The sequence below is a fragment of the Paracoccus sp. (in: a-proteobacteria) genome, assembly GCF_047605025.1.
In the GTDB taxonomy this organism is placed as follows: domain Bacteria; phylum Pseudomonadota; class Alphaproteobacteria; order Rhodobacterales; family Rhodobacteraceae; genus Paracoccus.
The window spans coordinates 55,592-166,487 of the sequence record NZ_JASGGO010000004.1 but is presented as its reverse complement, the minus strand read 5'-3'; the positions used below and the strand labels follow the sequence as shown (position 1 = coordinate 166,487).

Sequence of the window (110,896 nt, the reverse complement as noted above, 5' to 3'; positions counted from 1 at the left end):
AAGCCTCCAAGGAAGAACCCTTCCACCGGCAGGAAGCTTCGCTTGCGTTGAGGCCGTTGTGCGGCATTGTTGCAGAAGTCAGGTGCGACGAATGCCTCAACGAGGAGATCTTCGACAGCCTTGCCGATGCCCGTCGCAAACTGGCGCTACGACTACAACAACGTCAGGCCGCATTCCCCGCTGGGCAACAAAGTCCCGTCCGACGCACGCCGGGCGCTTGAGCACTCTGAGGGCTTCGGGTCCGGCGCGCTTGCCCAGCCTGCAAGCGACCACCATCAACCCCAAGGACTCTCGTTGTGAACGAGGGATACCGGGGGGCAGGTTGGTTGCCGTGTCCCTTGTCTCGCAGGCTTCAGGTTGGGCATGTGCCTGGCTGGGCAACTATTTCGGTGGCTCGTCAGGTGCTTCGGGGCGACCGCTCTGCCCGGCAATCCTCCTTGACCGACCTATCCCCCGAACGGCTGGTTTTGCGATGGCCGGAACGGCGGGGATTTTCCGTATACGCTCTCGGCGGCGCTCGCGATTACTCGGTATGACGGCGCAACTTGCGACCATGCCGCACGACCGCGCAGGAATAATCTTTCTGTTGTGCCGGGATAGATCGTTCCCCCGCCATCTAAATCCTTGCTCGGAGTGGAAGGTTTCAGTCGTTCTGCGTCCGGCTGGCTTGTCAGTTTTGGACCGAACGGTTTACCAAACCAGAGAGGGCTTGGGGTTTCCCTGGTGCCAAGATCCCGGATGATGACCAAGATAGAGACCCGACCATGCCCATTGGCGGCCCGATGACCGCGAACATCCTGTTCTGTTCGTTCCATACCCCAGACGAATATTACACGCAGGCGGCGAGCAATCTGCGTGCCTCTTTGGACCGGCTGGGCATCGCGCATGAGATTGTCGAGGTGCCCAAGGCCGAGGGCGAGGAATGGCTGGAGATCTGCCGCAAGAAGATCCCGTTTCTGCATTCCGCCTGCGAGCGAAATTCGGATCGCAAGGTCTTCTGGATCGATGTGGATTGCGACATCGACTATCTGCCGGATTTCGTGTCTGGATTTTCGGCGGATATCATCGGGTTCCAACGTGGTTTCAGCCATCCGATGCGGATCGGCTATGCCAACAGCGCCCGTTTCTGGGAGCCCTGCTTCTGGGGCATCAATACCACGCCGGCTGCACGCGGCTATATTCGCGATGCCCATATGGCGTGCCAGGCGATGCGGGTGCGCGCCACGGACGATTTCTTCTTCGAGGAAGCCTGGCGCAAGAACGCGGATCAATTGAGCTTCCAGATGATCCCCTCGGCCATGCTGCTGGGGCGCGCGGATCAATCCGACAGCGGACGCAAGCCGTTCTTCTATTTCGGTTCCAGCGGGAATGTCGCGGCGTTCAAGGGGCTGGCGGCCCAACATCGCCGTTCGGGCACCGCGCGCGCCGCGCCGCCAAGATCCGGTATCCGGTCGCTGGCCCTAAGCGTCGCGCGTCAAACCCAAAGTGCTCTGCCGCCACGCCTGGCCATTCCGCTGCGCCGGCTGTCGGACGAGATGGGGCTGACCGAATTCCTGTCGCCCAGCCTGCCCGCGTCGCGCCAGTTGTCGCAGCGCAGCATCTACAACATCATCCACGAGGCCCGCGAGGGGCGCCGCGACGCCGTAGAGGCCCGTCTGGCCGAGATTTCCTCGCGCCGGTTGCTGGGCAATGCCGATCGCGCCGTGATCGGCGCGGCCCATGCGTTTCTGGACTATGCCGGGGCCGAGGATCGCGACGCGCTGCCGCTTTTGTGGTGGGACAAGCCCTATCCGGGCAATTACGGCGACTGGCTGTCGCCGTTGATCGTGCAGGGTGTGACGGGACACTCCGTGCGCTTTCAGCGCCATGACGAGATTGGCGCGAAGCCGCATCTGATGGCGATCGGTTCGATCGGACGGTTCGCGCAGAAAAGCTCGATCCTGGTGGGCACGGGGTTCAGCCGCGCCGATACGGAAATCGCGCCGGATGCGACCTATGTTTCGTTGCGTGGCCCCTATTCCGCCCAGTTGGTGGCCGCGGCCGGAGGCCCCAAGGTCGAGCGATTTGGCGATCCGGCGGCGGTTCTGCCCCGGTTGGTCCCCGTCACGCGCCCGGCCTCGACCAATGGCCGCCTGGCCTTGGTGCGCCATTTCGCGCATCGCAACATCTCGCTGCGGCTGCCGGAGGATGTCGACGAACTGTCCGTCCTGCTTTCCCGCCGGGACCAGATCCAGGGCTTTATTTCCAGCCTGGGCCAGTATGACGCGGTGCTGACCAGCGCGATGCATGTCTACATCACTTGCCAGGCCTACGGCATTCCGGTCTCGCTGATCACCTTCGAGGGGTTCGAGGATGCCGTGGCGGGCGATCAAATGAAATATCGCGACTATGCCGCCGGCGTCGGCCTGCCCGAACGGATGCCCCAGCCTGTCGGTCACGATCTGCGCCAACGCAGCCTGTTGGACCTGGTGTGGGACGACCGGATTTCCGGGCCTGTCATGGATGATATCGCCGCTGCGTTGATCGAAGCCGCCGCGCTTCTGGATCCCATCGCTCGACCGAGGCGTATCAGCGAAGGGACCGGCCGTGAAAGATCTTGAGACGCCGCCCCAGCGCGTGCAATCAGCCAATCCGCGCATTCCCCCCGCCGTCGGGCGCGCGGTCTGGGCCGGGAAGCATACGCTGATCGTCGGCAGTTTCCTGCTGCTGTTCGTGCTGCCTTTGGTGTTGGTCACGACATATATGTTCCTTGTCGCGCGGGACCAATATGTCTCCGAAGTGTCATTCGTGGTGCGCGACGAAGAGGCCCAGAACGTGGGGCTTCTGGCCGGGATCGGGTTGTCGTCGGTCGGGAATGCGACGACCGACGCGCAGATCCTTTACAAATATCTTCGCAGTCCGAACTTCGTCGCGCAGCTTGACGACGAGCTTGACCTGCGCGCCTCGTTCACCAGGCCGTCCATGGACCCGATCTTTGCCCTGCACACGGGCGCCACGCTTGAGGAACTGGTCGCCTATTGGCGCAGGATGGTCACGATCAGCGTCGATTCCGCGACCGGCATGACGGAAATCCAGGTCCGCGCCTTTTCCCCCGAGGATGCCAATCGCATCACGCAGGGTATTCACAAGGCGGCGGCGCGGCTGGTCAACTCGATCTCGGACGAGGCGCGTGACAACGTGCTGCGCTATGGTGAGCGCGACCTGCACGAGACCGAAGGGCGGTTGGCCGATGCGCGGGTGGCGCTGGCCCAATTCCGGGACCGCTACAAGCTGATCGACCCGCAGGCAGTGGTGACGATCAACGCGACCATCGTGACCGGCCTGTCGCAGGAACTGACCGAGGCCATGATCCAGCTTGAAACCCTGCGCCAGCAGGGCACGGCCGATGTCCGCATCAACCAGGCCCAGATGCGCGTCGACGTGCTCAGGCAGCGGATCGAACAGGAACAGCAAAGCTATGTCGGCGGTCCGTCGGGCGAAGAGACCTTCAGCGCCGTGATCGACCAATACACCAAGCTGCAACTGGACCTGGAACTGGCAGAGAAAAGCTATAGCCTGGCGCTGGCCGGGGTCGAGGCGGCGCGGTCGAAATCACAGCAGGACAACCGCTATCTGGCGACCTTCGTGCAGCCGACCCTGCCCGAAACCGCGACCCGGCCGCGGCGGTTCGTCGTGACCCTGCTGGCGGGGGTCTTCATCTTCATCGGCTGGCTCAGCCTTGTGCTGATCGTCAATGCAAATCGCGACCGGCACTGATGATCCAGCTGGAGAACCTGTCCAAAAGCTTCACCGTCAACGGTCGCACCACCGTCGTGGCGCGCGACGTGACCGTGACCTTTCCCACCGGCGCGAGCGTCGGACTGCTGGGGCATAATGGTGCGGGCAAATCGACGCTTTTGCGCATGATCGCCGGCGTCGTCCGGCCCGATAGCGGTCGCGTGGTGACGACGGGCAGCGTCTCCTGGCCCGTGGGCTTCTCGGGCAGTTTCCATCCCGATCTGACCGGGGCCCAGAACACGCGCTTCATTGCCCGCGTCTATAATATCGATGCCGAAAAGCTGTTGCGATTCGTCGCCAATTTCTCGGATCTGGGGCAGCACCTCTATCTGCCTTTCGGGCATTATTCCTCGGGGATGCGGTCGCGGCTGGCCTTCGGCGTTTCGATGGGGATCCATTTCGACACCTATCTGGTCGATGAGGTCACTTCCGTCGGCGACGGCAACTTCCGTAACAAGAGCCAAGCCTATTTCCGAAACCGGCTCCTGAACAGCGGTGCGATCATGGTGTCCCATTCCATGAGCATGATCCGTTCGGTCTGCACGGCGGCGGCCGTGCTGCATCATGGACGACTGACCTATTTCGAGAATGTGGACGAGGCCATCGAGACGCATCTTTCCAATATCGGCGCCAGCAACGCCTGCGATGATGATGAGGATTGAGGCGATGCAGTTTTCCGTGCCCCGGCATCACCCACTTCGGCGCTGGCCCGCATGGCGCACCATCAGCGCGCTGGTGCTGCGCGAGATGTCCACCTCTTACGGGAAATCACCCGGAGGCTTTATCTGGACCGTCCTGGAGCCGGTCGGCGGCATCGCGCTGCTGACGGTGATCTTTTCACTGGCGGTGCGGGTGCCGCCGATGGGCTCCAGTTTCGCGCTGTTCTATGCGACGGGGCTGCTGCCTTTCCTGATGTTTCTGGACATCAGCAGGAAGGTGGCGCAATCGCTGCAATTTTCCAAACAACTGCTGTTTTATCCCGGCGTTACCTTCGTCGATGCGCTGCTTGCCCGTTTTCTGCTGGCCTGCATGGTCCATGCGCTTGTCTTCGTGATCGTGCTGACGGGCATCGTCTGGTATGATCAGGTCGAACTGATACTGAATATCCCGCTGGTGGTTCTGGCCTTTTCGATGTCGGCCTGCCTGGCATTGGCCGTCGGCTGCGCGAACTGCTTTCTGATGCGCCGCTTTCCGATCTGGGCCAATATCTGGGCCATCATCACCCGGCCGCTTTTCCTGGTCTCGTGCATCTTCATTCCCTTTGACAGCTTGCCGCAGGGATTTCGTGAAGTGTTGTGGTTCAACCCGCTGATCCACATCGTCGGCACGAACAGATCGGGGTTTTACTCTACTTATCGCGCCGAATACGTCCAGCCGATCTATGTGCTGGTCATCGCGGCGCTGTTGTTCGGAGGCGGCCTTGCGCTGTTGACAAAATGGCATCGCGACCTGGCCCAACGCTAGCGGTGCGTCCGCGTATTTGCGGGCGGCCGCTGCGGTTTCCTTCCAGACGCGGCAATGCCTTAACGCGAATGTGTCGATAGTCCGTTGACCGAGTGCTGTTTCTCGCTGCCCCTTCCTCTTAGCCACGTCGTGCCGATGAGGCCGCAAAACTTCTCCGCAGGAATTTGATCAGATGACCGGAACCACGCCCTCTGCCACATATTTCCAACAGGCATCAACTCCATTTTCGGTAAAGTTTGCCAAGCGAATCCTGCCAGAGTCGATGCTGCGTTATATACGCAGGCGGAATTACCCTGTGCGCCCACGCATTATCGTCATCAGCTTCTATACCGAAGGTGGCTATTACGAAGAAAAAGCCAGGGAACTGCGCCTCAGATGCGACGAGCTGGGCATGCAGCACGATATCCAGCCGATCAGCTTCCGAGCTGGAACGACCTGGAACGAAATTTGCCGCGCAAAGGTCCGATTCTATCGCAAGATGCTGCTGAAGCATCGCAGCACGGTGATGTGGCTTGATGTAGATACCAAGCTTTTGCGAAATGTCGATAACCTTGCCAGCCACTCTTATGACATTGCCGTCTTCATGCGCGGTTTCCGTTTTCTACCGCAGGAAAACTTTTCGCTTTATGCACGGCGGTTCCATCCGGGCTATCTGATCCTGAATTATACTCGGGAGACGCTTGAACTTCTTTATGAGTGCAAGCGCGTCGAACAACAGGCCAAGGGCGACTTCACCGACGACTATATCCTTGAAGAAGCATTTCGGCGGACTTCGGCCCGTCCTCGGCTGATGATCTTGTCACCCAAGGATATCGTGCGTCTCCAGGATCAGGAAAATCCGGCCGCCTATTTCCTGCATGGCGACAGCGGCAATGTGAATGAGTTCAAGGGAAAGGTGTTGAAACACATGCCCGACATCCTGCGCCCTGAAAGTCAGAAGGCAGTGCTTCTGGACCTGATTCATGAGGCCGCACGTCTGGGCAAGCGTGAGCAGGTCTGCGATTATTATCACGCTATTATATTACGTAATCCCGAAGATTTCGGTAGCTATCACAAGTTGCTTGAGGTTTCGGCCAAGTTCACGGACCCGACCGTTCTGGATGAAAATCTGGAACGTTATCGAGAAAATAAGCATCTGTTTCCCTATGCACTGCGCTTCAGGCTGTTGCAGGCGCTGGACAGGCGGGATTGGACGGCGGCCGATGAGCTTTTCGCGGAAATCGAAGCGACGGGGAACGACGCGGTTATCAGCTTCTCGCGCAGCCGTCTGTTTCGCACGTCGCTGGACAGGCGGGCCGAGGCGATGGGAATTTCCGACGATAGGCGGGTCAAACTTTTCTGGTGGGAGCAACCTTATCCGGGTAATCTGGGCGATATCGTGAACCCCTATATCGTCGAGAAGGCAACCGGCATTCCCCCGAAATGGGCGGGGCGCGGCCTGGGACTTTGCGCGATTGGCTCGGTAATCAAATACGCCAAGGACGGCAGCCATGTCTGGGGCAGCGGCACGCCGAATTCGCATGGCAGGCTGGCCGTGGGGGCGACATATCACGCCGTGCGCGGTCCACTTACCCGTGAGCTGGTGATCCAGAATGGTGGCATATGCCCCGAGGTTTATGGCGACCCGGCATGGCTTCTGCCGATCCTGTATCCTCGCCGAAAAAAGCCTGGCCGCAAGGCCGGCCTGATTCTGCATTTCACCCATGAGGAAATGACGACGCCCGTGGCTTCTGACGTGCGGCGCATTGATATTTGTCGTCTGGGCTATGACCAGATCGAGGAATTCCTGGACGAAATGCACGATTGCGAGCGAATCGTCTCGTCCTCGTTGCATGGGGTGATCATCGCGCAGGCATATGGCATTCCGGCTTGCCTTGCGACGGTGACGATCTCGACGACGCAGATCCACGGCGATGGCGTCAAATTCGAGGATTATTACCGCTCCATCGGCTATGAGCAGGCCCCCGAGGCGGTGGATCTGTCACAATTCCTTTCGATCAACCATGACAGCATTGCGCCGGATCGCTTTCTTTTGGCACGAAAACCCATCGACCTGCCCGCGCTTCTGGCGGCGGCACCCTTCCAGGTTACGACGCAGGCCATGCGGGATGCTCAAGAATGGCTGGCCAAATTTCCCGGTTCTCCGGTAAGATAAGCAAGCGCGCGCGATTGAAGCAAAGGCCCGTATGATGGAAGAATCCGCCGGAGAGGCCATGAAGCCGGGAGTGCCCCAGGGTTCCGGGAAAATGCCAGCCTCATCACGTCTTGCCGTGACCTATCTGCGCGAGACATCTGCCACCTGGGACCGCGCGCGGCTGCGCAAGGTTATCGAAAAACCAATTGATCCTCGGACAATTAGGGCCATCGCCCAGCGGCGCATGGTGCTTCGCAATTATGCGCCGCAGCCGCTGCATGACTGTTACGGAGGCGAGTATGCGAGGCGCGAAGGGACGGTGCTGGTCTCGTCAGATACGCTGTCGATCTCGCCGGCCTATGGCGCGGTTCTGTATAATCTGGCGCACAGTATCGATGCGCGTCTGATCGTCGAGGATGGGGCCGGTTTTGGCATTTCCTCGATGTATCTGGCCGCCGCCGCATGTCGGGCCGAGGGCGGCACGCTGCTGTCATTTGAAATTTCGGAATACGCCGCCCTGGCTCAAACCTCGGTCAATCTGATCGATCCGGGTTCACGGGTTATCCAGGGCGATTTCGCGGGTTTTGCGCGGCAGCTTTCTGGCACCGCTCAGATCGGCTTCGCCTTTATCGACGCCGTGCATGAAAGGGACGCCATGCTTCGCAGCTTCAAGTCGTTGATCGGCTGGATGGCACCCAAGTCAATGATCGTCGTCGATGACGTGTTTTATTCGGAATCCGCCCGCGAGGGCTTTCGGGCAATGATGCGGATGGGGCACCATGATTTCGTATGCATCGTGAACAAACGCTTCGGTGTTCTGATCAAGGGATAGGTGATGCGATTTCTGTGCGCGAATGATGATGTCGCGGGCGTTTAGCTGGGATCCAGCATCGACATGATCTCGCGTTCGGTGGCGCGGATCATGCCGCTGTAGCGCGTATTCTTGAAGCCGAATATGGTCGAATGTGCCTCATCGCGGTGTCCGGCCAGAAACGGCACCGCCGAAATGACCCGGAGCCCTGGCATCAAGTTCATCCATTCGTCGATGGTGTTGGTTTCGGCACCGCCGTTTTCTGGATTCCAATCGGCCATCCACTCCAGCGCGGTGCGGTTGTAGGAATTAAAGACCATGCCCATCATCTGCGAGGTGTGGATGATATGGTTCCGACCCAGCTTGCGCTGCATCACGATCTCTGGCTGACCCTGAATGCGTGTCATCACCCCATTGAACACATCCCAGTCGGAGCGATCCAGGTAGTGATTCAATGCGTTGAAATACGCGGTGAAATCCTGTCCAAAACTGGCGTCATCCTCGCAGATCGTCAGCCGGCGCGCGCCTGATTGCAGGGCCTTGGTGGCGATGGCCTTGTAGCTCCAGGCGCAGCCCTTCCAACCGGGCAGCAGTCGAATTCCGTCGAATATGGAAAAGTCTCCGGCGTCACTCTGGGCAAAGCCCGAGCGCCGGTCCAGATATTCCGGCAGGCTGATACAGAGCCGGCTGTGGTTTCGGATGGGCGGCGCAAGATCCAGCAGATCCCGGACATGGCATTCGGGGGGCATCGCTCCGGCGTAGACAAGCCAGCGCCCGATCGCCAGGCGAAGCGCATTGCGGCTGGCGTCCAGTGGCACAAGTGTCAGGTTTCGCAGTTCGGCCCCCAAAGCCAGGGCCTGCCGCAATCCCCAGGCGGAGGTTACGATCAGATGGCAACCCGATGCGACGCCCGCCACGATCTCGTGATCCATTGGCCGGATGGATGCCAGATAGTCGTCGCTTAGCACGATGGCCGCAATGGCGGTATCGTCCAACTCGAACGGCAAGGGGTTGAAGATGATCTTCTGCGCCGCCAGCCGACCCGATGCGCGCGAGATCAGTTTGTGCCGTTTTAGCTCTGCCTGGAAATGGGGTTTCAACGGCCCCTTTCCCAGCAGTACGAAACAGCGTTCCGGCAGCGTGCCAGGATCTCGCAGCAATCCGCCATCGGTTCGGTGCTGTACACGGCGTAGCGCGCCCGAGACGCCTTCGCGGCGCAGAATTCTGCATGCCTTTATCGCCGTATTCAGCATGGCATCTCTCCGAATTGGCATGGCAGGCGGGTATGGGCGGCTGATCCGGCCTGTCTTGCAACCGACATTGAAATCGCCGACGACGCCGGCTTTACAGCGCAGGCTCTATTGCCACGAAGCCGTGGCCTGGCACCTTTTTAACCGAAGCGGGCCGTATGATCAATCCGAGCGGGTCAGCGGAAGAGAGCTTACCACGCCATTCCCGACCGCTTTCCGCTTTCCGTGACATAAAGGACGACTGGTGGTGGAATTGAATGCAACAGCGCCCTGCTCTGCCTCTTCAATATCATGGTCCTGTGCATGATCCAGTGTGCGTTCTATGGCCTTGTCGATGCGCGTTGGACCGATGACCTGAATGCCGATTGGCTTCGCAATCCACCTCGACCCGTTCGACCATCCAGGGGTCGAATTGCACGCCCGAGCGGCCGGGGATCCGCCAGCGCAGCCCGCCCATTGTGTTCGCGTTGTTGGCCGCTGCCGAGAACCCGCCGGAGCCGCGCACGAAATAGGCGTCGAACCGCCCGGACTAGCCGCCATTGGTGCCCGCGACCACGCCCGGCGTATAGCGCAGCGCGTCGGTCACGGTGGTGCCGCCCTGCTGCTGGATCTGTTCGCGGCCGATGACGTTGACGGTCTGCGGCGTCTCGATCAGCGGCGTGTCGGTCTTGGTCCCGCTGGAGGAACGCCCGCCAACTCGGCCGGATAGGCTATCCGAGCAGCAATGCAGCGATCGAAAGCTTCGACCGCGGGGCTGAGCCGCGAACCGGGCATCGATCCCAGGACCGTGACGAAGTGGCGTCAGACGGTCGCGGACATGAAGACGGGGCCGAAAGAACCCCGTTCATGGCAGCTTACAACCTTGCCCGCAGGCTCAAGACCCTCAACGGCCTCACGCCATACGGACACATCTGCAAGGTCCGGACCTTGGAGCCGGATCGTTTCGTCCCGAACCCGATCCACCGGATGGCGGGACTGGACAGCTAGCGCCGGATGAACGGGTTCGGGATCTCGACCCCCGTGGACAGCCAGACGCTTTTCAGCTCGACATATTCCATGATGCCGGTCATGCCGCCCTCGCGGCCGATGCCGCTCATGCCGAAGCCGCCGAAGGGCGAGGTGATCGAGGTCGAGCGATAGTTGTTCACCCAGACCGTGCCGGCGCGGATCTTTTCGGTCATGCGCAAACCCCGCGCCAGGTCGCGCGTCCAGACCCCGGCGGCCAGGCCGAAGATGGTGTCGTTGGCGATGCGGACGGCATCGTCCTCGTCCTCGAAGGGGATGATCGACAGGACCGGGCCGAAGACCTCTTCCTGCGCGATGCGCATGTCGTTGCGGACATTGGTGAAGATCGTCGGCTCATAGAACAGCCCGTTCGGATAGCCTTCGACTTCGGCCCGCTTGCCGCCGCGCACCAGGGTCGCGCCCTCGGCACTGGCGATGGCGACATAATCCTCGATCTTGCAAAGCTGCGGCCCGGTCGAGATCGGCGCGATCTGGGTTTCCGGGTCCGAGGGATGGCCGAAGCGGATGTCATCCAGGTAGCTCAGCAGCTTTTCCACGAACTGGTCGTGGATCGAGCGTTGCAGCAGCAGCCGCGAGCCGGCCACGCAGGTCTGGCCCGAGGCGGCGAAGATGCCGGCGATGGCACCCTTGACCGCCTGATCCAGATCGGCGTCCTCGAAGATGATGTTGGGGGACTTGCCGCCCAGTTCCAACGTGACGCGTTTCATCGCGCGCGCCGCCTGTTCGTTGATGATCCGCCCGGCCACCGGACCGCCGGTAAAGGCGATACGCTCGACCTTGGGATGGGCCACCAGCGCCTCGCCCATCTCATGGCCATAGCCGGTCACCACGTTGACCACGCCCTTGGGAAAGCCCGCCAGTTCCACCAGCTTGACGAATTCCAACGTCGAGGCCGAGGTGAATTCCGAGGGCTTCAGCACGACCGTATTGCCCGCCGCCAGCGCCGCCGCCAGCTTGAAGCTCATCAGCGGCAGGGGCGAGTTCCAGGGCATGATGCAGGCCACCACGCCAAGGGGTTCGTAGCGGGTATAGTTGATCACGCCGGGCTTGTCGCTGGGGATGGTCGCGCCCTGCAACTTGTCGGCCATGCCGCCGTAGTAATAGTAATAATTCGGCAGATAGCGCATCTGGACGTTCAGTTCCGCGATCAGCTTGCCGTTGTCCTTCATCTCAAGCTGGGCCAGCCAATCGGCATTCTCGGCGATCAGGTCGCCCAGCTTGCGCAGCAGCGCGCCGCGCGCCGTCGCCGAAAGGCCGCGCCAGGCCGGATCGTTGAAGGCGCGATGCGCGGCCATGACGGCGCGATCCACATCCTCGGGCATGGCGCGGGCGATGGTGGACCAGACCTCGCCGCTGACGGGATCGGTCGATTCGATTCGGCCGCCGGTCAGGGCCGGGGTGAATTCGCCGTCGATATAAAGCTGGTATTCAACCAGACCGCCCTGCGCGGGCGTGGGCTGGATCGCGGCATTGGCCGGCCGGGGCTGGAAGGCGGGATTCATCGACGGCTACCCATATTGTATTATGATAGATACAATATGGCATTTGCGGGATCGCCCCGCAAGGCCCTTGTGTAGGCCGCAGAAAAATGCCCTGAAAATAGGCAAAACTACGCCGGCAGCAGGGGTAGGACGGGCCAGAATGACTTGGATCAAAAAAATCCTTGCGAGATTCCTAAATGTATTAATATTGCTACTATAGAAACAACCAATGCGCTTCGGCTCCGGCAGGCCGCCGGTCCGATCCGGCAATAACATTTGGCGGGCGCAACGCTTGCCCTGACAGGAGAGATGAAGATGAAAGATCGCAGGCTTCGGAGTTCCGTCTTTCTGGCGCTGCCCCTTGCGCTGGGATTTGCCGCCAGCGGCCAGGCGCGCGACCTGGTCATTGTCGGTCCGGGGGGCGGCTATCAGGACGCCGCGCGCACGACCCTGTTCAAAAGCTTCCAGGAAGCAAGCGGCGTCAAGGTCACGGACGATGCCTCGGACGGGGAACTGGCCAAGATCTATTCCATGGTCGACACCGGCGACATCACCGAGGATATCGAGATGATCGGCGAGCCGGAGCTGCTGCGCGGCTGCGAGGATGGCCTGTTCGAGCCGGTCGATTACGATGTCGTCAAGAAGGACAAGTTCATCGAGGGCACGGCGCTGAAATGCGGCGTCGGCGGCGCGGGTTGGGGCGCGGCGGTGTTCTATGACAAGACCAAGCACGCCCAGGGGCCGGAGACCTTCGCCGATTTCTTCGATGTCGAGAAGTTTCCCGGCAAACGCTCGCTGCGCTCGACCGCGCAGATGACGCTGGAAGCGGCGCTGCTGGCCGATGGCGTGCCGCGCGATCAGGTCTATGAGGTTCTGGGCACCGAGGAAGGCGTGGCCCGCGCCTTCGCCAGGCTGGACACGCTTCGCGGCCATGTCGTGTGGTGGACCACCGGCGCGCAGCCGCTGCAATTCGTCGGCTCGGGCGAGGTGGATTACGCGCTGGCCTTCACCGGCCGTATCCAGCGCGCCATGAACGAGGACAAGAAGGACTATCAGCTTGACTGGGATACGCTGATCTATTCCGTCGATTACTGGGCCGTCGTCGCCGGCTCGCCCATGAAGGACGAGGCGATGAAGATGCTGGACTGGATCACCGATGCCGGCCCGCTGCGCGAACAGGCGAAGATCTGGCCGATCTCGCCCGCCAACAAGGAGATCAACGAGGACCCCGAGATCCGCAAGGCCAATCCCGGCATGGTGCTGAACCACACCGACGAGGGGCTGCGCATCAATACCGAGTTCTGGGTCACGCATGGCGAGGATCTTGAGGCGCGTTTCTCGGCCTGGGCCGCACGCTGATTCCAGGGCGGGGCGCGCGGTCGCGCCCCGTCGCATCTTAGGAACCGAGGACCCGCCCGTGAGCAAGAACTCCGCATCCTGGCTGTTGGTCGCGCCGCTTCTGTTGCTGATCGTCGTGGGCTTCGTGATCCCGATCGGCGTGGCGATCAAGCGCGCGTTCGACAATCCCGAAATCTCCATGGCGCTGCCGCGCGCCACGCTGGTCCTGTCGGACTGGAACGGCGAGGGCATGCCCCCCGAGGCGGCCTTCGAGGCCGTCGCCACCGATATGCGCGAAGGGCTGGACAATCGCGCCTTCGGCGCGCTGACCCGGCGGCTGAACTTTGAATCGACCGGGCTGCGCTCGACCCTGACCAAGACCCGCTCGGGCGCGGCGGAACTGGCGGCGCCCTATTCGGAAAGCCTGCCCGCGCTGGCCCCCGCCTGGGGCAAGCCCGAGATCTGGCGGCTTCTGAAGCTGCATGGCAGCCGCTATACGGCCAGCTATGTGCTGCGCGCGCTGGACCTGCGCTATGACGACACGGGCGCCATCGTGGCGGTCTCGCCCGATCAGGCGATCTTCCGCGACCTGTTCCTGCGCACCTTCACCATCAGCCTTGCGGTGACGGCGATCACGGTGCTGCTGGGCTATCCCACGGCCTGGTTCATCTCGACATTGAAGGGCAGGGCGGCGACGGCCGCGATGATGTGCGTGCTGGTGCCCTTCTGGATTTCGATCCTGGTGCGCTCGACCGCCTGGTTCATCCTGCTTCAGCGCGAGGGCGTGGTGAACGCGGTGCTGGGCGGGTTGGGGCTTATCTCGGAACCCAAGGCCATCATCTTCACCAGGCCCGCCGTCTATATCGCCATGGTTCACGTCCTGCTGCCCTTCTTCATCCTGCCGCTGCTCAGCGTGATGTCGCGGATCAAGGGGGATTACGTCCGGGCCGGGGCCTCGCTGGGGGCCAAGCCCTGGCAGCAGTTCCTGCTGATCTATCTGCCGCTGACGCTGCCCGGCGTGACGGCGGGGGGGCTGATGGTCTTCATGCTGTCGGTGGGCTTCTACATCACCCCGGCGCTGGTCGGCGGCATCCAGGACCAGATGATCGGCTATTACATCGATTATTTCACCAACAACACCATCAACCAGGGCATGGCGGCGGCGCTTTCCTTGCTGCTTTTGCTGTTCACCGGACTGATCCTGCTGGTCGCGGGGCGGCTGATGCCCTCGCTCAACAAGCGAAAGGTGTGATCCATGCGGCGCGCAATCTCGGCCTTCGCCATCCTGGTCTTTCTGTTTCTGGTGCTGCCCATCGTGGTGGTGTTCCCGCTGTCCTTCTCGTCGGGCGAGGTGCTGACGCTGCCCACCCCCGGCTGGTCGCTGCGCTGGTATCAGGACTTCTTCTATTCCGAACGCTGGCTGCGGGCGACCTGGAACAGCATCGTCGTCGGCACCGCCACCATGGTGCTTGCGACGGTGCTGGGCACGCTGGCATCCTTCGGGCTGCACATGTCCGAGTTCCGGGGCAAGAAGCTGGTCATCGCGCTGCTGTCGCTGCCCATGGTGGTGCCGACCATCGTGATCGCCTCGTCGCTGTTCTTCGGCTTCGCGACGGTGGGGCTGACGAATTCGCGCTTCGGCCTGATCATCGCCCACACCATCATCGCGGCGCCCTATGTGGTGATCACGGTGCTGGCGGCGGTGCAGACATTCGACGCCACGCTTCTGCGCGCCGCGCTGTCCTTGGGCGCCAATCCCTTCACCGCCTTCGTCGAGGTGGTGCTGCCCATGATCATGCCAGGCGTGGTCGCGGGGGCCATCTTCGCCTTCGCCACCTCATTCGACGAACTGATCATCGCCATCTTTCTGACAGGCCCGGAACAGATCACCCTGCCGCGGCAGATGTTCTCGGGCCTGCGCGAGATGCTTAGCCCCACCATCGCGGCGGCGGCGGTGCTGATGATCCTGTTCTCGGTTGCGATGCTGGTCGTCGCCGAGATCGCCCGTGCCCGCAGCGAACGCATCCGCCAATCCGGCCAGAGCTAAGAGGAAACGCCCATGTCCCAACCCAATGCCTCGCGGCCCCTGGTGCGCTTCGATGATGTCTGCAAAAGCTATGACGGCACGGTGCAGGTCGTCGATCACCTGAACCTGACCATCGACGAGGGCGAGTTCCTGACCCTGCTCGGTCCCTCCGGCTCGGGCAAGACGACGACGCTGATGATGCTGGCGGGGTTCGAAAAGCCCTCGGCCGGGGATGTCAGCTTCAACGGCAGCCGCATCAACGACACGCCGACCTATCGGCGCAACTTCGGCATGGTGTTCCAGAACTATGCGCTGTTCCCGCATATGTCAGTGGCGCAGAACCTGGCCTTTCCGCTGCGCATGCACAAATTTCCCAAGTCCGAGATCGAGGGGCGGGTCAAGCGCGCGCTGGACATGATCAAGCTGGACAAGGTGGCCGACCGCCGCCCGATCCAGCTTTCCGGCGGCCAGCAGCAGCGCGTGGCGCTGGCCCGCGCGCTGGTCTTCGAGCCGCGCATGGTGCTTCTGGACGAGCCGCTGGGCGCGCTGGACAAGCAACTGCGCGAGCATATGCAGCTTGAGATCCGCGAACTGCACGACCGGCTGGGGCTGACCATGCTTTACGTCACCCATGACCAGTCCGAGGCGCTGACCATGTCGGATCGCGTCGCCATCTTCAATGAGGGGCGCATCCAGCATATCGGCCCCCCGGACGAGGTTTATGACCGCCCCCGCACCGCCTTCGTCGCCCGCTTCATGGGCGAGAACAACGCCATCGAGGGCAAGGTCGCCCAGGCTGGTGACGGCGGCGTGGTGCTGCGCACGCCCGAGGGCGCCGAGATCCGCGCCCTTGCGCAGGAAGGGCTGGCCCAGGGCGCGGCGGCGCAGGTGCTGGTCCGCCCCGAGAACGTCCGCCTTGGCGCCGCCGAGGATGGCGCGAACCGCTTTCCCGCCCGCGTGCGCGATGTGATCTATCACGGCGACCACCTGCGCGCCGTGCTGGATGTCGAGCGGATCGGCCCCGTGACCGCCTATGTGCCGCGCGGCCTGGGCGCCCGCCGCCCCGCCGTGGGCGATACGGTGGGCGTCTGGTGGCAGGCCGACCGCGCGCTGGCTTTCGCCGCCGGAAATTGAAGACCCCAAGAATCGAGAAGAACGAATGTCCGAACCTACCTTCGTCCAGGCCGCGCGCGACTATCGCGAACGGGCGCTGAAATCCGTGGCCTTCGGCTGCTCATCGACCCCGCGCGGCCGACAATTGCCCGCGCCGCTGGTGGTCGAGCGGGCCGAGGGCGCGCATCTGTGGGATGTCTCGGGCGCGCGCTTCATCGACTATGCGCTTGGCTATGGTCCGCTGATCCTGGGCCACAGCCCCCGCGCCGTGATCGCCGCCGTCAAGGATGCGCTGGACCTGGGCCTGCGCACCGCGACCATCCACAAGGGCGAGGCCGAGCTGGCCGAGCTGGTGGCCGAAACCCTGCCCTCGGCCGAGATTTCGGCCTTTGTCAGCACCGGCTCCGAGGCGATCCAACTTGCCCTGCGCATCGCCCGCGCAGCGACCGGGCGGACCCGGATCGTGAAGTTCCGGGGCAATTACCACGGCTGGTTCGATACCGTCCAGATCGCGGGCATGCCGGGCAGCGATGGTCCCGACACGCTGGGCCAGGACCCGGCGGCGGCGGCCTCGGTCACCCTTTTGGACTGGGGCGACCTTGAGGGGCTGCGCGCGGTGCTGGACGACAGCTTCGCCGCCGTGATCCTGGAGCCGATCGCGATCAATGGCGGCTGCTTCATGCCGCCGCCGGGCTTTTTGCAGGGGCTGCGCGATCTGACGCGCGAAAAAGGCGTCGTGCTGATCTTTGACGAGGTGATCTCGGGCTATCGGCTTGGTCTCGGCGGCGCGCAGGCGATCATGGGCGTGACGCCGGATCTGTCGGTGATCGGCAAGGCCATGGGCGCGGGCCTGCCGATCAGCGCCGTCGCGGGCAGCCGCGCGGTGATGGAGCCGGCGGCCTCGGGGCGGATGCTGCACCGGGGCACGTTCAACGGCAACCCGGTCTCGGTCGCGGCGGCCATCGCTTGCATCGGTGAATTGCGTGCGCGCGAGGCCGAGATCTTTCCCCGGATGGAGGCGCAGGGCGCCGCGCTGGAAACCCATATCCGCGACACGGCCCGCGCGGCGGGGCTGGCGCTGTCGGTCGCGCGCACCGGCTCGGCGCTGCAAATCTTCCTTGGGATGGAGCATGTCAGCGGCCTCGCGGACCTGGCCCGGATCGACCGCGCCGCCACCTCGGCTTTCTGCGGCGAATTGCTGCTTCAGGGCGTGCAGACCATCTCTCGCGGGCTGTTCTATCTGTCGGCGGCGCATGCGGATACCGATATCGAGGCGACGAAGGCCGCCTTCACCCGCGCCATCGAGGCGACGGCGGGCCTGTAAGGCCCTTCTTCAGAAAAGCGAAAGGGCGGCTCCGCGGGGCCGCCCTTTTTCCGTTTCCCGCCTATGCCTGGCGGACCTCAAGCCCGGCCATGTAGTCCAGCACTTCCTGCGTCGGGATCACGTCGGCATATTTGCAGTTCAGGTCGAACAGGTTGACCGCGTGGCTGGCCTCGAAACGGTCGAAGGCGGTTTCCTCGGGGATCACCACCTTGAAGTTGAAGGAATAGGCATCGACCGTGGTGGCCCGCAGGCAGCCCGAGGTGGTGCAGCCCGTCATGATCAGCGTGTCCACGTCCAGGAAGTTCAGGTGGCTCATGAACAGCGTGCCGAAAAAGGCCGAGGGCTTGCGCTTGCCGATCAGGATGTCCTGCGGCTGCGGCGCCAGCGGGGCCACGGTCTGCGTGGCGTGGGTGCCTTCGGTCGAGGTCTTTTCCCCGCCGCGATGGTTCTTGCCGACCTGCACGCCGCTGTCGATCATGTCGGGGCGCCGCTCGGACTGGGTGTAGAAGACGGGCAGGTTCTTTTCCCGCGCCATTTCCAGCAGCTTCTCGATATGGCCGACCGCTTCCCAGCCCTTCGGGCCGCAATGGGTGCGGTATTTCTTCACGCCTTCGATCTGGCTTTCGCCAGGGCCGTCGCCGCAGAAATTATACTGCACGTCGATGATGAAAAGCGCGGGGCGCTTGCCGAAGCCGCCGCGCTTGCCATAGCCGGCAAGCTGGTAGATCTGCTTGTCGTGGTCGGTCAGGAACTTGTCCCAGATTCTTTCAGCCATTTTGCGCGTTCCTTGCAGTGCGGAAGATATATTCGCCCCCGGCCTCGGTGCCCGGCAGCACCGCGCCACCCTGGGCGATGACACGCCCGCGCAGCACGGTGGCCGCGACCGCGCCCTTCAGGCGCCGGCCCTGCCATGGGGTATAGTCGGAATGGGATTCCAGCCGGGCGTGATCGACCAGCGTTTCGCCGTCCAGATCGACCACGGCGAAATCGGCGTGACAGCCCGGCGCGATCCGGCCCCGGTCGGGCAGGTTGTAAAGGGCGGCGACATTGGCGCTGGTCGCGGCGGCCAGCGTCTCCAGCGCGACGCCGCGCTTGTGCCAGCCTTCGTGCAGCAGCACCGGCAAAAGCGTGCCGATGCCCGGAAAGCCGGCGGTGGCGGTCCAGATGCCGCCTTCCTTGGTGGCGCGTTTGCGAGGAACGTGGTCGGAGCCGATGGTGCCGATCTCTCCCGCGCGGACGCCTTCCCAGAGCGCGTCGATGTCGGCCTGCGAACGCAGGGGTGGGTTCACCTTGCCCAGCGGGCCGCAGGCGTCGTCGCGGTCCAGTGACAGGTAATGGGCGCAGGTCTCGACATGGATCGGCGCGCGGCCGGGGCGGCGCTGGCGGCGCACCAGATCAAGGCTCTCGCCCGCCGACATGTGGACGATATTGACCGGGCAGCCGGTCTTTTCGCCGAAATAACAGACGCGGAAGACGTTCTCGGTTTCCAGGAAACCGGGGCTCTGCTCGTCCCAGACGCGCAGGTCGTCGCGCCCGGCGGCCTTCAGCGGCTCGCGGAAGACGGGGATCACCTCGGTATTCTCGCAATGCACGCCGACCACGGCGCCGGGGATCCTCGCGCCGGCCTGAAGCGCGCGGAACAGCAGCGCGTCGTCCACCTCGCCAAAGCCCTTCGCGGCCCCGGCGGCGCCCTTATACATCAGGTAGACCTTGATCGAGGTCACGCCGAAACGGGCCGCGTTCTGGGCCAGTGTCTCGACATGGGCGCGGCTGGTGACGCCGAAGTGGAAGCCGAAGTCGATGATCGAGCGCGCCTCGCCCGCCTCCCGCCACGGCCCGGTGGAGAGCGCCAGATCGTCCGAGCGGTGGAAGGTCATCATCCCCGTGACCCCGCCGAGCGCGGCCGAGCGGCTTTCGGTCAGGAAATCCGCCTCCTTCGCGCCGAAGCCGATATGGGTATGCGGGTCGATCAGGCCGGGGAAGACATGTTTGCCCGTGCAGTCCAGCACCTCGCGCGCCTCGAAACCCTCGCCGGGCGCCAGGATCGCGGCGATGCGGCCGCCGCTGACGGCGACGGATGCCTCGACAAGGCCCGTGCCGGGAATGACCAGCGTGCCGTTTTTCAGGACAAGATCGTAGCGCATGAAAACCTCAGGATGCGGGGGCGGCCAGAAGCCGGTCGAAAAGAAGCCGGTCGAAAAGGCGGGGGAAGATGCCCCCCGCCGCCAGCAGCGCGCGTTCGTCGGCGCCATGCAGGTCGGCGGTCAGGGCGAAGCGGGTCTGCCGGCCGTCCGGGGCGGTGGCGGTGACGCGGATCGGCTGGCCGTCGCGGATGGCCGCGTGCAGCCCCTCGACCGCGAAGCTTTCCTCGCCGGTCAGGCCCAGGCTCTCGACGCTCTCGCCATCGGTAAAGATGGCGGGCACGATCCCCATGCCGACGAGGTTGGAGCGGTGGATGCGCTCGAAATTCCGCGCCATCACCATGGCGACGCCCAGAAGCGCCGGCCCCTTGGCGGCCCAGTCCCGGCTGGAGCCCATGCCATAGTCGCGCCCGGCCAGGATGACGAAGGGCGTGCCTTCGGCGCGATAGCGCATGGCGGCGGTGTGGATCGGCATCTCCTCGCCACCCGGCAGGTGCCGGGTCCAGCCGCCGGTGCGGTCGACCAGCCGGTTGCGCAGGCGGGGGTTGGCGAAGGTGGCGCGCGCCATGACCTCATGGTTGCCGCGCCGCTGCGTATAGGCGTTGAAGGCGCTGACCGGCACGCCGGCCTGCGCCAGATATTGCCCGGCCAGCGTATCCGCCGTGATCTCGCCCGAAGGGGTCACATGGTCGGTGGTCAGGGAATCGCCGAAGATCGCCAGGGCGCGGGCACCCTCCAGCCGGTCGGGCAGGCGCCTGCGCCCGGCCAGGAAATCCGCGTCGAAGAAGGGCGGGCGGCAGATGTAGCTGGACCCCGCGTCCCAACCGAAAAGTGGCCCGGTCGGCGTGGCCAGCGCCTGCCATTCCTCGGTGCCTTCGGCGATGCGGGCATAGTTCTGGCGGTAATCCTCGGGGCGGACGGCCTGGGCCGCCAGACGGGCCAGTTCACCCTCATCGGGCCAGATGTCGGCCAGAAAGACCGGCCTGCCCCCGGCGTCCTGCCCCAGCGGCTGCGTCTCCGGGTCGATGTCGATCCGCCCGGCCAGCGCATAGGCCACGACCAGCAGCGGCGAGGCCAGATAGGCGGCCTGCACGGCCTTGTGGATGCGCCCCTCGAAATTGCGGTTGCCGGAAAGGACGGCGGCGGCGACCATGCCTTCCTCTGTCACCTGCCGCTGGATCTCCGGGTCGATGGGGCCGGACTTGCCCGAACAGGTGGTGCAGCCGAAGCCGACGGCGTGAAAGCCCAGTTCCTCAAGCGGCGCCAGCAGCCCCGCCGTTTCCAGATAGCGCAGCGCCACGCGGGAACCGGGCGCCATCGAGGTCTTGACCCCCGGTGCCGTGCGCAGCCCGCGCGCCAGCGCATTGCGCGCCAGCAGCCCCGCCCCCAGCATCAGCGCCGGGTTCGAGGTGTTGGTGCAGGAGGTGATCGCCGCGATGGCCACGCGGCCATGGCCGGGATGTTCCGCCGCCTCGAAGCCGCCTTCGCGGGCGGAGCGGGCCAGGGCTGCGCGGAAGGCATCGGCGACCCGCGACAGCGCCAGCCGGTCCTGCGGCCGGCGCGGCCCGGCCATGGAAGGTTCGACCGTCGCAAGGTCCAGGTCCAGCCGGTCGGAGAATTCCGGCTCCGGCATGGTGCTTTCGCGGAAGAGGTGCAGTTCGCGCGCGACGCGTTCCACCTGCGCGACATGCTCCGGGGCGCGGCCGGTCTGGCGCAGATAGTCCAGCGTGCGCGCGTCGATCGGGAAATAACCGCAGGTCGCGCCATATTCGGGGGCCATGTTGCACAGCGTCGCGCGTTCCGGGACCGCCAGACGGTCCAGTCCCGGCCCGGTGAATTCGACGAAGGCGCCGACGACGCCCAGTTGCCGCAGCCGTTCCGTCAGGGTCAGCACCAGATCGGTGGTCGTCACGCCGGGCCGCAGCGCGCCGGACAGGCGCACGCCCACCACGCGGGGAATGACGACGCGGTAACGCTCGCCCACCAGCGCGGCCTCGGCATCGATCCCGCCGACGCCCCAGCCCAGAACGCCGAGCGCGTTGACCATCGGCGTATGGGAATCGCAGCCCAGCACGAATTCCGGGTGGCCGTCGGGGGTGACGACGCGGGCGAGGTGCTCGATATGCACCTGATGGATGATCCCCATGCCCGGCGGAATCACCCGCAGCCGCGAAAACGCCTGCTGCGCCCATTTGAATACCGCGTAGCGTTCGGAATTGCGGCGGAATTCCATCATCAGGTTATGGCGCATGGCGCCGGGATGGCCGGCCTGATCGACGATCAGCGAATGATCCACCACCAGGTCGCAGGGGATGCGCGGCTCGGCCCGCGCCGGATCGCCGCCTTCGCGCAGCAGCGCGTCGCGCAGCGCGGCGAAATCCATCAGCACCGGCAATCCGCTGGAATCGGGCAGCACCACGCGGTCCACCGCCAGCGGCACGACCAGCGTATCGGCGCCGGGCCGCCATGCCGCGATCTCGCGCGCCAGGGCCTGCTCGGCGGGGGTCGCGGCATTGCGCAGCAGGTTTTCCAGCACGATCCGCAGCGAATAGGGCAGGGGCGCGGAGCGCGGGGCCATCAGATCGGCCAGGCAGCGGGCCACGGACGGGCCGGGCGAAATGGAAAGATGGGTGTCGTCGGTCATGCCTTGGATCTCCTGCGGGGCAACAATGTGCAGGATGGCAAGGGCTGTCAAGAAATTTGTATTAACAAAGATACAATAGAACAATAGATAGCCCCGCCTTACGACACAGGCGGTTGTGAGCGGCCCTGACGCGGCTTATATTCCCCGCAAGCCCAGAAGGAGCCCGCCATGACCCAATCCAGCTATGACCTTTCCATCGATTCGGCGCGGATCGACACGGCGGTCGATGGCGCGCGCCGGCTTTGCGTCAGCTATCACGGCAATGGCGCGGGGGAATTGGCCCAGCCGGTCGTGGCGACGGACCTTGCCAGCCTGCTTTCCGCCTGCCAGGCGGTGGCGCGGCGCATCTTCCAGCAGGAATTTCGGATGAACAGCGCGGTCGAGCTGTCTTTCGCGCTTGAGGACAAGAATGAGCTGAAGCTGTGGCATACCCGGCCGGGCCTGTTCATCAAATGCCCGCTGACCATGCATATGGAATGGTCCTGCCCGCATCTAAGCCAAGCCTACAAGACCATGACCACGCTGGGCGTGGTGGAACTGCCCTCGGAGGTGGCGCTGGACGGCAATGCCATCGGCGCCGACGAGACTGTCAAGGTCATCATGGATTCCATGGCCAGCGGCATCGAGTTCATGGGCGGCGTCATGCGGATGCGCGATATGATCGACCACGACGGCGCGGCGCGCCAAGCGCGGGCGGCGGCGGGCGGCGAAGGGGCCTAGCTGCCCTTGCGCACCCATTGCGGCGTCTGGCTTTTGTCGGTTTCCCGCGCCAGGCTGACCCGGTATTCGAACAGGTCGGGATTGTAATAGATGCGCAGGAATTCGACCAGGTGGCTGGCCGCGTCGAAGACCGCGCGGCGCATGCAGATCAGCGGCGCGCCCGGCGCCATGTCCAGATAGCCCGCCAGTTCGGGATCGGCGGCCACGGCGGTCAGGCGCTGTTCGGCATGGGAAAAGACGAAGCCGTGATCCTCAAGCGCGGCGACCACGGTGCGCCGGCCCAGGCTTTGGGCGGAAAGCAGCGCCGATTCCGGCGGGAACACATAGGCCACCGAATGCGAGAACGGCACCCCGCCCCGGCTTCGGGTGCGGCGGATGCGCAGGGCGCGGCCCTCAAGCGGCTGGGCGACCTCGCGCGGCAGGTCGGCGGGAATGTCCACCTCGGCGAATTCATGCAATTCGACGGCGGTGGTTTCCTCGAATTCGCGGATATTGTCCTTGAAGCCTCGGATGCCGTCCGGCGTCGCCGGGTTGAGCACCTCGGGATTGACGAAAGTGCCCCGGCCCCGGTGGCGGGTGATCAGCCGGGCCTCTTCCAGAAGCGCCATGGTCTTGCGGATGGTGACGCGTGAGACGCCGTATTCCGCCGCCAATTCCTGTTCCGAGGGCATGGCCACGCCGGACGGCCAGACGCCCGCGCGGATCTTCTGGTCCAGCACAAGAAAGACGCGGAAATAAAGGGGGATGATGTTCTGTAGGTCCCGGCCCGGTCGGGCATGTGTCATCATCTCGGCCATGGCTCACCCTCCCGCAGGCTGTCTTGCAGCTATAGGCTGCGCGCTTCGCCGCGTCCAGCCTGCCACGTTTGACCGTAATTTACAGGAAAAGTCGACATCGCATCACGCCCGCGCCCCCCGCGCGCGCCCCGCTGCGAAGTCGAAGCCGAGGAAAGCCGCGCAGGTATCGCGGCGTCGCGCCAGGTGGCTGGCGGACAGGCAGAGGCGCCGGACCAGATCCCCGCTTCGTGCTGGCCCGCGCGATATGAATGATCGGCGATGTCTTGGCCGCTTGCCTGGAATGCCAGCCGCAATGGGAAGGACCGCCATGCCCGACCCCGGCTGAGCCATGATGCCCCGTCCCGGCGGCGCTGGAACGGGGGCAGGGACGGGGGCAGGGATCAGTTCGTGGAATCCACGATCACCTCTTCACCGAAGCGGCCATTGCGGGGATCGGGCTTGTAGCTGGAATTCTGCGCCCGCATCACCCGGATCGGGCGGATCCCGGCCTCAAGCGCCGCGCGCATGTCGCTGTCGGCATCGCCGTAATAGATCTTCAGCTTGTGGTCCTTGAGAAACTGGACCTTGTTTTCGGACGAGGCGGTGAAGACCACGTCGTTCATTTTTTCAAGCCTGAAATCCTGCTTCAGCGTGGCGGTCAGCGTCTCGCCGCCGCTGCCCTTGGTGCGGCCGGTGATGAAATAGATTTCGTCGCCGCGCTGCACATGCATGTCGATCAATTGGCGAGCGACCTCTTTCGGCGGCGAATACTGGTCGCAATTGTTGGTGTGGATGTCGGTCCAGAAGGCATCCATCTTGAGATAGTCGTCCGAGCCGGGCGAATATTTATTCTGGCCGTAATAGAAGCAGGGGGTCGAGAACAGCACCGTGTCGTCCACGTCGAAACCGACGACCATGGGCGGCTCTCCTTCGAGGCTGGCCGAGATCTGCGGCACCGAGACCCAGTGAACGGGCGCGGTGGCCAGAAGCTCCGAGACGGTGACGCCCGGATTCAGGTTCGCGCCGTCTTGCGCCAGCAGCGGCCCGGTGGAAAGCAGCAGCGCCGAGATGGCGGCCAGTCGTTTCAGCATGGATGTGCCTCTTTCATGTGAGGATTTCAGATTGCGCCCCCGGCGGAGCATGTCAATTCAGGGCGCCGCCTGTGGCCCAGAAGATCCGGCGAACTGCCCAGGAAGCGGGCGCGGCCCTTGCATCGGGCAAAGCGAAAGACCGTCCGAGCGCTCGTCAGGCCCGGCGCCTTGATCTAGGCCCGTCCCACCAGATCGGCCCGCTCGGCCAGGCCGCCGAACAGCGCGTCAAGCAGCACATACATCGGCGCCCTTCCGGTCGGCACCGGCAGCGCGCCCGAGGATTGGCGATAGGCGTTCAGGTTCAGGTTCACATCCGCAAGGCTTGCCACCACCGATCCCTTGGGCGAAATCGCCAGCACGGGCACCCCGGTCTTGCGGGCGATCTCGATATTGCCGATCAGGTAGCTGGTCAGCCCCGAGAAGGACAGCACGAACAGCGCATCTCGCGGCGTCAGCTTCGGCGCGGAAAGCATTTGCAGCGTCGGGTCGGCATAGGCGACGCTTGCCATCCCCAGCGAGGCCAGGCGGTGCTGTGCCTCGCTCGCCAAAAAGCCCGAGCCGCCATAGCCGTAGACATCGATGCGCCGCGCCCCCGCCAGCAGGTCGATGGCCTGGCGCAGGGTCGGGATCTCCAGGTCCAGCCGGGCCTCGCGGATGGCCTGATCCGCGCGCTGGAACACGTCATCGACGATGACGGTCAGCGGATCGGCATCCTTGCGCTGGCTGCGGTCCGGCGGCGCGCGCAGCGCAAGCTGCTGCGCCAGCTTCAGCCGGAAATCGGGAAAGCCGTCGCAATCCAGCCGCCGGCAGAAGCGGATGATCGAAGGCTCGCTGACCTTGGCGATGCGCGCCGCATCCGCGATCGACCAGGTGATCGCGGTGCTGGGCGTGTCCAGAACCGCCTCGGCCACCCGGCGCTCGGCCGGGGTGAAGCTGGCAAGGGATTGGCGGATCTGGTCAAGCATGGGGCCTCGGGTCAGCGTGGTTGGAGGGGGGCTAGAGGGCGCCCCGGTCCATCAGTTTCGACAGGCAAGAGCCGGAATAGTCAAACCCCTTCTGCGCCACGATCAGCCTTTTCACCCCGCTCAACTCGTCATGGCTGGTGCCGATCACCGCATTCGCGGCGTCGCGGGCATGGACGATGCCGCCCGCCGCCTGGACCAGTTGCAGACCGGCCGCGATGTCCCAGGCGCTGAACTTGGATTCGTAGCAGACCGCCACGCGCCCCACCGCCACATAGGCCAGGTGCAGCGCGCAGGAGCCGAGCCGCCGCACGGCGCGGAAGCTGTCCACCACATCGGCGAAACCCGAAAGCGTCTCGGCCGTGGGACGGGCGCCCTCATACGGGGCGTTGGTCAGCAGCTCGACCTCGCGGTCGGCCAGGCCCTTGGCATAGGGTGCGACGGGCTGGCCGTTCAGCGTCAGCCTGCCGTCCTCGGCCATGAAAAGCTCGTCCCGGATCGGGTCGTAGATCGCGGCGCAGACGGGCCGCCCCTCGTGATAGGCGCCGATCGACACGCTGAAGAAGGGCAGGCCCGAGGCGAAGTTGCTGGTGCCGTCGATGGGGTCGATGATCCAGCTTGTCGGGCCTTCGCCCTGCCAGCCGCTTTCCTCGCCCAGGATGCGCGATTGCGGCAGGCGCTCGCGGATGATGCGGCTGGCCTCGACCTCGGCGGCCTTGTCGGTGACGGTGACGATATCGAAGAAACCTGCCTTCTGCTCGGTCGCGAGATCGCCCGGCTTGGCGTTCAGGAAGGCGTCGCGGGCGATGGCGCCGGCGGCCAGCGCCGCCGCGCGGGCGGTGGCTGCGATTTCGGCGTCAAGGTCGGTTTTGGTCATGATGTTCATCTTCAGGCTGCTTTCAGGCTGTCGGCGGGTTGATTTTCGGCCAGGATCCAGACCGGCCGCGTGTCCAGCGCCAGCCGCAGGGGTTGGCCCTGCCGGGCGACGCCGGTGTGGAAATATTGCGCATCGGTCACGGTGCATTCCTGGCCGGCGATCTCGGTCAGGTATTCGACATGACCGCCCTGGAAGACGACGCGCTTGACGGTCGCGCTCAGCGGCCCCTGCGGGTCGATGCGCAGATATTCGGGACGCAGCACGCAGCGCACGCGCTGGCCCGCGCGCAGCGGGTGCGGCCCGCGCGGCAGGTCGAAGACGGCGCCCGCGATGCGGGTGCGCACGCTGGCCTGGCCCGTCTCGATCACCTCGCCCTCAAGGATGTTGGCCTTGCCCATGAACTCGGCCACGAAGGCGGTGCCGGGACGGGAATAGACGTTGCGCGGCGTGTCCTCCTGTTCGATCACGCCATTGCGCATGACCACCACCCGGTCGGAAATCGCCATGGCCTCGCTTTGGTCATGGGTGACGTAAAGGCTGGTGATGCCCAGCCGCAGCTGGATCGCCCGCAATTCGTCGCGCATCCGCTCGCGCAGTTGCGCGTCCAGGTTCGACAGCGGCTCGTCGAACAGCAGCACCTTGGGATGGGTCACGACCGCGCGGGCCAGGGCCACGCGCTGCTGCTGGCCACCCGACAGCCGCGAGGGCGCGCGGTCGGCATAGGGCGTCAGCGCCATCGTCTCGATCATTTCGTCGACGCGGGCGCGCAGCTCGGCCCTGGGCAGGTTTTGCAGCTTGGCACCGTATTCGACGTTCTGGCGCACGGTCATATGCGGGAACAGCGCATAGCTTTGAAACACCATGCCCACGTTGCGGGCATTGACCGGCAGATGCGTCACGTCGCGCCCGCCTATGGTGATGCTGCCCGAGGTGGGGGTCTCGAACCCCGCCAGCATACGCAGCGTGGTGGTCTTGCCGCAGCCCGAGGGGCCAAGCAGCGTGACCAGCGACCCCTCTTCTATGGTCAGGTTCAGCTTTTGCACCGCAAGCCCGCCCGGTGCGCCGCCGGTGGCGGGGAATTGCTTGACGATGTTGGAAAAAACGACGTTCGACATGATGTCACCTTTCGCGCGCGCTGCGGTTCAGCAGCAGTTGCATGACGGCAAGGATGGCCAGCACGACCGTGACCAGGATGCAGCACCAGGCCGCGGCGACGCCGGTTTTCAGCGTTTCGACCTGCGACAGGATGGTCACCGTGATCAGCGTCCAATTGGCCGAGACCAGGAATATCACCGCGCTGAGCGTGGTCAGCGAACGGGTGAAGGCATAGGCGATCGAGGAGAACAGCGCCGGGCGCAGCAGCGGCAGGGTGACGCTGGCGAAGGTCCGCCCGCTTGAGGCGCCAAGAATGGTCGAGGCTTCCTCGATCGAGCGGTCGATCTGCTGAAGCTGGTTCGTGCCGGCCTCGATGCCCACTTGCAGGTTCTTCACGACCATGGCCGCGATGATGATGGCGGCGGTGCCGGTCAGCAGCAGGGGCGGGGTGTTGAAGGTGCCGATATAGCCGATGCCCAGGATGGTGCCGGGCGCGGCAAAGGACAGAAGCGTGCCCCAGCGCAGCAGGAAGCTGCCCGGAAAGGCGCGGCGCACCAGCAGATAGGCGATCATCATGCCGGCGATGGCAGTGACGGGCGTGGCGATCCCGGCCAGGAACAGCGAATTGCCCAGCGTGTCGAAACCGGCGGTGAAGACCGTGCGGTAATGGTCCAGCGTCAGCGAATTGTTGATGCCCGGCAGCTTGGTGAAGCTGACATAGAAGACCGTCGCATAGAACAGAAGGATGGCCAGGGCCAGAAAGTAGCAGGCCAGCGACAGGGGCACCACCACCCCCGGACCCGAGATGCGGATCGACTGCGCCGTGGGCTTGCCGGTCACGGTGACATAGCTTTTCTTGCTGACCCAATAGCGGTGGATCAGGAAGGCCGTCATCGAGGGGATCAGCATCAGGCTGGCCAGCAGCGCGCCCGCGTTCAGGTTGAAATAGCCCACCATCTGCGAATAGGCTTCGACCGCGAGGGTGCTGAACGAGCCGCCGATCAGCATCGGGTTGCCGAAATCCTCGACCGATTTCACGAAGACCAGCAGGACCGAGCTTAGGATCGCGGGCGTCACCAAAGGCAGCGTGACCTGCCGGAACGTCGTCCAGCGCGTGCCGCCAAGCGAGGCCGAGGCATCCTCAAGCGCGCTGTCGATGGATTGCAGCATGCCCTTGATGTTGAGATAGGCGATGGGCGTGAAGGCCAGCGACTGGATCAGCACCAGGCTGTGGAAGCCGTAGACATTGGCGTTGCGGATGCCCAGCAATTCGCGCGTGATCAGCCCCGAGCGGCCGAACAGGATCACGATGGCCAGCGCCATGACGAAGGGCGGCGAGATGATCGGCAGCAGCGCCGCCGCATGGATGAATCGCTTGCCCGGCATGGTGGTGCGGGTCACGGCGAAGGCCATCACGAAACCCGCGAGCGTCGCGACCATGGCCGAGGTCGCGCCAAGGACCAGCGTATTGCCAAGCGCGCGCCATACGAAGGGCTGGGTCAGCGTGGCCCTGAGCGCGCCGAGGTCGAAGCCCTCGGGCGTCCAGACCGCCTGTTTCAGCACGTTGACGATGGGCAGCACCGCGAAGACCAGGACCGACAGCGTCAGAAGGACGAAAATGCCGAACAGCCAGGGATCGGCGGCGATGCGGCGCAGGGGGGCGGGCATGGCCCACCCCGCCCCCGGCCGCGTGGAGCTATCTGCTTGAATGGACATGAGGACGGGGCTCCTGGGCGCGTTACTTGGCGTCGGCCTTGTGACGGATTTCGGCCTCGTATTTCTCCAGCAGGCGGGCGCGGTTGGTCCCGGCCCAGGCGAAATCGTAATCGATCAGCTTGACATTGCCGAGGTCGATCCTGGCATTGGGATTGACATAGCCCGCGATGATGGGGCCGCGGAAGGTGGCGCCCATGGCGGCCTGGCCCTTTTCGGTCAGCACCCAGTCCAGGAAGGCATCGGCGGCCTTGGCCTGATCCTCGGGGGCATTGGCGATGGCGGCGGCGGCGTTCACCTCGAAGCCGGTGCCCTCTTTCGGAAAGGCGTATTCGACCGGATAGCCGGCGGCCAGCGCGGCCTCGATGTCCTGGGTATAGGCCATGGCCAAAGCCACTTCGCCATTCGCGACCATGCGCGAGGGCGCGACGCCCGAGCGGGTATACTGGATCACGTTCTTGTCGATGTCCTTCATCAACTGGAACGCCTCATCCTCGCCGAAAAGCTGCACGACCGAGGCCAGCGCCACATAGGCCGTGCCCGAGGATGCGGCATGGGCCAGCGCGACGTTCTGCTTATAGGCTGGATCGGCGAAGCTCTTCCAACTGTCGGGCGCGGGGGCGCCGGCCTCTTCGATCAGATCCGCGTTATAGGCAAAGACCAGCGGCGACATCGAGATCGGGGTCCAGTTGCCATCCTTGTCGGTGAAACGCGCATCAACCTTGTCGATCCCCGCCGCCTTGTGCGGGGCCAGAAGGCCCTCTTCGGCGGCCTGGATGAAGTTGTCGGCGGCGCCCGCCAGCCACAGCCCGGCTTGCGGGTTGGCCTTTTCGGCACGGATGCGGGCCAGGATCTCGCCTGCGCCGATGCGCACGAAGCGGGCCTCGTTGCCGGTATCGGCGCTGAACGCGGCCAGGACCAGGGCGCAATCGTCATCCGACATCGGGCAATAGACCGTCAGGGGCGCGGCCTGGGCGCTGGCGACCGAGCATAGAAAGACAAGCGCCGAAGACAGCGCGAGATGGCGTTTCATCAGGAATTCCTCCGCAAAGCGACCGGCACCTCCATGCGTGCCTTATGCATCGCATTACCGGACGGAATGCAGAATAGTAGCAACATTACATATGTCAATATTAATGTAGTTTTACTACATAAGTGCCTCCGGTCGCGCTTCCGGTCGCGCGTCACTGTGCGGCGGCGCGGTCCCCGAGGGGCAATTTGCAATATTGTTCCAGTCCTTTGTTTTGTTTATTTTTGATTTTGATTGTTCCTCCGTTTCGTTCGATGATTTCACGTGCGATTGCGAGGCCGAGGCCGGCGCCTGGGAAGGATTTTCGCCTGGCCTGGTCGACGCGGAAGAAGGGCTCGAAGATGCGTTCCAGCAGTTCGGGGGGCACTCCGGGGCCGTTGTCCTGGATGCGGATGACGGCGCTGTCGCCCTGGCGTTCCAGCGCGACCAGCGCGCCGCCGCCATGTGTGGCGGCATTGGCGATCAGGTTGCGCAGGGCCCGCTTCAGCGCGATCGGCCCGGCATGGACGGTCAGCGGCGGCAGGTCCTCCAGCTCGACCTTCTGGTCCAGGCCGCGCAGTTCGGCCGCGATCTGGCGCAGCAGCCGGTCCAGCCGGATCGGCTCGCCGCCGTCGGCGCCGACCTCCTCGCGCACCAGGCGGATGGCGCTGTCGGCGATCATGTCCAGCTCCTGAAGGTCCGAGAGCCATTTCGCGCGCTCGTCCTCGTCCTCGATGAACTCGGCGCGCAGGCGCAGCCGGGTCATGGGCGTGCGCAGGTCGTGGCCCGCCGCGGCCACCAGCCGCATCCGGCTTTCCATCGCCCGTTTCAACTGGATCGACAGCCGGTTCAGCGCCTTGGCGGCGGCCTGCACCTCGCCCGATCCGGTCTCGGGGATATGGTCCAGCGTGCCGTCCGGCCCGATCCGGTCCGCCGCGTCCTCCAGCAGTTGCAGCGGCCGGGTCAGGCGATGCGCGACATGGATCGAGATCGCGGCGCTGCCCAGCACGATCAGCGCCAGCCAGATCGTCAGCATCTTCCAGCGTCCGGGCGGCGGCGACATGTCCGGGATCGGCAGCACCAGCCATCCCTGCGCGACATGGATCGAGGCGCTGAGCGGCTGCCGTTCGCCCTGGCGCGTCACCACCACGTCCAGCGGCGCGCCGGTGCGGCGCAGGGCCTCGCGCAGGAAACCCGTCTGGTGCTGGTCGATCTCGCCCTGGGCGGGTTCGGGCTGCAATCCGACGCTGACCAGGGCCGGCGCCCCGTATCCCAGCAGGGCGGCGGTGGTGTGGATCTGCCTTGCCACCGGCTCCATCGTCGCCTGGGGCGAGGGCGGCTGCATCACCCGCGTCGCCGCATAGGTCGCCAGCACCACGACGCTGACGATGGCCGTGATCAGCAGGGCGGCGATGCGGGTGCGCAGCGAATCCATCAGCGCCGCTCGTCGACGCTGACCGGCACGGCAAGCTGATAGCCGCCGTTGCGCACGGTGCGGAAGATCGCGGTTTCGTTCTTTTCGCCCAGCTTGCGGCGCAGCCTGCTCATCAGCACGTCGATCGAGCGGTCCAGCGGATCGCGGTCGCGGCCCTGTGTCAGGTCCAGAAGCTGGTCGCGCGACAGCAGGCGGCCCGGCCGTTCCAGGAAGACCCGCAGCAGGTCGAATTCGCCGCCGGTCAGTTCGATTTCGCTGCCGTCGCCGGCCAGCACCCGGCGCTGGCCGGGATCGACCTGGAAGCCGGCGAAGCCATAGATCCTGGCGCCGGAGGGGGCGGGCTCGTCGGGTCCGGCCGCGCGGCGCAGCACGGCCTTGATGCGGGCGACCAGTTCGCGCGGGTTGAAGGGCTTGCCCAGATAGTCGTCCGCGCCCAGTTCCAGCCCGATGATGCGGTCCACGTCCTCTTTCAGCGCGGTCAGCAGGATCACGCGCAGGTTCGGGCGATGCTCGTGCAGGTTGCGGCAGATATCCAGCCCCGAGCCGTCGGGCAGCATCACGTCCAGGACGATCAGGTCGGGATTGCCGTCGGCCACCCGCATCTCGCATTCGCGCCGGTCGGCGGCGGTCGAGACGCGGAAGCCCTGCCCTTCGAGATAGCGGCGCAGCAGGTTTCGGATTTCGGGATCGTCGTCGACGATCAGGATATGGTTCATCGTCATCACCTTGCGATCATTTCGTTCTAGCGGATTTCTGCCGATGCCGCTTCGGCAAATTTGTGACGAAACATTGCGGGAAACGCGACCGGAAACGCTTGTTCGCAAAACTTGGCCGCGTGGAAAAAAAACGTCACGGACAAGACCTAAGCCGGACAAGCACGGGGCATAGCTTCCGGTCATCGCAACCGATGAAAGGTTTGTTCGATGAAGAGCATCGTTATGAGAACCATGGCGGTGGCCGCCCTGCTGGGCGCCGCCGGCGCGCCCGTCGCCGCGATGGCGCAAAACGCCGATCAGCCGTCCCCCGCCGCGCCTCTTGCAGCGGGCCAGGTCGCCCCGCCCCCGCTGCCCCAGGGTGGACCCGGCCAGGGCGGACCCGGCCAGGGTGGACCCGAGTTCGCCCGGTCCGCTCCGGGCGGGGCCGTCCCCATGGACGCCGCCCGCATGGAGATGGTGCCCGCCCTTGGCCTTGCCGCCCATCTGGCGGCGACCGAAACCTATCTGGGCATCACCGAGGCGCAAGAGGATGTGTGGCGCGATTATTGCCAGGCGCTGATCGCCTTCCTGGAGCCCGGCGCGCCGGTGGGTCCCGGGGACCAGGCGCCGGGCGATGCGCCTCCGGCCGATCAGGCCCGGCCCTTGGCCGCCGAGCGCATGGCCCAGCAGGTTCTGGCGCGCGCCGGGCAGGCCCAGGGCCTGCTTGCCGCCGCGACCGCCCTGCGCGGCGCGCTGGAACCCGTCCAGCTTGAGAGGTTGCGCCAGGTCGATCCGGGCTTCGGTCCCGAACGCGGCGCCCCGCGCCATCAAGGCCCCGACCCGGCCCAGCGGCACCGGCCCGGCCCCCGGCCGCAGCCCATACCCGCGCCCATACCCGCGCCCATGCCGGCACCTGGGCAGTGAGGCGCCTTCCCGGCGTCGGGCGGAAACGTCCGGCGCCCTTCCCTTCGAATCACGGAAATACAAGGATGGATGCAATGCGTCGCCTTCTCATGATGACCGCGCTTGCGGTGACGGCAATCGGTGGCGGCCAGATGGCCATGGCGGAAACCCGGCCGGACGCCCCGCCGCCGGAATGCCGGCAGAACGACCGCAAATGCCCGCCGCGCCCGGCCAATGAGGCCGGCAAGAAGGGCGAGCGGCCCAAGGGCGAACGCCGCGAGCCTCCGCCCCGGGAAGCCCGCCGCGACGGGCATGAGCCACCCCCCGGGGAAGCCCGCCGCGATGGGCATGAGCCGCCCCCCGGGGAAGCCCGGCGCGACGGGCGCAAGCCACCGCCCCAGGCGCGGGATCACCGTCCGGGCGAGACGCGGGAGGCGAAAGGCAAGCCTTCGCCCGATGGCCGCAAGGCCCCGCGCCTGGGCGAGAGCGGCCGCGACGGCCGTGTCTTCAAGCGCGCCGGCAACAGCCGCTACGCGCCCGCGCCGCGCGGCCAGGAATATCGCGTGATCCGCGACCAGCTCGTGCTGGTGGACAAGAAGACGAAGCGCATCCTGTCGATCCTGGGTCCGCTCCAGGCGCAACGCTGAAAGGAAAAGCCATGAAGAAGACGATGATCCTGGTGGGCCTGGCCCTGCTGAACCTGACCATGACGCCCGCCCTGGCGGAAACCGCCACGCGTTGCGGCCAGACCGAGCAACGCTGCGCGGTCAAGGCCGAAGCGGCGAAAAAGCCCGCGACCGCCGCCGCGAAACAATCGGCGGCTTCCGCCGCGGTGAAGAAACCCGCGACCTCGGCCGCGACGAAACAATCGGCGGCCTCCGCCGCGGTGAAACAGCCCGCCGCCGCAGCGAAACAATCCTCCGCCGCGGCGAACAGGTCCGGCAAGGGGCCGAAGGTCGGCGAGGTCCCGAGCGGCGGCCGGGCGCTGAATGTCGTCGAGGCGCGCAAGCTGGCCAAGCCCGCGACCGGCCGCGCCTATCGCGTGGTGGAGGATCGCGTGGTCCTGGTCGATGCCGGAAGCAAGAAGGTGCTTCAGGTCCTGGGCCTGGCCTCGGACATCCTGCGCTGAGCGCCTTGGGATGACGCCTGGAAGTGACGCCTTGGGATGATGGGCGAAGGATGATGGGTAAAAGGCGGCGGCCGGGACATCCGGCCGCCGCCTTTTTCCTTTATCGCCCGGTGTAAAGCGCCGGAACGCTCGAAAGCACGCGCCCCGCCGCATCCACCAGCAGGAAGGCGCCGGGCCGCAGCTCCCAATGCTGGCCGTCCTCGGGTTCGGGCAATGCGTGATTGTGGTAATCGACGATCACGCCCCGGCCGCCGCCGCTCAGCCCCGAGGGGACGGTCGCGGGGACGGGCGCGGTCGCTGGGGCGGTGCCCTCGGGGTAGCGGTAGATGCGGCCCGTCGGCTCATCCGGCCCGCCGCAGGCGGCCAGCACAAGCAGGACGGCAGATGCGGGAACAATTGCGGGAATGGCTTTCACGATGACTTCCTTTCAGTTCATTCGGGAATTGGCGTTGCCCGCGCCTCAGTCCCTGGTCAGGGCAGCGACCGGGTCCAGGCGCGCGGCATTGGCGGCAGGCATGTAGCCAAAAGCCAGGCCGATGCCGCAGGAACTGGCCAGCGCCGCCGCGATGGACAGCGGCGAATAAACCAGCGCGAAGCTGCTGCCGATCCACTCGAAGGCCAGGCCGAAGCCCAGGGCGCAAAGCACGCCCGCCGCGCCGCCGATGGCACAGACCAGCACCGCCTCGATCAGGAATTGCGCGCGGATGTCCGAGCGGCGCGCGCCCACGGCCAGCCGCACGCCGATCTCGCCGATGCGCTCGGTTACCGAAACCAGCATGATGTTCATCACCCCGATGCCCCCGACCAGAAGCGAGATCACCGCCACCGCCGCGATCAGCAGCGTCATGGTCTGGGTGGTGCTGATGATGGTCTGGCGGATCTCGTCGTCGTTGACGATGAAGAAATCCTTGCCGCCATGGCGCTGGGTCAGAAACTCGGTGGCCAGCCGCTGGGCCAGGGTCATATCGGCATCGTCGGCCACGCGCAGCGTCAGGCCGCTGACCGAGGTGCTGCCCAGATAGCGCGCCTGCACCGTGGTATAGGGCACATAGACGGTCAGGCTGGTGCTGCCGCCCGGCCCGCGCTGGCGCGCCTTCGCCACGCCGATCACGCGCAGGGGCACCTGGCCCGCCATGAAGACCTGGCCCAGCGGATCGCGATCCGCGAAAAGCGCCGCGCGGGTGTTTTCGTCGATCACCACATCCTGGCCAAGGCGCGCCACCGCATCCGCGTCGAAGGCCCGCCCCGCCGTCAGGGTGATGCCCGCCACGTCGAAATATTGCTCGCCCACGCCGCTGATCTGGGCGGTGGCCGCGGTCGCGCCATGGCGCAGGGTGGCGCTGCTGCTGACCGTGGGGCTGACAGAGGCGACATAGGGCTGGCGCGCAAGCTGCACCCCGTCCTGCAACACCAGCGTCGTGACGCGGCCCGAACGCATGTCGCCAAAGCTTTCGCCCGGAAAGATCTGCAAGGTGTTCGTCCCCAGCCCCGAGATGTTGCGCAGCACCTGCTGGCGCGAGCCGTTGCCAAGCGCCACCACCGACACCACCGAGGCGATGCCGATGATGATCCCAAGCATGGTCAGGAAGCTGCGAAGCTTATGCGCACGGATCGCCAGAGCCGCCATGCGCAGCGCCTCGGCCCAACGGCTGATGCCGCGCGCCTCGCGGCCGGGGGGCGTATGCGCAGCCGCGCGCGGCGGCGGCGCACCGCTGTCGGAGACGATGCGGCCGTCGGCCAGCTCGATTACCCGGCGCGCGCGGGCCGCGACCTTCGGGTCATGGGTCACCAGGATGACCGTGCGCCCTTCGCGGTTCAGCTCATCCAGGATCGCCAGCACCTCGGCACCGCTGGCCCGGTCCAGCGCCCCGGTCGGCTCGTCGGCCAGGATCACGCGGGCGTCGTTCATCAGCGCCCGCGCGATCGAGACCCGCTGCTGCTGGCCGCCCGAAAGCTGGCCGGGGCGGTGCTCCAGCCGCGCGCCCATGCCTAGCCGCCCAAGCAGGGCCGCCGCCTTGGCGCGGCGCTGGCGGGCGGGCAGGCCGCGATAGATCGCCGGCATCTCGACATTCCCCAGCGCCGTCATCTCGGGCAGCAGGTGATAGCGCTGGAAGATGAAGCCCAGAAACTCGCGCCGCAGTGCCGCGCGCTGGCCCGCATCCATCCGCGCCACCTCGTGGCCGTCCAGCCGGTAGCTGCCGGCAGAGGGCGTGTCCAGGCAGCCCAGGATGTTCATCAGCGTCGACTTGCCCGAGCCCGAGGCCCCCATGATCGCGACGAATTCGCCCTGACCGATGGTCAGGTCTATATCCTTGAGCACCTCCAGAACGCCCTCGCCCGAAGGATAGCGCCGGCATATCCCCGACAGGCGGATGAAAGGCTCCATCTCAGCCTCCCATCGGAGGAGGCCCCATCATGCCCCCCATCCCACCAGAACCGCTCTTCGAACTACTCCCGGAATTACTCCCGGAAACCGAAGCCGAAGCACCCGTCACGACCCGATCACCCTCGCTCAGCCCGGAAACAACCTCGGCCAATACCTTGTCGTTCAATCCAATCTGGACATCGCGGGTCTCGACGCCCGCGCCGGTCAGGACGCGGACCTTGTAGCGCCCATCCGCGCCGCGCTCGCCAAGCGCCATGGCGGGAACGGTCAGCACGTCGCTGGCCTGGTCCTGGATGATCGAGACCTGCGCCGTCATGTAGCTGCGCAGATGGCCATCGGCATTCGGGACCGGAATAATGCCGGTATAATAGACCGCGTCGGTGTCGCTGTCCGAGGTGCTGTCGGGGTCGATGGCGCTGTCCTCGACGATCTCACGCGGCGCAGGTGCTATCGTTTCAAGAACTCCCTCATAGTTGTGCCCGCTGTCGCCGAGAAGTTGGAAGCGCACTTTCTGGCCGGCCGAGACCTTGGCGATGTCGGCTTCCGAGATCTTGGCATGGACCTCCATCCGGTCCAATTGGCCCAGGACCACGATGGTGGGCGAGGATTGCACCGCGTTCACCGTCTGGCCGGCCCGGTTGACCACGGCCAGCACCGAACCGGCGCTGGGTGCGGTGATGCGGGTATAGGCCAGGTTGGCATCGGCCGTCTCGATGGCGACCTGGGCCGCGTCCAGTTGCGCGTCCAGCGCCGCGACCTGGGCCTTGGCGACCTGGACGGCCTCTTCGGCGCTGTCGAGGTCGCTGCGCGTGGCGGCGTTGCCGCGCATCAACTGCTGCTGGCGCGCCAGGGTTTTCCCGGCCAGCGTCAGCACGGCCATCTGCTCGGTCCGCTGCGCGCGCAGATTGGCCAGCGTCGCCTCGGCCGTGCGCAGCGCGTTGCGCTGTGTGACCGAATCGATTTCGGCGATCAGTTGGCCTTCTTCCACGCGCTCGCCCAGCCGGACCGCGAGCCGGGTGATCCGTCCCGAGACCTGCGCCCCCACCGCGACCAGGTTCATGGGCTTCAGCTTGCCCTCGGCCATCACCGAAACCTCGACCGAGCCGCGCGTCACCTGCGCACTTAGATAGGACGGCTCCGCAGATCCGCCGAATCCCGCCAAACCCCGCCCAGCCACAAGCCAGAACCAACCCAAGACCGCCAAGGACAGAATGACAAGAAATACAAATATCAGCCGAGTTCGCATGGGCCTTCCTTGCATGGGCCGGGTCCGCGCGGCGGGTGGGGCCTTCCTGCCGTGTCAGATAGGGCATGATTGTTTCGCGTCTTGGTCTCCGGGATCACCAAGCGTTTCCCGCAGGCGGAAATTTGTAACCGAAGGTTGCTGCTCTTGGAAAGGAAACAATGCCTTACAATAAAATTCCTTTCCATTGCGGCAGGCATGGCAATGCATAATCTGTCAAAGGCGGATTGTCCCCTTCCGCCAGCCGAAGACCGAAAGCATGCGCATGACGGACCCCTTGCCCGCGTCACGCCGGACGGCGCCGGGCCCGCCCCGGCATCGTGGCCACCGGCACCACGAGGTCGCGCCATGATGTCCGCAACTTCCGGGGCGGCGTCTCGGCGAGCTGATCTGGCGGCTGATGTTCGTGGCCCTGGGCGCTGCTGAACGGGCTGGTCGGGCTGCGCTTGCGGCGCTGAGTTTCTTCAAAGTTGTATTCGTTTTCCAGAAGATCCCCCGCAAGTCACGAGAGTGTGACATTTCGAACCCATTACTGAACCGAACTGTTCGGTTCGACTTGCCTGCCGCGATGCCGGGAAGGCATTCTGCGCGCCATGCGCCAGCCATCGCCAGCTTTTTCCTCTCCTTGATTTTAGGTGCAGAAGAATGGCCCGCGACCACGCTCTTAGATACAGAATCTTGCTCAGCACCGCGCTTTGCGTGCTGGCTCCGTTGGGCATGCCGCTTGCGGCCCAGGCCCAGGAGGCCACTCAGGATGCGGCCCCCGCAACCGGCGTCGTCCTGGACGAGGTGGTGCTGACCGCCGCCCCCGGAACCCAGACCGAGGGCACCGAAAGCTGGACCACCGAATGGATGCGTTCGGCCACCGGGCTGGTGCTGAGCCAGAAGGAAACCCCGCAATCCACCAGCGCCATCACCGACGCGCAGATGAAGGACCGCAACATCACCACCGTCGCCGAGACGATGGAGGCCGCGACCGGCATCACCGTCCAGGCATTCGAAAGCGACCGCATCAACTATTATTCGCGGGGCTTCCCCATTGACGCCTATCAATATGACGGCGTGCCGGTCCCGCGCGACGGTGTCTGGCAGTTCGGCGACAACAACGCCGATATGGCGCTTTACGACCACGTTGAAATCGTGCGCGGCGCCAACGGCCTGATGCAGGGCGCCGGCGAGCCGGGCGCCTCGATCAACTTCATCCGCAAGCGCCCGACCGCCGAGTTCCAGAACGAAGCCGCCGTCGCGCTGGCCTATCCCAAGGGGGCGCGTGTCGAATCCGACGTGTCCGGGCCGCTGAACGCCAGCGGCAGCGTGCGCGGCCGGCTGGTCAGCGTGGTGGACGGCCGCGACGGCTCGCTCGACCGTTATCACAAGGACAAATACGTCCTGTTCGGCGCGCTGGATGTCGATATCGACGAAAGCACGACCCTCAGCACCGGCCTGAGCTATCAGAAGACCGAAGGCGACAGCGTGACCTGGGGCGGGCTGCCGCCGTTCTATGCAGATGGCGGGCTGATCGACTGGCCCTGGGGCTCGTCGCTGGCGCCGGACTGGACCTATGTGGATACCGAGCGAACCGAGGTCTTCGCCTCGCTTGAGCATATCTTCAGCAACGGCTGGACCGGCCGCGTCGTGCTGACCCATGTCAAGAACGACATGGATGCCATGCTTTCCTGGATCTACGGCACGCCCGACCGGGAAACCGGCGATGGGTTGCAGGGCTATGGCACCCGCTATGACGGTGGCTACAAGCAGACCAACCTGACCGCGCAGTTGAACGGCGACCTTCAGCTTTTCGGCCGCGACCACCAGTTCGTATTCGGCGCCATGGCCTCCAAGGGCGAGGGCACCTATTACGGCTATGGCTCTGGGGAAACGTTCACGGTCAATATCAACCAGCTGAACGGCAACTATCCCCGCCCCGTGCTGTCGGACACGGCGACCTATACCTCGGCCAGCGCGACCCGGCAGTATGGTATCTACGGCACCGGCCATTTCAGCCTGACCGACCAACTGGCGGTCATCGCTGGCGCGCGGGTCAACTGGTGGGACGGCGAAGAGGGCGACGGCACCACCGTCAGTTCCTCTTACAAGTTCTCGGGCGAGGTGACGCCCTATATCGGCTTCACCTATGACATCAATCCGACCTATACCGCCTATGGCAGCGTCACCAGCATCTACAAGCCGCAACTGGTGCAGGACGCCGACCGCCAGTATCTGCCGCCGACCTATGGCTGGAACTACGAACTGGGCGTCAAGGCCGACCTGATGAACGGGGCGCTGTTCGCCTCGGCCGCGATCTTCCAGACCGACCAGAAGGACGTGGCGGACTATCTCTACTGGCTTCCCGACGAAAACCGCAGCGTCTATCAAAGCATCGAGGGCACCAAGACCCGCGGTTTCGAGGTCGAGGTGGCGGGCGCGGTCAACGACCGCTGGAACGTCTCGGCAGGCTATACCTTCCGCACCTCGAAGGACGCGGACGGCAACAAGCTTTACGCCGACCAGCCCAAGCACACGTTGAAACTGGCGACCGACTACCGGCTGGCCGCGTTCCAGGACAAGGTGAAGATCGGCGGCGCGATGCGCTGGCAGAGCGACACCGACAGCATGGATTTCGATTCGGACGTGAACGTCAACGTCCATCAGGGCAGCTATGCGGTCTTTGACCTGAACGCGTCCTATGACATCGACGACAAGACCAAGCTGACGCTGTCGGTGAACAATATCCTGGACAAGAAATACTACGCCACGACCGGCTTTTACGACACCGTGGTCTATGGCGACGGGCGCAGCGCCGAACTGGTCCTGCGCACCAAGTTCTAAGGAGGCCGAAACAGCATGAAGCGCATCTCTCGTCTTGGCCTGCTGACGGCGATGAGCCTGGCCCTGGAGCTTCCCGCCCAGGCGCAGGCCCAGGCCCAGGCGGCGGATCCGGCGGCCACGGCCGCCCGGATCGCGCCGGCCGCGCTGCGCCAGGATCTGTTGCGGGGCATCTACGAAATCGCCGCCGCGCCGGGGCAGGGGGCGGTCTTCGTCGCCTCGACCCCCGCGTTCGAGGAGGGCAGGCCCGGCTATGTCGATCTGCTGGACGCGACCGACCTGCGCCCGCTGCGCCGCATCGAATTGCCGCGCCGCGCCTTCGCGCTGGCGACCGACGCCAAGCGCGGCCGGCTTTACGTTGGCAATACGATGGATGGCTCGCTCAGCGTGCTGGACATGTCCAGCGGCCTGCCGCTTGGCACGATCCAGCTTGGAAAGCCCGATGGCGAAGGCTTCGAACATACCCGCATGATCGAGGTCGATCCCGATAGCGGCCGGGTCTATGTCACCGGCCCCTCGGATGCCGGGACCGTCTGGATCGTCGATCCCGTCCAGGGCAACGCCGTCCAGCGCATCGACAATGCGGGCCTTTGGACGGCGGGTCTGGCGCTGGATGCCAGGGCCGGGCGGGTCTATGCCACCAATGGCGGCATGAACGAGGTGCTGGTTCTGGACGCCGCGACGGGCGCGCGGCTGGCCAGCTTCTCGACCGGCGACACCAAGGCCGAGGGACAGGACGCCTCGCGGCATTTCTTCGTCAACGCGGCGCTGGACGATACGGGCAAGCGGCTGTTCGCGGTCGATGCCAATAGCGGCCAGGTCTATGTCTTCGACACCGCGAACGGCGCGGTCCTGGCGAAGGTGCCGGTGGGGCTGGGGGCGCTGGACGTGATCCATGCCCCGGGGACCGGCCAGATCATCGTCACCTATCGCGGCGCAAGCCGGGAAAAGCCGGATGGAACCGGCGGCGTCGTCCTGCTGAAGGACAGCGACTACACCCGCCTTGCGGATCTGTCGCTGCCCGTCCATCCCAACAGTCTGGCCCTGTCCGAGGATGGCACGGCCCTGTTCGTCAGCATCAAGGCGCCCATGGCGGATCATCATCCGCTTTACCGCCGGGATGGCCTGGACACCGTGCTGCGGCTGGACCTGCAAAGGCTGGCCGGCATCCTGGCCGAATAGACCCCTTGTCCCGTCCGCGAGATCGTTTTCGTGGATGGGGCGATCCAGCGACGGGCCGTGCCTGGTGTCCCGGCCGACACTCGCCGCGAAAATTCCGCATGCCCGCTATCGCAATCGGCGGGAAGGCGCTAATGCAACCCGATCAGCCAGCGATTCCTAGTCGATAGCCAGCTTTCCCCTCAGTCTCAACAGCTTATCGGCGGTTCATCATGACGGCTCCCCTCCCTTGTCCCCCATCGCGCCCGCGCGCCCCGAAACGCGTCCGCCTGGCGCTTATGGCGCTGGCCTGCTCGACCGCGCCGGTCCTGGCCCAGGAATCGACGGTGCAGCTTGATACGGTCGTGGTTCGCGGCAGCACCACCGAGGACGATCAGACCATCGTTGCCCGCGAAAGCAGCGCCGGCTCGAAATTGACCCAGGACGTGCTGGACAGCGCCGCCTCCGTCTCGGTCGTGACCGAGGCCGAGATCGATCGCCGCAAGCCCCAGAACCTGGAACAGGTGCTCAGCTACAGCGCGGGCGTGGTGACGAACGAATGGGGCAGCGACGACCGCTATGATTTCGTCCGCGTCCGGGGCTTCTCGACGCTTGAGACCGGGACTTATCGCGACGGCCTGCCCGAGCGTGGTTTCGGCTGGACCTTCGGCCGGGTCGAGCCTTACGGGCTGTCCCGCGTCGAGGTGCTGAAGGGTTCGAACTCGGCGCTTTATGGCCTTAGCGGGCCGGGCGGGCTGGTCAACAACGTCACGAAAAAGCCGACCGGCGGCAGCTTCGCCGAAACCTATACCACGCTGGGCCAGGACCATGTCGAGCTTGGCGCCGATTTCGGCGGCGCCAATGCCGACGGCAGCCTCAGCTATCGCGTCACCGCGAAATGGCAGGACGGCGAATACGACTATGACTATTCCCGCGACGACCGCCGCTATCTGGCCTTCGCCGTCACCTGGGCGCCGGATGACCTTAGCTCTCTGACGATCCTGGCCGATTACAACCAGCGCAAGGGCGTGCCCGGCAATGGCTATCCGGTGGGGGTTTCCGTCGATGTCGAGGATTTCTTCGGCGAGCCGGATTTCAACCGCTTCGACACCACCCAGCGCAGCATCGGCTGGCAATACAGCCGCGATCTGGGCAACGGGTTGAGCTTTCACCAGAATGCCCGCTACAGCAAGCTGGACCTGACCTATCAGCAGGTCTATGGCGCCACGACCGATGCGACGGCGGACCGCTCGTCCTTCCAGGTGGACAGCGACATGACCCAGTTCGTGGTCGACACGCAGTTGCAATATGACGCCAGCTTCGGCGACTGGGACAGCCGGACGCTGGTTGGCATGGAATATGGCCGCATCAAGGTCAACGAGGTGGCGCAATACGGCACGGCCGGGGCGCTGGACATCACCGACATCAGCTATTGCGGGCTCGATTGCATCACGCTTGGCGATTATATCAGCTGGCACCCGGAAGAGACCCGCAAGTCGCTGTATCTGCAAGAGGAACTGACCTTCGACGACCGCTGGATCCTGACCCTGGGCGGGCGCTACGACCATGCCCGCGTGGCCATCGACTATGATTCGGCCGATTACCGCTATGCCACCTACGGTTCCAGCGAGGCGCGCACCTTCATCGGCCTGACCGGCCGCGCCGGGCTGACCTACAAGGCCAGCGAGAATCTGTCCTTCTATGGCAATTACTCGGAATCCTTCGAGCCGAACGTCTGGGATCTGTCCGAGGACGAGAAAAAAGGCAAGCAATACGAGCTTGGCGTCAAATATCGTCCCGAAGGCATGAATGCCCTGGTGACGGCGGCGGTGTTCGACCTGACGCAGACCAATGTGGATGTGCAGACCAGCCCGACGGAATATCACCAGATCGGCAAGATCGGCGTGCGCGGCCTTGAGCTTGAGGGCAAGGGCCAGATCGCCGACCGGCTGAACCTGATCGCCAGCTATTCCTATTGGGATGCCGAAATCCGCGAGGACGGCATCCAGGGCAATGCCGGCAACCGTCCTTCGAACGTGCCCAAGCACATGGCCTCGCTCTGGCTGGACTACACCATCCCCGGCGCGGGCGGTCGCGGCGACCTGACGCTAAGCGGTGGCCTGCGCTATGTCGGCAACGTCTATGCCGATGACGCGAATACGGTCCGCGTCGGCGGCCGCACGGTGTTCGACGCCGCCGTCAGCTATGGCGTGGCCCGTAACGTGGATCTGGCGCTGAACGTCTCGAACCTGTTCGACAAGGAATATGCGACCACCATCTATGGCAACGACGCCTGGCTGGGCGAGGGGCGCGAGGTCAGCGCGACGTTGAAATACAAGTGGTGACGACCGGGCTTCGCCCCGGCCGGCGCCAGGTGATGCTGGGCGCGGCGGCAAGTCTGCTTGCCGCGCCCGCCCTGCCGGCCGCCGAGCCTCTGGTCTTTGACCATGCTTACGGCCGGACGGTGCTGCCTCGTCCCGCCCGGCGTATCGTTTCGCTGGGCGGGAACACGCATGACATGCTTTTCGCCCTGGGGATCGCGCCCCTGGCGCTGCGCTGGTGGTGGGGGCCTTACCCTTCGGGGATCTGGCCCTGGGCCGAGCCTTACAGCGGCGGCGCCCGGCCCGTGGTGATCATGGGCGAGGTCTCGATGGAGATCGTCGCCGGGCTGATGCCCGACCTGATCCTGGGCGCGGGCTCGGGCATCTCGCGTGAGGAATATGTGCTTCTGTCCCAGATCGCGCCCGTCGTCATGCAGGACGCGCGCTATTCGATGTATGGCAGCCCCTGGCAGGTCGAGGCCCGCACCATCGGCCGCGCCACCGGCCTTGATGCTCAGGCCGAGGCACTGATCGCGGGGGTCGAGGGCAGGTTCGCCGCCGCCCGCGCGCGCCATCCCGACTGGGCGGGCAAGACCGCCGTGGCCGCCTGGCAGGGGGGCGGAGAGACCGGCGCCTTCACCCATGAGGACGCGCGTGCGCGCTTCCTCGCCTCGCTCGGCTTCGTGCCGCCCCCGGATATCGAAACCCGCAGCTATGTCGACGGTTTCTACACCACCTTCTCGCCCGAGGATCTGTCCCCCATCGACGCCGACCTGCTGGTCTGGATTTCCTCGATCGAATTCGCGCCCGACATCATCCGCCTGCCGATGCGCCAGACCCTGCGCGCGCTTCGCGAGGGACGAGAGGTGTTTTGCGACCAGCTTCTGGCCGGGGCCATGTCCTTCAGCAGCGTGCTTTCCCTGCCCTTCGCGCTGGAGCGGCTTGAGCCGGAACTCACCTTGGCGCTGGACGGCGATCCGGCGACGGTCGTGCCCTCGGCCAGGGAAGCGGGGCTGGTGCCATGAGGGTCGCGATGGGCGTTTCGGCCTTTTTGCTGGCCGCGATGGCGCTGTCCCTGGGGGTCGGGCTGCGGTCCATCCCGCTGGCCGAGTTCTGGGCGATGATGGCGCATTACGATCCGACCAACCCCGCGCATGTGACGGTGGCGCAGATCCGCCTGCCCCGGATGCTGGGCGGGCTGGTCGCGGGCGCCGCCCTGGGGCTGGCGGGGACGGTGATGCAATCTGTGACGCGCAATCCCCTGGCCGATCCGGGGATCATGGGCGTCAACGCGGGCGCAGCCTTGGGGCTGCTGCTGGGGTCGCTTCTTCTGGGCGGCATTGACGGGGGCGGCGCCGTGCTGCTGACCTTTCCCGGCGCGGCGCTTGCCTCGGCGGCGGTCTTCGCGCTGGGGGGCGGGCTGCGCGGCGATACCGGCCCGATCCGCCTGACGCTGGCGGGGACCGCGCTGAACGCGCTGTTTCTGTCGCTGGTGACGGGCATGGTGCTTTTGTCCCAGCAATCGCTGAACACGATGCGCTTCTGGATCGCGGGCACGCTGAACCTGGCGGAAAGCCGGCCGCTGCTGGAACTGGGTCTGGTCACGCTGGCCGCCGGGCTGCTGGCCCTGGCGTTGGCCCCCCGGCTTGAGGCGCTGTCGCTGGGCGTCTCGCTGTCGCGGGGGCTGGGCGCGCATCCGGGGCGCAGCCAGGCGGGGGCACTTCTGGTTGTCACGCTGGCGGCGGGGGCGGCGGTCTCGGTCGCGGGGCCGGTGGTGTTTCTGGGCCTGATGGCGCCGCCCATGGCGCGTCTGCTGGTGGGCCACCGCCTGCGGGCCGAGATCTGCGTCTCGGCCGCGCTGGGGGCGGGCTTCCTGCTGCTGGCCGATACCCTGGGGCGGGTGATCTTTCCGCCCTCCGAGGTGCGCGTGGGGGTGATGATCGCGCTTCTGGGCGCGCCGATCTTCATCGCCATCGCCCGCCGCATGCGTCCGGGGGCAGAGACATGACCCGAGGCGCGATCATCCTGCTGGCGCTTCTGGTGCTGGCAAGCCTTCTGGGCCTTTCCGCCGGGCAAAGCTGGATCAGTCCGGTCGATCTTATCCGCGACACCTTGGGCGGCGAGGGGCGCGGCGCGCTGATCCTGGGCAGCTTCCGCGCGCCGCGCGTGCTGGTCGCGCTGGGGGCGGGGGCCTGCCTGGGCCTGTCCGGGGCACTGTTTCAGACGCTGCTGCGCAACCCCCTGGCCTCGCCCGACCTGCTGGGCTTCAATCCGGGCGCGGCGCTGGCCGTGGTCATGGCGACCGCGCTGGGGATCGGGGTGCCGATGCCGCTGGCCGCCGCCGCCGGGGGGCTGGGCGCCGGGGCGCTGGTGGCGCTTCTGGCCTACAGTCCCGGCCGGGCCACGCCGCCCCTGGTGCTGATCCTCGTGGGCCTGGGGGTGGGCGTCATGGCGACTTCGGCGGGGCAATTCGCCATGACCCGCCTGCCGCAAAGCACCGCCGCCGAGGCGCAGCGATGGCTGATCGGCAACCTTTCGGGGGCAAGCTGGCCGCAGGTGGCGCAGGTCTGGGGGCTGGGCCTGGCCCTGGCGCTGCTGGCGCTTGGGCTTTCGGGCCGGCTGGCCGTCCTGGAACTGGGCGAGGATCTGGCCGCTGCCCTGGGCCTGCGGGTCGAGCGCAGCCGCGCCGCCCTGGCGCTGACCGGGGTGGCGCTGGCCGCGACGGGGGTGTCGGTCGTGGGGCCGGTCGCCTTCGTCGCGCTGATGGCCGGGCCGCTGGGGTCGCGTCTGACCGGCGCACGCTCGGTCTCGGGGCGGCTTCTCTCGGCCATGGGGGCGGGGGCGCTGATCCTGCTTCTGGCCGATGTCGTGGGGCGTAGCGCCGTGCCCGCGATCGAACTTCCCGCCGGGATCATGACCGGCATCCTTGGGGCGCCCTACCTGCTGTGGCGTCTTTCGCGCGAGATGGAAAGGGGTGGGCTATGAGCCTTAGCGCCGAAAGCCTGACGCTGGGCTATGGCGGTCGCCAGGTGCTTCGCGATTTCAGCCTGGAGTTTCCGGCGGGTCAGGTCACGACCATCCTTGGGCCGAACGGCTGCGGCAAGTCCACGCTGTTGCGCGCGCTTGGCCGGCTGGCGGCGCCGCAATCCGGGCGCGTGACGTTCGAGGGCCAGGACCTGCGTGCCCAGAACACCCGCGCCCTGGCCCGCCGCATCGCCATCCTGCCGCAATCGCCCCTTGCCCCCGAGGGGGTGACGGTGGCCGATCTGGTCCGCCGGGGCCGCACGCCCTGGCGCGGCTTTCTGGCCCCCTGGCGCCCCGAGGATCAGGCGGCCTGCGCCGAAGCCCTGGCCGCCGTGCAGATGCAGGATCTGGCCGAGAGGCCGCTGAACCAGCTTTCCGGGGGTCAGCAGCAGCGCGCCTGGATCGCGCTGGTCCTGGCCCAGGCGACGCCCTGGCTGCTGCTGGACGAACCCACCAGCTTCCTGGACCTGGTTCATCAACTGGACGTGCTGCGGCTGCTGCGCCGCCGCAACCGCGAGACCGGGCTGACGGTGATCAGCGTCCTGCACGACCTGAACCTGGCCGCCCGTTTCTCGGACCGGCTGGTGCTTCTGGGACCACAGGGGCTGGTCGCCAGCGGCGCGCCGGATCGGGTGGTCACCGAGGCGAATCTGCGCGCCGCCTTCGGGCTTCAGGCGCAGGTCCATCCCGATCCCGTCACCGGCACGCCCATGGTGATCCCGGCCTGACGCCTGCCTAGGCCGCAAGCCCCGCATAGATCCCGCCCTGGGCGAGCAGCTCCTCGTGCCGGCCGGCCTCGACGATGCGGCCCGCCTGCATGACCACGATGCGGTCGGCGTGGCGGATCGTCGTCAGCCTGTGCGCGATGACCAGCGTGGTGCGGCCTTGGGAAAGCGCGTCCAGCGCCAGTTGGATGTCGCGCTCGGTCTGGCTGTCCAGCGCGCTGGTCGCCTCGTCCAGGATCAGGATCGGCGGGTTCTTCAGGAAGGCGCGGGCGATGGCCACGCGCTGCTTCTGCCCGCCCGACAGCATCACCCCGCGTTCGCCCACGATGGTGTCCAGCCCCTCGGGCAGGGTGTCGATCATCTCGCCCAGGCGGGCCTGATCGGCGGCGGCGCGGATCTGGGCATCGCTGGCGCCCAGGCGCCCATAGGCGATATTGTCGCGAAGCGTGCCGCCGAACAGGAACACGTCCTGGCTGACCAGCCCGATCTGGCGGCGCAACCCGTTAAGCTTCATCCGCCGCAGGTCCAGCCCGTCGATGCTGATGGCGCCTGCGCTTGGGTCGTAAAAGCGCGGCAGCAGCGCCAGAAGCGTGGTCTTGCCCGCCCCCGAGGGACCGACGAAGGCCACCGTCTCGCCGCTGCGGATGGTCAGGTCGATGCCCGACAGCGTGGGCCGGGCCTGATCATAGGCAAAGCTCACCGACTGAAACCGGATCTCGCCGCGCAGGGGCGGGGGATCGACGGCATCGGGCGCATCGGCGATCTCGGGCTCGGTCGCCAGCAGTTCCTGATAGCGGCGAAAGCCGGCGATGCCCTTGGGATAGGTCTCGATGACGGCGGCGATCTTTTCCAGCGGGCGATAGAAGACGCCGACCAGCACCAGAAAGCCCACGAACCCCCCCGTGGTCAGCGAGCCTTGCAGCACGAACCAGGCGCCCATGACCATGACCACGACCTGAACCAGCCGCAGCCCCATATATTGCAGCGCCGAGACGGTCGCCATGACCTTATAGGCTTCCAGCTTGGTGCTGCGGTAGTTCTGGTTGTCGCTGGCGAAAAGGGTGCTTTCATGGCTTTCGTTGCCGAATGCCTGGACGACGCGGACACCCCCCAGCGCCTCTTCCAGCCGGACGTTGAAATCGCCCACGCGGGAATAGATCGCGCGCCAGGTCTGCGTCATCCGCCCGCCATAGATCACGATCAGCGCCAGCATCGCGGGGACGATCAGCGCCACGACATAGGCCAGTTGCGGATGGATCGCGAACATCAGGACGAAGGCGCCGGCAAAGGTCATCACGGCGACGACCGCATCCTCGGGGCCGTGATGGGCGACCTCGCCGATATCCTCCAGGTCGCGGGTGACGCGCGCGACCAGCTTGCCGGTGCGCGCGCGGTCATACCAGCGCCAGGAAAGCCGTGTCAGGTGGTCGAAGGCGCGCGCGCGCATCCGCGTCTCGATATTGATGCCCAGCTTGTGGCCCCAATAGACCACCACGATCAGCAAAAGCGCATTGGCCGCGTAAAGCGCCAGAAGCCCCGCCGCCGCCAGCAGCGTCAGCCCCCAGTCGCCGCGCGGCAGCAGGTGGTCGATGAAGGCCGTGATCGCCAGCGGAAAGGCCAGTTCCAGCAGCCCCGCGACGACCGCGCAGCCGAAATCCACCAGAAACAGCCCCAGATGCGGGCGATAATAGGACATGAAGGCGCGTAGCATCGGCTCTCGTCGGGGATTATTGAGTAAAAGGATCTAGTATACCCCTGAGGCCGGCTCGGAAAGCGGCAAAGGGCGTGATCATGGTGCAGATGGCGAATTACAAATCAACCGGCTTCGCGCAGCAGGTCTCGGGGGCCGCGGTTGCCGCGCTGAAGACCCGCGCCGCCGAATGGGAGATCCCCATCCTTGAGCAGGAGGGGGTTCTGGTCCTGTGGGTCTGGGGTGGCGAAATCCGGGTGACCCTGCTGCCGGGAAGCCTGAAGATCGACCTTTCGGCCCCGGAAAAGCGGTTGATCGGCTATTTGCGCGACAGCACCTCCGAGATCCTGGCCGAAACCGGCATCGCCATCGAATGGAGCGATCTGGACGTGGGCGCGCTGGCGCCGGGCCTGTCCCTGATGACGGTGCGGGCGGTCAGCCAGCCCCTGCCGAATTTCCTGCGCGTCCGCGTCTCGGGTCCCGAGGCGGCGCGCTTCGCGACCGGGGGGCTGCATTTCCGCCTGCTTCTGCCCCCTGCGGGGCGTGCCCCGGTCTGGCCGCGCGTCGCCGCCAGCGGCCGCACCGACTGGCCCGAGGGTAAGGACGCGCTGCACCGTCCGGTCTATACCGTGCTGAACCATGGCGGGGACTGGCTGGATTTCGACATCTTCCGCCATGACGGCAGCCCGACATGCGACTGGGCCGAGGCGGGGCCGGTGGGCCAGACCGTCGGCCTGATCGGTCCCGGCGGCGGCTGGTGCCCCGAGGGCGAGAGCCTGCGGCTTTTCGGCGACGAGACCGCCTTGCCCGCGATCATCCGCATCCTGGACCTGGCCAAGGTTCCCGCACGGGCCTGGCTTCGCTGCGCGCCCGAGGATCTTGGCCCCCTGGCGGGCGATCCGCGGGTATGCGTCGTGCCCGACCTGCTTGCGGCCCTGCAAGCCGAGGCCCCGGACCCCGAGGGCTTCACCTGGTTCGCCGCCGATACCGTCCAGGCCCGCGCCGCCCGCAAATGGCTGCAAGAGCGGCGGCTGGACCGGACCCGCTTCTCGGCCATGGCCTATTGGGGCTGATCGCCAGGACATAACAACGGATCAGACCAAAGGCCGCCGCACGGAACCCCCGTGCGGCGGCCTTTCACTTTCAAAGTTCATCTTTGTGTTGACAAAGTTCATTACACAAAGCTTACATATGTCGATCATTCAATGACATTTGAATGGCGGGGGGGAGACATGCAGCCGATTCTTGAGGCGATCAGCCTTGCGAAAAGCTTTTCCGGCGTTCCGGCCCTGCGCGACGGGCGCTTTCGGCTGCTGCCCGGCTCGGTCCATGCGCTGTGCGGCGGCAATGGCGCGGGGAAATCGACCTTTCTGAAGATCGTCATGGGCATCCAGCCGCGCGATTCCGGCACGATCCTGCGCAATGGCCAGGAGGTCGGCTTCGACGGCCCGGCCCAGGCGCTGGCCAGCGGCATCGCCATCGTCGAACAGGAGCTTTCGCCTGTGCCCGCGATGACCGTGGCCGAGAACATCTTCCTGGGGCGCGAGCCTTTGGCGCGGTTCGGGCGCATCGACTTTGCCCGCCTGAACCGGCGCACGCAGGATCTGCTGGACGGCTTCGGCTTCGCCATCCGCGCGACCGAGTTGATGATGGATCTGACCGTGGCGCAGACCCAGCTTGTCGAGATCGCCAAGGCGCTTAGCCATGATGCGCAGGTCATCATCCTGGACGAGCCGACCTCGGCCCTGGGCGAGGCCGAGGCCGAGCATCTTTTCGCCGCCATCCGCACCCTGAAGGCGCGGGGCAAGGGTGTGATCTATGTCAGCCACCGCCTGTCCGAGATCTTTTCCATCTGCGACAGCTATACCGTCTTTCGGGATGGCCGGTTCATCCAGGACGGCGCGCTGTCCCAGATCGACAAGGCGCAGTTGATCCAGCTTATCGTGGGCCGCCCGCTGACCGAGGAATTCGTCAAGGAAAACGTGCCATCGCCCGAGATCGTCCTGCGCGTCGCCGGCGCGGATGCGGCCCGTGGCGTCGCGGATATCAGCTTTTCGGCGCATCGGGGCGAGATCCTGGGGATCTATGGGCTGATGGGCTCGGGCCGGACCGAGATCCTGGACCGGCTTTTCGGCCTGTCCGGCCATGGCGAGGGCCGGATCCAGATCGGCGGCGCCGAAATGCGGATCGAAAGCCCCGCCCAGGCGATCCGCGCGGGCCTTGCCTATGTGACCGAGGATCGCAAGGGCTCGGGCCTGGTCCTGTCCGCCAGCGTGCGGGACAACATGTGCCTTGCGGTGCTGGACCGCATGTCCCCCGGCGGGATGATGCGTCCCGCCCGCGAGGCGGAGGCGGCGGCGCGGATGATCGAGGATCTGCGCATCAAGACCGCCGGCGACGGGCTTGGGGTCTCGGGGCTTTCGGGGGGCAACCAGCAGAAGGTGGTGCTGGGCAAATGGTTCCTGACCGAACCCCGGATCCTGCTTCTGGACGAGCCGACGCGCGGCGTGGACGTGGGCGCCAAGCGCGAGATCTACCGGGTGATGTCCGATTTCGCCCGCGCCGGGGGGACGGTGCTGATGGTCTCGTCCGAGACCGACGAGATCCTGGGCATGGCCGACCGGGTGATCGTGCTGAAGGACGGCCGCGTGGCCGGGGAATTGGGCCGGAGCGCGCTTTCGGCGGAAAGATTGCTGCATCTTGCCGCCTGAGACGGGATGCAAGGGGAGGGACGACGCATGCAAACCAACAGCCACGGCGCGGCCGGGCCGCGCCTGACGGCCGGCCGGATCGTGCAGAAATACGGCATCCTCATGGCGCTGCTTCTGGCCTGCCTGGTGCTGAGCCTGATCAGCGGAAATTTCCTGACCGGGCGCAATGTGCTGAACGTGCTGCGCCAGACCTCGATCAACGGGGTGCTGGCCATCGGCATGACCTTCGTGATCCTGACGCGGGGGATCGACCTGTCGGTCGGATCGGTCGTGGCGCTGGCGGGGGTGGTCGCGGCTTCGTTCGCGACGACATCCAGCAGTGGCTTCATCCCCGGCGCGCCCTGGCCCGCCGTCCTGGCACTGGCCATCGGCATCGCGGTCGGCATGGGCTGCGGCGCGGTTTCGGGGGTGATCGTGTCGCGCTTCAAGGTGCCGGCCTTCGTGGCGACGCTGGGCATGCTTTCGGCCGCGCGCGGGCTGACGCTGCTTTATTCGGGCGGGCGCCCGGTGCCGGGCCTTTCGGGCGGCTTTCGCTGGATCGGCACCGGCGATGTTCTGGGCATTCCGGTTCCGATCCTGGTGCTGCTGGCGGTCTTCGCCGGGGCCTGGTTCGTGCTGAGCCAGACCCGCTTCGGCCGCCAGGTCTATGCGGTGGGCGGCAATCCGCATGCGGCCAAGGTCTCGGGCCTGCCGGTCAACCGTATCCGGCTTCTGGTCTATGTCATCTCGGGCGGGCTGGCGGGCCTTGCCGGGATGATCCTGGCCGCGCGCACGGGCTCGGCCCTGCCGCAGGCTGGCGTCGCCTATGAGCTGGACGCCATCGCCGCGGTGGTGATCGGCGGCACCTCGCTGGCCGGGGGCGTGGGCCGGGTCACGGGCACGCTGGTCGGGGCGCTTCTGATCGGGGTGATGAACAACGGATTGGATCTGATGGGGGTCGAATCCTATTACCAGCAGGTGATCAAGGGCGTTCTGATCGTCGCCGCCGTCATGCTGGATCAATCGAGGAACAAGCAGGACTGAGACCTGCTTTTCGGCGCGGGCGGGTGCCCGGCGCCGCGACCAAGCCGTCCCTGGGAGGAACGTGAGATGAAGAAGACTCTGATGCTGGCCAGCGCCCTTGCCCTGCTTGCGGGTGGCGCCATGGCGCAGGACAAGCCCAAGATCGGCGCCGCCGTCTATGGCCTGAACGCCGAGTTCATGCAGATCTGGGCGCAGGCGGCCGAGAACCATCCCGCCGTCAAGCAGGGGCTGGTGAGCCTGACCGTGTTCGATGGCCGCTATGACGCGCTGGTCCAGCAGGAACAGTTCGAGACGATGATCACCGACGGCTTCAAGGCCATCGTCTTCGTCCCCATCGACATCGAGGCGGGCGCGGCCCCGGTCGAGGCGGCGGTCGGCGCGGGCATTCCCGTCGTCGGCTCGAACACGCGCGTGAACAGCGATCTGCTGGCCTCTTACGTCGGCTCGGACGATGTGCAGGCGGGCTATATGGAGGCCAGGACCGTGCTGGACAGGATCGGCTGCAAGGGCAATGTCGTCATCATCGAGGGGCCGATCGGCCAGTCCGCCGAGATCCAGCGCGGCGAGGGCAATGACAAGGCCCTGGCCGAATGCCCCGAGGTCAAGGTGCTTGAGCGCCAGACCGCGAACTGGAGCCGGGCCGAGGCGCAGAGCCTGATGGAGAACTGGCTGACCTCGCATCCGGGCGAGATCGCGGGCGTGATCGGCCAGAACGACGAGATGGCGCTGGGGGCCATCGAGGCGATCAAGGCCGCCGGCCTGAAGCCCACCGATTTCGCCATCGCGGGCATCGACGGCGTGACCGATGCGCTGAACGCGGTCAAGGCGGGCGACATGGCCTCGATCCTGCAAGATGGCGCGGCGCAGGCGCAGGGCGCGCTTGATCTGGCGATCGCGCAGGTGCTGCCCGACTACAAGCCCATGTCCGATGTCTGGACCAAATACCCCGAGATGGAATGGCAGGACGGCAAGGCCAGGGAATATAACGTGCCCTGGACGCCGGTGACGGCCCAGAACGTGGACGCGCTGCTGGCCGAGCGCCAATAGCCCAAAGCCGGCGGGGGCGCATCCGGTGCGCGCCTTCGCCATCCTTTCCCGGAAACAGCAAGGAATCCGATCATGGTCGCTGCAAGTTTCGAATTTTCGCTCTTCGGCAAGCTTGCCGTGGTGACGGGCGCGGCCTCGGGCATCGGCGCCGCCATCGCCGAGGGCTTCGCCGCCAAGGGCGCGCGCGTCGCGCTGCTGGACATGAACCTGGACGCGGCCGGAGCCCGCGCCGCCGGCCTGCCCAAGGCCCGCGCCTTCGCCTGCGACGTGACCGACGCGGCCGGTATCGCCGCTGCGGTGGCCGATATTCGCGCGACGATGGGCGAGATCGACATCCTGGTCAACAGCGCCGGCATCGTAGATCTGGCCCCCGCCGAAGAGATCGGCGACCGCGCCTGGACGCGCACCATCGAGGTGAACCTGACCGGCAGCTTCCTGATGGCGCGCGAGGTCGGCCGTGCGATGATCGCCGCCGGGCGGGGCGGGCGCATCGTGAACCTGGCCAGCCAGGCCGGTTCGGTTGCCATCGACGGGCATGTGGCCTATTGCGCCTCGAAATTCGGCATCATCGGCGTGACCAAGACGCTGGCGCTGGAATGGGGGCGGCACGGGATCACGGTCAATTCGATTTCGCCCACGGTGGTCCTGACCGATCTGGGCCGCAAGGCTTGGGACGGTCCCAAGGGCGAGGCGATGAAGGCCCAGATCCCCGCCGGCCGCTTCGCCGAGCCGCATGAGATCGCGGCGGCGGCGGTGTTTCTGGCCTCGGACGAGGCCGCAATGATCAACGGCGCCGACCTTCTGGTCGATGGCGGCTATACGGTGAAGTAGGATGCAGCGTTTCATCAACAATCCCGACGATCTGGTCGACGAGACCGTGGCCGGCTTCGTCAAGGCGCATCGCGACCTGGTGCGGCTGGACCCGGAAAACCCGCGTGTGGTGGTTTCGACCTCGGCGCCGCGGGCGGGCCGCGTCGGTATCGTGACCGGCGGCGGCTCGGGGCATGAGCCGGCCTTCATCGGCTATGCGGGCCGCAATCTGGTCGATGCGGTGGCGGTGGGCGAGCTTTTCTCGTCCCCCACGGCGAAAAGCTTCGCCGACGCGATCCGCGCCGCCGATGGCGGTGCAGGCGTGGCGGTGCTTTACGGCAATTACGCCGGCGACAACATGAACGTGAAGATGGCCGCGCGGATGGTGGCCGAGGACGGGATCCAGACCGCGACCGTCGTTGCCAATGACGATGTATGTTCGGCCCCGCCATCCGAGCGCGCCAAGCGTCGCGGCGTCGCGGGCGAGATCTTCATGTGGAAGATCGGCGGCGCGAAGGCCGCGCAGGGCGGTTCGCTGACCCAGGTGCAGGCGGCGGCGCAGAAGGCCATCGACGCCTGCCGCTCGGTCGGGGTGGGGCTTGGACCCTGCACCCTGCCTGCCGTGGGCCATCCGAATTTCCAGATCGCGCCCGGCACCATGGAGGTCGGCATCGGCCATCACGGCGAGCCGGGCACGCGGGTCGAGGCGCTGAAGCCCGCCGCCGCCGTGGCCGATGACATGCTTCAGATCGTCATGGACGATCACGGCCTGTCCGAGGGGGCCGAGGTCGCGGTGCTGGTCTCGGGCCTGGGCGCGACCCCGGTGAACGAGCTTTATGTGCTTTACGACCGGATCGAGACCGGACTTTCCCGGCGCGGCATCCACGTGCATCGGGCCTTTGTCGGGAATTACTTCACCTCGCTGGAAATGGTCGGCGCGACGCTGACGGTGATGGCGCTGGACGATGAGTTGAAGGCGCTTCTGGACATGGAGGCGATGGCGCCGGGCATGGCGACCGGCCATGTCGCCGCCCCACAGGCCAGCGCCGCGCCGGTGCAACAGCGCCCTGCCGCCCGCGCCGAAAAGGCCGAGGCGGCGGCGGTCGACGTTGAGGTCCACGGGCCTTGCGTCGCCAATCCCGGCGGCGACGGGATCGTGGCCGAACTGGCCCAGGTCATCGTCGCGAACAAGGCGCATCTGTCCGAGATCGACGGGCTGATCGGCGATGGCGACCATGGCATCAACATGGCCAAGGGCTTCGGCCGCGCCGCCGAGCGGATCGCGGGCAAGGGGCTGAGCTTCGATCAGGCGCTGGCGGTGCTGGCCGATGTGCTGATGTCGGAAATCGGCGGCTCGATGGGTCCGCTTTACGGCTTCATGTTCCAGGACATGGCGCGTGCCGTCGCCGGCCGCAGCGCCATCGACGCCGAGGGCTTCCTGGTGATGCTTGGCGCGGGGCTGGCGGCGGTGCGGCGCACCGGCTCGGCCGAGGTGGGGGACAAGACGCTGATGGATACGCTGGTTCCGGCCGTCGCCGCCTTCGATGCCGCCAAGGCGCGGGGCTTTGCCCCGGCGCTGGCCGACATGGCCGAGGCGGCGGCCAGGGGCCGTGACAGCACCGTGGATCTGGTGGCCCGGATCGGGCGCGCCGCGCGCCTGGGCGAACGCTCGCGCGGGGTGCCGGATGCGGGGGCGACCTCGTGCTGCCTGATCCTGACCACCCTGGGCGACAGCTTCGCCCGCCGCCTGGGCTGACCGGATTGCCGTTCCGGCCCTTGCGCCGGGGCGGGCTTTGGGGCCAAGTGGCGCCATGAACCCGCTGGCAGCCCCGCAGATCGTCGATCTTTTCCGCGTCGTCGCCCGCCGCCTGGCCGAGGCGCGGGCCGATCTGGGCGCGCTGGACGGCGCCATCGGGGACGGCGATCACGGCAATTCCATGGCCGAGGGCTTTGCCGCCGTGGTCCGCGCCGGCGCGGAAGCGGCGGGCGAGGGGGTCGCGGCGGGGGATCTGTTCGCGATCGGGGGCAGTGCGTTGCTGAACGCCGTCGGCGCCACCACCGGCCCGCTTTACGCCAGCGCCCTGCATCATGCCGGGCTGCGCTTTGCCGGGCAGGCCGGTATTCCCGCCGAAGAGATCCCGGCCCTGGTTGCGGCCTTTGCCGAAGGCATCGCCGCGCGCGGCAAGGCGCGGCCGGGCGACAAGACCATGATGGACGCCTGGGGGCCGGCCGCCCGCGCCGCGCAGGGGCCGGGCGACGCGCTGGCCCGGCTGGACCGGGCGCTGCACGCGGCAAGCGAGGGGCGGGACGCGACGCGGGCGATGATCGCCTCGGTCGGGCGCGCCGCGCGGCTGGGTGAGCGAAGCCTTGGCAATGTCGATCCCGGCGCGGCCTCGGCGGTGATCGTCATCGCCGCCCTGCGCGAGGGGCTGGCGCGCCACATCGCCGGGCCGGAGAGCTAGCCCATGGCGCCGCGCCCAAAGCCCGCCGAAGGCGATGCTGCTGCCTGCGCCATGCCGCTGCGCTATGGCGACGACCCGCTGCTTTGGGCGGCCTGGCTTTACTACGAAGAGGGGCTGACCCAGGGCGACATCGCCCAGCAGATGGGCCTGTCGCGCGCCTCGGTCAACGCCTATCTGGCCGATGCCCGGACCCGTGGCATCGTCAAGATCGAGATCGCCCCCGAGAAGTTCCGCGCCCTGACCATCGCCCGCGCCCTGCGCGAGCATTTCAACCTGCAAGACTGCCTGGTGATCCCGACCGAGGGGGCCGAGCGGCCGCTGATCGCGCGGCTGGGCGATGCGGGCGCGCAGGCGCTGGGGCGCTATCTGAAATCCGGCGACACCCTGGCCGTGACCTGGGGCCGGACCATGCTGGCCCTGGCCGAGGCGATGGACCGTCCCGGCCTTCAGGACATGCGCGTGGTCCAGGCGACCGGCGGCACCACCGGCCGTATCCCCTGGACGCCCGAAGCCTGCGCCTCGCGCCTGGCCGAGGTGCTGGGCGCGCGCTCGGTCCCGATTTCCGCCCCGGCCATCGTCTCATCGGCCGAGGTGCGCGCCATGCTGATGGCCGAGCCGGTCCTGGCCGAGCAACTGGCGATCCTGTCCGAGGCCGACCGGATCGTCATGGGCATTTCATCGCTGCGGCCCGAAAGCACCATCCACAGCAGCGGCTTCCTGGACGGCGGGGTGCAGCACGCGCATTACCAGGACGCGGTGGGCAGCATCGTCGGGCGCTTCATCTCGGCGCGCGGCGAGCCGGTGATAGGCCCGATGGACGCGCGCACCATCGGCGTCGATCTGGATGCGCTGCGCCGCATCCCGCAGCGTATCGCGGTGGCCGGGGGCGTGGACAAGGTGCCCGCGATCCTGGCCGCGCTGCGCGGCGGCTATGTCAATGTGCTGGTCACGGATGCGGGCACCGGGCGCGGCATCCTGACCGCCGAGGGCTATCGCGACACGCCGCGCGGGGCCGACCGCCCGGCGGATGCGCCCCTGGCCCGCCGCACCCATGTCAAGAAGCTGATCAACGCGCCCCAGGACGCGGTGGACGAGGCGCTGAGGGGTGCGCTGCTGGCGCATGAAGGGCTGATCGCCCCCGTGGCCGACGCGCCGCGCGCCATCCGCGCGCTGGACGGGCCGCGCCCTGGCAAGGTCGGCGTCGTGATCGGCGGCGGCGCCGGGCATGAGCCGGGCTTCTGGGGCTATGTCGGGCGCGGGCTGGCCGATGCGGCGGTGGTCGGCAATATCTTCGCCTCGCCTCCGCCCGCGCCGATCCTGGCCGCGACCCAGGCCGTCCATGGCGGCGCGGGGGTGCTTTACATCTATGGCAACTTCTCGGGCGACGTGATGAATTTCGACATGGCCGCCGAGCTTGCGGCGGCCGAGGGCATCACCGTGCGCAGCGTGGTGACGACCGACGACATCGCCTCGGCCCCGATCGAGGCGCGGGCGGCGCGGCGCGGGGTGGCGGGCAATGTCTTCATCTTCAAGATCGCGGGCGCCGCCGCCGAGCGCATGCTGCCGCTGGAGGAATGCGAGGCGCTGGTCCGCCGCGCCAATGCCCGCACCTATACGATGGGCCTGGCGCTGGAACCCGGCAGCCTGCCCGATACCCGCCGCCCCAGCTTCGAGATCGGTCCGGGCGATATCGAGCTGGGCGTCGGCATCCATGGCGAGCCGGGCGTGCGGCGTCAGCGCCTGGCCTCGGCCGATGACAGCGCCGACATGCTGCTGGACCGCATCCTGGCCGAGATGAGCCCCGCCGAGGGCGATGAGGTGGCCGTGCTGGTCAATTCGCTGGGCAGCACCCCGGCGATGGAGCTTTACATCCTGCTGCGCCGGGTCCGCCAGCGGCTGAAGGCGCGCGGCATCCGCGTCAGCCGCAGCCTGGTCGGACCCTACTACACCTCGCTGGACATGGCGGGGGTGTCGCTGACGCTGATGCATCTGGACAAGGATCTGGCCGCGCTGCTGGCGGCGCCCTGCCGGGGTCCGGCGCTGGCGCTGCCCTGAGCATCATCAGGCCGGGGCCGCGCGGCGCCCTGCGTCCAGCACCGGCGACAGCGCCGCGATCAGCAGGGCAAAGCCCGCGATCAGCAGGAATGAAAAGCGCAGCGAGGTCGCCTCGGCGATCAGTCCGATAGCCGGCGGCCCCAGCAGCATGGAGCCATAGCCCAGCGTCGCCACCGAGGCGATGGCCTGACCCGGCGGAACCCGCGGATCCGCGGCGGCGCGGGTGAAGGCCAGCGGCACCACCGCCGCATAGCCGATCCCCATCAGCACGAATCCCGACAGCGCCACCGGCAGCGCCGGCGCCAGCGCGCAAAGCAGATAGCCCAGGCCCGCCGTCACGCCGCTGGCCACCGCCATGTGCCGCGCGCCGAAGCGCGTGATCAGCCCGTCTGCGCAAAGCCGCATCGCCACCATGGTCGCCGAGAACACCGCATAGCCCAGCGTCGCGCGCGATTGCGGCGCGCCCAGCACATCCGAAAGGAAGATCGCGCTCCAATCCACCGCCGCGCCCTCGCCCAGGCCCGCCGCCAGCGCGATCAGGCCGACGCCGAGCAACGCCCCGCGCGGAAAGGCGAAGACCGGATGCCCGCCGCCCCGCACCTGGCGGCGCGAGGTCCAGTCCAGCCGCAGGAACGGTCCGAAGACCAGCCCCGTCACCACCGAGGTCAGCAGGAAATGCAGCCCTGTCGGGCTATCCAGGCTGGCGGCGACGAAGCCGCCCGCCGTGCCCAGGCCCGCGCCCAGGCTCCACATCGCATGAAACGAAGACATGACCGAGCGGCCCATCCGCGCCTCGACCTCGGTGGCCCAGCTGTTCATCGCCACGTCCATCGCGCCATGGCACATGCCGAAGCCGAACAGCGCCAGCGCCAGCGCGGGCACCGACGGCGCTGCCCCCACAATCACGATCGAAACCAGATACACCGCCGTGATCCAGCGCGTCACCCGCACCGCGCCGTGCCGGTCCGAAAGCCTGCCCGCCAGCGGAAACGAGATCAGCGCGCCGATCCCCATCGCCAGAAGCAGCAGGCCAAGCCCGCTTTCGCCAAGGCCGAAGCGTGCCGTGACGGCCGGCACGCGCGACGCCCAGGCGCCCAGCAGCACGCCGTTCAACGTGAATACCGCCGCGACGGCGCGCCAGGGAGTCGGCGCGCGCCAGGGGGTCAGCAGGTCAGACATTTCTTACCTCAAGTCCAGTTGCGGCCAGCGCGGCGGTCTGCGCGACGCTGGCATCCGTGATCAGCAGGGAAATGCGGTCGCAGGACGCCACCCGGTGGCGCGCGCGGCGCCCGATCTTGGCCTGCAATGTCAGCGCCACGCTGCGATGGCCGGCGGCGATCATGGCCCGTTTCACCTCGCTCTCATCCAGGTCGTCGGCGCCCAGGCCGAAGCCGGCCTCCAGCCCGCAGACGCCCAGAAAGGCCAGATCCAGCGCGCTGCCCGAAAGCGCATCGACTGCCGCGTGGCCCACGCTGATCGCCCCCGAGGCCGAAAGCCGGCCGCCTACAAGCTGGGTCGGGATGCCTGCGGCCAGGCTTGCCAGCGCCACCGCCGGCGCCGGGGTGACGACCAGGCTGCCAGGCAGGGGCGGCAGGCTTTGCGCCAGTGCCAGAACCGTGGTGCCGCCATCCAGCCCGATCGCCATGCCGTCGCGGATCAGGGGCAGGGCGGCATCGACCAGGCGCCGGATCTGCTCGGCCCCTTCGCCCAGCCGTTCGAGCGTCGGGCGGACGGGGCGCGCCACCGGCAGGGCGCCGCCGCGAATGACCCGCGCCAGCCCGCGATCCTGAAGCGCCTTCAGGTCGCGCCGGATGGTATCGGACGAGACGCCGAACTGCCGCGCCGCCGCGGCCAGGGTCAGTGGCTGGCCCTGATCGAGTCGCCGCATAAGCGCCTGCTGCCGCAGTTCGGGGCCGGGGGAGGGGTATCCAGTCATGCCGCATCGATACCGGGAAATTCTTATAGATGCAATATTATGCTACATTCTGCAATTTTTGTGGGTAGTTTGCCGCCGGGTGCCGGGCGGGCCGTCGGTGGGGGCCGCAAGCTGTTGCCGATTTGCCGCGATTCAGCCAAAGGTTGCGCATTTTTGGGCAGATCGCCGGGGAAACGGGCAGATGCCCCCCGGCGTCATGCGCAATGCTGCGGCGCGGCACGATATGGACAAAATGAATATAATGCCAATTGCCGGCGCTGGGATTGGTTAAAAATTCATTAAGCGCAGTCTAAATGATCAAAATCTGTCGGGAATCCTGCGTGCTTTCCGCAAGAGGGCAGGGATTCTGATCCATGAAAATCTATTGACGGGGTGTCCTTGCCGGAATATCCCCGGTCTCGTAATACGGTTATGGATGCACGAAACGGTCAAATATCTGGCAGGGATCGCCAGGATCGTTTTCCAGGCACAGGTTGCATGGTAGTGGTCGTGTGCAGTTGCACGGGCTTTCTCGATATTCAAATTTTCGATTCCTCATGTGGGGTCTGTCCGTTTTTGGAGTCGTCAAACATGCGATCAGTTATTCTTGTTCCGGCCGGAATGAAGGCTGCCGTTGAGGCGATAGTCTCAACCAGATCAATATATTGTGTGGAATTCAGCCCCAAGTCCGGGGAATTGCTTCTTTCTCCGGGTGATCGCCCGCTGGCTATCGTCTTGAAAAAGAAGGGCTCGGGGTCGTTGCCATCGGTTCCCGAATATCTGGGAAAGATTCCAAGGGTCATATTCGATTCCGCGAATGAAAAGCAGCTTTATTGCGACCTGATCGATATCCTGCTGAACCGCGCGGTGAATAGCGAAGAGGATGCCGGCCGTGCCCGCCTTTCCGCCGCGATTCTGCGGCGTGAAAACGGAGATTTGGAAGAGAATCTGAAATCGGTCGAGAATTTCCTTTATACGCTCGGCAATCCCCGTTTCATGCGCGCGCTGTCCTGGGAGCCGGTCGGCAGCATGGTCACGCTGGCGCCGGGGGCCGAACTGGCGCAGCGGTTGCCGGTGGGCGCGGCCTCGGTCGCGGCGGTCGATCTTTGGGTTCCGGCCGGCCTGCGCGAGGATCTGGCCAGGTTGACCCTGCATCTGGTCTGCGCCTCGGGGCAAAGCCACGATCTGGCGCGCAGCCCGGCGCTGGCGGGGGTGGATGCGGGCTGGATGCGCTTCGTGCTGCCCGCCCCGCTGCCCGGCCCGGAACAGGATTGCGTGCTACGGCTGACCTGGACGGGGGCGCAGCCCTTTGCGTTGGGGCTGGGCCATGCCGTTCCCGACCCGAGCTTTGCCGCGCGTCTGGCCGGCACGCCCGGCGAGGAGCGCGTGCTGGCGGTCCGGGTCTGGAAATCCCTGCCCGGCGTCCGCCTGCCCGAGCCGGGGCTGCTTCTGCCCGACCGCGCGCCGGTCCTGCCGGGCGATGCGGGCTTCATCTCGCCCGCCGAACTGCCGCTGCCCGAGCTTTTCGCCGTCCCGCCGCTGGCGACGGACCATGTTTCGACCGCCTTCTGGGAGAGTGAGGACGCGATCATGGTCCACCCCTCGCGCCAGGGGGCGGTCTGCGCCGTCATCCGCGATGTCGAGTTGCCGGCGCTGGCCCATATCTCGGCCCTGGTCAATGTCGGCCATCCGCGCGCACCCAGCCTGAATTTCAGCGTCGGCGTCGCGCCCCATGGCCAGGTGGACGAGGACGGCTATTGGCAGCGCCGCATGGGGCCCTGGGTGCATGGCCTGCCCGCGCATGGCTGGTCGCAGGCGCATTGCATCCCGGTCGAGACGATCATGGGGCGGGCCGATATCCTGCTGGCGGTGTCGCTGGCCTCGGACATGCCCAATGACATGAGCTGGGGCCTGTTCCGCGGCTTCCGCATCTCGCGCCGCGACAACATGCCCTTGACGCTGCAATGACAGAGGTGGGGCAGATCTCGGTCATCGTGCCGATCAAGGGCCATCCGGTGCTGCTGGACGACGCCCTGGCCGCCGTCCACCGCGAGATGGAGAGCGGCGCCATCCGCCGGCTGGTGGTGGTCGACGACGGCTGCGAACATGACGAGACCCGCGCCAGCATCGCGAGTTGGCAGGCGCTGCTGGGTTCGCGCATGCTGGCGCTGCACTTTACGAATGGTGGGCTGAGCGCGGCGCGCAATCGCGGCATCCGCGCGGCGCTGGGGGCGGATCCCGACATCGCCGGACTGCTGCTTCTGGACGCCGACAACACCCTGGTGCCGGGCGCGGGCGCGGCGGTGATGCGGGCGCTGGCGCGCGATCCCGACTGCGACTGGTTCTATCCCGATTTCGACTTTTTCGGGCAAAAGGGCCATTATATCGCCGATCACGATCCAAGCCTGCTTTTTCACGCCCATCTGAACCTGTGCGAGGCGGGCAGCCTGATCCGCCGCCGCGTCTTCGAGGCTGGGATCCGCTTCGACGAGGCGATGAAGAAGGGCTATGAGGACTGGGATTTCTGGCTCTCGGCCGCGCGTTCGGGCTTTCGCGGCAAGCCTCTGGCCGAGCCATTGTTGCTGTATCGCAAGCGCCCGGCCAGCATGCTGTCGCATTCGCACGACCTGGACGAGGAATTGCGGCGTTTTCTTGAGAACAAGCATCGCTGGCTGTTCTCGGTGCCGGCGCTTCTGGCGCTGGAGGCCGCGCGCTTTCCGCGCTATGCCATCATCGAGGGCGACAGCGCGATCCTGTGCACCGATCCCGACCATGCCGAGCCGGTCCCCCTGGCCGAGCTTGAGCGCCGCTTTTTCGCCCATTTCGCCGACCCCTACGCCAATCACGCGCCCGCGATGCTGATCGTGCTGCGCGAGGGCGTCAGCGCGCGGCTGAAGCAGGCGCGCCTGATGCACAATTTCCTGTGGATCGCGGAACGGCGGCTGGCCCGGCAGGGGGCGGAGCGGGATCTGGACCTGTTCTTCCTGAACGCCTCGGAATCGGGCCATGCTGTGCATGACGGGCTGGGCAACCCCGCTCTGCCGCCGGATGGGGTCGTGCTGGGTGCCGAGGAACTGCGCCGGATCGTCCTGCGTCAGGATCTGGACTGGATCCGCGATGTCGAACGCGCACCGAACCCGCATCCGGTGACAAGCTGGGGCATGGACCTGGACGGGCTTGCGCCGTTACCGCCCCATGCGGATGGCGCGACCGAGATCCTGCGGAGCTTCCTGCTGATGATGCATCGCAGCCGCTATCTTCCCGCCTTGGAGCAAAGCTGGCGCTGGCGCGAGCCGGGCGGCGCCGCGAACCGCGCCAGCGCGGTCGAGATCCCGCGCAAGGCGGCCTCGGGCGGGGTGGTCTTGCCGCTGCTGAAGGAAAAGGGCCGCAAGGATATCGGGCTGGTGCTGCCGATCTTCGATTTTGGCGGGGTCGAGAAGGTCGCGGCGAGCCTTGCGCGCGAACTTTCTGCGGCGGGGCATCGGCTGCATCTTTTCATCGCCAGCGACCGCCCGATCCATGGCGACGGCTGGGCGCTGCGGGCCTTTCACAGCGTGAACTGGCTGCCCGACGCCGCGACCCTGGATTGGTCCGGCCCGGAATACATGGGCACCGCCGAGCCGCGCTGGGGCGAGGGGATGGAGCGTGCCGATCTGGTCGGGCTGCTTTCCTCGATGGATGCCGTGATCAATGCTCATTCCGCCGCGCTGCACAAGGTAGCCGACCGGCTGAAGCGCCAGGGCGTGCTGATGATCGATCACGAACATCTGGTCGAGCGCAGCCTTTACGGCCGCAACTATGGCCCGCCGAAGCTTGCCCTGGCCTATGAGCATGCCTATGACCTGTTCCTGACCTGCTCGCAGGCGCTGGCCTCGTGGATGAACGCGCATGGCATCCCGCAGGGCAAACTGATGCCCGTGGTCAATGCGCCGGGCTATCCCATGACGCCCGGCCGGGTGGCCGAGGTGCTGGCCGCGCGCGGTCGTGCCGATCTGGATGCGCCGTTGCGGGTGCTGTTCATGGGCCGGCTCGATCCGCAAAAGGGCGTCGCCCGGCTTGCCGCGATCTATGGCGGCCTGGCCCGGCACGCGCCCGAGATGCAGCTGACCATTGCCGGGCAATCGGTGGTGGACGATCCCGCCGAAACCAGCTTTCCGCAGCAAACCCGCATGCTTGGTGCCATGCGTGGACCCGAGGCGCTGACCGCGCTGCTGGCCGCGACCGACATCCTGGTGCTGCCCTCGCATTACGAGGGATTGCCGCTTTCGGTCCTTGAGGCGCAGCGGCTGGGCGTCGTCGTCCTGGCCACCGAGGTCGGCGCCATGCGCGAGGCGATCCGGGACGGCGTGAACGGCTATGTCATCGCCGAGCAGGGCTGCGAGGAGGGCTTCGTCGAGCGCATCCTGGCCTTGGACGAGGACCGCGAGATCTTGCGGCGGGTTTCGGCCGCGGCCTCGCGGGGATCACGCGACTGGGGGCAGGCGGCGGCGCCGCTGCTGGCCTGGCTGGATGGAAAATGGGGGGGGCGCCGATCAGCGGCGATAAGCGGATGTTTTATATCTCCATGAAAGGATAAATTAAGTGACGACGATCTACGCTGCCGCATTGCGCAATTACGAAGCCGCCGCATCGGTTCTGACCGCCCTGCAATCCAGCCGCATCGACCTTCTGGCCGAGGCGCGTTCGGCCCTGGTCGGCCGGCCCAAGCTTGGCCTGGCGGGCGGCTACAACAATATCACCCCCGCCTTCGGAACCTGCCTGCCCAGCGGCACCCGCTGCGATGTGCTGGCGGCCTCGGACGACATCAATGCGATCGAATTGCGCGGTGCCGGCCTGCAATGGATGACGCTTGAGGCGCCGCTGTTCGAAACCTCGGACCCGGTCTCCAAATGCTTCATCGAATGCAATGCGCTGGCCGAGCTGCCGCTGGTGGCCGATGTGTTCCTGCGCAGCTTCGGCGAGGATGGCGAGGTGCGCGACAGTGGGCATACGGAATGGCGGATCATGCGCGATTCCGTCTCGCTTTGCAGCCTTTCGCTGCCCGAGCCGGCAGAGGGCGACCAAGGCCGCCGCATCATCATCCACCTGCGCCACCCCGCGCCGCGCCTGCTTCTCAGCGCGCTGGCGTTGACCCTGGCCTGACGCCCCCCGGCCGTGCCCGCGATGGCGCGGCCCTGACGAAAGGATGACGCTTTGTCCCTGAACCTGGATTTCTGCTTCGCCGATGACGGCGACGTTCTGGTTGTTGCCGGCTGGAGCAGCGATCATTGGCTGGATCTTGAGCTTTATGTGGACGAGGCCCGGCTGGCGCCGCAGCTTCTGACCCGCCACGCCCGCCGCGACCTGCGCACCGCTGAACGGTTCGGGGTGCTGGCGGTCTTCGACCTGGCCGGCCTGGATATGGCCGGGAATGCGACCGTGCATGTGAAGTCCGGCCATGAATTCATCGAGATCCAGCCCGAGCGGCTGGTGACAGATCAGTTGCGGCTGGTCGAAATCGGCGTCGATGAACTGTTCTTCGCCTGGCTGCGCCTGCTGGCGCAGGGTGCGCTGCGGCCACCCTTGGGCGAGGCGGCGCTGGCAGCCGTGGCGCGGCTGCGCTTCGCGCCCCTGCTGAATTCCGAAAGCGACGAGTTCGGCCTTGGGATGGATCGCTGTCTGATCGATCCGGCGGGGCAGGGGCTGGTCTCGGGCTGGTTCATGCCCGCCGTTCCCCAGACCCAGCCACTGGTGGCGCTGGCGCTGGACGATGCGCAGATCTGCCGGGTCGAACTGTTTCCCGGTGCCCTGCCGCGCGCCGATCTGGCGCCCTATGCGCCGCGCTATCGCTTTACCGGCGATGACGGCTATGCCGGCGCCTTCGCCCTGCCGCAGGAGCCGCGCGGTCCGGTCCGGGTGCTGTTTATGCTGCCCGGACAGGAAAACGCGGCCGGTGTGTTGGCCCCGACGGTGCAGACGCCCCCGGACGATTTCGCGGCCGAGCTTTGCCAGGTCCAGCTTGACCTGCCGGACATGGCGCTGAAGACCCGGCTGCGCGCGGCGATGCTTGGCCCGATGCCGGCCTGGCAGCCCCCGGTCAAGCCGCAGCGCGCGCGCAATGGTCCAGTGCTGCTGCTTCTGGACCATGACCTGCCCGATAACGACCTGCGCGACGTGCTGCGCCGCGTCGGTCAGCGCCTGGCCCGCCCGGTCGAACTGCTGTTGCTGCGGGACCGGCTGTCGCGCGAACTGGCCGAGGCGGTCGAGGGTGCGGCCCGCGAACTGCCCGCCGGCCTGCGGCTGCATGGCGTGGCGATGGCGCTGCCCAAGACCGGGCCGCTGCCCGAGACATTGCTCTTTGGCCGCAGTTCGGTCCTGTTCCAGATGCCCGCCTCGGCCGGGCTTCTGGCGTCCGGCAAGCCGCGCGAGCCTTTCCATGTCACGCTGCTCGACGCCATCGGCGCGATCCGCGGCACCAGCGCGGACCTTGCCGCGCGGTTCCAGCGCGATCTGCTGCCCTTTGCCATGATCGGCCCGACGCAAAGCCTGCAACAGATGCTGGCCTGCGCTCCGGCTGTCTTCCTGACCCAGGAAGCCCGCCTGCGCCATATCGCCGGCCATCTGATCGCCGGTGGGGCGGCGGGGACCGACATCCTGCCCGGCACGCTTAGCTTCATCGGCCGCTCGGGCCCGTGCGCGCGCATCCTGCCGGGGGGGATGGACCTGCATCTTTACGATGCCGAAAGCCGCAAGCTGATGGAGGTGCTCGCCGCATGACCCGTATCGTCATCGTATCCCATTCCCACCCGAACCTGCGCTATGGCGGTGGCGAGGTCGCCGCCTATCGCCAGTTCCAGCATCTGCTGTCCCTGAACGAGGATGCCTTTTTCGTCGGCTCGACCATCGGCCCCGAGGACAGCGACAAGTTCTTTGGCCGCAGCCAGCAGGTCATCAGCTTCAGCCCGCGCGATTTCTGCATGCAGGGCCGGGGCATGGACGGATTCCAGATGGAACATGCCCGCATCGCGGACGAAGACTGGATCGTCGAGTTTCTGCTGTCCTTTCAGGCCGATATCTATCACTTTCACCATTTCTGGAACATCGGCGCTGGCACGATCCGGCGGCTGCGCGCCGCGCTGCCGAAGGCGCGCTTCATCTGCACGCTGCACGAACTGACCGCGATCTGCGCCAATCACGGCCAGATGGTCAAACGTTCGGGCGAATTGTGCTATGCCTCAAGCGAGGTGGCCTGCGCCGCCTGTCTGCTGCGGCCGCCCGCCGATTTCGTGCTGCGCCGCGCGCGCATGACCGAGATGCTGGCCGTCTTTGACCATCTGCTTTCCCCCAGCGAATTCCTGCGCGACCGCTTCGAGGGTTGGGGGGTCGCGCCGGGCCGCATCGCGGTGATCGAGAATGGCCTTGATCACGCCGACGACGCCTGCCCCGAGACCGAGGAGGCGCTTTTGCGCAAAAGCTGCCGCTTTGCCTTCTTCGGCCAGGCGACGCCGACCAAGGGCCTGGACGTGCTGGTCCGCGCCGCCGCCCTGATCGAGGCGCAGGGCACGGAAAGCGACCTGCCGCTGGCGATCGAGATCCACGGCGTGGACAAGGAAAGCTTCGCGCGCATGTGGCCGGATCTGGAACTGCCCCAATGCGTGCGTTTCTGCGGCCGCTATCGCCCGCAGGATTGCGTCGAGATCATGCGCGGCTATGGCTGGATCATCATCCCTTCGGTCTGGTGGGAGAATTCGCCGGTGGTGATCCAGGAGGCCCGCGCCGCGCGCACGCCGATGATCGCCTCGGATATCGGCGGGATGGCGGAAAAGACGGCGGGTTGGGGCATCCAGTTCCGCGTCGGCAACGCCGCCGAACTGGCCGCGGCGATCCTGTCGGTGCATGGCGACGCGGCGCGGCTTGCGGAATACAAGTCCCGCATCACCCCTCCGCTGGATCTGGCGGGCTTCCAGGCGGAATGGGAACGGGCCTGCACAGGCTTGACCAAGAGCGGCCTTCAGAAGGCCAGCTAAATCAAATCTTTCGACCGGACGATGTCCAATATAAAGGAATGTATCATGAAAATCGGCCTTCTTTGGGAAAGCGAAAATTGCGGGCTTTATTCGAATTCCGACTTCGACATGCTTTATCGCAAAGTCGGCCACAATAACGGAAACCTTGCATTCGTCTATGCCGTCCGCAGTCAGATCGACGCCGAGGTCCAGTATTTCCCCTGGCATGTCCGGCCCGAGGTGCTGAATGAAAGCGTGGACTATGTTGTCATTCCCTGCGCCAACCAACTGGGCAAGCATACGGATCTGGGCGGTCTGGCGAAGAACCTGGCGCAAGTGAACAAGCCGATCATCGCCATCGGCCTTGGCGCGCAGGCCAAGGAATTCGGCGCTGATGTCGAACTGACCGAGGGAACCCGCGCCTGGCTTGACGTGCTGATCGAGAATGGCCGCCGGCATGGCATTCAGAACATCTATACCCGTGGCCCCTATACTTCCGAGCAGATCGAAAAGCTGACGGGCGCTCAGACGATCGCGAACGGCTGCCCGTCGCATTTCATCAATCCCCGGCCGGATTTGGGCCTGCGGATCCAGGCGAACTGGGAGCGGAACCCCATGCCCCGGCGCATCGCGGTCGCGGGTGGGCATGAAGCCTGGCGCGAAACCCGCGAGATCGAGCAGCAGCTGATCGCCATGATGATGGACCCGCAATTTCCTGGCGTCTATATCGTCCAGTCGATGGGGAACATGATCAAGATTTCGCGCGGACTTTTCGACGAGATCGAGCCGGATGCGATCGCGCGGCTGCACAAGCACACCGTCCCGCATTACACGCCCGAGCAGTTCAAGGACTGGGCCTTGAACTATGCGCGCTCGTATTACGACGTGCCGGCCTGGATGGACGAGTTGCGCCGCCACGACCTGCTGATCGGCCCGCGCTTCCATGGGGCGCAACTGGCGATCCAGGCCGAGCGGATGGCCTGCACCGTCACCATCGACACCAGGACCGAGGAAATGTGCCGCGAGACCGGCGTGCCCTTCCTGCGCGCCAATGATCTGACCCAGCCGCTGACGCGCAGCCGGCTGCGGGAACTGCTGCACTTCGACGGCGCGGAATACGACCGCTTCCGCGCGATGAAATGCGCCCGCTACATCGACTTCCTGAAAGGGACCGGGCTGAAGCCGGCGGATTATCTTGAAGCCATCGCGGCAGGGGCCAAGGCCGATCCGCAGCGCCAGGTCGCCTGAGACGGACCGCTCCCGGCGTCGCCGCCGGGAGCATCCATGCCCATGGCCCTGATCCTTCCCTCTCAGCGTATCGCCTATTTCCCGGTGCCGAAGGTCGCCTGCACCTCGATCAAGAGCATGTTCTTCGAGATCGAGAACGGCCGGCCTTTCCAGCCTCTGCGGCGGTTCGGGCAGATGTTCCACATCCACAATTTCTACGGCACGCAGCCCTTCGCGCGCCAGGATCTGAAGGGGGTCGCCGATTTCTGGCGCTTTGCCGTCTATCGCGATCCCGTCGCGCGTTTCCTGTCATGCTATTCGAATCGCGTGCTGCATTTTCGCGAACTCTCGGCGCAGATGCTGTCGCCCGCCGCCCAGAAGGCGGGGGCATTGCCCGATCCCGATCTGGACAGCTTCGTCGAGCGGATCGAGCTTTATCGTGAGTTCTCGCCCTCGATCCGGCACCATGTCGCGCCGCAGGTCAGCTTCCTGGGCCGGGATCCCGGCTATTTCCAGCAGATCTACACCATGGCCGAACTGCCGCAGATGGTGGCCGAGCTTAGCCAGCGCATCGGCCGGTCCCTGCGCCTGCCGCATGAGCAGCGCGGCGGCCCCAAGCTGACGCCCGCCGATCTGAGCGCCAATGCGCAAGAGCGGCTGGCGCAGATCTATCGCGCCGATTTCCGCTGGGCCGAGAAGGCCGGGATCGGCCCGGCAGGTTTAGGCTCCGCCTAAGCCTTGCTGCATCAAATCGTAATTTTCGCGTTTCCCGTCCCAGGATAGAGCGGGGGAAGGACGGGACCTTTCCCTTGGACAGCCAGAAAGGATGCGGAAATGGCAGATGAAAAGATCGACACGCTGGTTGTCGGCGCCGGTCAGGCGGGCGTCGCGATGAGCGAGCATCTGGGCCGCGCGGGCATCCCGCATCTGGTGCTGGAACGCGGTCGCATCGCCGAACGCTGGCGCTCGGAACGCTGGGATTCGCTGGTCGCCAACGGCCCCGCCTGGCATGACCGCTTTCCGGGGGCCGAATTCCGCTGCGATCCCGATGCCTTCCCCGCCAAGGAGGATGTGGCCGATTACTTCGTCGATTACGCCCGCCGGATCGAAGCGCCGATCCGCTGCGGTGTCGAGGTGCGCGAGGTGCGCCGCAACGAGGGCCGGCGCGGCTTTACCGTGACCACCTCGGAAGGCGTGATCGAGGCCGATCATGTCGTGGCCGCGACCGGCCCCTTTCAGAAGCCGATCATTCCCCCCCTGATCCCCGAGACGCCGGGCATCGCGCAGATGCACTCGACCGGCTACCGCAATCCCGGCCAGCTTGCGCCGGGCGCGGTCCTGGTGATCGGGGCCGGCTCCTCGGGGGCGCAGATCGCCGAGGAATTGCTGACAGCGGGGCGCGAGGTCTATCTTTCGGTCGGGCCGCATGACCGCCCGCCGCGTGCCTATCGCGGCCGGGATTTCTGCTGGTGGCTGGGTGTCCTGGGGAAATGGGACCTTGCCGCGCCCGCGCCGGGGACCGAGCATGTGACCATCGCCGTCAGCGGCGCGCATGGCGGCCAGACCGTCGATTTCCGTCGCCTGGGCAATCGGGGCATGGTCCTGCTGGGCCGGACGGAAACCCATGCCGATGGCGTGCTGGGCTTTGCCCCGGACCTGAACTTGAACCTGGACCGGGGCGATGCGAATTACCTGGGTCTTCTGGACGAGGCCGACGACTATATCGCCCGCAACGGCCTGGACCTGCCCCCCGAGCCCGCGGCGCGCGAGGTCCAGTCCGATCCGGGCTGCGTGACCGACCCGATCCTGTCGCTGGATCTGGCGCAAGCCGGGATCACCACGATCATCTGGGCCACCGGCTTTGCCGTCGATTACGGTTGGATCAAGTCCGACGCCTTCGACACGCGCGGCCGTCCGATCCACCAGCGCGGCGTCTCGCCCGAGCGGGGGATCTATTTCCTGGGCCTGCCCTGGCAATCGCGGCGCGGCTCCAGCTTCATCTGGGGCGTCTGGCACGATGCCGGGCATATCGCCGAACAGATCGCCATTCAGCGGAAATATCTGGACTATCACAGCCAGGCCGGCGGCGGGCAGGCTTAGCCTGATCCTCAGCAGTGCTGAGCCAGAGAATTCTTTCAAATCGCGGCAGCGCCGGGACAATCGATGCCGCATCCCCTCGGAGATCCAAGCCATGGCCCATACCCGCATCCGCAAGTTCAACACCAAGGACACCTATCCCGAACAGAACCTGGACAACGACCTGTGCCAGGCCGTCGTGACCCAGGGGGGGCGCATCGTCTGGCTGCGCGGCCAGTGCCCGCAGAACCTGGACGACGCCAAGAACATCGAAAGCCACGATCCGGTCGAGCAGACCCATAAGGTCATGCAGAATATCCGCCAGTTGATCGAAGAGGCCGGCGGCAGCATGGAGCATCTGGTCAAGGTCGTGGTCTATATCACCGACGTGCGCCACCGCGAGGCGGTCTATCGCACCATGGGCGAATATCTGAAGGGCGTGCATCCGGTCTCGACCGGGCTGGTGGTCCAGGCGCTGGCGCGGCCCGATTGGCTGGTCGAGATCGACGGCACCGCCGTCATCCCGGATTAAGCCGATGACCTTCTCGCTTGTCGCCCGCTGCGCGGATACGGGCATGTTCGGGATGGCTATCTCGTCCTCCTCGCCGGCGGTGGCGGCGCGCTGCGCCTTCGCCCGCGCGGGCGTGGGGGCCGTCGCCAGCCAGAACGTCACCGATCCGACGCTGGGACCGCTGGCGCTGGACCTGATGCAGGACGGGCTTTCCGCCCCCGAGGCGGTGGCCGAGGTGGCGCGGCGCGGTCGCTTCATCGAATATCGCCAGGTTCTGGCCGTCGATGCCCAAGGCCGCACGGCGATCCATTCCGGGCCGAACTCGCTGGGCATCTGGACGCAGGCGCAGGGGCCGGACGTGGCCTCGGGCGGCAACCTGCTGGCCAATGACGGCGTGCCGCAGGCGATCGTGGACGGTTTCCTTGCGTCGCGGGGCCATATCGGCGACCGGCTGATCGCTGCGATGCGCGCGGGGCTTGCGGCGGGCGGCGAGGCCGGGCCGGTGCATTCCGCCGGCATGAAGATCGTCGACAAGGTCGCCTGGCCTGTCGCCGATCTGCGCTGCGACTGGACCGAGGCTTGCCCGATCCAGTCGCTGGCCGATCTGTGGGACATCTACAGGCCGCAACTGGACGCTTATGTCCAGCGCGCGCTGGACCCGCGCGCGGCGCCCTCTTACGGCGTGCCGGGCGACGAATAGAACGGCGCGACGTGACGCCGAGCAACAGGGGATAAGGACATGCTGGATCACCAGGGCTGGAAAACGCGCGCCGAAAGCCTGCGGCCGCGGGGGCGGGCCTTCATCGACGGGAAATTCGTGGATGCGGTTTCGGGGCGCGTCTTCGATAGCATCAACCCGGCCACCGGCGCGGTGCTGGCCGAGGTCGCGGAATGCGACGCCGCCGATGTGGACCTGGCCGTAACCGCCGCCCGCCGCGCCTTCGACGATGGCCGCTGGTCGCGCAAGGCCCCGGCCGAGCGCAAGGCGGTGCTGCTGAAGCTGGCCGATCTGATCCGCGCGAACCTGCACGAGATGGCTTTGCTGGACAGCCTGGACATGGGCAAGCTGGTCCGGGACGCGGCGACCGTCGATGCCCCCGGCTCGGCGCATTTCTTCCAATGGTATGGCGAGGCCATCGACAAGATCTTCGACGAGGTGGCGCCGACCGGCCCCGGCGACCTGGCGCTGGTGCGCCGCGTGCCCCTGGGCGTCGTCGGCGCGGTGGTGCCGTGGAACTTTCCGCTGGACATGGCGACCTGGAAATCCGCCGCCGCCCTTGCCGCCGGCAATTCCGTGGTGCTGAAACCGGCCGAGCAATCGCCCTTGTCGGCGCTGCGCCTGGCGGAACTGGCTGCCGAGGCCGGCCTGCCCGATGGCGTGCTGAACGTGGTGCCGGGCTTCGGGGCCACGGCGGGGCGCGCGCTGGGGCTGCATATGGACGTGGATTGCCTGGCCTTCACCGGCTCGACCGCGACCGGCAAGCGTTTCATGGAATATTCCGGCCAGTCGAACCTGAAACAGGTCTGGCCCGAGACCGGCGGCAAAAGCCCCAATATCGTCTTCGCCGATTGCGAGGATCTGGACGCGGCGGCCGACATGGCGGCCTTCGGCATCTTCTTCAACCAGGGCGAGGTCTGCTCGGCCAATTCTCGGCTGTATGTTCAGGCATCCATTCGCGACCGCTTCCTGGAAAAGCTGGTCGCGCGCGCGCAGGCGATGCAGCCCGGCGACCCGCTGGACCCGGATGCGAAGATGGGCGCCATCGTGGACGAAAAGCAGACCCAGGGCATCATGCGCTTTGTCGAGGCCGGCAAGCAAAGCGCGCGGCTGGTGACGGGCGGCGCGCGCGTGACCGTGGACGGCAAGGGCTGTTTCGTGCAGCCCACCATCTTCGCCGACGTGGCGCAGGACGATCCGCTGGCACGGGACGAGATCTTCGGCCCGGTCCTGTCGGTGATCGCCTTCGACAGCGAGGATCAGGCGGTGGCGATGGCCAACGATTCGATCTATGGTCTTGCAGCCTCGGTCTGGACCGACAACCTGTCGCGGGCCTGCCGCGTGGCGGACCGGCTGCATGTCGGCACGGTCTCGGTCAACACGGTCGACGCGCTTTCGGCGCAGACCCCCTTCGGCGGCATGAAGCAGTCCGGTTTCGGCCGCGATCTGTCGCTGCATTCGCTGGAAAAATACACGGCGCTGAAGACCGTCTGGATCAAATACCGGGCCTGACGGCCCCGCAAGGTGCCCCCCCCTCGCACCCAGCCTCTAGGAGACGAAATTGCGCGATCCCCGCTATGACATTCTGTTCCAACCGATGCGGATCGGCCCTGTCACCGCGAAGAACCGCTTCTACCAGGTGCCGCATTGCAATGGTGGCGGCTATCGCGACCCCTCGGCCGCGGCGGCCATGCGCGGCATCAAGGCCGAGGGCGGCTGGGGCGTGATCTTCACCGAGCAATGCGAGATGCATCACACCTCGGAAATCACCCCCTTCATCGAGCTGCGCCTGTGGGAGGACAAGGATATCCCGCAGCTTGCCAAGATGGCCGAGCGGATGAAGACCCAGGGCGCTCTGGCCGGCATTCAGCTTGCCTATTCCGGCATCAATGGCCCGAATCTTTACACCAAGGAGGTGCCGCTGGCGCCTTCGGCCATGCCGATCCGCACCTTCACCAACGACCCGGTGCAGGCCCGCGCGCTGGACAGGTCCGATATCCGCGACCTGCGCCGCTGGTTCGTGAACGCGGCCAAACGCTCGAAGCGGGCGGGGTTCGACCTGATCTGCCTTTACGGCGCGCATGGCTTCGGCATCTTCCAGCATTTCCTGTCCCGCGCGACGAACCAGCGCACGGACGAATATGGCGGCAGCCTGGAGAACCGTTCGCGCTTCGTGAACGAGGTCATCGCCGATATGCGCGATGCGGTGGGCGATACGATGGGCCTGACCCTGCGCGTCAGCCTGGACGAAAGCATCGGCGCCCTGGGCTTTTCCAATGCCGAGGTGCGCGAGTTCATCGAGATGAACCGCGACCTGCCCGACCTGTGGGATCTGGCGCATGGAACCTGGGAGGATTGCTCGGGTCCGTCGCGCTTCAAGGACGAATCCGCGCAGGAACAGCTTGTCTGGGGCATTCGCGACCTGACCTCGAAGCCGGTGGTGGGCGTCGGGCGCTTCACCTCGGCCGATACCATGGTGCGGATGATCAAATCGGGCACGCTGGATTTCATCGGCTGCGCCCGGCCCTCGATCGCGGATCCCTTCCTGCCCAAGAAGATCGAGGAGGGCCGGATCGAGGATATCCGCGAATGCATCGGCTGCAATATCTGCATCACCGGCGACATGACCATGTCGATCAGCCGCTGCACCCAGAACCCCACCTTCATGGAGGAGTGGCGCAAGGGCTGGCACCCCGAGCGGATGAACCCCAAGGGCACCAGCCAGAACGTGCTGATCGTGGGCTCCGGCCCCGCCGGGCTTGAGGCGGCCCGCGCCCTGTCGCTGCGCGGCTATGACGTGGCGCTGGCCGAGGCGCGCACCGAACTGGGCGGCCGCGTCGCGCGCGAGCGCCGTCTGCCGGGCCTTTCGGCCTGGGGCCGGGTGGTCGAATACCGGCAATACCAGATCGGCCAGCGCCCGAATGTCGAGACCTATTTCGACAGCGCCCTGGATGCCGAGTCGATCCTGGAATTCGGCTTTCAGAACATCTGCATCGCCACCGGGGCCAAATGGCGGGCCGATGGAGTCGCGCGCCAGCATGTGACGCCGATGCCGATGGACGGCTCGGTCCCCATCTATACGCCCGACGACATCATGCAGGGGCGCAGGCCCCAGGGCCGCGTGGTGATCTTTGACGACGATCACTATTACATGGGCGGGGTGATGGCCGAACTGTTGCGCTCGGAAGGCTGCGAGGTCACGATCATCACCCCCTCGGCCTATCTGTCGGACTGGACGCTGAACACGCTGGAACAGCACACCATCCATCGCCGCCTGGCCGGCATGGGCGTGAACATCGTGCTGAACCGTGGGGTTGGCGGTATTTCCCTGGGGCATGTCATTTCGAATTGCGTCTATACCGATGCGGCGCAAGAGCATGGCTGCGATGCCGTGGTCATGGTCACCTCGCGGCGCGAGGAGAACGGGCTGTATCTGGACCTGAAGGCGCGCGAGGCGGATTGGGCCGATGCGGGCATCCGTTCCGTCAAGATCATCGGCGACGCCAATGCGCCGGGGCCGATCGCCTGGGCGACCTATGCCGGGCATCGCTATGCGCGCGAACTGGACGAACCCGACCGGGGCGACGATCTGCCCTTTCGCCGGGAAATCACCGAACTGGCGCTGGATTGAGGAAAGGGGGGGGCCGCGGCCCCCCGACTTATGTCCAGCGCCCCAGGATCGCGCGGGCGCATTTCTCGCCGATCATCATCGAGGGGGCGTTGGTATTGCCGCCGATCAGCGTCGGCATGACCGAGGCATCCGCCACGCGCAGCCCCTCGGTCCCATGCACCTTCATCGTCGCCGGATCGACCACGGCCATGGGATCGCGGCCCATCCTGGCGGTGCCGACCGGGTGATAGACGGTCAGCGCCTCGGCCCGCAGATAGGCCAGGATCTGGTCATCCGTCGCCACATCGGGACCGGGCAGGATCTCACGCCCGTTCAGCCCGGCCATGGGCGGGGCGGCGAAGATGCGGCGGGCCAGCTTGATCCCCTCGACCAGCACGGCCGCGTCGAAGGGGTCGCTGAAAAAGCGGTGGTCGATCTCGGGGGCGAAGCCGTCGCCGTCGCGCCGGATGCGGATCTCTCCGATGGAGCGGGGGCGCAGCACGCAGGTATGCACGGCAAAGCCATGCCCCCATTCGACCAGCCTGCCGCGATGGCTGCGATAGCCGGGGACGAAATGGAACTGCACATCGGGCAGATCGCCCGCCAGAGGGGTCTTCGCGAAGCCCCCGGCTACGACGTAATTCGTGGAAAGCTCGCCCTTGCGGCGGATAGCGAAGGTGAAGGGCGCGGCCAGAAGCCGGCGCCAGTTGCCCAGGGAAAAGCCCAGCGTGCGGGTGGAATCGGTCCTGACCGTGATCATCCCGTCCACATGGTCGCGCAGGTTGCGCCCGACGCCGGGCAGGTCGCGGACGACCTCGATCCCCTGCGCCGCCAGTTCCGCCCCCGGTCCGATGCCCGATGCCATCAGCGCCATGGGCGTGCCGATGGCACCGGCGGACAGCACCACCTCGCCCGCCGCGATCTGTTCGACCGCGCCGGCGCGCGCGACCTCGACGCCGGTGACGCGGCCGTCCTGGACCAGCAGGCGGCGCAGGGTGCAATCGGTGCGGATCGACAGGTTCGGACGCAGCCGCACAGGTTCCAGGAAGGCGTTATAGGCGGAAAAGCGGAGGCCGTCGCGCTGGGTCACGTCATAGATGCCCAGGCCGAACTGGCTTGGCCCGTTGAAATCGGTGTTGCGCGGCAGTTGCAGCGTCTGGCCCGCCGCGATGAAGTCCTGGCAGACTGGGTTCGGATCCTTCGGGCGGTTGACGATCAGCGCGCCGCCGGTGCCGTGCCAGGCCGGATTCTGGCCGTTGCGGTTCCCCTCAAGCGCCTTGAAGACGGGCAGCACATCGTCCCAGCCCCAGCCCTCGCAGCCCAGATCGCGCCATTCGTCGTAATCCCGCGCCGCCCCCCGGATATACAGCATCGAGTTCAGCGAGGAAGAGCCGCCCAGCATCCGGCCCCGGTTGACCGGAATGCGGCGGCCGTTCAGCCCCGGCTGCGGCACGCCCACCCAGCCGTAATCGAAGCGCGGGCGGCCATACATCGCCAGAATGCCGGCGGGCACCTTGACGCGGATGTCGCGGTCATGGCCGCCGGCCTCGATCACCAGCACGCGGGCGCGGGGATCGGCGGAAAGCCGGTTCGCCAGCACGCAGCCGGCCGAGCCGGCGCCGATGACGATATGGTCAAATCGCTCCATCATGGTCCTCATGGGTGATCCGCCCGCCGCAGACGGTCAGGGCGATGCGGGCGGCGTCGGGGCTGTTGGCCAAGCCTTCCAGGCTGCCCGCGACCAGCACCAGATCGGCGTCGAAGCCGGGGGTCAGCGCGCCGCGCCGGTCCTCGCTGAAATCGGCATGGGCGCCGCCCATGGTATAGGCGTGCAGGCATTCGTCCAGGCTTAGCCGTTGGTTGGGCATGTCCGTGGCCCAAGGGGCGCGGGTCAGCGCGCAATGGATCGCGTAAAGCGGCGACAGGGGCGAGACCGGCCAGTCGGTGCCGAAGGCCAGCGCCACGCCCCGGTCGCGGATCATCCGCCAGGGAAAGGCGGTCGGCCAGCGGTCGCGGCCCATGATCGTGACCGTCGGCTCCAGCGGCAACCCGGCCGAGCCGGGCGGATGCACCGGCTGCATCGAGGCCGTGATACCCAGCGGCGCCAGCCGCTCCAGGTCGGCGGGGGTGATCGTGTCGATATGCTCGATCCGGTGGCGGGCGTCGCGGGGGCCGTTGGCGCGGGCCGCCGCCTCATAGCCGTCGATGGCCGCGCGCACCGCGCCGTCGCCCACGGCATGGGTCGCGACCTGCAAGCCGCGCCGGTCGGCCTCGACGCAGATCGCGTCGAAGACCGGGGGCGGGATCAGCGGCTCGGATCTAAAGCCGGGGAGGTCGGGATAATCCGTCGCCGTCAGCGCGGTCCAGGTGTCATAGACCCCGTCCATGAACAGCTTGATACGGCCGAAAGTCAGCCAGCCCGGCACCTCGGGGCCGAAATCCTCGATCCCGGCAACGCCTTCGGGGCCGTCCTCGGCCACCAGGCGCAGGGGCAGGCTGACGCGCACCGGCATTTCGCCCGCCTGCGCCAGATCGCGCATCAGCCCGGCCTGATAGGCGTTGCCGTCCATGTTGACGGCCGTGGTGATGCCATGCCGCGCGCAATATTCCCCGGCCTTGCGGATCAGCGCGCGGTCATGGGCGCGGTCCTGGTCCAAGACCGCGCCGCCCTTGTAGTCCAGCCCGTCGCGCCCCTTCAGGCGCGACAGCATCTTGACCTTCTGCATGGCGCCGAATTCGCGCAGCTCGCCTAAGGCGAGGCCGTCCGGCCCCATCACGATCTCGGCCCCCGGTCCAGGATCGCCGCCATGCAGGATGCCGGCCAGATCCAGCGCGCGGGTATTGGCCCAGGCGCAATGCAGGTCGGTCGCCAGCATGGCGATGGGCCGGTCGGCGCAGATCGCGTCCAGCAGGTGCCGGTTGGGCCGGCGGTCATCGCCGAAGATGGTGTAGTTCACCGCATAGGCGAACAGGATCTCGTCGCCGGGATTCGCGGCGATGAAATCCCGGAACGCCGCCGCGACCGGCTCGAAGCCGAAGGCCGCGCCCAGGTTCAGCATCGACAGCGTGGCGCCGCCCATGAACAGATGCAGATGGCTTTCGACAAAGCCCGGCAGCAGTTCCGTGCCCCCCGCGTCGATCACGCGGGTTGCGGGGCCGGCCAGCGCGCGCATCGCGGTATCGTCCCCCAGCGCCTGGATACGGCCGCCCGCGACCGCGACGGCCGAGACCCCCGGCGGGGCGAACAGGGGACGGGTGCGGGCGTTCAGGATGATCAGGTCTGCGGGCATGGGAAATCCTTCGGCAACGGGACAGGGGGCCTTGGCCCCCTCGCCGCGCCCGGCCCTCGATGGGGCGGGCGCGGCGCGCCTTGGGGGGCTTATTGCAGCAACTGGGTCCAAACCCGCGTCACCAGGTCCTGCGCCGCCGGCGAACAGGTGCGCGAGAACTCGACCGGCACTTCCGGGTAAAGCTCGGGCGCCTTCTCCTTGGTATAGACCACTTTTTCCGGCACCGTCTTCATGGGCGAGCTATGGGCATAGAAGTTCATCTGCGTGGTGGCGTTTTCCGGCTCGGACATGAACTCGATGAATTTGATCGCGTTCTCGCGGTTCGGCGCGCCTTTCGGGATGACCATGCTGTCGATCCAGCCGACCAGCCCTTCCTTGGTCATCGCCATTTGAAGCGGCGCGCCGCCCTCGCGCGCCTTCAACTCCTCGCCATCCCACCAGAAATGCGCCGCGACCTCGCCCGAGGCAAGGCGGCTGTCGATATTATCCGAGGAATAGACCGCGACCGAGGGTTTCTGCGCCATCAGAAGGTCCAGCACCTTCTTCATCTCGGCCGAATCCTCGGTGCAGAAGGGCACGCCCAGATAAAGCTGCGCCGCGCCGATCACCTCGTCGGGCTGGGCCAGCATGGCGATCTTGCCGGCCAGCTCGCCCTCGGGCTCGAAGAAATATTTCAGGCTGTCGGTCGGCCCCTTGTAAAGGTCGGTATTGACCGCGAAGCCGGCGGTGCCATAGGCGATGGGGACCGAATAGCCCTGCGTTTCGTCCCACCATTGGTTGCGCCAGCGGGGGTCGATATTCTCGTATGCCTTCAGATCCTTGGCGCCGTAATCTTCCAGCAGCCCCTCGTCGATCATGATGCGCAGGAAATGCTGCGAGGGGGTCGAGATGTCATAGCCCGAGGCGCCGGCCTGCAACTTGGTCAACAGGTCCTCGTTCGAGGTATAGCCGTCCACATGCACCTGGACATCGTTCTCTTTCGAGAATTTCTCGATCAGCTCGGGCGAGATCGATTCCGACCAGACATACAGGTTCAGCTTGCCCGCCGCCTGCGCCATGGGCGCCAGGCAAAGCATGAGCGCGGTGCAGCTCAGGATCTTCTTCATGGTTTTCTCCTGTTGGGGGTATTCTTCATTTCTGGCCGCGCGTGCCGACCAGCAGCGCCGCCGTCGCCAGCACCAGCGAGGCCAGGATCAGCAGCGCCGCGATCGCGTTCAACTCGGGCGAGGTTCCCGCCCGGATCAGCGAAAAGATATAGACCGGCAGCGTCGTCGTCCCGCCCGAACTCAGCATGTTCGAGGTGATGAAATCATCCATCGAGATCAGGAAGGCCAGCATCGCCCCCGAAAACAGCCCCGGAAAGATCAGCGGCAGGGTGACGCGGCGGAATGTCGTCCAGCGCGAGGCGTAAAGATCGGTCGCCGCCTCCTCGAAATCCAGCGACATGCCTTGCAGCCGGGCGCGGATCGGCAGGAAGGCGAAGGGCGTGCAGAAGGCCGAATGCGCGATCACCAGCTTCACCAGGCCGTTCTGGATGCCCAGAAGCGAGAACAGGATCAGCGTCGCCACCGCCAGCACGATCTCGGGCAGCAGCAGCGGCAGGTTCACCACCGTTTCGGACAGCTTGCGAAAGCGGATGTCGCGGCCCCGGATGATCGCCAGCGCCGCCATCAGCGCCACGCTGGTCGCGACGGTCATCGCGATGGCCGCCACCAGCAGCGAGGTCTTCAGCGCCCCCATCAGCGCCGCGTTGTTCAGCGCCGCGCCATACCATTTCAACGAGAACTGGGTCCAGACCCCGGTGATCCTGTTCTCGTTGAAGGAATAGATCACGATCACCGCCAGAGGCGCGTAAAGGTAAAGAAAGAACAGCAGGCTCAGCGGTTTCAGCCCCGGGTATCGCTTCACGTCATGATGCCGGTTCATGCCAGCGCCTCCTTGCCCGCGCCGCGCCGGGCCATCACGATCAGGACGATCATCACGAAGACCATCAGCGTTATCGCGATGGCCGCGCCGAAGGGCCAGTTGCGCGCGCTGGTGAACTGCATCTGGATCAGCGAGCCCATCATCATCTGCTTGCCCCCGCCCATCAGCGTCGGCTCCAGCACCGCGCCCAGCGAGGGGACGAAGACCAGGATCGCGCCCGAGGCGATCCCCGGCGCCGTCAGCGGCAGGATGACCCGACGCAGCGTGACCCAGCGGTTGCCGTAAAGGTCATGCGCCGCCTCGATCAGCGTGCCGTCCAGCTTCTCGATCGAGGCGAAGACCGGCAGGATCATCAGCGGCATGTAGGTATAGACCATCGCGGCCAGGGTGGCGCCGTCGTTATACATGAAGCTCAGCCCCTCGGGCGCGCCCAGAAAGCCCAGGAAGCGCGGCAGCGGCCCGTCGCGGCCCAGGATGATCATCCAGGCATAGACCCGCAGGATCATCGAGACCCAGAAGGGCAGGGTGATCAGATAGACCAGGATGGCCTTCATCCGGGGGGGCTGGTTCGCGATGTGATAGGCGACCGGCACCGCGACCAGCAGGCACAGGAAGGTCGTCACCGCCGCCAGCAGAAGCGTGCGCAGGATGATCGCCAGATACTGGCCGGTGAACTCCATCTCGCCGGACCAGCCCTCGTTGAACAGGATCTGGCGATAGCCGGCGGGGTTCAGATCCCAGGCAAAGCCGCCATAGGCCCCGCGCGAGCCGACCGAGACGGCGGCGATGATCAGCATGGGCGCCAGCAGCGCAAAGCCCATCAGCAGCCAGCTTGGCAGCAGGCCCCAGAAGGCGAGATTGCTGAAGGCGCCCTTGCGGGGCGGGGCGGCCGTGGGTTGCGCGTTCATGCCAGAAGCACCCGCGCGGCGGTCTCGATGAAGCCCACGGGGATCGTGGCGCCGACCGCGATCGCATCCCCCTCGCGCGAGGCGTTGCGGCGCGAGGCGCGGAATTCGATCCCGTTCGCCACAAGCTGGTAATGCGTATAGCCGCCCATGTAGTTCTTGTTCACCACCTCGGCGGGGAAGGTCGCGCCCGTCGCCTCGTTGCCAAGGTTGATTTTTTCCGGCCGGACCGAGATCGTGGCCTTGCCGCCGGCCGTCCCTTCCGGCGCCGCGACCCGCAGCACCTGGCCGAAGGGGGTGCGGATGGTGGCCTGCCCGGCCGCGACCTCAAGCACTTCGATATCCAGGAAATTGGTCTCGCCGACGAAATCGGCGACGAAGCGGTTGACGGGCTGTTCATAGATTTCGGTCGGAGTGCCCAGCTGCTGCACCTCCCCGCCGCCAAGGACGGCGATGCGGTCCGACATGTCCAGCGCCTCTTCCTGGTCATGGGTGACGAAGACGAAGGTGATGCCGGTGTCGCGTTGCAGCTTGCGCAACTCGTCCCGCATGGCCTGGCGCAGCTTCAGGTCCAGCGCCGAAAGCGGCTCGTCCAGCAGCAGCACCTCGGGTTCGGGCGCCAGCGCGCGCGCCAGGGCCACGCGCTGGCGCTGGCCGCCTGAAAGCTGGGCAGGCTTGCGGCCTGCGAACTGGCTCATGTGGACGCGCTCCAGCATCTCGCCGGCGCGGGCGCGGATCCGCGCCTTTTCCCAGCCCAGGTTTTCCAGCCCGAAGGCGACGTTCTGCTCAAGCGTCATGTGGGGAAACAGGGCATAGCTTTGGAATACCGTGTTGACCCGGCGCTTGTGCGGGGGAATGTCCACCACCTCGCGCCCGTTCAAAAGGATGGTGCCGTCATCGGGGCTTTCGAACCCCGCCAGCATGCGCAGCAGCGTGGTCTTGCCGCAGCCCGAGGGGCCGAGCATGGTAAAGAATTCGTTGCTGCGGATACGGAAGCTGATGGATTTCAAGGCCCGGTATGTGCCGAAGCTTTTCGAGACACCAATCACCTCGACGGCGTTTTCATTCATCTGGCTATCCTTTCGGCTGGTCGGCCCCCAGCCTGTGCCGGACCGATGCGCGCATGGAACATAGGATGACCGCTTTCCGTAAATGAGAACTTGCGGAAGCCTTGATTAGGCTAATCCTATCGGATTGTAATAAATGAATTAATCTTTAAGCCGCCGCAGGATGCATCGCGTGTCTGCCCAAGTTTTGCACAGGTTGGGCGAAAGCTTGGGCGTTCCTGGCATCGCCTGGGGCCGATCCCGACCCGCCATGGCCGCCCGCGCACGCCCGCCGGCAATCCGGTTGTGCAGCGCGGCGGGCTGCGCGATAGTCGCGCAACCGGACTGGGGACGGACATGCCTCTGCGCTATACCTTGCGGCAACTCGAATATTTTGTCGCGGTGGGCGAGACGGGCAGCATTGCGGCCGCCTCGCAACAGGTCAACGTTTCGTCGCCCTCGATCTCGGCTGGAATCTCGCAGCTTGAGGAAGAACTGGGCCTGCGACTTTTCGTGCGCCATCACGCGCAAGGGCTGACCCCGACGCTGCCGGGGCGGCGGATGCTGGACCATGCCCAGAAGGTGCTGCGCCAGGCCGCCGGGCTTCGCGACCTGGCGAGCGAGCTTTCCGGCGCCGTGGGCGGTCCCCTGGCGATAGGCTGCCTCAGCACCTTCGCCCAGATCGTTCTGCCCGGCCTGCGCCGCGATTTCGTCGCCCGATATCCCGAGGTCCGCAGCACCCAGGTCGAGGCCGATCAGGCCGAGATCTTTGGCCTGCTGCGTCAGGCCAAGATCGATCTGGCTCTGACCTATGACCTGGACCTGCCGGGGGATCTGCGCTTTTTTCCCATGCTGGAACTGCCTCCCCTGGTCGCGATGAGCGTGGATCACCCGCTGGCGCATCTGCCCGAGGTTCCGGTCCAGGAACTTGCGCCGCATCCCATGGTGCTTCTGGACCTGCCGCTTAGCGCGGATTACTTCCTGTCCTTCTTCTCGAAGGCCGGGCTGCGCGCCAATATCGCCGAGCGGACGCGCGATATGGCGGTGATGCGCAGCCTGGTCGCGAACGGCTTCGGCTATTCGATCGTGAACGTCCGGCCTCTGCATGATCGCGCGCCCGACGGAAAACCCATGCGTTTCGCGCCGCTGACCGGCAAGCCGCACCCGCTGAAGATGGGCCTGCTTTCGGGTCTGGGGACCGACCGGACCCAGCTGCATCAGGCATTCATCGCCCATAGCCGCGACTGGATGGCCCGCCACGGCGCGACCCTGATTGGCGGTCGCTAAGTGGGTGCGGCCTCGTGGCGACGGCTGGCGTGACGGCCGCCTGGCCGGACTTCGGCGCTGCATTAACATCAGGTTACCCATGCCGAAAAATGGGTTCTTGCTGTTATCCGTGCGATGGAGAATTCTGCCGCGAAAGGCCCGCGACCCGCGGGCGGGAGGAAGGGCACCAGCATGAAGACCTCGATCGCCACCGTTTCGCTTTCCGGTAGCCTGACCGAAAAGCTGACCGCCATCGCCGAGGCCGGATTCGATGGTATCGAGATCTTCGAACAGGATTTCCTCGCCTCGGATTTCAGCCCCCAGGACGTGGGCCGCATGGTCCGCGACCAGGGGCTGGAGATCACGCTGTTCCAGCCCTTCCGCGATTTCGAAAGCCTGCCCGAGCCGCACCGCACCCGCGCCTTCGCCCGCGCCGAGCGCAAGTTCGAATTGATGAACCAGCTTGGCACCGATCTGGTCCTGGTCTGCTCGACCCTGCATCCGGCGGCCCTTGGGGGGATCGACCGCATGGCGCAGGACCTGCACGAGCTGGGCGATCTGGCCCGCAAGCACGGCGTGCGCGTCGGCTTCGAGGCGCTGTGCTGGGGCCGTTTCGTCAACGACCACCGCGACGCCTGGGAGGTGGTGCGGCGCGCCGATCACGCCCAGGTCGGGCTGATCCTGGACAGCTTTCACACGCTGGCGCGCAAGATCGACCCGGACAGCATCCGCTCGATCCCCGGCGACCGGATCTTCTTCGTGCAGCTTGCCGACGCCCCGGCGATCGACATGGACCTGCTGTATTGGTCGCGGCATTTCCGCAACATGCCGGGTGAGGGGGATCTGGATGTCGCGGGCTTCATGCGCGCGGTGCAGGCCACCGGCTATGACGGGCCGCTTAGCCTTGAGATCTTCAACGACCAGTTCCGCTCGGGCCTGCCGCGTCTGGTGGCGCGGGACGGGCATCGCAGCCTGATCCGGGTCATGGACGAGGTGCGCCGCGCCGAACCGGCGCTTGCGTCGGATCTGCCGGAGTTTCCGCCCCCCGCGCCGGTCGAGCGGATCGAGTTCATCGAATTCGCCACCAATGCCCATGAGGCGCCGGGGATCGAGGGGCTGCTGCACGCCGCCGGTTTCGCGCCGGCGGGGCGGCATGTCTCGAAGCCGGTCACGGTCTGGCGTCAGGGTGAGGTGAGCGTGCTGGTCAATACCGCCCCCGAGGGGTTCGCGCATACCTCTTATCTGGCGCATGGCACCTGCGTGTCCGAGGTCGCGCTGATGGTGAACGACGCGCGGGCGGCCCATGCGCGGGCCTGTGCGCTTCTGGCGCAGGACCATAGCGAGGCCAATGCCGTCGATGAATTGCAGATCCCCGCCTTTCGCGGCGTCGGCGGCAGCATGCTGCGGCTTCTGGACCACGGCCCGGATCTGGGCCGGATCTGGGACGTGGATTTCAACCTGGGCAAGGTCGGGCGGGGCGCCGGGCTGACCGGCATCGACCATATCGGCCAGACCATGCGCTATGACGAGATGCTGAGCTGGTCGCTGTTCTACACCTCGATCTTCCAGGCCCGGAAATCGCCGATGGTGGATGTGATCGACCCCGACGGGCTGGTGCGCAGCCAGGCGATCCAGTCGGGCGGCCTGCGCGTCACCCTGAACGGTGCCGATGCGCGCCACACCCTGGCCGGGCGCTTCATCGAGGACAGCCTGGGTTCCTCGGTCCAGCATGTGGCCTTTGCCTGCCGCGACATCTTCGAAACCGCGCGCGAGATGGCGGCGCGGGGCTTTCCCGTGCTGCGGATCGGAGCGAACTACTATGCCGATGTCGAGGCCCGCTTCGGCCTGGACCCTGCCCTGGTGCGGCGCATGCAGCAGTCGAACATCCTTTACGACGCCGATGCGGGGGGCGAATTCTTCCAGTTCTATGCCGAGGCACGCCCGGACGGCTTCTTCATCGAGATCCTGCAACGGCAGGGGAACTACCAGGGCTATGGCGCGCCGAACGCGCCTTTCCGCATCGCCGCCCAGAAGCGCGCCGCGCGCCCGGCCGGGGTGCCCCGGCACTAGGCCGTGCCTTCGGGCGGGCTTTGGGGGGTCACGCCGCGAGGCCGGTTTGGCGCATGGCCATTGCGGCCCCGCAATCGGCCCGATCCCGGCAGATCCGCGTGCCGGCATACGCCTGGCATCGGGCTGGTGGGTTGCCCTGCGGCTCCGCCTGATCGTGGACGCGACTCTGGGAAGGCCGTAGTGAACAGGCTCGCGCAGGCGGGGATGCCCTTTGAAGGCGCCGCTTCGGGCGATGCCCCAAGCCTGACCTGCTAATCCGGCCTGCCAATGCCGTTTGCCACCATGATGGCCGGGCTGCTCGTCCTTCTGGGCAGCAGAGAAAGGCAAGGCATGAGGGGGGCCAGGAAATGCGCCTTCATCGCCACCTGATTGCTGCCCAGATCGCGGAGCCATTCGCTTCGGGCGCGCTCGGTGAACTTCAGATAATTGGCGTAATAGACGATGCCCGCCAGGTCGGTGTCTTCGTAATAGATGCGGATGGGAAACTCATGCATGGGGTGCTCCTGGTTGCGCTCGGGTCGGGGCCTTCCGCCATCGCCGCTGAAAGATCCCCGGACCTTCTCCAGCGGCAAGGGTGCATGGATATTTATACAAGAAAGAAATCCGGCTCAGCCCCGCCCCAGCCGCGCGGCCAGACGCATGGCATGGGTCGGGTCGATGGCCAGGACGGGCATGACCGGATCATAGGCGGCGCGGATCAGCTCGGCCAGGGGGCGGGACGGCGCCACCTCGCGCGAGAAGGTCAGGAGGCTGCGCATGACCACGGCCTCGGCCAGGCGGGCGGGATGTTCCTCGGCCAGCGGGCCATCCATGCTGAGAAAGTTCAGACAGGCCCGGATGCCGCCACCCGCATCGAAGCGAAAGATCCGATAGCGGTCGGCATCTGCCCTCCTCAGCCTTTCGGGCAGATCCTGGATCCCGGTGAGGAGGTCCAGGTCCGGAATGTCGTCGAGCTCGTCCCAGTCGCGCAGAAAGAAGGTCATCATGTTCGCGCCCATCTCGGGATCGGTCTCGGCCAGAAGATGGCCGGCATGGCCCAGGGCGGCGCGGGTGACGGTGCGGAAAATGTCCAGCGTCTCGTCCGAGAGGCCGAAGATGACCGGCGCGACCGGACGCCCCCAGCGCGCGCAGCGGTAAAGACCGTCGCGGCTGAAAAGCTCCGTGATTTCCTCGACCGTCAAGCTCAATTCTTCCGTCTTCCCCGTTTCCGGCCGTCCCGGCGCCTCGGCCCGGCAAAGGACAGGCCGGACCTCCGGCGCCCCCTGGCCCGTCTTTCTTGCCCAAATATCCTCGGGGGTGAATTGCGGCGAAGCCGCAAGAGGGGGCAGGCAGCCCCCTCTCTTCAGGCCAGGCCTCGGGCCGGACTCCAGGCCGGAAGCCTTCGCGCCAAGCCTTCGCCCCGGCCCCTGTCCAAAGCTTCGTGCGCAGGCCCCCTCAGCCGACGATCCTCGCCTCGGTCGCGGCGCGCAGTTCCGCCTCGTTGACGCCGTCCGCCAGCTCGACGATCCGCAGCCCGCCCTCGACCACGTCCAGGACCCCCAGATTGGTGATGATCCGGTTCACCACCCCCTTGCCCGTCAAGGGCAGCGTGCAGGCCGGCAGCACCTTCGATTCCCCCGCCTTGTTGGTGTGGTCCATCACCACCACCACCCGGCCCACGCCGGCGACCAGGTCCATCGCGCCGCCCATGCCCTTGACCAGCTTCCTCGGGATCATCCAGTTCGCCAGGTCGCCATTCTCGGCCACCTCCATCGCGCCCAGGATCGCCATCGCGATCTTGCCGCCGCGGATCATGGCAAAGCTCTCGGCGCTGTCGAAATAGGCGGTCTGGGGCTCTTCGGTCACCGTCTGCTTGCCGGCGTTGATCAGGTCGGCATCCTCCTCGCCCGCATAGGGAAAGGGGCCGATGCCCAGCATGCCGTTCTCCGATTGCAGCGTCACGCGCACGCCCTCGGGGATGTAATTCGCGACCAGGGTGGGGATCCCGATCCCGAGGTTCACATACCAGCCGTCCTGCAACTCCCGCGCGGCCCGCGCCGCCATCTGATTGCGATCCCAGGCCATCACGCGGTCTCCTTCTTGCGGGTGGTGCGCTGCTCGATGCGCTTTTCGTGGCTGCCCTGGATCAGGCGGTGGACATAGATGCCCGGCAGGTGGATGTGGTCCGGGTCCAGGCTGCCGGTCGGCACGATCTCCTCGACCTCGCAGATGCAGATGCGGCCGCATTTCGCCGCCGGCACGTTGAAGTTGCGCGCGGTCTTGCGAAAGATCACATTGCCGGATTCGTCGGCCTTCCAGCCCTTGACGATGGACAGATCCGCGACGATCCCGCGTTCCAGGATATAGGTCTCGCCGTCGAAGTCCTTGTGCTCCTTGCCCTCGGCGATGACCGTGCCGACGCCGGTTTTCGTGTAGAAACCCGGTATCCCGGCGCCGCCGGCGCGCATGCGCTCGGCAAGGGTGCCCTGCGGGTTGAATTCCAGCTCCAGCTCGCCCGAGAGATACTGCCGCATGAACTCCGCGTTCTCGCCGACATAGGAGGAGATCATCTTCCTGATCTGGCGGCTCTGCAACAGGATGCCGAGGCCGAAATCATCGACCCCGCAATTGTTGCTGGCGACGGTCAGGTCCCTGGTCCCGGCCGCGCGGATCGCCTGGATCAGAAGCTCGGGAATGCCGCAAAGCCCGAACCCTCCAGCCGCGACCAGCATCCCGTCACGCAAAACACCTTCAAGCGCAAAAACAGCGCTCCCGTAAACCTTGCTCATGAATGTCCTCCCAGATCCGGCCATGGCCGGCGACAGGAGGGATCTTGCACGATTGCTTTCGATACGGGAATCCGTAGGAATACGTAGGGGCCTACGTAGGAAACACGGCATGGGCGACGGCACCGGCGAGATCGAGAAACTGGCCTTCCACCATGCTCCCGACGCGACCCTTGTGCTTTCGCGCCGGGTCGTGCTGCGGGCCAGCGCGCGGGTCTACGAGGTCTTCGGCTGGCGTCCCGAGGAGCTTTGCGGCCAGTCGGTCCGCGTGCTTTATCCGGGTCAGTCCGATTACGAGTCGATCGGCCGCCGCGCGCGCGAGGCGCTGCGGGCGCGGCCGATCTGCCGTGACGAGCGTTTCATGCTGCGCAAGGGCGGCCAGGTGGTCTGGGTCGAAGGCAGCGGCCACGCTCTGGACCGCTCCGACCCCGAGCGGATGGCGATCTGGACCTATCGCCTGCAATCCTCGGGCATGGCGCGCGGCAGTGGGCTGACCCCGGCGGAAAGGCGCATCGCGCATTACCTGGTGAACGGCTTCACCGCCAAGGAAATGGCCCAGGTGCTGGGCTGCTCTTTCCGCACGGTCGAGGTGCATCGTGCGAACATGATCCGCAAGATGAATGTGCGCAACAGTTTCGAACTGGTGCGCAAGCTGCTCTCCATGCCGGGGGGCGGCTCGTTCCATGGCCCTTCTTCCGATGGCCCATCCATCCTGGCGGAGGCGGAGGGGCCAGACACGCACTATTGACGCGGGGTCATGCGGTCCACCTTGCTATCGGGGCCCTTGTCGCGATGGGTGTCGATTTCACCCCGGATCGGGACGCGGGCGAAATCCTTGGCGTCGATACCATCTCCTGGCACGTTCAGGCTGACAATCGGCTGCCGGGGAGCGCGCGGAAATTGTCAGGTTGCGCGGAGGAGGCCGGGCTAGGACAGGGCTTCGTCGCCGTCGTGATGGGGATGGGCGCAATGTTCGTGATTGCCCAGCACCTCGATCACCCGGCAATCGGCGATGGTGCCGCGGGAGCATTGCCGCAGCATCCGCTCAAGCTCGGCCTTCAGCGCGGTCAGCCGCGAGATGCGGGCATTCACCGCCGCAAGCTGGCGGCGCGCGATCTGGTCGGCTTGCGCGCAGGAGCGGTCGGGATCGTCGGCCAGGTCCAGAAGCTCGCGGATCGCGTCCAGTGGAAAGCCCAGGTCGCGGGCATGGCGGATGAAGGCCAGCCGGTCGCGGATGCCGGGGCCGTAAAGGCGCTGGTTGCCGGCGCTGCGCGGCGGCTGGGGCAAAAGGCCGATTTGTTCGTAATAGCGGATCGTCGGCACCTTGACCCCGGTGGCCTCGGCCAGTTTCCCGATCGAGAGCATGCTGAACCTTTCCTGACCGCGCCCATTCCATGCGGCGCCCACAGTCTAGCGCCGCGCTGGATCATAGGCCAGCAGCCGCAGCGCGTTCAGCGTGACCAGCACCGTGGCCCCGGTATCGGCCAGGATCGCGATCCAAAGACCCGTCATGCCCAGCACCGAGGTCACCAGGAACACCGCCTTCAGCCCCAGCGCGATGGCGACGTTCTGGCGGATATTGCCCATGGCCGCGCGTGCGAGCCGGATCAGCGCGGGCACATCCGTCACCCGGTCGCGCAGGATCGCGGCATCCGCCGTCTCAAGCGCGACATCCGTGCCCGAGCCCATGGCGACGCCCACCCCGGCCTGCTTCAGCGCGGGCGCATCGTTGATGCCGTCGCCGATCATCATCACCGGCCCGGCGGAGGCCATCCCGCGGATGGCGGCAAGCTTGTCCTGGGGCATCATCTCGGCGCGGAAATCGACCTGCATATCCGCCGCGATGGCGGCGGCGGCGCGGGCATTGTCGCCGGTCAGCATGATGGCGGGGATGCCCATGTCGCGAAGCTGGGCCATGGCGGCGCGGGCATCCTCGCGCGGCTGGTCGCGCATGGCGATCAGGCCAAGCGCGCCGTCCTGGGCATAGACGGCGACGGTGGTATGGCCCTGCGTCTCAAGCTGGCGTGCGGCCTCGGCCAGCGCCGGGTCCAGCGCGCCCTGCTCGGCCGCCTGGCGGGGCGAGGCGACCCAGATGGTCCGGCCCCGCACCAGCGCCCGCACGCCCCGGCCCGGCAGCGCGCGGGCCTCGGTCGCGGGCAGGGGGGCCGTGCCTTGCGCGTCGGCATGGTCCAGGATCGCAAGCGCCAGGGGGTGGCTGGACCCCGCCTCGACCGCCGCCGCATGGGCCAGAAGCGCGGCCTCATCCCAGCCGGGGGCCGGCAGCACCTGGGTCACGCGGGGGCGCCCCTGGGTCAGGGTGCCGGTCTTGTCGAAGGCCACGCGGCGCACGGCCGCCGCCGCCTCGATCACCGCGCCGCCCTTCATCAGAAGGCCCCGCCGCGCCCCCGCCGATAGCGCCGAGGCGATGGCCGCCGGGACCGAGATCACCAGCGCGCAGGGGCATCCGATCAGCAGAAGCGCCAGCCCGCGATAGGTCCAGACCTGCCAGTCGCCGCCGAAAAGCAGCGGCGGCACCAGCATCACCAGGGCCGCGACCGCGACGATGGCGGGCATATACCAGCGGCTGAAGCGGTCGATGAACCGCTCGGTCGGGGCGCGGGCTTCCTCGGCCTCTTCGACCAGGCGGATGATGCGGGCGATGGTGTTGTCGGCGGCGCGCCTGCCGACCCGGATGCGCAGCGCGGCCTCGGTGTTGATCGAGCCGGCAAAGACCGCATCCCCCGGCCCCTTGCCGACCGGAACGCTTTCGCCCGTCACCGGGCTTTCGTCGATGCCCGAGACGCCCTCGGCGATCTCGCCATCGGCGGGCAGGCGGTCGCCGGGCCGGACCAGCACGATCTGGCCGATTTCAAGGCTGTCGGCGGGCACCTCGGCCAGGGTGCCGTCACTTTCCAGAAGCGCCGTGCGTGGGACCAGCCCGGCCAGCGCGCGGATACCGTCGCGGGCGCGGTTCGCGGCCACGCCCTCCAGCACCTCGCCCAGGGCGAACAGGAAGACGACCAGCGCGGCCTCTTCGGCGGCGCCGATGAAAAGGGCGCCGGCGGCGGCGATGGTCATCAGCGATTCGATGGTGAAGGGCTGGCCCATGCGCAGCGCCTGCCCCGCGCGCCAGGCGATCGGCGCAAGGCCGATCAGGCAGGCCAGGACAAAGGGCCAATGCCCCGGCGGCCTGGGCGCGGCCAGTTCCAGCACCCAGGCCAGGGCCAGCAGCCCGCCCGTCAGCAGGACAAGCCGGCCCTTGGCGGTGCGATGCCAGGCTTTGCCGCGATCAGCGGGGTCGTCATGGCTGTGATTGCGACTGTGACTGTGACTGTGATTGTGGCCATGCGCAGGGTGGTCGTGCCGCGCGGGGCCGGGATGTTGCGCGGCATGATCCTGGGCGCGGGGCGCGATGTCATAGCCCAGCCCGCGCACGGTCGCCTCGATCTTCGTCTCGGGTGTGGTGCGCGGGGCAAGGCGCAGGGACAGCCTTTCGGCCATCAGCGCCACGCTGACATCGCTGACGCCCGGCAGCCGTGCGACCGCGCGCGACACCTTGGCCGAGCACGAGGCGCAGTCCATTCCCCTGACCGTCCATTCGCGCCGATCCGTCTGTTCCTGGGCCATCTTCCTTGCCTCATCTTGCGGCGGGAACCGCAGATTCGGTCCCCTTTGGACGCAATCTAGTTGCTCTAGCCGCTAGAGGTTCAAGAGGGGGAAGCGGATTTTCCTGCGGCCCCATGGGACGCGGATCAGGCAGCGCGGATCAGGTGGGGGTCACAGTTCGGACCACATGCGGATCAGGTTGTGATAGATGCCGGTCAGGCGCACGGCCTCGGGTGCGTTGGCCCCGCCCTGCGCGCTCAGCGACTGGATCGACTGGTCCAGGTCGAACAGGATCGCCCGCTGCGCGTCCGAGCGGATCATGCTTTGCAGCCAGAAGAACGAGGATACCCGCACCCCCCGCGTTACCGGCGTCACCTGATGCAGCGAGGTCGAGGGGTAAAGCACCATGTCCCCCGCCGACAGCTTGACCACCTGCGCGCCGTAATGGTCCTCGACGATCAATTCGCCGCCGTCGTAATCCTCGGGCTCGGTCAGGAACAGGGTCATGGACAGGTCGGTGCGCAGCCGCTCTCCGGTCAGGGGCATCGCGCGGATGGCGTTGTCCACATGCACGCCGAAGGTCTCGGCCTGGGCATAGCGGTTGAACATCGGCGGCAGGATGCGATGGGGCAGGGCGGCGGCCATGAACAGCGGATTGCGCGCCAGCCGGTCCAGGATCGCCTGGCCCAGTTGCAGCGCCACCTGGCTTTCGGGGTCAAGCTGGCTGTTGCGCTTGACCTCAAGCGATTGCGTGCCGGAGGTCAGGCGGCCGTCCTGCCAATCGGCCTGATCCAGCGCGGCACGGAAACGGGCGACCTCGTCCTTGGACAAGACCGAGGGGATGGTGATCAGCATGGGCGGAACCTTTCTAGGCTGGATCAAGGCGGCGCAGGGCCTGGGCGGCGCGCGCGCGCATGGCGGCGTCGGGATGATCCGCCAGCAGGCGCGCCGCCCTGCGCCAATATTCGGGAAAGCCGCCCCTGATCGAGCGGTCGAGCCAGTCCAGCGCCGGCGCCCGCGCGCCGGCCTGAAGCAGCAGGCGGGCCAGGTTGAACTGTGCCCAGCAATCGCCGGCCTTGGCGGCGGCGTGGAAATAGTCGATGGCGGCCGAGGCGGGGTCCGGCCCCTGGCCCGCCTCGGCCAGCATGCCTAGCATGTTCAGCGCCTTGGCATGACCCTTGCGGGCGGCGGCGGCGTAAAGCGCATGGGCGCGGGCTTCGTCGCGTGCGACGCCCTGGCCCGACAGGCACAGGTCGGCCAGGTTGAACATGGCCCAGGCGTCTCCGGCCTCGGCCGCGCGGGCGAAATAACCCGCCGCCAGGCCCGGATCGCGGGGCACGCCCCAGCCGCGTTCATGCATGCGTCCGATCATGGTCAGGGCAGCGGCGCTGCCACCCCGCGCGGCCATGCTGAAGCTGTCCAGCGCCGCCTGCGGCTTGCCGCCGTCCAGAAGCATCTGCCCCAGGGCCAATGCGGCCTCGGGCGCGTCGGCCTGCGGGGCGGGGGTTTCGGGCGGCTGGGACATGGGCGCCTTGGGAATGGAACGGATGCGGCGGGACCAGGCCCGCCGCATCAAGGGTCAGAAGCGCTTGCCGATCGACAGCGCGAAGGTGCGGCCCGCTGCGGGTTCCACGCGGCTGGACGAGAAGGCCGAGGCGTAGTTCTGATGGTCGGTCAGGTTGTAGGCGTTCAGCGCCACGCGCCAATCGTCCTGCTCATAGGCGATCATCATGTCCAGAGACAGCGTCTCCGGGATCTCGGCGGTATTGTCCGTGTCCGCGAAATAATCCGACGCATAGCGGATGCCGCCCGCGACCGTGACCTGGCCCGGCAGACCGGCCTGGGCTTGGGGAACGGCGTAGCTGGTCCACAGCGACAGGTTGTGGCGCGGCACGCCCGGCGCTTCGTTGCCCGCGATGGGATCCTCGGTCGGATCGGTGTCGATGCCCCGGCCCCCCCGGATCTCGCCCTTCTGGTAGGCGTAATTGGCATAGAGCGTCCAGCCTTGCGCGATCTCGCCGGTCGCGCCCAGTTCCAGGCCGCGAATGCGGCGGCCCGAACCGGCCTCAAAGAAGCCCACGGGGAACTCGCCCGTCTCGGGATCGATCGTGTCGCCAAAGGAGTGGCGCTTGGTGATCTGGAACAGCGCCCCGGTCAGGCCCAGGCGGCCGTCCAGCAGGTTCAGCTTGCCGCCCAGTTCGATCAGGTCCGAACGCTCGGGCTCCATGTCGCCGGCGACTTCGCTCGCGAACGAGTTCGCGTTCACCGAGATATCGGCGCCCTGCGGACGATAGGTCCGCGACAGCGTCAGATAGCCCATCGCATTCTCGCTCGGCTCATAGATCACGCTCAGCGAGGGGCTGATCTTGGTCGAGCTGCCGCTGGTGCTGACATTGTCCGTCGAGGCGATGAAGGGGCCGTCGAAGGTGTTCTCGAAATAGTCCAGCCGGGCCGCGCTGGCCAGGGTCCAGCCATTGCCAAGGGACATGCGGTCGGAAAGGAACAGCCCCGCGTTGAAGGCCGTCGACTGCGAACGGGTGTCGGACCAGTCGAAGGTGGCATCGCCGGCGTCGAAGACCGGGTTCAGCACGCTGGTCCCGCTCGCACGCTCGCCCAGCCATGTGCCGCGACGGCGATAGTCCTTCTGATAGCTCAGGTCCAGACCGACCTGCACCTTGTGCTTGATGCCGCCCGTCGCGAATTCGCCACGTCCGGCCAGCACGTTCTGGAAGCCCCAGCCGTCCTGCTTGTAGGTCATGCCGCCGCCGGCGCCATAGCTCATCACCACGTCCTCGCCGTTCAGCAGGTCGTCCAGATAGCCGGTCGGATTGCCGTCGCGGTCCAGTTGCGACAGGCTGGCGGGATGGGTCGCGAAGCGCGTGCGCTTGTAGCGCGCCAGCCGCGTGTCGTTGCTGAGCGTCCAGCCATTGCCCATGTCGTGGGACAGCGCCGAGGTGATGTCATGGACATCCGTGTCCTCGCGGTCGGTGCTGCGCAGATAGGACGTATCGCGATCATAGCCGGGAATGTCGTATTCCAGCAGCGGGCGATAGATGCCGTCCGCGCCCTCGGCCATGGGCTGGCCCATGTCCGGGGTGCCGCGCCCGCGCAGGTAGGAATAGCCCAGATGCCACTCGGTCCCGGTGCCGATGCCGGTGCCCCAGTCGATGGCCAGGCCGGCGCGGTCGGCTTCGACATGATCGCGATCCGCCACGTCCTGCTTCTGGCCCATCAGGTTGAAGCGCAGCGCCTGATCCTGGCCCACGACGCGGTTGGTATCAAGTTCGATCCGGGCCAGCGGGCCGGTGCCGACCAGCCCGTTCACCACGGTTTCGTCGGTCAGGTGGGCGCGCTTGCTGGACTGGTTGATCAACCCGCCCATGTTGCCGGTGCCGAAGGCATCGCCCGAGGGGCCTTTCAGAACCTCGACCGATTCCGTGTTGAAATTGTCATGCGTATAGGCGCCGAAATCGCGCAGCCCGTCTCGATAGACATCGCCCGCCGCGACCAGGCCGCGGATGCGGAACTGGTCGCCAGACCCCCCGCCCCGGCCTTCGCCGGTCGAAAGCGTGATGCCGGGCACGTTGCGCAGCGCCTCTTGCAGGGTGACCGCCTGCTGCTGCTTGATGATCTCTTGCGGGATGATCTGCACTTCGCGCGGGGTTTCGAAGACCGTCCCCGGCAGGCGCGACAGGCCGGTGCCGGATTCGTTGACATTGGCCGATCCCGTGGCGCCGGTCAGAACGACCGTATCCAGCGTCACGGTGCTGCTGGGCGCGCCTTCGCCGGTCGTGGTGGCTTCCTGTGCTTTTGCCGCGTCAACAGTGCTGAAGCCGCCAAGGGCTACGCCAAGCGAAACACCTGCGGTCGAAAGCACCGGACGAAGTGAGTGAGGCTGGCGTAGGGCCATGTGCCGCTCCTTATGAGAATGTCCTGATGTGTTGGCTAGCGGACGATACGACCTGCATGGCTGTTTTCAGCGATAGAAACAAAACAGAAATATATCAATTAGACCATCATTCCGGTCCGGGTGGATGTGACTTGCTTGCCACATGGCCCTGGAGGTGTCGTGAAAGGGGCGCGGCGCAGAGGCTATGGCCTGGCTTGCGTCATCCACGGCAGGGAATGGAATTTGGGGGCATAGCGGATGCTGAAGCCGGCACATCCCGTTGCGACGCCTCGTTTTGGTGCTTTTACTTGTGGCGGGAAAATCCGGGGGCGGTCCTTGATGCGCAGGACGACACGCGGGCAATCATCCCGCGCGTGCCCGTCCGACGGGGCGGGATACACGACGGGACGGGCGATTATTTGTATATTTTGTATAAGAAATTGTGCTTGCTGTTGCCGTGATCCGGGCTTTCCCATGCCCTGCCTGGTCCAGTTCCGTTCCGGGGCCCGCGCGGCTTGCCCTGGGCGGAAACATGTTTGTGCCACGCGCTGCCGGGCCCGCCGCGCCGAGGGGCTGCGCTTTATTTGCGGCATCGGGGATGCGCGCCAGCAGTGGCGGCCCGACCGGCTGGATTAGTCCCGGCCGGACTGCCGCCAGATCACGCTTGCGTCGATCTGCGCCAGCGAGCGGCGGCCGGTCAGGGCCATTGCGACCTCAAGCTCGCTGCGCAGGATACTGATCAGATGCGCGACCCCGGTGGCCCCGGCCACGGCCAGCGCATGCAGTTGCGGCCGTCCGATCAGCACCGCCCGCGCACCCAGAGCCAGTGCCTTCAGCACGTCGGTGCCGCGCCGGATGCCGCCGTCGCACAGGATCGGGACGCGGCCCGCGACCGCCTGGACGATCCGGGGCAGCGCCTCGGCCGTGGCGGGCGCGGTGTCCAGCACCCGGCCCCCATGGTTCGACACGATGATCCCGTCCGCCCCGCATTCCAGCGCGCGCAGCGCATCGGCGGGACCGAGGATGCCTTTCAGCAGGACCGGCAGGCTTGTGCTGGCCTTCAGCCACTCGATATCCTGCCAGCGCGGCGCGGCGTCCATCAGGCCCAGGAAGGTCGGCCCCCGCCCCGGCATCTCGCGGATCGGGGGCGGGGCCATTCCGTCCAGGTTCACCGGGCGCAGCTCCGCGGGCAGGCGGAACCCGGCGCGCTGTTCGTGATTGCGTAGCCCGCTGACCGGGGCGTCCACCGTCACGACCAGGGCCTCATAGCCCGCTGCCTCGGCCCGGCGGATCAGGGTCAGCGTGTCCGCGCGCGCGGGCTGAAGGTAAAGCTGGAACCACAGCGGGCCGCTGGCGGCCTCGGCGATCCGCTCGATACGGGTGCCGGCCTGGGTCGAGACGACCATCAGACTGCCCGTCGCCGCCGCGCCGATCCGCGTGGCGCATTCGGCCTCGGGATGGACCAGCCCGTGATAGGCGACCGGCGCCAGCAGCAGGGGATGGGGCAGCGCATGGCCGAACAGCGTCAGCGCGGTATCGGCGCCGCGCAGATCGGCCAGGACGCGGCTTTCCAGCCGAAGGGCCTGCCAGGCCGCAAGGTTCTCGGCCGCCGTGATGCCGTCCGCGCCCGCGCCGTTCACATAGGCCAGCACGCCCGGTTGCAGCCGCCTTGCGGCATGGCGTTCGTAATCGGCGGCGCAAAGGATGTCCGGGGCGATGGGGGATTCGTGCATGCGCGCTCTCCTGGCCGGGAATGGGCCGGCCTAGGGAACGATATGCCATCGCGCGGCCCGTGCGGAAAGCCCCGCCCGGGCATGGGCGGCCGGTGGCAGGTGGGCGCGGGATCAGCGCCGCCGCCGCTGCCACAGGATGGCGCCGGCCACGGTCAGCCCCAGCCCGACCATCAGATGGCGCGAGGTGATGCCCAGCCGCGCCTGCGCGCTGCGCCGATAGCGCGGATCGAAGAAGCGCGTATCCGCCAGCAGCGCGCCCAGCAAGGTCTCGCGCCGCAGCGGCAGCGGGCGCAGTCGGCGGCCCCGCGGCGCGTTCAGCGCCTGGATCGCGCCGATCAGGCCGCGCGCCCGGATCGTCCGGCCCACACGCTCGGGCGAGCTTGCCAGATGCTCGGCCAGAAGCTGGTCGCGGATCTGGCGGATATAGGCGCGCGACGCCCGGTCCGTCCCGGCGATCGCCACGTCGCATTCGGTGTCGAAGGCCATCGAGCGGCGGTCGATATTCGAGGAACCCACCCGCAGCAGCCGATCGTCGATGATCGCGATCTTGGCATGGACATAGATATCCTCGTCCCTGGCCGTCACTGGATAAAGGATGCGGAAGCGGCCATGCGGATCATGCGCCCGCAAATCCCGCACCATGCGCGAGCGGGTGACATGCATCGCCTCGTCCTCAAGATGTTTCTGGGCGGCGCGGGGGTTGATGACCACGACTTCGGGGCCGTGCGGCTCGGCCAGCCGGGCGCGGATGGCGTCTGTCACACTGTCGGCGCAGAAATATTGCGATTCCAGATAGATGTAATCCCGCGCGGCGGCGATGCCGTCCAGATAGAGCTGCTCGATCTCGGCCACGGTGGGGCTGTCGCGCTCGGGCGGGTGGGTGCGGGCGATGGCGATGGGCAGGTCGCGCGCGCCGGGGGCCACGCTTTCGGGCCAAAGATCGGCGCCGGGGCGAAACTCCTCGTCCATCTCGCCGTCATTGGCGCGGGCCCAGCGGGCGCGGGCCAGCTTCGAGAGCGCCGCCGCCGCATGCCCCGACATCACCGCCGAGGCGTCATGCCAGGGCGGCGCGATCTCGCCCGATTTCAGGCGGCGCAGATCGTCTTCGCTGGCATGGCCGGGGCGGTCCCAGCGCCCGTCCGTCATGTCGATGCCGCCGCAAAAGGCCAGGGAATCGTCGATCACCACGATCTTTTGGTGATGGCAGGCGCCGATGGGGTGGCGCCCGTCGAAGGCCAGGTGGATCTGGTCGGGCGATATCAGCCAGATCCGCGCGGCGGGCAGGATGCGCCCCGGCGCGATCAGCGCGCCGCCCGACCATTTCAGCAGATAGATGTCCAGTCCCGGACGGCGATCCGCCAGGGCCTCCAGGAAATCGCCGACACGGTTGGGCAGGCCGTCGGGCGCAAGGCCCTGATCGTCGCTTTCGCCGGGCAGCATCTCGATCTCGAAGTCGAAATCCCAGCCCACCATGATCGCCAGCCGATGGGCTTTCAGCAGCGCCTCGCGCAGGGCGCGGAAATAGTCCTGGCCGTCGATGATAAGGGCGAAAGCGCTTGCCCGCTCGACGCGCCAGCAGTTGCGACCCGGTTGGAATTCAATCTCTTGCATGGCGCGTCTCCCTGTCGGCGGGGAATAACCCAAGGGCCGGCGGGGCGGTTCCGCGCGCCCCGTCAGAACTGCGGGCGCGGCAGCGACAGGGCGGCCGCGATCCAGGTCAGCACCGCGCAAAGCGCGATGGCGGGGATCATGGTGGCGCTGGTATTGTCCAGCAGCGGCGCGGTCGCGGCGATCATCGCGGCCCCCGTCAGCATCTGGATCGTGCCCCCCAGGGACGAGGCCAGCCCCGCGATATCCGGGTGCGGATCCAGCGACATCACCATGGCCGTGGGCATCACCAGGCCCAGGCAGGCATTGCCCACGAACAGACCCGTCACGACCAGCGCCAGCGCGTCCAGCCCCGCCAGGACCAGCAGGCCAAGCGTGATCGTGATGCCCGCGAAGCCGGTCAGGGCCAGCGCGATCACCCGCTCCATCCCGAAGCGTTCGGCCATGCGCGCGGCCAGTTGCGAGGCCGCGAAGAAGCCCACCGCATTCACCGCGAAGGCCAGCGAAAAGCCCGTGGGACCAAGCCCGTATTGCCGCGTATAGACGAAGCTTGCCGAGGCCAGGAAGACGAAAAAGCTGGCCATGCCGAAGCCGCCGATCAACACCAGCCCCATGAAGCGGCGGTCGGTCAGCAGCCGCCTGGCCCCGGCCAGCATCGCCCCGGCGCGGATGGGCCGGCGGTTTTCCGGGGCCAGCGTCTCGGGCAGGACGAACAGCGTCAGCGCAAGGCTTGCCAGCGAGGCGCCGGCCAGGACCGCGAAGATCTCGCGCCAGCCGCCCCAGGCCATCACGACCGAGCCGGTCAGCGGCGCCAGCATCGGCGAGACCGAGATCACGATCATGATCGCCGCCATCATCCGCGCCGCCTGCGGTCCGGTGGCCAGGTCGCGGATGACCGCGCGCGGCACCGCCATCAGTGCCGCCGCGCCCAGGCCCTGCGCGGCGCGCGCCGCGATCAGCCAGCCCAGATCGGGCGCAATGCTGGCCGCCACGCTCGCCAGCAGAAAGATCACGGTGCCCAGCACCAGCGGCGGCTTGCGCCCCAGCGCGTCGGCCATCGGGCCATAGATCATCTGGGCGATGCCGAAGACCAGGAAATAGGCGGTCAGGGTCGTCGCGGCCCCGGCCTCGGTCGTGCCAAGATCCGTGGCGACCTGGGGCAGGGCGGGAAGATACATGTCGATCGCGAAGGGACCGACGGCGGACAGCAGGCCCAGCACCAGGGCCATGCGGAACAGGGGATCGCGCATAGGGAATGCCTGTCGAGAGGAAGGGATACAGGAAAAGGCGGCGCGCAATCGCGCCTGGGGATGATGCCGCCGTGGCGGGCTTGTGCCATGGGCCGGGCGCGGGCGCAAGGCATGGGCCATGCGTCCCCCCTGATGCGAGGGGCAGCAGGTCATGACAGGGCGGAACGGAAAGACCGGGAATGCCGCCATGGCGCGCCGCCGCATTTCGGCTTGTGGTCTTCCCTTGGGGCAGGGCCGCCCCAAGGGCCGGCATCAGGAACAAGAGGCTGAAAACCCGGAGCGTCGGCCTGTCCCGCTGATCCTTGATCGTGCCGGCACGGAGCCGCCCGCCGCCTGTCCTTCCCAGGCATGCGAACCCCGCGACGATCCGATCAAGCCATGCTTTCGAAGACAGGCGCGGTCCGCGTTGCATTTGCCGCGCATGCCGCGCAAAGGCGGCGGGAAGAGGGCGGGCAGGAAAAGCTTGCCGGTCTTTCGGATGGCGGCCCCATCTGGACGCATCCGCGACTGAAAGCCCGAACAGGCGTCAGCGCGGGATTGCTGGGCGGGGCCGCGCGGCCCCGGCCGATACGTCTTTCCGCCTATGGCTTGACCGCCGCCGGCGCGGGAACCGGGTCGGGCGGGTTGTAGCCCGGACGGGCGCGGTCGAACTGCGCGGGATGGACCTGGCCCAGCCAGGTCTCGGTCAGCGGCGCGCCGTCCTTTTCCAGATAGGCGCGGATGTCCGCCGTCTCGATCCCCGGCGCGTCGATGTCGAAGATCAGCCGCCAGCGCGAGGTGCCCACGACCGGCAGGGCATAGCTTTGCACGATCTTCACCCCATCGGGAACGCTGACCACCGGGGTCACGCCGTCCTGCTGGCCCAGCGTGCCAAGCGCGCCGCCGTCGAAATCGACGGCGATCTTCAGCTCATTCGCCGGGCGCGGCAGGCCGGGCACGCCGCCCGCGCCGATCCGGGTCGCGACCGTCTGCGCCAGGGGCTGCGGCACCGGCGGCTGATCGGCCCAGAAAAGCGAATAGCTGAAATCGCGCTCTTCTCCGGGCTGGGGCGGCTGGGCCGGGTTCCAGAAGGCGACGATATTGTCATATACCTCGTCATCGGTCGGGATCTCGATCAACTGGACCTGGCCCTGGCCCCAATCGCCCTCGGGCTTGATCCAGACCGAGGCGCGCTTGTCGTAAAAAACCCCGTCATCCTCGTAATTCTGAAAGCTGCGGTCGCGCTGGATCAGGCCGAAGCCCTGCGGGTTCTCGGTCGAGAAGCTGGAGGTGACGACGCGCGGCGGGTTCATCAGCGGGCGCCAGATCTGTTCGCCATTGCCCATGACCATCATCAGCCCGTCGGCGTCATGCACCTCGGGGCGCCAGTCGAAGCCCAGCACGCGGTTCGTCTCGGAATACCAATACATCGAGGTCAGGGGCGCGATCCCCAGCCGCTCGACCGTATCGCGGAAGAACAGCCGGGACGAGATCTTCATGGCCTGGCCCTGGCCCGGCTTTCCCTTCGAGATGTCCATGCGATAGGCGCCCGAGACCGAGGGGCTGTCCATCAGCGCATAAATCGTCATATCCGCCGCGCCGTCCTTGGGCTTCTCGATGTAGAATTCAGTGAAAAGCGGGAATTCCTCGGGCGTGGACATGCCGGAATTCAGCGCCAGGCCCCGCGCCGACATGCCATATTGCCCGAACGGCCCCGAGGTGCGGAAATAGCTGGCGCCCAGGAAGCTGATCCAGTCGGTCTTGAGGTCCGGGTCCATCAGCCGGAAGCCCGCGAAGCCCTGGCCCCTGGTCAGCAGATGCGCCGGGCTGTCGGCGGGCATGTCGAAGAAATTCTCGTGATATTCGACTTCGCGGGCCTTGCCGTTCTCGACCATGCTGATCTTGACCGGATTGCGGAAATAGGTGCCCAGGTGAAAGAACTGCACGGGCACGTCGCCGATCTTGACGGTCTTCTCGGGGCGGAAGCGGATTTTCCAATGCGCGTCATAGTCGATTTTTTCCAGCACGTCCGGCTGTTCGACCACCGGCGCGCGATAGGGCTGGGCGGCCAGGTCGCGGGCCTTCTGGCTTAGCGTGTCGAAGCTGAAGGCTTGCGACTGGCCCAGGTCGGGCGCGGCAAGCCTGGTCTCTTGCGCCTGGGCCGGCGACAGGACCAGGGGCTGGCCCAGCGTCAGGGCAAGTGCGGCTGCGGTCAGGGCTGCGGTTTTGCGAAGGCGCAATTCGGAACTCCGTTCGATCGGCTGCGGGCGGCGCGGGGCTGGCGCCGGCTCTCGCCCTATCGCTATGGCGAAGCGGGGGAATGACGCAAGGGAATTGCGGCGGGGTGGCGGAAATCCGACGCGGGCGCAGGATCCTGCCGACCGGATGGGGACGTTCTGGCGGCCTGGGGGCGGCTTAGCCCCGGCCCGGTCCGGCCAGGCCCAGGGCGATGGCGCGCAGCCCCTCCAGCGCGGCCTGGGGGCTTTCGCCATCGGTCGCGTCGGGATGGGCGATATAGGCGCAGGTCAGCGCGGCTATCGCGCTGCCGTCCGGGCCAGGGACGGGAATGCTGATATCGGTCACGCCGACAAGCTGCGGCGACGGCCCGATCCGCGCCCGCTGGTCGCGGATCCGGGCCAGATGCGGGCGCAGGGCGGTCAGCCGGGCCTGGGCCGGGCCGGGGGCGACGCCCCAGACGCCCAGCGTCTCGACCAGCCGCTCGGGCGGCTGGAAGGCCAGCAGGGTCTGGCCCGATCCGGTCGCGAAAAGGTCGATCTGGCCGCCCAGCCGGGCGCGGAACTCCCAATGCCCGGTGGGGCTGGCCTGGGCCACGACGATGCCCACGCCCTGTTCGGGGACGATCAGGTGGCAGGACTGGCGCATGGCGCGGGCGAAATCGTCCATGCCGGGCTGGGCCTGGGCCACCAGCCGCCGCAGCGGCGGGTGCCGCGTCGCCACCAGGAACATTCGCATGCTCAGCGCATAGCGGTCGCCGCCGTCCAGCCGGGCGACATAGCCCCGCGCCACCAGCCGTTCCAGCATGCGATAGATCTGCGAGGGGCTCAGCCCCAGTGCCTTGACGATCTCGCTGCGCGTCAGGCCGCCCGGCTGATCGGAAAGCACCTCAAGGATGTCCAGCCCCTTGTCCAGCGCGGGCGCGCGGTAGCGGTCCGGTGCGGCGGGGTCGGAATCATGTTCCATGGCTGGCCTCCCAGGGATCAAGTCGGCGCATGAAAAGGCTTGCGTCAACGGTTCATATGTGGACTGATGGTTCATATAAGAAATGCGGATGGCTTTGGGAGGGGTCTGATGCGGCTTTCCGGCAAGACGGTTCTGGTGACGGCGGCGGGTCAGGGGATCGGGCGCGCAAGTGCGCTGGCCCTGGCCGAGGCGGGCGCGCAGGTGATCGCGACGGATCTGAACGGCGATCTGCTGGCAGGGCTGGACGGCATCCGCACCCAGGTCCTGGACGTGACCGACGCGGCCGCCGTCAAGCGGATCGCGGCGCAGGTCGGGCCGCTTGACGGGCTTTTCAACTGCGCGGGCGTGGTCCATAACGGCGCGCTTCTGGACCTGACCGACGAGGATTGGGATTTCGCCCTGGCGCTGAACGTCACCGCGATGATGCGGCTGGCGCGGGCCTGCCTGCCCGGCATGCTGGAGCGCGCGGCGCGGACGGGAAGCGCCTCGATCCTGAACATGGCTTCGATGGCCTCGTCGGTGAAGGGCTTTGCGAACCGCTGTGCCTATGGCGCGACCAAGGCCGCCGTGATCGGGCTGACCAAGGCGATCGCCGCCGATTACGTCAAGCAGGGGCTGCGCTGCAACGCGCTTTGCCCCGGCACGGTGGACACGCCCAGCCTGCGCGGGCGGATCGCGGCCTCGGCCGATCCGGTGCAGGCGGAAAAGGATTTCATCGCCCGCCAGCCCATGGGCCGGCTTGCGACCGTGGACGACATGGCGCCCATGGTGGTCTATCTGCTGTCGGATGAAAGCCGCTTCGTCACCGGCCAGGCGCTGCTGGTCGATGGAGGCGTGACGATCTGATCCAAGCTTCGCGGCCAGGGGAGGGGCGGCGATGGCAATTCTGGACGCGCATTGCCATTTCTGGCGGCTGGACCGGGGGGATTACGGCTGGCTTGCGGGCACCGGCGGGCCGCTGGACCCGATCCGGCGCGACTTCGGTCCCGGCGACTATCCCGGCCTTGGCTCCGGCTCGGGCTCGGGTTCCGGCTCGGGCTCGGGCGCGGTGATCGCGGTCCAGGCCGCCCCCAGCCTGGCCGAGACCGATTTCCTGATCGGTCTGGCGCGGCGCGATCCCCGCATCCGGGGCGTGGTCGGCTGGGTGGATCTGGTGGACCCGGCCTCGGTCCCGGAACTGCGGGCGCGGGCCGGCGGCGTTCTTCGCGGCATCCGCCCCATGCTTCAGGACATCGCCGCCGACGACTGGATCGTGACCGCGCCCGATCCCGCCGTGCTGGATGCGGTCCAGGCACTTGGCCTGCGGTTCGATGCGCTTGTGACCCAGCGCCACCTGCCGCATCTGCATCGCTTCATCCAGGCCCGTCCCGGCCTGCCGGTGGTGATCGACCATGCCGCCAAGCCCCAGCCCGGCACCCGCGCGGGTTGGCACGAACAGATGCCGCGTCTGGCGGCCTTGCCGGGGGTGCATTGCAAGCTGTCGGGCCTGCTGACCGAACTGGCCCCGCAGGCGTCGCGGGATCCGCTGCCCGAACTGCGCCGGATTACCCTGCGGCTGCTGGACTGGTTCGGCCCCGAACGGCTGATCTGGGGCAGCGACTGGCCGGTGCTGACGCTGGCCGCGGGCTTCGGCGACTGGCTGGACCTGACCGACAGCCTGCTCGACGGGCTGTCCCCGGATGAGCGGGCGGCGATCATGGGCGGCAATGCCGCGCGTTTCTACGGGGTGGCGCCATGACCCAGGCCATCATCCGCATGGAGCGGATCGAGAAGTGTTTTCCCGGTGTCCATGCGCTGAAATCGGTCGATTTCGACCTGCGCCCCGGCGAGGTCCACGCCCTGATGGGCGAGAACGGCGCGGGCAAGTCCACGCTGATGAAGATCCTGTCCGGCGTCTATCGGCCAGATGGCGGCCGCATCCTGGTCGATGGCGCCGAGGTCGCGCTGCACGGTCCCCGCGCCGCGCGGGATCTTGGTATCGGCATCATCCACCAAGAGCTTGCGCTGATGCGCGACCTGACGGCGGCGCAGAATATCTGGATCGGACGTGAGCCGCGTCTTTCCTTTGGCCGCCTGGACGAGGCGCGGCTGAACGCGGATACCGCCGCGATCTTTGCCCGGATGCATCTAAGGATCGACCCCCGCGCGCCCGTGGGCAGCCTTTCGATCGCGCGCCAGCAGATGGTCGAGATCGCCAAGGCGCTCAGCCACCGCTCGCGCGTGCTGATCATGGACGAGCCGACGGCGGCGCTGAACGATGCCGAGATCGCCGAGCTTTTCGCCATCATCCGCCAGTTGCGGGCCGAAGGCGTGGGGATCGTCTATATCAGCCACAAGATGGATGAGATCATGCGCATCTCGGACCGTATCACCGTCATGCGCGACGGCGCCCATGTCGCCACGGTCGAGGCGGCGGCGACGCCCATCTCGGCCATCATCTCGATGATGGTGGGGCGCGAACTGGCCGAAGAGCATGCGGCGATCCCCGACCTGTCCGCCGCCCCCCTGGCGCTTGAGGTCGAGGGGCTTTCGCGCGGCAGCGAGCTGAAAGAGATCAGCTTTTCGCTGAAGAAGGGCGAAATTCTGGGTTTTGCCGGGCTGATGGGCGCGGGGCGCACGGAACTGGCCCGCGCGATCTTCGGCGCCGAGCCGATGGACCGGGGCAGGATCCGCGTCCATGGCCGCCCCGTCGCCATCCGCAGCCCCGCCGACGCGGCCCGCGCCGGCATCGGCTATCTGTCCGAGGACCGCAAGCATTTCGGCCTGGCGCTTGGCTTGGACGTGCGCGCCAATATCGCCATGGCCAGCCTGCCGCGCCATGCCGACCGGCTGGGGCGCATCGACGAGCCGCGCCTGCGCGACATCGCCCGCGACTATATCGCGAAGCTGCGCATCCGCACGCCGGGCGACCGGCAGGAGGTGCGGCTGCTCTCGGGCGGGAACCAGCAGAAGGTGGTGATCGCGAAATGGCTTCTTCGCGATTGCGACATCCTGATCTTCGACGAGCCGACGCGCGGCATCGACGTGGGCGCCAAGGCGGAAATCCATCGCCTGCTGAACGAGCTGGCGGCGGCGGGCAAGGCGATCATCGTCATCTCCAGCGAAATGCCCGAGGTGCTGCGCCTGTCCCACCGCATCGCGGTCATGTGCGAGGGGCGGTTGACCGGCCTTCTGCCCGGCGGTGCCCCGCAGGAGGCGATCATGGAACTGGCGACGCGCAGGCCGGGCATGCCGGCGGCGGGCGACAATGGCAAGGAAAGCGCGGCATGACCGACATCGCGATCCCCGAACGCAACCAGCCGCGCCGCTCGGGCGGCGCGCGGCAGAAGCTGCTGGCCTTCGCCAGCCTGATCGTGCTGATGGCCGGCTTTTCGCTGGCCAGCCCGCGCTTCTTCCAGGTCGACAACATCCTGTCGATCCTTCAGGCTACCTCGGTCAACGGCGTGCTGGCGGTGGGGGTGACGATGATCATCATCACCGGGGGGATCGACCTGTCCATCGGCACGATGATGACCTTCACCGCCGTCACGGCCGGGGTGGTGCTGACCTGGGCGGGAATGCCGCTGCCCTTCGGCATCCTGGCGGCCATCGGCACCGGGGCGCTTTGCGGGCTGATCTCGGGGGTGCTGGTCGCCAAGGCGAAGATCCCGCCCTTTATCGCCACGCTGGGCATGATGCTGGTGCTGAAGGGCCTGTCGCTGATCGTGACCGGCACCAAGCCGATCTATTTCAATGCGACCGAGGGATATACCCAGATCTCGCAGGGCTCGCTTGTCGGATTGGTGCTGCCGGGCTTCGCGATCCCGAACGGGGTGCTGATCCTGTTCGCGGTGGCGGGGCTGGTGGCCTGGGTGCTGGGCCGCACGGTGCTGGGCCACTATACCTTCGCGCTGGGATCGAACGAA

At 66.7% G+C, this 110,896-nt stretch carries 89 protein-coding genes and 3 pseudogenes (1 of these 92 only partly in view); 51 read left to right on the top strand and 41 right to left on the bottom strand.

Features of this window, described 5'->3' with window-relative positions; translation table 11 throughout:
- Nucleotides 1-86: 86 nt before the first annotated feature.
- The 7 genes and pseudogenes from QM682_RS04410 to QM682_RS04380 form a co-directional block, all read left to right on the top strand.
- Nucleotides 87-300 (top strand): annotated as a pseudogene (locus QM682_RS04410) (integrase core domain-containing protein); the annotation flags it as partial.
- 482 nt (nucleotides 301-782) lie between these two features.
- Entirely contained in the window at nucleotides 783-2,600 is a 1,818-nt protein-coding gene (locus tag QM682_RS04405; RefSeq protein WP_415127495.1) for a polysaccharide pyruvyl transferase family protein, read from the top strand.
- Entirely contained in the window at nucleotides 2,587-3,756 is a 1,170-nt protein-coding gene (locus tag QM682_RS04400) for a hypothetical protein (protein WP_415127493.1), read from the top strand. Before QM682_RS04405 ends, QM682_RS04400 begins: the two co-directional genes overlap by 14 nt.
- Nucleotides 3,756-4,439 (top strand): ABC transporter ATP-binding protein, encoded by a 684-nt coding sequence (locus tag QM682_RS04395; protein ID WP_415127491.1) that lies wholly within the window; start codon nucleotides 3,756-3,758, stop codon nucleotides 4,437-4,439. Before QM682_RS04400 ends, QM682_RS04395 begins: the two co-directional genes overlap by 1 nt.
- A 4-nt stretch (nucleotides 4,440-4,443) precedes the next feature.
- Nucleotides 4,444-5,241 carry an ABC transporter permease gene (locus tag QM682_RS04390; protein WP_415127489.1) on the top strand — a complete coding sequence of 266 codons (798 nt, stop codon included), beginning with the start codon at nucleotides 4,444-4,446 and terminating at the stop codon, nucleotides 5,239-5,241.
- 172 nt (nucleotides 5,242-5,413) lie between these two features.
- A complete protein-coding gene (locus QM682_RS04385; RefSeq protein WP_415127487.1) occupies nucleotides 5,414-7,396 on the top strand; it encodes a polysaccharide pyruvyl transferase family protein in 1,983 nt (660 codons plus the stop codon).
- A gap of 34 nt (nucleotides 7,397-7,430) precedes the next feature.
- Complete coding sequence (locus tag QM682_RS04380) at nucleotides 7,431-8,207, top strand: O-methyltransferase (RefSeq protein WP_415127485.1); 777 nt, start codon at nucleotides 7,431-7,433, stop codon at nucleotides 8,205-8,207.
- Between the two features lie 41 nt (nucleotides 8,208-8,248).
- Here QM682_RS04380 and QM682_RS04375 read toward each other — a convergent pair whose 3' ends face one another.
- Nucleotides 8,249-9,439 (bottom strand): hypothetical protein, encoded by a 1,191-nt coding sequence (locus tag QM682_RS04375; protein WP_415127483.1) that lies wholly within the window; start codon nucleotides 9,437-9,439, stop codon nucleotides 8,249-8,251.
- A gap of 526 nt (nucleotides 9,440-9,965) precedes the next feature.
- Nucleotides 9,966-10,088 (bottom strand): TonB-dependent receptor plug domain-containing protein, encoded by a 123-nt coding sequence (locus QM682_RS04370; protein WP_415127497.1) that lies wholly within the window; start codon nucleotides 10,086-10,088, stop codon nucleotides 9,966-9,968.
- Between the two features lie 191 nt (nucleotides 10,089-10,279).
- Between QM682_RS04370 and QM682_RS04365 the strand changes: the two are divergent.
- Nucleotides 10,280-10,423: pseudogene (locus tag QM682_RS04365) on the top strand (IS481 family transposase); the annotation flags it as partial.
- Here the strand turns inward: QM682_RS04365 and QM682_RS04360 are convergent.
- Nucleotides 10,420-11,964 carry an aldehyde dehydrogenase gene (locus QM682_RS04360; RefSeq protein ID WP_415127481.1) on the bottom strand — a complete coding sequence of 515 codons (1,545 nt, stop codon included), beginning with the start codon at nucleotides 11,962-11,964 and terminating at the stop codon, nucleotides 10,420-10,422. The pseudogene QM682_RS04365 and the gene QM682_RS04360 sit on opposite strands and share 4 nt — an antisense overlap.
- A gap of 294 nt (nucleotides 11,965-12,258) precedes the next feature.
- Here QM682_RS04360 and QM682_RS04355 point away from each other — a divergent pair, with 294 nt between their 5' ends.
- Genes QM682_RS04355 through QM682_RS04335 form a run of 5 tightly spaced genes read left to right on the top strand, consistent with a single transcriptional unit; the run spans nucleotide 12,259 to nucleotide 17,744 of the window.
- On the top strand, nucleotides 12,259-13,302 hold the full coding sequence (locus QM682_RS04355) for an extracellular solute-binding protein (RefSeq protein ID WP_415127479.1): 1,044 nt from the start codon (nucleotides 12,259-12,261) through the stop codon (nucleotides 13,300-13,302).
- Between the two features lie 58 nt (nucleotides 13,303-13,360).
- Entirely contained in the window at nucleotides 13,361-14,533 is a 1,173-nt protein-coding gene (locus tag QM682_RS04350; protein ID WP_415127477.1) for an ABC transporter permease, read from the top strand.
- A gap of 3 nt (nucleotides 14,534-14,536) precedes the next feature.
- On the top strand, nucleotides 14,537-15,328 hold the full coding sequence (locus tag QM682_RS04345; RefSeq protein ID WP_415127475.1) for an ABC transporter permease: 792 nt from the start codon (nucleotides 14,537-14,539) through the stop codon (nucleotides 15,326-15,328).
- 12 nt (nucleotides 15,329-15,340) lie between these two features.
- A complete protein-coding gene (locus QM682_RS04340; RefSeq protein ID WP_415127473.1) occupies nucleotides 15,341-16,441 on the top strand; it encodes an ABC transporter ATP-binding protein in 1,101 nt (366 codons plus the stop codon).
- Between the two features lie 25 nt (nucleotides 16,442-16,466).
- Nucleotides 16,467-17,744, top strand: coding sequence for an aspartate aminotransferase family protein (locus QM682_RS04335; RefSeq protein WP_415127471.1), 1,278 nt, complete (start codon nucleotides 16,467-16,469; stop codon nucleotides 17,742-17,744).
- 61 nt (nucleotides 17,745-17,805) lie between these two features.
- On the opposite strand, the gene QM682_RS04330 is transcribed toward QM682_RS04335, so the two are convergent.
- The 3 genes from QM682_RS04330 to acnA are packed head-to-tail and all read right to left on the bottom strand — an operon-like array spanning nucleotide 17,806 to nucleotide 22,529.
- Nucleotides 17,806-18,519, bottom strand: coding sequence for an isochorismatase family protein (locus QM682_RS04330; RefSeq protein WP_415127469.1), 714 nt, complete (start codon nucleotides 18,517-18,519; stop codon nucleotides 17,806-17,808).
- Nucleotides 18,512-19,888 carry a dihydroorotase gene (locus tag QM682_RS04325; RefSeq protein ID WP_415127467.1) on the bottom strand — a complete coding sequence of 459 codons (1,377 nt, stop codon included), beginning with the start codon at nucleotides 19,886-19,888 and terminating at the stop codon, nucleotides 18,512-18,514. The genes QM682_RS04330 and QM682_RS04325 overlap by 8 nt, the downstream gene beginning before the upstream one ends.
- A gap of 7 nt (nucleotides 19,889-19,895) precedes the next feature.
- Entirely contained in the window at nucleotides 19,896-22,529 is a 2,634-nt protein-coding gene (acnA, locus tag QM682_RS04320; RefSeq protein WP_415127465.1) for an aconitate hydratase AcnA, read from the bottom strand.
- Between the two features lie 168 nt (nucleotides 22,530-22,697).
- On the opposite strand from acnA, the gene QM682_RS04315 reads away from it, so the two are divergent.
- Entirely contained in the window at nucleotides 22,698-23,249 is a 552-nt protein-coding gene (locus QM682_RS04315) for a hypothetical protein (RefSeq protein ID WP_415127463.1), read from the top strand.
- On the opposite strand, the gene QM682_RS04310 is transcribed toward QM682_RS04315, so the two are convergent.
- The 9 genes from QM682_RS04310 to QM682_RS04270 form a co-directional block, all read right to left on the bottom strand.
- Entirely contained in the window at nucleotides 23,246-24,046 is an 801-nt protein-coding gene (locus QM682_RS04310; protein ID WP_415127461.1) for a GntR family transcriptional regulator, read from the bottom strand. The two genes, QM682_RS04315 and QM682_RS04310, sit on opposite strands and share 4 nt — an antisense overlap.
- Nucleotides 24,047-24,426: 380 nt before the next feature.
- A complete protein-coding gene (gene aphA, locus QM682_RS04305) occupies nucleotides 24,427-25,116 on the bottom strand; it encodes an acid phosphatase AphA (protein WP_415127459.1) in 690 nt (229 codons plus the stop codon).
- Between the two features lie 173 nt (nucleotides 25,117-25,289).
- Complete coding sequence (locus QM682_RS04300) at nucleotides 25,290-26,081, bottom strand: MurR/RpiR family transcriptional regulator (RefSeq protein ID WP_415127457.1); 792 nt, start codon at nucleotides 26,079-26,081, stop codon at nucleotides 25,290-25,292.
- A gap of 31 nt (nucleotides 26,082-26,112) precedes the next feature.
- Complete coding sequence (locus QM682_RS04295) at nucleotides 26,113-26,955, bottom strand: inositol monophosphatase family protein (protein WP_415127455.1); 843 nt, start codon at nucleotides 26,953-26,955, stop codon at nucleotides 26,113-26,115.
- A gap of 11 nt (nucleotides 26,956-26,966) precedes the next feature.
- Nucleotides 26,967-28,070, bottom strand: a complete 1,104-nt coding sequence (locus QM682_RS04290) for an ABC transporter ATP-binding protein (protein WP_415127453.1) — start codon at nucleotides 28,068-28,070, stop codon at nucleotides 26,967-26,969.
- Between the two features lie 4 nt (nucleotides 28,071-28,074).
- A complete protein-coding gene (locus QM682_RS04285) occupies nucleotides 28,075-29,718 on the bottom strand; it encodes an ABC transporter permease (protein ID WP_415127451.1) in 1,644 nt (547 codons plus the stop codon).
- Between the two features lie 70 nt (nucleotides 29,719-29,788).
- Nucleotides 29,789-30,796: an ABC transporter substrate-binding protein gene (locus QM682_RS04280; protein ID WP_415127449.1), complete on the bottom strand. Its 1,008-nt coding sequence runs from the start codon at nucleotides 30,794-30,796 to the stop codon at nucleotides 29,789-29,791.
- 151 nt (nucleotides 30,797-30,947) lie between these two features.
- On the bottom strand, nucleotides 30,948-32,207 hold the full coding sequence (locus tag QM682_RS04275; RefSeq protein WP_415127447.1) for an ATP-binding protein: 1,260 nt from the start codon (nucleotides 32,205-32,207) through the stop codon (nucleotides 30,948-30,950).
- On the bottom strand, nucleotides 32,207-32,923 hold the full coding sequence (locus QM682_RS04270; protein WP_415127445.1) for a response regulator: 717 nt from the start codon (nucleotides 32,921-32,923) through the stop codon (nucleotides 32,207-32,209). Before QM682_RS04270 ends, QM682_RS04275 begins: the two co-directional genes overlap by 1 nt.
- A gap of 207 nt (nucleotides 32,924-33,130) precedes the next feature.
- On the opposite strand from QM682_RS04270, the gene QM682_RS04265 reads away from it, so the two are divergent.
- The 3 genes from QM682_RS04265 to QM682_RS04255 all read left to right on the top strand — a co-directional run bounded on the left by QM682_RS04265 (nucleotide 33,131) and on the right by QM682_RS04255 (nucleotide 34,934).
- Entirely contained in the window at nucleotides 33,131-33,826 is a 696-nt protein-coding gene (locus QM682_RS04265; RefSeq protein WP_415127443.1) for a hypothetical protein, read from the top strand.
- Between the two features lie 74 nt (nucleotides 33,827-33,900).
- Nucleotides 33,901-34,452: a hypothetical protein gene (locus tag QM682_RS04260; RefSeq protein ID WP_415127441.1), complete on the top strand. Its 552-nt coding sequence runs from the start codon at nucleotides 33,901-33,903 to the stop codon at nucleotides 34,450-34,452.
- Between the two features lie 11 nt (nucleotides 34,453-34,463).
- A complete protein-coding gene (locus QM682_RS04255; RefSeq protein ID WP_415127439.1) occupies nucleotides 34,464-34,934 on the top strand; it encodes a hypothetical protein in 471 nt (156 codons plus the stop codon).
- Nucleotides 34,935-35,034: 100 nt separating this feature from the next.
- Here the strand turns inward: QM682_RS04255 and QM682_RS04250 are convergent, their stop codons facing one another.
- From QM682_RS04250 to QM682_RS04240, 3 genes are read right to left on the bottom strand one after another with little or no spacing between them, the layout of a single operon-like run.
- Complete coding sequence (locus QM682_RS04250; RefSeq protein ID WP_415127437.1) at nucleotides 35,035-35,349, bottom strand: RcnB family protein; 315 nt, start codon at nucleotides 35,347-35,349, stop codon at nucleotides 35,035-35,037.
- Nucleotides 35,350-35,394: 45 nt separating this feature from the next.
- A complete protein-coding gene (locus tag QM682_RS04245) occupies nucleotides 35,395-37,320 on the bottom strand; it encodes a MacB family efflux pump subunit (protein ID WP_415127435.1) in 1,926 nt (641 codons plus the stop codon).
- Between the two features lies 1 nt (nucleotide 37,321).
- Complete coding sequence (locus QM682_RS04240) at nucleotides 37,322-38,434, bottom strand: efflux RND transporter periplasmic adaptor subunit (RefSeq protein ID WP_415127433.1); 1,113 nt, start codon at nucleotides 38,432-38,434, stop codon at nucleotides 37,322-37,324.
- Between the two features lie 807 nt (nucleotides 38,435-39,241).
- On the opposite strand from QM682_RS04240, the gene QM682_RS04235 reads away from it, so the two are divergent.
- The 7 genes from QM682_RS04235 to QM682_RS04205 all read left to right on the top strand — a co-directional run bounded on the left by QM682_RS04235 (nucleotide 39,242) and on the right by QM682_RS04205 (nucleotide 48,620).
- The gene (locus QM682_RS04235) at nucleotides 39,242-41,392 is read left to right on the top strand and encodes a TonB-dependent siderophore receptor (RefSeq protein ID WP_415127431.1); all 2,151 of its coding nucleotides are present in this window, start codon (nucleotides 39,242-39,244) and stop codon (nucleotides 41,390-41,392) included.
- A gap of 15 nt (nucleotides 41,393-41,407) precedes the next feature.
- Nucleotides 41,408-42,571: a YncE family protein gene (locus tag QM682_RS04230; RefSeq protein ID WP_415127429.1), complete on the top strand. Its 1,164-nt coding sequence runs from the start codon at nucleotides 41,408-41,410 to the stop codon at nucleotides 42,569-42,571.
- A gap of 209 nt (nucleotides 42,572-42,780) precedes the next feature.
- Nucleotides 42,781-44,892 carry a TonB-dependent siderophore receptor gene (locus QM682_RS04225; protein WP_415127427.1) on the top strand — a complete coding sequence of 704 codons (2,112 nt, stop codon included), beginning with the start codon at nucleotides 42,781-42,783 and terminating at the stop codon, nucleotides 44,890-44,892.
- A complete protein-coding gene (locus QM682_RS04220) occupies nucleotides 44,889-45,893 on the top strand; it encodes an ABC transporter substrate-binding protein (RefSeq protein WP_415127425.1) in 1,005 nt (334 codons plus the stop codon). The genes QM682_RS04225 and QM682_RS04220 overlap by 4 nt, the downstream gene beginning before the upstream one ends.
- On the top strand, nucleotides 45,890-46,876 hold the full coding sequence (locus QM682_RS04215; protein ID WP_415127423.1) for a FecCD family ABC transporter permease: 987 nt from the start codon (nucleotides 45,890-45,892) through the stop codon (nucleotides 46,874-46,876). The genes QM682_RS04220 and QM682_RS04215 overlap by 4 nt, the downstream gene beginning before the upstream one ends.
- Entirely contained in the window at nucleotides 46,873-47,853 is a 981-nt protein-coding gene (locus tag QM682_RS04210) for a FecCD family ABC transporter permease (protein WP_415127421.1), read from the top strand. The genes QM682_RS04215 and QM682_RS04210 overlap by 4 nt, the downstream gene beginning before the upstream one ends.
- On the top strand, nucleotides 47,850-48,620 hold the full coding sequence (locus QM682_RS04205) for an ABC transporter ATP-binding protein (RefSeq protein WP_415127419.1): 771 nt from the start codon (nucleotides 47,850-47,852) through the stop codon (nucleotides 48,618-48,620). Before QM682_RS04210 ends, QM682_RS04205 begins: the two co-directional genes overlap by 4 nt.
- A 7-nt stretch (nucleotides 48,621-48,627) precedes the next feature.
- Here QM682_RS04205 and QM682_RS04200 read toward each other — a convergent pair whose 3' ends face one another.
- Nucleotides 48,628-50,328 (bottom strand): ABC transporter ATP-binding protein, encoded by a 1,701-nt coding sequence (locus QM682_RS04200; RefSeq protein ID WP_415127417.1) that lies wholly within the window; start codon nucleotides 50,326-50,328, stop codon nucleotides 48,628-48,630.
- An 80-nt stretch (nucleotides 50,329-50,408) separates the two neighbouring features.
- On the opposite strand from QM682_RS04200, the gene QM682_RS04195 reads away from it, so the two are divergent.
- The 8 genes from QM682_RS04195 (at nucleotide 50,409) to QM682_RS04160 (ending at nucleotide 60,415) form a co-directional block, all read left to right on the top strand.
- Nucleotides 50,409-51,380, top strand: coding sequence for a siderophore-interacting protein (locus QM682_RS04195; protein WP_415127415.1), 972 nt, complete (start codon nucleotides 50,409-50,411; stop codon nucleotides 51,378-51,380).
- Nucleotides 51,381-51,539: 159 nt separating this feature from the next.
- Nucleotides 51,540-53,018, top strand: a complete 1,479-nt coding sequence (locus QM682_RS04190; protein ID WP_415127413.1) for a sugar ABC transporter ATP-binding protein — start codon at nucleotides 51,540-51,542, stop codon at nucleotides 53,016-53,018.
- A gap of 27 nt (nucleotides 53,019-53,045) precedes the next feature.
- Entirely contained in the window at nucleotides 53,046-54,041 is a 996-nt protein-coding gene (locus QM682_RS04185; protein WP_415127411.1) for an ABC transporter permease, read from the top strand.
- Between the two features lie 66 nt (nucleotides 54,042-54,107).
- Nucleotides 54,108-55,088, top strand: a complete 981-nt coding sequence (locus QM682_RS04180; RefSeq protein ID WP_415127409.1) for a substrate-binding domain-containing protein — start codon at nucleotides 54,108-54,110, stop codon at nucleotides 55,086-55,088.
- 72 nt (nucleotides 55,089-55,160) lie between these two features.
- The gene (locus QM682_RS04175; RefSeq protein ID WP_415127407.1) at nucleotides 55,161-55,919 is read left to right on the top strand and encodes a GolD/DthD family dehydrogenase; all 759 of its coding nucleotides are present in this window, start codon (nucleotides 55,161-55,163) and stop codon (nucleotides 55,917-55,919) included.
- A 1-nt stretch (nucleotide 55,920) separates the two neighbouring features.
- Nucleotides 55,921-57,654 (top strand): dihydroxyacetone kinase subunit DhaL, encoded by a 1,734-nt coding sequence (gene dhaL / locus QM682_RS04170; RefSeq protein ID WP_415127405.1) that lies wholly within the window; start codon nucleotides 55,921-55,923, stop codon nucleotides 57,652-57,654.
- A gap of 55 nt (nucleotides 57,655-57,709) precedes the next feature.
- Entirely contained in the window at nucleotides 57,710-58,360 is a 651-nt protein-coding gene (gene dhaL, locus QM682_RS04165; protein ID WP_415127403.1) for a dihydroxyacetone kinase subunit DhaL, read from the top strand.
- A 3-nt stretch (nucleotides 58,361-58,363) separates the two neighbouring features.
- A complete protein-coding gene (locus tag QM682_RS04160; RefSeq protein WP_415127401.1) occupies nucleotides 58,364-60,415 on the top strand; it encodes a bifunctional sugar-binding transcriptional regulator/dihydroxyacetone kinase subunit DhaK in 2,052 nt (683 codons plus the stop codon).
- Between the two features lie 6 nt (nucleotides 60,416-60,421).
- Here QM682_RS04160 and QM682_RS04155 read toward each other — a convergent pair whose 3' ends face one another.
- Together QM682_RS04155 and QM682_RS04150 are read right to left on the bottom strand one after the other, a co-directional pair.
- A complete protein-coding gene (locus QM682_RS04155; RefSeq protein WP_415127399.1) occupies nucleotides 60,422-61,594 on the bottom strand; it encodes an MFS transporter in 1,173 nt (390 codons plus the stop codon).
- Entirely contained in the window at nucleotides 61,587-62,351 is a 765-nt protein-coding gene (locus QM682_RS04150; RefSeq protein ID WP_415127397.1) for a DeoR/GlpR family DNA-binding transcription regulator, read from the bottom strand. The genes QM682_RS04155 and QM682_RS04150 overlap by 8 nt, the downstream gene beginning before the upstream one ends.
- 738 nt (nucleotides 62,352-63,089) lie before the next feature.
- On the opposite strand from QM682_RS04150, the gene QM682_RS04145 reads away from it, so the two are divergent.
- The 12 genes from QM682_RS04145 to QM682_RS04090 all read left to right on the top strand — a co-directional run bounded on the left by QM682_RS04145 (nucleotide 63,090) and on the right by QM682_RS04090 (nucleotide 78,478).
- Entirely contained in the window at nucleotides 63,090-64,298 is a 1,209-nt protein-coding gene (locus QM682_RS04145) for a DUF6212 domain-containing protein (RefSeq protein ID WP_415127395.1), read from the top strand.
- On the top strand, nucleotides 64,295-66,898 hold the full coding sequence (locus tag QM682_RS04140; RefSeq protein ID WP_415127393.1) for a glycosyltransferase: 2,604 nt from the start codon (nucleotides 64,295-64,297) through the stop codon (nucleotides 66,896-66,898). The genes QM682_RS04145 and QM682_RS04140 overlap by 4 nt, the downstream gene beginning before the upstream one ends.
- 13 nt (nucleotides 66,899-66,911) lie before the next feature.
- Entirely contained in the window at nucleotides 66,912-67,472 is a 561-nt protein-coding gene (locus tag QM682_RS04135) for a hypothetical protein (RefSeq protein ID WP_415127391.1), read from the top strand.
- Between the two features lie 51 nt (nucleotides 67,473-67,523).
- Nucleotides 67,524-69,086, top strand: a complete 1,563-nt coding sequence (locus QM682_RS04130; protein WP_415127389.1) for a hypothetical protein — start codon at nucleotides 67,524-67,526, stop codon at nucleotides 69,084-69,086.
- Entirely contained in the window at nucleotides 69,083-70,336 is a 1,254-nt protein-coding gene (locus QM682_RS04125) for a glycosyltransferase (RefSeq protein WP_415127387.1), read from the top strand. Before QM682_RS04130 ends, QM682_RS04125 begins: the two co-directional genes overlap by 4 nt.
- A 45-nt stretch (nucleotides 70,337-70,381) precedes the next feature.
- A complete protein-coding gene (locus tag QM682_RS04120) occupies nucleotides 70,382-71,563 on the top strand; it encodes a polysaccharide pyruvyl transferase family protein (RefSeq protein ID WP_415127385.1) in 1,182 nt (393 codons plus the stop codon).
- A 42-nt stretch (nucleotides 71,564-71,605) separates the two neighbouring features.
- Nucleotides 71,606-72,277: a sulfotransferase family 2 domain-containing protein gene (locus QM682_RS04115; protein ID WP_415127383.1), complete on the top strand. Its 672-nt coding sequence runs from the start codon at nucleotides 71,606-71,608 to the stop codon at nucleotides 72,275-72,277.
- A 99-nt stretch (nucleotides 72,278-72,376) separates the two neighbouring features.
- A complete protein-coding gene (locus QM682_RS04110; protein ID WP_415127381.1) occupies nucleotides 72,377-73,642 on the top strand; it encodes a flavin-containing monooxygenase in 1,266 nt (421 codons plus the stop codon).
- Between the two features lie 91 nt (nucleotides 73,643-73,733).
- The gene (locus tag QM682_RS04105; protein ID WP_415127379.1) at nucleotides 73,734-74,150 is read left to right on the top strand and encodes a RidA family protein; all 417 of its coding nucleotides are present in this window, start codon (nucleotides 73,734-73,736) and stop codon (nucleotides 74,148-74,150) included.
- A 4-nt stretch (nucleotides 74,151-74,154) separates the two neighbouring features.
- A complete protein-coding gene (locus QM682_RS04100) occupies nucleotides 74,155-74,829 on the top strand; it encodes a DUF1028 domain-containing protein (protein WP_415127377.1) in 675 nt (224 codons plus the stop codon).
- A 39-nt stretch (nucleotides 74,830-74,868) separates the two neighbouring features.
- Nucleotides 74,869-76,359 carry an aldehyde dehydrogenase gene (locus tag QM682_RS04095; RefSeq protein ID WP_415127375.1) on the top strand — a complete coding sequence of 497 codons (1,491 nt, stop codon included), beginning with the start codon at nucleotides 74,869-74,871 and terminating at the stop codon, nucleotides 76,357-76,359.
- Nucleotides 76,360-76,408: 49 nt separating this feature from the next.
- Entirely contained in the window at nucleotides 76,409-78,478 is a 2,070-nt protein-coding gene (locus QM682_RS04090) for an NAD(P)-binding protein (protein ID WP_415127373.1), read from the top strand.
- 28 nt (nucleotides 78,479-78,506) lie between these two features.
- Here the strand turns inward: QM682_RS04090 and QM682_RS04085 are convergent, their stop codons facing one another.
- The 6 genes from QM682_RS04085 to QM682_RS04060 all read right to left on the bottom strand — a co-directional run bounded on the left by QM682_RS04085 (nucleotide 78,507) and on the right by QM682_RS04060 (nucleotide 85,648).
- Nucleotides 78,507-80,108 carry a GMC family oxidoreductase gene (locus QM682_RS04085; protein WP_415127371.1) on the bottom strand — a complete coding sequence of 534 codons (1,602 nt, stop codon included), beginning with the start codon at nucleotides 80,106-80,108 and terminating at the stop codon, nucleotides 78,507-78,509.
- The gene (locus QM682_RS04080; protein WP_415127369.1) at nucleotides 80,092-81,747 is read right to left on the bottom strand and encodes an amidohydrolase; all 1,656 of its coding nucleotides are present in this window, start codon (nucleotides 81,745-81,747) and stop codon (nucleotides 80,092-80,094) included. The genes QM682_RS04085 and QM682_RS04080 overlap by 17 nt, the downstream gene beginning before the upstream one ends.
- A gap of 89 nt (nucleotides 81,748-81,836) precedes the next feature.
- Entirely contained in the window at nucleotides 81,837-82,853 is a 1,017-nt protein-coding gene (locus QM682_RS04075) for an extracellular solute-binding protein (protein ID WP_415127367.1), read from the bottom strand.
- Between the two features lie 25 nt (nucleotides 82,854-82,878).
- The gene (locus QM682_RS04070) at nucleotides 82,879-83,673 is read right to left on the bottom strand and encodes an ABC transporter permease (RefSeq protein ID WP_415127365.1); all 795 of its coding nucleotides are present in this window, start codon (nucleotides 83,671-83,673) and stop codon (nucleotides 82,879-82,881) included.
- Nucleotides 83,670-84,581, bottom strand: coding sequence for an ABC transporter permease (locus QM682_RS04065; RefSeq protein WP_415127363.1), 912 nt, complete (start codon nucleotides 84,579-84,581; stop codon nucleotides 83,670-83,672). The genes QM682_RS04070 and QM682_RS04065 overlap by 4 nt, the downstream gene beginning before the upstream one ends.
- Nucleotides 84,578-85,648: an ABC transporter ATP-binding protein gene (locus QM682_RS04060; RefSeq protein WP_415127361.1), complete on the bottom strand. Its 1,071-nt coding sequence runs from the start codon at nucleotides 85,646-85,648 to the stop codon at nucleotides 84,578-84,580. The genes QM682_RS04065 and QM682_RS04060 overlap by 4 nt, the downstream gene beginning before the upstream one ends.
- Nucleotides 85,649-85,981: 333 nt before the next feature.
- Here QM682_RS04060 and QM682_RS04055 point away from each other — a divergent pair, with 333 nt between their 5' ends.
- Nucleotides 85,982-86,911 (top strand): LysR substrate-binding domain-containing protein, encoded by a 930-nt coding sequence (locus tag QM682_RS04055; protein WP_415127359.1) that lies wholly within the window; start codon nucleotides 85,982-85,984, stop codon nucleotides 86,909-86,911.
- A 171-nt stretch (nucleotides 86,912-87,082) separates the two neighbouring features.
- Nucleotides 87,083-88,960, top strand: a complete 1,878-nt coding sequence (locus tag QM682_RS04050; RefSeq protein ID WP_415127357.1) for a bifunctional sugar phosphate isomerase/epimerase/4-hydroxyphenylpyruvate dioxygenase family protein — start codon at nucleotides 87,083-87,085, stop codon at nucleotides 88,958-88,960.
- A gap of 353 nt (nucleotides 88,961-89,313) precedes the next feature.
- On the opposite strand, the pseudogene QM682_RS04045 reads toward QM682_RS04050, so the two are convergent.
- From QM682_RS04045 to QM682_RS04030, 4 genes and pseudogenes are all read right to left on the bottom strand, one after another.
- Nucleotides 89,314-89,454 (bottom strand): annotated as a pseudogene (locus QM682_RS04045) (thioesterase); the annotation flags it as partial.
- Between the two features lie 114 nt (nucleotides 89,455-89,568).
- Nucleotides 89,569-90,141 (bottom strand): hypothetical protein, encoded by a 573-nt coding sequence (locus tag QM682_RS04040; RefSeq protein ID WP_415127355.1) that lies wholly within the window; start codon nucleotides 90,139-90,141, stop codon nucleotides 89,569-89,571.
- Nucleotides 90,142-90,394: 253 nt separating this feature from the next.
- Nucleotides 90,395-91,024 carry a 3-oxoacid CoA-transferase subunit B gene (locus tag QM682_RS04035; RefSeq protein WP_415127353.1) on the bottom strand — a complete coding sequence of 210 codons (630 nt, stop codon included), beginning with the start codon at nucleotides 91,022-91,024 and terminating at the stop codon, nucleotides 90,395-90,397.
- Nucleotides 91,024-91,728 carry a CoA transferase subunit A gene (locus tag QM682_RS04030; RefSeq protein ID WP_415127351.1) on the bottom strand — a complete coding sequence of 235 codons (705 nt, stop codon included), beginning with the start codon at nucleotides 91,726-91,728 and terminating at the stop codon, nucleotides 91,024-91,026. Before QM682_RS04030 ends, QM682_RS04035 begins: the two co-directional genes overlap by 1 nt.
- Before the next feature lie 109 nt (nucleotides 91,729-91,837).
- On the opposite strand from QM682_RS04030, the gene QM682_RS04025 reads away from it, so the two are divergent.
- Complete coding sequence (locus QM682_RS04025; RefSeq protein ID WP_415127349.1) at nucleotides 91,838-92,473, top strand: LuxR C-terminal-related transcriptional regulator; 636 nt, start codon at nucleotides 91,838-91,840, stop codon at nucleotides 92,471-92,473.
- Between the two features lie 179 nt (nucleotides 92,474-92,652).
- Here the strand turns inward: QM682_RS04025 and QM682_RS04020 are convergent, their stop codons facing one another.
- The 10 genes from QM682_RS04020 to QM682_RS03975 all read right to left on the bottom strand — a co-directional run bounded on the left by QM682_RS04020 (nucleotide 92,653) and on the right by QM682_RS03975 (nucleotide 106,991).
- On the bottom strand, nucleotides 92,653-93,090 hold the full coding sequence (locus QM682_RS04020; protein ID WP_415127347.1) for a MerR family transcriptional regulator: 438 nt from the start codon (nucleotides 93,088-93,090) through the stop codon (nucleotides 92,653-92,655).
- Nucleotides 93,091-93,135: 45 nt separating this feature from the next.
- Nucleotides 93,136-95,352 carry a heavy metal translocating P-type ATPase gene (locus QM682_RS04015; protein ID WP_415127345.1) on the bottom strand — a complete coding sequence of 739 codons (2,217 nt, stop codon included), beginning with the start codon at nucleotides 95,350-95,352 and terminating at the stop codon, nucleotides 93,136-93,138.
- A 150-nt stretch (nucleotides 95,353-95,502) separates the two neighbouring features.
- Complete coding sequence (locus tag QM682_RS04010) at nucleotides 95,503-96,186, bottom strand: Fe2+-dependent dioxygenase (RefSeq protein WP_415127343.1); 684 nt, start codon at nucleotides 96,184-96,186, stop codon at nucleotides 95,503-95,505.
- 13 nt (nucleotides 96,187-96,199) lie between these two features.
- Nucleotides 96,200-96,856 carry a tetratricopeptide repeat protein gene (locus tag QM682_RS04005; RefSeq protein ID WP_415127341.1) on the bottom strand — a complete coding sequence of 219 codons (657 nt, stop codon included), beginning with the start codon at nucleotides 96,854-96,856 and terminating at the stop codon, nucleotides 96,200-96,202.
- 54 nt (nucleotides 96,857-96,910) lie between these two features.
- Nucleotides 96,911-99,241: a TonB-dependent receptor gene (locus QM682_RS04000; protein WP_415127339.1), complete on the bottom strand. Its 2,331-nt coding sequence runs from the start codon at nucleotides 99,239-99,241 to the stop codon at nucleotides 96,911-96,913.
- Between the two features lie 611 nt (nucleotides 99,242-99,852).
- Entirely contained in the window at nucleotides 99,853-100,953 is a 1,101-nt protein-coding gene (locus QM682_RS03995) for an alpha-hydroxy acid oxidase (RefSeq protein WP_415127337.1), read from the bottom strand.
- Nucleotides 100,954-101,064: 111 nt separating this feature from the next.
- Nucleotides 101,065-102,564 (bottom strand): phospholipase D-like domain-containing protein, encoded by a 1,500-nt coding sequence (locus tag QM682_RS03990; protein WP_415127335.1) that lies wholly within the window; start codon nucleotides 102,562-102,564, stop codon nucleotides 101,065-101,067.
- Nucleotides 102,565-102,626: 62 nt separating this feature from the next.
- Nucleotides 102,627-103,811 carry a multidrug effflux MFS transporter gene (locus QM682_RS03985; protein WP_415127333.1) on the bottom strand — a complete coding sequence of 395 codons (1,185 nt, stop codon included), beginning with the start codon at nucleotides 103,809-103,811 and terminating at the stop codon, nucleotides 102,627-102,629.
- A gap of 581 nt (nucleotides 103,812-104,392) precedes the next feature.
- Complete coding sequence (locus tag QM682_RS03980; protein ID WP_415127331.1) at nucleotides 104,393-106,030, bottom strand: glucan biosynthesis protein; 1,638 nt, start codon at nucleotides 106,028-106,030, stop codon at nucleotides 104,393-104,395.
- Nucleotides 106,031-106,205: 175 nt separating this feature from the next.
- Nucleotides 106,206-106,991 carry an IclR family transcriptional regulator gene (locus QM682_RS03975; RefSeq protein WP_415127329.1) on the bottom strand — a complete coding sequence of 262 codons (786 nt, stop codon included), beginning with the start codon at nucleotides 106,989-106,991 and terminating at the stop codon, nucleotides 106,206-106,208.
- 108 nt (nucleotides 106,992-107,099) lie between these two features.
- Here QM682_RS03975 and QM682_RS03970 point away from each other — a divergent pair, with 108 nt between their 5' ends.
- The 4 genes in view from QM682_RS03970 to QM682_RS03955 are tightly spaced (at most 31 nt apart) and all read left to right on the top strand, a layout consistent with a single transcriptional unit that may run on beyond the window.
- Nucleotides 107,100-107,837 (top strand): SDR family oxidoreductase, encoded by a 738-nt coding sequence (locus QM682_RS03970; protein ID WP_415127327.1) that lies wholly within the window; start codon nucleotides 107,100-107,102, stop codon nucleotides 107,835-107,837.
- Between the two features lie 31 nt (nucleotides 107,838-107,868).
- On the top strand, nucleotides 107,869-108,729 hold the full coding sequence (locus tag QM682_RS03965; RefSeq protein WP_415127325.1) for an amidohydrolase family protein: 861 nt from the start codon (nucleotides 107,869-107,871) through the stop codon (nucleotides 108,727-108,729).
- The gene (locus QM682_RS03960; protein WP_415127323.1) at nucleotides 108,726-110,261 is read left to right on the top strand and encodes a sugar ABC transporter ATP-binding protein; all 1,536 of its coding nucleotides are present in this window, start codon (nucleotides 108,726-108,728) and stop codon (nucleotides 110,259-110,261) included. The genes QM682_RS03965 and QM682_RS03960 overlap by 4 nt, the downstream gene beginning before the upstream one ends.
- Nucleotides 110,258-110,896 carry the 5' portion of an ABC transporter permease gene (locus QM682_RS03955; protein WP_415127321.1) on the top strand. It continues 360 nt past the right edge of the window, so 639 of the gene's 999 nt are visible here — the first part of the coding sequence; its start codon is at nucleotides 110,258-110,260; its stop codon lies off the right edge, out of view. Before QM682_RS03960 ends, QM682_RS03955 begins: the two co-directional genes overlap by 4 nt.

Coding starts and splice junctions, on each gene's coding strand:
- QM682_RS04325 (WP_415127467.1), bottom strand. CDS start 19,888: ATGCGCTACGATCTTGTCCTGAAAAACGGCACGCTGGTCATTCCCGGC.
- QM682_RS04065 (WP_415127363.1), bottom strand. CDS start 84,581: ATGAACGCGCAACCCACGGCCGCCCCGCCCCGCAAGGGCGCCTTCAGC.
- QM682_RS04195 (WP_415127415.1), top strand. CDS start 50,409: ATGGTGCAGATGGCGAATTACAAATCAACCGGCTTCGCGCAGCAGGTC.
- QM682_RS04345 (WP_415127475.1), top strand. CDS start 14,537: ATGCGGCGCGCAATCTCGGCCTTCGCCATCCTGGTCTTTCTGTTTCTG.
- QM682_RS04355 (WP_415127479.1), top strand. CDS start 12,259: ATGAAAGATCGCAGGCTTCGGAGTTCCGTCTTTCTGGCGCTGCCCCTT.
- QM682_RS04180 (WP_415127409.1), top strand. CDS start 54,108: ATGAAGAAGACTCTGATGCTGGCCAGCGCCCTTGCCCTGCTTGCGGGT.
- QM682_RS03995 (WP_415127337.1), bottom strand. CDS start 100,953: ATGCACGAATCCCCCATCGCCCCGGACATCCTTTGCGCCGCCGATTAC.
- QM682_RS04315 (WP_415127463.1), top strand. CDS start 22,698: ATGACCCAATCCAGCTATGACCTTTCCATCGATTCGGCGCGGATCGAC.
- QM682_RS03965 (WP_415127325.1), top strand. CDS start 107,869: ATGGCAATTCTGGACGCGCATTGCCATTTCTGGCGGCTGGACCGGGGG.
- dhaL (WP_415127403.1), top strand. CDS start 57,710: ATGAACCCGCTGGCAGCCCCGCAGATCGTCGATCTTTTCCGCGTCGTC.
- QM682_RS04175 (WP_415127407.1), top strand. CDS start 55,161: ATGGTCGCTGCAAGTTTCGAATTTTCGCTCTTCGGCAAGCTTGCCGTG.
- QM682_RS04140 (WP_415127393.1), top strand. CDS start 64,295: ATGACAGAGGTGGGGCAGATCTCGGTCATCGTGCCGATCAAGGGCCAT.
- QM682_RS04385 (WP_415127487.1), top strand. CDS start 5,414: ATGACCGGAACCACGCCCTCTGCCACATATTTCCAACAGGCATCAACT.
- QM682_RS04085 (WP_415127371.1), bottom strand. CDS start 80,108: ATGATGGAGCGATTTGACCATATCGTCATCGGCGCCGGCTCGGCCGGC.
- QM682_RS04270 (WP_415127445.1), bottom strand. CDS start 32,923: ATGAACCATATCCTGATCGTCGACGACGATCCCGAAATCCGAAACCTG.
- QM682_RS04100 (WP_415127377.1), top strand. CDS start 74,155: ATGACCTTCTCGCTTGTCGCCCGCTGCGCGGATACGGGCATGTTCGGG.
- QM682_RS03985 (WP_415127333.1), bottom strand. CDS start 103,811: ATGCGCGATCCCCTGTTCCGCATGGCCCTGGTGCTGGGCCTGCTGTCC.
- QM682_RS04260 (WP_415127441.1), top strand. CDS start 33,901: ATGCGTCGCCTTCTCATGATGACCGCGCTTGCGGTGACGGCAATCGGT.
- QM682_RS04055 (WP_415127359.1), top strand. CDS start 85,982: ATGCCTCTGCGCTATACCTTGCGGCAACTCGAATATTTTGTCGCGGTG.
- QM682_RS04275 (WP_415127447.1), bottom strand. CDS start 32,207: ATGGATTCGCTGCGCACCCGCATCGCCGCCCTGCTGATCACGGCCATC.
- QM682_RS04080 (WP_415127369.1), bottom strand. CDS start 81,747: ATGCCCGCAGACCTGATCATCCTGAACGCCCGCACCCGTCCCCTGTTC.
- QM682_RS04115 (WP_415127383.1), top strand. CDS start 71,606: ATGGCCCTGATCCTTCCCTCTCAGCGTATCGCCTATTTCCCGGTGCCG.
- dhaL (WP_415127405.1), top strand. CDS start 55,921: ATGCAGCGTTTCATCAACAATCCCGACGATCTGGTCGACGAGACCGTG.
- QM682_RS04380 (WP_415127485.1), top strand. CDS start 7,431: ATGGAAGAATCCGCCGGAGAGGCCATGAAGCCGGGAGTGCCCCAGGGT.
- QM682_RS04015 (WP_415127345.1), bottom strand. CDS start 95,352: ATGGCCCAGGAACAGACGGATCGGCGCGAATGGACGGTCAGGGGAATG.
- QM682_RS04310 (WP_415127461.1), bottom strand. CDS start 24,046: ATGGCCGAGATGATGACACATGCCCGACCGGGCCGGGACCTACAGAAC.
- QM682_RS04280 (WP_415127449.1), bottom strand. CDS start 30,796: ATGAAACGCCATCTCGCGCTGTCTTCGGCGCTTGTCTTTCTATGCTCG.
- QM682_RS04155 (WP_415127399.1), bottom strand. CDS start 61,594: ATGTCTGACCTGCTGACCCCCTGGCGCGCGCCGACTCCCTGGCGCGCC.
- QM682_RS04070 (WP_415127365.1), bottom strand. CDS start 83,673: ATGAACCGGCATCATGACGTGAAGCGATACCCGGGGCTGAAACCGCTG.
- QM682_RS04340 (WP_415127473.1), top strand. CDS start 15,341: ATGTCCCAACCCAATGCCTCGCGGCCCCTGGTGCGCTTCGATGATGTC.
- QM682_RS04360 (WP_415127481.1), bottom strand. CDS start 11,964: ATGAATCCCGCCTTCCAGCCCCGGCCGGCCAATGCCGCGATCCAGCCC.
- QM682_RS04000 (WP_415127339.1), bottom strand. CDS start 99,241: ATGGCCCTACGCCAGCCTCACTCACTTCGTCCGGTGCTTTCGACCGCA.
- QM682_RS04010 (WP_415127343.1), bottom strand. CDS start 96,186: ATGCTGATCACCATCCCCTCGGTCTTGTCCAAGGACGAGGTCGCCCGT.
- QM682_RS04095 (WP_415127375.1), top strand. CDS start 74,869: ATGCTGGATCACCAGGGCTGGAAAACGCGCGCCGAAAGCCTGCGGCCG.
- QM682_RS04075 (WP_415127367.1), bottom strand. CDS start 82,853: ATGAAGAAGATCCTGAGCTGCACCGCGCTCATGCTTTGCCTGGCGCCC.
- QM682_RS04230 (WP_415127429.1), top strand. CDS start 41,408: ATGAAGCGCATCTCTCGTCTTGGCCTGCTGACGGCGATGAGCCTGGCC.
- QM682_RS04210 (WP_415127421.1), top strand. CDS start 46,873: ATGACCCGAGGCGCGATCATCCTGCTGGCGCTTCTGGTGCTGGCAAGC.
- QM682_RS04120 (WP_415127385.1), top strand. CDS start 70,382: ATGAAAATCGGCCTTCTTTGGGAAAGCGAAAATTGCGGGCTTTATTCG.
- QM682_RS04295 (WP_415127455.1), bottom strand. CDS start 26,955: ATGACCAAAACCGACCTTGACGCCGAAATCGCAGCCACCGCCCGCGCG.
- QM682_RS04025 (WP_415127349.1), top strand. CDS start 91,838: ATGGGCGACGGCACCGGCGAGATCGAGAAACTGGCCTTCCACCATGCT.
- QM682_RS04110 (WP_415127381.1), top strand. CDS start 72,377: ATGGCAGATGAAAAGATCGACACGCTGGTTGTCGGCGCCGGTCAGGCG.
- aphA (WP_415127459.1), bottom strand. CDS start 25,116: ATGCTGAAACGACTGGCCGCCATCTCGGCGCTGCTGCTTTCCACCGGG.
- QM682_RS04300 (WP_415127457.1), bottom strand. CDS start 26,081: ATGCTTGACCAGATCCGCCAATCCCTTGCCAGCTTCACCCCGGCCGAG.
- QM682_RS03970 (WP_415127327.1), top strand. CDS start 107,100: ATGCGGCTTTCCGGCAAGACGGTTCTGGTGACGGCGGCGGGTCAGGGG.
- QM682_RS03960 (WP_415127323.1), top strand. CDS start 108,726: ATGACCCAGGCCATCATCCGCATGGAGCGGATCGAGAAGTGTTTTCCC.
- QM682_RS04160 (WP_415127401.1), top strand. CDS start 58,364: ATGGCGCCGCGCCCAAAGCCCGCCGAAGGCGATGCTGCTGCCTGCGCC.
- QM682_RS04185 (WP_415127411.1), top strand. CDS start 53,046: ATGCAAACCAACAGCCACGGCGCGGCCGGGCCGCGCCTGACGGCCGGC.
- QM682_RS04205 (WP_415127419.1), top strand. CDS start 47,850: ATGAGCCTTAGCGCCGAAAGCCTGACGCTGGGCTATGGCGGTCGCCAG.
- QM682_RS04105 (WP_415127379.1), top strand. CDS start 73,734: ATGGCCCATACCCGCATCCGCAAGTTCAACACCAAGGACACCTATCCC.
- QM682_RS04150 (WP_415127397.1), bottom strand. CDS start 62,351: ATGACTGGATACCCCTCCCCCGGCCCCGAACTGCGGCAGCAGGCGCTT.
- QM682_RS04030 (WP_415127351.1), bottom strand. CDS start 91,728: ATGAGCAAGGTTTACGGGAGCGCTGTTTTTGCGCTTGAAGGTGTTTTG.
- QM682_RS03975 (WP_415127329.1), bottom strand. CDS start 106,991: ATGGAACATGATTCCGACCCCGCCGCACCGGACCGCTACCGCGCGCCC.
- QM682_RS04060 (WP_415127361.1), bottom strand. CDS start 85,648: ATGAATGAAAACGCCGTCGAGGTGATTGGTGTCTCGAAAAGCTTCGGC.
- QM682_RS04050 (WP_415127357.1), top strand. CDS start 87,083: ATGAAGACCTCGATCGCCACCGTTTCGCTTTCCGGTAGCCTGACCGAA.
- QM682_RS04200 (WP_415127417.1), bottom strand. CDS start 50,328: ATGCTACGCGCCTTCATGTCCTATTATCGCCCGCATCTGGGGCTGTTT.
- QM682_RS03990 (WP_415127335.1), bottom strand. CDS start 102,564: ATGCAAGAGATTGAATTCCAACCGGGTCGCAACTGCTGGCGCGTCGAG.
- QM682_RS04335 (WP_415127471.1), top strand. CDS start 16,467: ATGTCCGAACCTACCTTCGTCCAGGCCGCGCGCGACTATCGCGAACGG.
- QM682_RS04215 (WP_415127423.1), top strand. CDS start 45,890: ATGAGGGTCGCGATGGGCGTTTCGGCCTTTTTGCTGGCCGCGATGGCG.
- QM682_RS04395 (WP_415127491.1), top strand. CDS start 3,756: ATGATCCAGCTGGAGAACCTGTCCAAAAGCTTCACCGTCAACGGTCGC.
- QM682_RS04405 (WP_415127495.1), top strand. CDS start 783: ATGACCGCGAACATCCTGTTCTGTTCGTTCCATACCCCAGACGAATAT.
- QM682_RS04245 (WP_415127435.1), bottom strand. CDS start 37,320: ATGGAGCCTTTCATCCGCCTGTCGGGGATATGCCGGCGCTATCCTTCG.
- QM682_RS04290 (WP_415127453.1), bottom strand. CDS start 28,070: ATGTCGAACGTCGTTTTTTCCAACATCGTCAAGCAATTCCCCGCCACC.
- QM682_RS04390 (WP_415127489.1), top strand. CDS start 4,444: ATGCAGTTTTCCGTGCCCCGGCATCACCCACTTCGGCGCTGGCCCGCA.
- QM682_RS04330 (WP_415127469.1), bottom strand. CDS start 18,519: ATGGCTGAAAGAATCTGGGACAAGTTCCTGACCGACCACGACAAGCAG.
- QM682_RS04190 (WP_415127413.1), top strand. CDS start 51,540: ATGCAGCCGATTCTTGAGGCGATCAGCCTTGCGAAAAGCTTTTCCGGC.
- QM682_RS04225 (WP_415127427.1), top strand. CDS start 42,781: ATGACGGCTCCCCTCCCTTGTCCCCCATCGCGCCCGCGCGCCCCGAAA.
- QM682_RS04020 (WP_415127347.1), bottom strand. CDS start 93,090: ATGCTCTCGATCGGGAAACTGGCCGAGGCCACCGGGGTCAAGGTGCCG.
- acnA (WP_415127465.1), bottom strand. CDS start 22,529: ATGACCGACGACACCCATCTTTCCATTTCGCCCGGCCCGTCCGTGGCC.
- QM682_RS04375 (WP_415127483.1), bottom strand. CDS start 9,439: ATGCTGAATACGGCGATAAAGGCATGCAGAATTCTGCGCCGCGAAGGC.
- QM682_RS04005 (WP_415127341.1), bottom strand. CDS start 96,856: ATGTCCCAGCCGCCCGAAACCCCCGCCCCGCAGGCCGACGCGCCCGAG.
- QM682_RS04265 (WP_415127443.1), top strand. CDS start 33,131: ATGAAGAGCATCGTTATGAGAACCATGGCGGTGGCCGCCCTGCTGGGC.
- QM682_RS04035 (WP_415127353.1), bottom strand. CDS start 91,024: ATGGCCTGGGATCGCAATCAGATGGCGGCGCGGGCCGCGCGGGAGTTG.
- QM682_RS04125 (WP_415127387.1), top strand. CDS start 69,083: ATGACCCGTATCGTCATCGTATCCCATTCCCACCCGAACCTGCGCTAT.
- QM682_RS04255 (WP_415127439.1), top strand. CDS start 34,464: ATGAAGAAGACGATGATCCTGGTGGGCCTGGCCCTGCTGAACCTGACC.
- QM682_RS04285 (WP_415127451.1), bottom strand. CDS start 29,718: ATGCCCGCCCCCCTGCGCCGCATCGCCGCCGATCCCTGGCTGTTCGGC.